General features: G+C 65.6%; 106 protein-coding genes and 1 tRNA gene (2 of these 107 cut by a window edge). 51 read left to right on the plus strand and 56 right to left on the minus strand.

Going from position 1 to position 112,014, the window contains the following annotated elements; translation table 11 throughout:
• The 4 genes from CS1BSM3_RS23215 to CS1BSM3_RS23230 form a co-directional block, all read right to left on the minus strand.
• A protein-coding gene (locus CS1BSM3_RS23215) for a TRAP transporter large permease (RefSeq protein WP_072391547.1) crosses the window boundary here: on the minus strand, window positions 1-442 show its beginning. It extends 872 nt beyond the left edge of the window; the window shows 442 of its 1,314 coding nt (coding positions 1-442); its start codon is at window positions 440-442; the stop codon falls past the left edge of the window.
• Window positions 439-990 (minus strand): TRAP transporter small permease subunit, encoded by a 552-nt coding sequence (locus tag CS1BSM3_RS23220; RefSeq protein WP_072391550.1) that lies wholly within the window; start codon window positions 988-990, stop codon window positions 439-441. The genes CS1BSM3_RS23215 and CS1BSM3_RS23220 overlap by 4 nt, the downstream gene beginning before the upstream one ends.
• 86 nt (window positions 991-1,076) lie before the next feature.
• Window positions 1,077-2,177 carry a TRAP transporter substrate-binding protein DctP gene (dctP, locus tag CS1BSM3_RS23225; RefSeq protein ID WP_072391553.1) on the minus strand — a complete coding sequence of 367 codons (1,101 nt, stop codon included), beginning with the start codon at window positions 2,175-2,177 and terminating at the stop codon, window positions 1,077-1,079.
• 248 nt (window positions 2,178-2,425) lie between these two features.
• Window positions 2,426-3,502, minus strand: a complete 1,077-nt coding sequence (locus CS1BSM3_RS23230) for an ROK family protein (protein WP_072391556.1) — start codon at window positions 3,500-3,502, stop codon at window positions 2,426-2,428.
• 256 nt (window positions 3,503-3,758) lie between these two features.
• Between CS1BSM3_RS23230 and trpS the strand changes: the two genes are divergently transcribed.
• The 7 genes from trpS (at window position 3,759) to CS1BSM3_RS23265 (ending at window position 8,825) form a co-directional block, all read left to right on the plus strand.
• A complete protein-coding gene (gene trpS, locus CS1BSM3_RS23235; RefSeq protein WP_072391559.1) occupies window positions 3,759-4,802 on the plus strand; it encodes a tryptophan--tRNA ligase in 1,044 nt (347 codons plus the stop codon).
• Between the two features lie 71 nt (window positions 4,803-4,873).
• Complete coding sequence (locus CS1BSM3_RS23240; RefSeq protein ID WP_072391562.1) at window positions 4,874-5,377, plus strand: universal stress protein; 504 nt, start codon at window positions 4,874-4,876, stop codon at window positions 5,375-5,377.
• A gap of 196 nt (window positions 5,378-5,573) precedes the next feature.
• Window positions 5,574-6,131, plus strand: a complete 558-nt coding sequence (locus CS1BSM3_RS23245; RefSeq protein WP_072391565.1) for a NifU family protein — start codon at window positions 5,574-5,576, stop codon at window positions 6,129-6,131.
• Between the two features lie 178 nt (window positions 6,132-6,309).
• Window positions 6,310-6,903, plus strand: coding sequence for a malonic semialdehyde reductase (locus tag CS1BSM3_RS23250; protein ID WP_072391567.1), 594 nt, complete (start codon window positions 6,310-6,312; stop codon window positions 6,901-6,903).
• A gap of 9 nt (window positions 6,904-6,912) precedes the next feature.
• A complete protein-coding gene (gene tsaB / locus CS1BSM3_RS23255; RefSeq protein ID WP_072391570.1) occupies window positions 6,913-7,608 on the plus strand; it encodes a tRNA (adenosine(37)-N6)-threonylcarbamoyltransferase complex dimerization subunit type 1 TsaB in 696 nt (231 codons plus the stop codon).
• Window positions 7,605-8,084 (plus strand): ribosomal protein S18-alanine N-acetyltransferase, encoded by a 480-nt coding sequence (rimI, locus tag CS1BSM3_RS23260; protein ID WP_072391574.1) that lies wholly within the window; start codon window positions 7,605-7,607, stop codon window positions 8,082-8,084. Before tsaB ends, rimI begins: the two co-directional genes overlap by 4 nt.
• 105 nt (window positions 8,085-8,189) lie before the next feature.
• On the plus strand, window positions 8,190-8,825 hold the full coding sequence (locus CS1BSM3_RS23265) for an NIPSNAP family protein (RefSeq protein ID WP_072391577.1): 636 nt from the start codon (window positions 8,190-8,192) through the stop codon (window positions 8,823-8,825).
• 335 nt (window positions 8,826-9,160) lie between these two features.
• On the opposite strand, the gene CS1BSM3_RS23270 is transcribed toward CS1BSM3_RS23265, so the two are convergent.
• Window positions 9,161-10,714 carry a class I adenylate-forming enzyme family protein gene (locus CS1BSM3_RS23270; protein WP_072391580.1) on the minus strand — a complete coding sequence of 518 codons (1,554 nt, stop codon included), beginning with the start codon at window positions 10,712-10,714 and terminating at the stop codon, window positions 9,161-9,163.
• Between the two features lie 35 nt (window positions 10,715-10,749).
• On the minus strand, window positions 10,750-12,009 hold the full coding sequence (locus CS1BSM3_RS23275) for an MFS transporter (protein ID WP_072391583.1): 1,260 nt from the start codon (window positions 12,007-12,009) through the stop codon (window positions 10,750-10,752).
• 286 nt (window positions 12,010-12,295) lie between these two features.
• Between CS1BSM3_RS23275 and CS1BSM3_RS23280 the strand changes: the two genes are divergently transcribed.
• Both CS1BSM3_RS23280 and chrA read left to right on the plus strand, forming a co-directional pair.
• Window positions 12,296-13,114: a chromate resistance protein ChrB domain-containing protein gene (locus CS1BSM3_RS23280; RefSeq protein WP_072391586.1), complete on the plus strand. Its 819-nt coding sequence runs from the start codon at window positions 12,296-12,298 to the stop codon at window positions 13,112-13,114.
• Between the two features lie 13 nt (window positions 13,115-13,127).
• Window positions 13,128-14,453, plus strand: coding sequence for a chromate efflux transporter (chrA, locus tag CS1BSM3_RS23285; RefSeq protein WP_072391589.1), 1,326 nt, complete (start codon window positions 13,128-13,130; stop codon window positions 14,451-14,453).
• On the opposite strand, the gene CS1BSM3_RS23290 is transcribed toward chrA, so the two are convergent.
• The gene (locus CS1BSM3_RS23290) at window positions 14,454-14,804 is read right to left on the minus strand and encodes a hypothetical protein (protein ID WP_143149324.1); all 351 of its coding nucleotides are present in this window, start codon (window positions 14,802-14,804) and stop codon (window positions 14,454-14,456) included.
• 70 nt (window positions 14,805-14,874) lie between these two features.
• Between CS1BSM3_RS23290 and CS1BSM3_RS23295 the strand changes: the two genes are divergently transcribed.
• Together CS1BSM3_RS23295 and CS1BSM3_RS23300 are read left to right on the plus strand one after the other, a co-directional pair.
• Window positions 14,875-17,166, plus strand: a complete 2,292-nt coding sequence (locus tag CS1BSM3_RS23295; RefSeq protein ID WP_072391595.1) for an NADP-dependent malic enzyme — start codon at window positions 14,875-14,877, stop codon at window positions 17,164-17,166.
• 20 nt (window positions 17,167-17,186) lie between these two features.
• Window positions 17,187-17,975 carry an SDR family NAD(P)-dependent oxidoreductase gene (locus CS1BSM3_RS23300; RefSeq protein WP_072391598.1) on the plus strand — a complete coding sequence of 263 codons (789 nt, stop codon included), beginning with the start codon at window positions 17,187-17,189 and terminating at the stop codon, window positions 17,973-17,975.
• A gap of 74 nt (window positions 17,976-18,049) precedes the next feature.
• Here CS1BSM3_RS23300 and CS1BSM3_RS23305 read toward each other — a convergent pair whose 3' ends face one another.
• The 8 genes from CS1BSM3_RS23305 to CS1BSM3_RS23340 form a co-directional block, all read right to left on the minus strand.
• Window positions 18,050-19,252 carry an MFS transporter gene (locus tag CS1BSM3_RS23305; protein ID WP_072394395.1) on the minus strand — a complete coding sequence of 401 codons (1,203 nt, stop codon included), beginning with the start codon at window positions 19,250-19,252 and terminating at the stop codon, window positions 18,050-18,052.
• 60 nt (window positions 19,253-19,312) lie between these two features.
• Window positions 19,313-20,374, minus strand: coding sequence for an ABC transporter ATP-binding protein (locus tag CS1BSM3_RS23310; RefSeq protein WP_072391601.1), 1,062 nt, complete (start codon window positions 20,372-20,374; stop codon window positions 19,313-19,315).
• A 135-nt stretch (window positions 20,375-20,509) separates the two neighbouring features.
• A complete protein-coding gene (gene scpB, locus CS1BSM3_RS23315) occupies window positions 20,510-21,364 on the minus strand; it encodes an SMC-Scp complex subunit ScpB (RefSeq protein WP_072391604.1) in 855 nt (284 codons plus the stop codon).
• Window positions 21,365-21,412: 48 nt separating this feature from the next.
• The gene (locus CS1BSM3_RS23320) at window positions 21,413-22,279 is read right to left on the minus strand and encodes a segregation and condensation protein A (RefSeq protein WP_244540593.1); all 867 of its coding nucleotides are present in this window, start codon (window positions 22,277-22,279) and stop codon (window positions 21,413-21,415) included.
• A gap of 70 nt (window positions 22,280-22,349) precedes the next feature.
• Window positions 22,350-23,363 carry a beta-N-acetylhexosaminidase gene (nagZ, locus tag CS1BSM3_RS23325; RefSeq protein WP_072391607.1) on the minus strand — a complete coding sequence of 338 codons (1,014 nt, stop codon included), beginning with the start codon at window positions 23,361-23,363 and terminating at the stop codon, window positions 22,350-22,352.
• 227 nt (window positions 23,364-23,590) lie between these two features.
• Complete coding sequence (locus CS1BSM3_RS23330) at window positions 23,591-25,147, minus strand: SPOR domain-containing protein (RefSeq protein ID WP_174263762.1); 1,557 nt, start codon at window positions 25,145-25,147, stop codon at window positions 23,591-23,593.
• A gap of 123 nt (window positions 25,148-25,270) precedes the next feature.
• Window positions 25,271-27,037 (minus strand): arginine--tRNA ligase, encoded by a 1,767-nt coding sequence (argS, locus tag CS1BSM3_RS23335; RefSeq protein ID WP_072391613.1) that lies wholly within the window; start codon window positions 27,035-27,037, stop codon window positions 25,271-25,273.
• Window positions 27,038-27,095: 58 nt separating this feature from the next.
• Complete coding sequence (locus CS1BSM3_RS23340; protein ID WP_083528835.1) at window positions 27,096-28,400, minus strand: deoxyguanosinetriphosphate triphosphohydrolase; 1,305 nt, start codon at window positions 28,398-28,400, stop codon at window positions 27,096-27,098.
• Between the two features lie 149 nt (window positions 28,401-28,549).
• Between CS1BSM3_RS23340 and erpA the strand changes: the two genes are divergently transcribed.
• Window positions 28,550-28,894, plus strand: coding sequence for an iron-sulfur cluster insertion protein ErpA (erpA, locus tag CS1BSM3_RS23345; RefSeq protein ID WP_244540594.1), 345 nt, complete (start codon window positions 28,550-28,552; stop codon window positions 28,892-28,894).
• A 19-nt stretch (window positions 28,895-28,913) separates the two neighbouring features.
• Here erpA and CS1BSM3_RS23350 read toward each other — a convergent pair whose 3' ends face one another.
• Window positions 28,914-30,812, minus strand: a complete 1,899-nt coding sequence (locus tag CS1BSM3_RS23350) for a SurA N-terminal domain-containing protein (protein ID WP_072391616.1) — start codon at window positions 30,810-30,812, stop codon at window positions 28,914-28,916.
• Between the two features lie 272 nt (window positions 30,813-31,084).
• Between CS1BSM3_RS23350 and tpiA the strand changes: the two genes are divergently transcribed.
• From tpiA to CS1BSM3_RS23375, 5 genes are all read left to right on the plus strand, one after another.
• Window positions 31,085-31,837, plus strand: coding sequence for a triose-phosphate isomerase (gene tpiA, locus CS1BSM3_RS23355; protein ID WP_072391618.1), 753 nt, complete (start codon window positions 31,085-31,087; stop codon window positions 31,835-31,837).
• A gap of 25 nt (window positions 31,838-31,862) precedes the next feature.
• Entirely contained in the window at window positions 31,863-32,561 is a 699-nt protein-coding gene (locus CS1BSM3_RS23360) for a hypothetical protein (protein ID WP_072391622.1), read from the plus strand.
• A gap of 169 nt (window positions 32,562-32,730) precedes the next feature.
• On the plus strand, window positions 32,731-33,132 hold the full coding sequence (gene secG, locus CS1BSM3_RS23365; RefSeq protein ID WP_072391625.1) for a preprotein translocase subunit SecG: 402 nt from the start codon (window positions 32,731-32,733) through the stop codon (window positions 33,130-33,132).
• A gap of 128 nt (window positions 33,133-33,260) precedes the next feature.
• Window positions 33,261-34,889, plus strand: coding sequence for a CTP synthase (locus CS1BSM3_RS23370; RefSeq protein ID WP_072391628.1), 1,629 nt, complete (start codon window positions 33,261-33,263; stop codon window positions 34,887-34,889).
• A 154-nt stretch (window positions 34,890-35,043) separates the two neighbouring features.
• Window positions 35,044-35,790: a sulfite exporter TauE/SafE family protein gene (locus CS1BSM3_RS23375; protein ID WP_072391631.1), complete on the plus strand. Its 747-nt coding sequence runs from the start codon at window positions 35,044-35,046 to the stop codon at window positions 35,788-35,790.
• A 90-nt stretch (window positions 35,791-35,880) separates the two neighbouring features.
• On the opposite strand, the gene CS1BSM3_RS23380 is transcribed toward CS1BSM3_RS23375, so the two are convergent.
• A complete protein-coding gene (locus tag CS1BSM3_RS23380; RefSeq protein WP_072391634.1) occupies window positions 35,881-37,518 on the minus strand; it encodes a long-chain-fatty-acid--CoA ligase in 1,638 nt (545 codons plus the stop codon).
• Between the two features lie 125 nt (window positions 37,519-37,643).
• On the opposite strand from CS1BSM3_RS23380, the gene CS1BSM3_RS23385 reads away from it, so the two are divergent.
• Window positions 37,644-39,740 (plus strand): 3-hydroxyacyl-CoA dehydrogenase NAD-binding domain-containing protein, encoded by a 2,097-nt coding sequence (locus tag CS1BSM3_RS23385; protein WP_072391637.1) that lies wholly within the window; start codon window positions 37,644-37,646, stop codon window positions 39,738-39,740.
• Between the two features lie 45 nt (window positions 39,741-39,785).
• Here the strand turns inward: CS1BSM3_RS23385 and CS1BSM3_RS23390 are convergent, their stop codons facing one another.
• The 11 genes from CS1BSM3_RS23390 to CS1BSM3_RS23440 form a co-directional block, all read right to left on the minus strand.
• The gene (locus tag CS1BSM3_RS23390) at window positions 39,786-40,136 is read right to left on the minus strand and encodes a c-type cytochrome (protein WP_072391640.1); all 351 of its coding nucleotides are present in this window, start codon (window positions 40,134-40,136) and stop codon (window positions 39,786-39,788) included.
• Window positions 40,133-40,507, minus strand: coding sequence for an ArsR/SmtB family transcription factor (locus CS1BSM3_RS23395; RefSeq protein ID WP_083528837.1), 375 nt, complete (start codon window positions 40,505-40,507; stop codon window positions 40,133-40,135). Before CS1BSM3_RS23395 ends, CS1BSM3_RS23390 begins: the two co-directional genes overlap by 4 nt.
• Window positions 40,508-40,628: 121 nt before the next feature.
• Complete coding sequence (locus CS1BSM3_RS23400; RefSeq protein ID WP_072394410.1) at window positions 40,629-41,108, minus strand: cytochrome c-type biogenesis protein; 480 nt, start codon at window positions 41,106-41,108, stop codon at window positions 40,629-40,631.
• 5 nt (window positions 41,109-41,113) lie between these two features.
• Window positions 41,114-43,105, minus strand: coding sequence for a heme lyase CcmF/NrfE family subunit (locus CS1BSM3_RS23405; RefSeq protein ID WP_072391643.1), 1,992 nt, complete (start codon window positions 43,103-43,105; stop codon window positions 41,114-41,116).
• Window positions 43,106-43,124: 19 nt separating this feature from the next.
• Window positions 43,125-43,607, minus strand: a complete 483-nt coding sequence (ccmE, locus tag CS1BSM3_RS23410; protein WP_072394413.1) for a cytochrome c maturation protein CcmE — start codon at window positions 43,605-43,607, stop codon at window positions 43,125-43,127.
• A 28-nt stretch (window positions 43,608-43,635) separates the two neighbouring features.
• Window positions 43,636-44,814, minus strand: a complete 1,179-nt coding sequence (gene ccmI / locus CS1BSM3_RS23415; protein ID WP_072391646.1) for a c-type cytochrome biogenesis protein CcmI — start codon at window positions 44,812-44,814, stop codon at window positions 43,636-43,638.
• A 159-nt stretch (window positions 44,815-44,973) separates the two neighbouring features.
• Window positions 44,974-46,356 carry a sensor histidine kinase gene (locus CS1BSM3_RS23420; protein WP_072391649.1) on the minus strand — a complete coding sequence of 461 codons (1,383 nt, stop codon included), beginning with the start codon at window positions 46,354-46,356 and terminating at the stop codon, window positions 44,974-44,976.
• The gene (locus tag CS1BSM3_RS23425) at window positions 46,346-47,017 is read right to left on the minus strand and encodes a response regulator transcription factor (protein WP_072391652.1); all 672 of its coding nucleotides are present in this window, start codon (window positions 47,015-47,017) and stop codon (window positions 46,346-46,348) included. Before CS1BSM3_RS23425 ends, CS1BSM3_RS23420 begins: the two co-directional genes overlap by 11 nt.
• A gap of 300 nt (window positions 47,018-47,317) precedes the next feature.
• The gene (locus CS1BSM3_RS23430; RefSeq protein WP_143149325.1) at window positions 47,318-47,710 is read right to left on the minus strand and encodes a hypothetical protein; all 393 of its coding nucleotides are present in this window, start codon (window positions 47,708-47,710) and stop codon (window positions 47,318-47,320) included.
• Window positions 47,711-47,792: 82 nt separating this feature from the next.
• Entirely contained in the window at window positions 47,793-48,584 is a 792-nt protein-coding gene (locus CS1BSM3_RS23435; protein ID WP_072391658.1) for an enoyl-CoA hydratase-related protein, read from the minus strand.
• 43 nt (window positions 48,585-48,627) lie between these two features.
• Window positions 48,628-49,260 carry a LysE family translocator gene (locus CS1BSM3_RS23440; RefSeq protein ID WP_210188824.1) on the minus strand — a complete coding sequence of 211 codons (633 nt, stop codon included), beginning with the start codon at window positions 49,258-49,260 and terminating at the stop codon, window positions 48,628-48,630.
• An 89-nt stretch (window positions 49,261-49,349) separates the two neighbouring features.
• On the opposite strand from CS1BSM3_RS23440, the gene CS1BSM3_RS23445 reads away from it, so the two are divergent.
• Window positions 49,350-50,480 (plus strand): alpha/beta fold hydrolase, encoded by a 1,131-nt coding sequence (locus tag CS1BSM3_RS23445; RefSeq protein WP_072391663.1) that lies wholly within the window; start codon window positions 49,350-49,352, stop codon window positions 50,478-50,480.
• A 12-nt stretch (window positions 50,481-50,492) separates the two neighbouring features.
• Complete coding sequence (locus CS1BSM3_RS23450) at window positions 50,493-51,530, plus strand: class I SAM-dependent methyltransferase (protein WP_072391666.1); 1,038 nt, start codon at window positions 50,493-50,495, stop codon at window positions 51,528-51,530.
• On the opposite strand, the gene CS1BSM3_RS23455 is transcribed toward CS1BSM3_RS23450, so the two are convergent.
• The 5 genes from CS1BSM3_RS23455 to CS1BSM3_RS23475 all read right to left on the minus strand — a co-directional run bounded on the left by CS1BSM3_RS23455 (window position 51,527) and on the right by CS1BSM3_RS23475 (window position 55,820).
• On the minus strand, window positions 51,527-52,279 hold the full coding sequence (locus CS1BSM3_RS23455; RefSeq protein ID WP_072391669.1) for an SDR family NAD(P)-dependent oxidoreductase: 753 nt from the start codon (window positions 52,277-52,279) through the stop codon (window positions 51,527-51,529). The two genes, CS1BSM3_RS23450 and CS1BSM3_RS23455, sit on opposite strands and share 4 nt — an antisense overlap.
• 33 nt (window positions 52,280-52,312) lie before the next feature.
• A complete protein-coding gene (gor, locus tag CS1BSM3_RS23460) occupies window positions 52,313-53,695 on the minus strand; it encodes a glutathione-disulfide reductase (protein WP_072391672.1) in 1,383 nt (460 codons plus the stop codon).
• A gap of 9 nt (window positions 53,696-53,704) precedes the next feature.
• On the minus strand, window positions 53,705-54,202 hold the full coding sequence (locus CS1BSM3_RS23465; protein ID WP_072391675.1) for a DUF2059 domain-containing protein: 498 nt from the start codon (window positions 54,200-54,202) through the stop codon (window positions 53,705-53,707).
• Between the two features lie 37 nt (window positions 54,203-54,239).
• Window positions 54,240-54,959 (minus strand): ribose-5-phosphate isomerase RpiA, encoded by a 720-nt coding sequence (gene rpiA, locus CS1BSM3_RS23470; RefSeq protein WP_072391678.1) that lies wholly within the window; start codon window positions 54,957-54,959, stop codon window positions 54,240-54,242.
• Window positions 54,960-55,100: 141 nt separating this feature from the next.
• A complete protein-coding gene (locus CS1BSM3_RS23475; protein WP_072394416.1) occupies window positions 55,101-55,820 on the minus strand; it encodes an NAD-dependent deacylase in 720 nt (239 codons plus the stop codon).
• A gap of 258 nt (window positions 55,821-56,078) precedes the next feature.
• Here CS1BSM3_RS23475 and CS1BSM3_RS23480 point away from each other — a divergent pair, with 258 nt between their 5' ends.
• The gene (locus CS1BSM3_RS23480) at window positions 56,079-56,612 is read left to right on the plus strand and encodes a bactofilin family protein (RefSeq protein WP_072391681.1); all 534 of its coding nucleotides are present in this window, start codon (window positions 56,079-56,081) and stop codon (window positions 56,610-56,612) included.
• 24 nt (window positions 56,613-56,636) lie between these two features.
• On the opposite strand, the gene CS1BSM3_RS23485 is transcribed toward CS1BSM3_RS23480, so the two are convergent.
• The 4 genes from CS1BSM3_RS23485 to CS1BSM3_RS23500 form a co-directional block, all read right to left on the minus strand.
• Window positions 56,637-57,341 (minus strand): ABC transporter ATP-binding protein, encoded by a 705-nt coding sequence (locus CS1BSM3_RS23485; protein ID WP_072391684.1) that lies wholly within the window; start codon window positions 57,339-57,341, stop codon window positions 56,637-56,639.
• On the minus strand, window positions 57,338-58,120 hold the full coding sequence (locus CS1BSM3_RS23490) for an ABC transporter ATP-binding protein (protein ID WP_174263763.1): 783 nt from the start codon (window positions 58,118-58,120) through the stop codon (window positions 57,338-57,340). Before CS1BSM3_RS23490 ends, CS1BSM3_RS23485 begins: the two co-directional genes overlap by 4 nt.
• Window positions 58,117-59,994 (minus strand): ABC transporter permease, encoded by a 1,878-nt coding sequence (locus tag CS1BSM3_RS23495; protein WP_072391686.1) that lies wholly within the window; start codon window positions 59,992-59,994, stop codon window positions 58,117-58,119. Before CS1BSM3_RS23495 ends, CS1BSM3_RS23490 begins: the two co-directional genes overlap by 4 nt.
• A 243-nt stretch (window positions 59,995-60,237) precedes the next feature.
• A complete protein-coding gene (locus tag CS1BSM3_RS23500) occupies window positions 60,238-61,398 on the minus strand; it encodes an ABC transporter substrate-binding protein (RefSeq protein WP_244540648.1) in 1,161 nt (386 codons plus the stop codon).
• 334 nt (window positions 61,399-61,732) lie between these two features.
• Here CS1BSM3_RS23500 and CS1BSM3_RS23505 point away from each other — a divergent pair, with 334 nt between their 5' ends.
• Window positions 61,733-63,502 carry a carbamoyltransferase family protein gene (locus tag CS1BSM3_RS23505; protein WP_072391692.1) on the plus strand — a complete coding sequence of 590 codons (1,770 nt, stop codon included), beginning with the start codon at window positions 61,733-61,735 and terminating at the stop codon, window positions 63,500-63,502.
• 419 nt (window positions 63,503-63,921) lie between these two features.
• Window positions 63,922-64,539, plus strand: coding sequence for a LysE family translocator (locus tag CS1BSM3_RS23510; RefSeq protein WP_072391695.1), 618 nt, complete (start codon window positions 63,922-63,924; stop codon window positions 64,537-64,539).
• A 186-nt stretch (window positions 64,540-64,725) separates the two neighbouring features.
• Here the strand turns inward: CS1BSM3_RS23510 and glpX are convergent, their stop codons facing one another.
• On the minus strand, window positions 64,726-65,721 hold the full coding sequence (gene glpX / locus CS1BSM3_RS23515; protein ID WP_072391698.1) for a class II fructose-bisphosphatase: 996 nt from the start codon (window positions 65,719-65,721) through the stop codon (window positions 64,726-64,728).
• Between the two features lie 269 nt (window positions 65,722-65,990).
• On the opposite strand from glpX, the gene CS1BSM3_RS23520 reads away from it, so the two are divergent.
• The 3 genes from CS1BSM3_RS23520 to CS1BSM3_RS23530 all read left to right on the plus strand — a co-directional run bounded on the left by CS1BSM3_RS23520 (window position 65,991) and on the right by CS1BSM3_RS23530 (window position 67,982).
• On the plus strand, window positions 65,991-67,352 hold the full coding sequence (locus CS1BSM3_RS23520; RefSeq protein WP_072391701.1) for an LLM class flavin-dependent oxidoreductase: 1,362 nt from the start codon (window positions 65,991-65,993) through the stop codon (window positions 67,350-67,352).
• Window positions 67,322-67,600 (plus strand): hypothetical protein, encoded by a 279-nt coding sequence (locus CS1BSM3_RS23525; RefSeq protein ID WP_244540595.1) that lies wholly within the window; start codon window positions 67,322-67,324, stop codon window positions 67,598-67,600. Before CS1BSM3_RS23520 ends, CS1BSM3_RS23525 begins: the two co-directional genes overlap by 31 nt.
• 70 nt (window positions 67,601-67,670) lie before the next feature.
• Window positions 67,671-67,982, plus strand: coding sequence for a DUF4286 family protein (locus CS1BSM3_RS23530; RefSeq protein WP_072391703.1), 312 nt, complete (start codon window positions 67,671-67,673; stop codon window positions 67,980-67,982).
• Window positions 67,983-68,201: 219 nt separating this feature from the next.
• Here the strand turns inward: CS1BSM3_RS23530 and CS1BSM3_RS23535 are convergent, their stop codons facing one another.
• The 4 genes from CS1BSM3_RS23535 to CS1BSM3_RS23550 form a co-directional block, all read right to left on the minus strand.
• Window positions 68,202-68,378, minus strand: a complete 177-nt coding sequence (locus CS1BSM3_RS23535) for a hypothetical protein (protein WP_244540596.1) — start codon at window positions 68,376-68,378, stop codon at window positions 68,202-68,204.
• A 175-nt stretch (window positions 68,379-68,553) separates the two neighbouring features.
• Window positions 68,554-68,874 (minus strand): YbjQ family protein, encoded by a 321-nt coding sequence (locus tag CS1BSM3_RS23540; protein WP_072391709.1) that lies wholly within the window; start codon window positions 68,872-68,874, stop codon window positions 68,554-68,556.
• Between the two features lie 21 nt (window positions 68,875-68,895).
• A complete protein-coding gene (locus CS1BSM3_RS23545; RefSeq protein ID WP_143149326.1) occupies window positions 68,896-70,833 on the minus strand; it encodes a hypothetical protein in 1,938 nt (645 codons plus the stop codon).
• Between the two features lie 150 nt (window positions 70,834-70,983).
• Window positions 70,984-71,772, minus strand: a complete 789-nt coding sequence (locus CS1BSM3_RS23550; protein WP_072391712.1) for an enoyl-CoA hydratase — start codon at window positions 71,770-71,772, stop codon at window positions 70,984-70,986.
• 210 nt (window positions 71,773-71,982) lie between these two features.
• Between CS1BSM3_RS23550 and CS1BSM3_RS23555 the strand changes: the two genes are divergently transcribed.
• Both CS1BSM3_RS23555 and CS1BSM3_RS23560 read left to right on the plus strand, forming a co-directional pair.
• On the plus strand, window positions 71,983-72,612 hold the full coding sequence (locus CS1BSM3_RS23555; protein ID WP_072394429.1) for a hypothetical protein: 630 nt from the start codon (window positions 71,983-71,985) through the stop codon (window positions 72,610-72,612).
• Window positions 72,613-72,654: 42 nt separating this feature from the next.
• The gene (locus CS1BSM3_RS23560; RefSeq protein ID WP_072391715.1) at window positions 72,655-73,497 is read left to right on the plus strand and encodes a hypothetical protein; all 843 of its coding nucleotides are present in this window, start codon (window positions 72,655-72,657) and stop codon (window positions 73,495-73,497) included.
• A 9-nt stretch (window positions 73,498-73,506) separates the two neighbouring features.
• Here CS1BSM3_RS23560 and CS1BSM3_RS23565 read toward each other — a convergent pair whose 3' ends face one another.
• Window positions 73,507-74,040 carry a J domain-containing protein gene (locus CS1BSM3_RS23565; RefSeq protein ID WP_072391718.1) on the minus strand — a complete coding sequence of 178 codons (534 nt, stop codon included), beginning with the start codon at window positions 74,038-74,040 and terminating at the stop codon, window positions 73,507-73,509.
• A gap of 761 nt (window positions 74,041-74,801) precedes the next feature.
• Here CS1BSM3_RS23565 and CS1BSM3_RS23570 point away from each other — a divergent pair.
• Entirely contained in the window at window positions 74,802-76,091 is a 1,290-nt protein-coding gene (locus CS1BSM3_RS23570; RefSeq protein ID WP_143149327.1) for a hypothetical protein, read from the plus strand.
• A 505-nt stretch (window positions 76,092-76,596) separates the two neighbouring features.
• On the opposite strand, the gene CS1BSM3_RS23575 is transcribed toward CS1BSM3_RS23570, so the two are convergent.
• Window positions 76,597-77,385 (minus strand): TylF/MycF/NovP-related O-methyltransferase, encoded by a 789-nt coding sequence (locus CS1BSM3_RS23575; protein ID WP_083528840.1) that lies wholly within the window; start codon window positions 77,383-77,385, stop codon window positions 76,597-76,599.
• 320 nt (window positions 77,386-77,705) lie between these two features.
• Here CS1BSM3_RS23575 and CS1BSM3_RS23580 point away from each other — a divergent pair, with 320 nt between their 5' ends.
• Window positions 77,706-78,632 (plus strand): SMP-30/gluconolactonase/LRE family protein, encoded by a 927-nt coding sequence (locus CS1BSM3_RS23580; RefSeq protein WP_072391723.1) that lies wholly within the window; start codon window positions 77,706-77,708, stop codon window positions 78,630-78,632.
• A gap of 83 nt (window positions 78,633-78,715) precedes the next feature.
• On the opposite strand, the gene CS1BSM3_RS23585 is transcribed toward CS1BSM3_RS23580, so the two are convergent.
• Window positions 78,716-79,435 (minus strand): outer membrane protein, encoded by a 720-nt coding sequence (locus tag CS1BSM3_RS23585; RefSeq protein WP_072391726.1) that lies wholly within the window; start codon window positions 79,433-79,435, stop codon window positions 78,716-78,718.
• Between the two features lie 331 nt (window positions 79,436-79,766).
• Here CS1BSM3_RS23585 and yghU point away from each other — a divergent pair, with 331 nt between their 5' ends.
• Window positions 79,767-80,639 carry a glutathione-dependent disulfide-bond oxidoreductase gene (yghU, locus tag CS1BSM3_RS23590; RefSeq protein ID WP_072391729.1) on the plus strand — a complete coding sequence of 291 codons (873 nt, stop codon included), beginning with the start codon at window positions 79,767-79,769 and terminating at the stop codon, window positions 80,637-80,639.
• 49 nt (window positions 80,640-80,688) lie between these two features.
• Here the strand turns inward: yghU and CS1BSM3_RS23595 are convergent, their stop codons facing one another.
• Window positions 80,689-81,279, minus strand: a complete 591-nt coding sequence (locus CS1BSM3_RS23595) for a pyridoxamine 5'-phosphate oxidase family protein (RefSeq protein ID WP_210188825.1) — start codon at window positions 81,277-81,279, stop codon at window positions 80,689-80,691.
• Between the two features lie 209 nt (window positions 81,280-81,488).
• Between CS1BSM3_RS23595 and CS1BSM3_RS23600 the strand changes: the two genes are divergently transcribed.
• Window positions 81,489-82,121: a 2OG-Fe(II) oxygenase gene (locus CS1BSM3_RS23600; protein ID WP_072391732.1), complete on the plus strand. Its 633-nt coding sequence runs from the start codon at window positions 81,489-81,491 to the stop codon at window positions 82,119-82,121.
• A gap of 48 nt (window positions 82,122-82,169) precedes the next feature.
• Here CS1BSM3_RS23600 and CS1BSM3_RS23605 read toward each other — a convergent pair whose 3' ends face one another.
• Window positions 82,170-82,727: a carboxymuconolactone decarboxylase family protein gene (locus tag CS1BSM3_RS23605; protein WP_072391735.1), complete on the minus strand. Its 558-nt coding sequence runs from the start codon at window positions 82,725-82,727 to the stop codon at window positions 82,170-82,172.
• A gap of 102 nt (window positions 82,728-82,829) precedes the next feature.
• Here CS1BSM3_RS23605 and CS1BSM3_RS23610 point away from each other — a divergent pair, with 102 nt between their 5' ends.
• On the plus strand, window positions 82,830-83,534 hold the full coding sequence (locus CS1BSM3_RS23610) for an SDR family NAD(P)-dependent oxidoreductase (protein WP_072391738.1): 705 nt from the start codon (window positions 82,830-82,832) through the stop codon (window positions 83,532-83,534).
• 14 nt (window positions 83,535-83,548) lie between these two features.
• Here the strand turns inward: CS1BSM3_RS23610 and CS1BSM3_RS23615 are convergent, their stop codons facing one another.
• From CS1BSM3_RS23615 to CS1BSM3_RS23625, 3 genes are all read right to left on the minus strand, one after another.
• Window positions 83,549-85,852, minus strand: a complete 2,304-nt coding sequence (locus CS1BSM3_RS23615) for a heavy metal translocating P-type ATPase (RefSeq protein ID WP_174263764.1) — start codon at window positions 85,850-85,852, stop codon at window positions 83,549-83,551.
• Between the two features lie 210 nt (window positions 85,853-86,062).
• Entirely contained in the window at window positions 86,063-86,767 is a 705-nt protein-coding gene (locus CS1BSM3_RS23620; RefSeq protein WP_072391740.1) for an SDR family oxidoreductase, read from the minus strand.
• 31 nt (window positions 86,768-86,798) lie between these two features.
• A complete protein-coding gene (locus tag CS1BSM3_RS23625) occupies window positions 86,799-88,652 on the minus strand; it encodes a thiamine pyrophosphate-binding protein (protein ID WP_244540597.1) in 1,854 nt (617 codons plus the stop codon).
• 139 nt (window positions 88,653-88,791) lie between these two features.
• Here CS1BSM3_RS23625 and CS1BSM3_RS23630 point away from each other — a divergent pair, with 139 nt between their 5' ends.
• The 5 genes from CS1BSM3_RS23630 to CS1BSM3_RS23650 all read left to right on the plus strand — a co-directional run bounded on the left by CS1BSM3_RS23630 (window position 88,792) and on the right by CS1BSM3_RS23650 (window position 95,026).
• Window positions 88,792-89,160, plus strand: coding sequence for a cupin domain-containing protein (locus tag CS1BSM3_RS23630; protein ID WP_083528842.1), 369 nt, complete (start codon window positions 88,792-88,794; stop codon window positions 89,158-89,160).
• A 43-nt stretch (window positions 89,161-89,203) separates the two neighbouring features.
• The gene (locus CS1BSM3_RS23635) at window positions 89,204-90,136 is read left to right on the plus strand and encodes an IclR family transcriptional regulator (protein WP_244540598.1); all 933 of its coding nucleotides are present in this window, start codon (window positions 89,204-89,206) and stop codon (window positions 90,134-90,136) included.
• 163 nt (window positions 90,137-90,299) lie between these two features.
• On the plus strand, window positions 90,300-91,538 hold the full coding sequence (locus tag CS1BSM3_RS23640; protein ID WP_072391749.1) for an ABC transporter substrate-binding protein: 1,239 nt from the start codon (window positions 90,300-90,302) through the stop codon (window positions 91,536-91,538).
• 81 nt (window positions 91,539-91,619) lie between these two features.
• Entirely contained in the window at window positions 91,620-92,495 is an 876-nt protein-coding gene (locus CS1BSM3_RS23645) for a branched-chain amino acid ABC transporter permease (protein WP_072391752.1), read from the plus strand.
• On the plus strand, window positions 92,492-95,026 hold the full coding sequence (locus CS1BSM3_RS23650) for a branched-chain amino acid ABC transporter ATP-binding protein/permease (protein WP_174263765.1): 2,535 nt from the start codon (window positions 92,492-92,494) through the stop codon (window positions 95,024-95,026). Before CS1BSM3_RS23645 ends, CS1BSM3_RS23650 begins: the two co-directional genes overlap by 4 nt.
• A 137-nt stretch (window positions 95,027-95,163) precedes the next feature.
• On the opposite strand, the gene CS1BSM3_RS23655 is transcribed toward CS1BSM3_RS23650, so the two are convergent.
• A tRNA-Leu gene (locus tag CS1BSM3_RS23655) sits at window positions 95,164-95,250 on the minus strand.
• A 195-nt stretch (window positions 95,251-95,445) separates the two neighbouring features.
• Between CS1BSM3_RS23655 and CS1BSM3_RS23660 the strand changes: the two genes are divergently transcribed.
• Window positions 95,446-97,083, plus strand: coding sequence for a Na+/H+ antiporter (locus tag CS1BSM3_RS23660; RefSeq protein WP_072391755.1), 1,638 nt, complete (start codon window positions 95,446-95,448; stop codon window positions 97,081-97,083).
• Between the two features lie 181 nt (window positions 97,084-97,264).
• Here the strand turns inward: CS1BSM3_RS23660 and nthA are convergent, their stop codons facing one another.
• The 3 genes from nthA to CS1BSM3_RS28845 all read right to left on the minus strand — a co-directional run bounded on the left by nthA (window position 97,265) and on the right by CS1BSM3_RS28845 (window position 98,748).
• Window positions 97,265-97,945 carry a nitrile hydratase subunit alpha gene (gene nthA / locus CS1BSM3_RS23665; protein WP_072391758.1) on the minus strand — a complete coding sequence of 227 codons (681 nt, stop codon included), beginning with the start codon at window positions 97,943-97,945 and terminating at the stop codon, window positions 97,265-97,267.
• A gap of 174 nt (window positions 97,946-98,119) precedes the next feature.
• Entirely contained in the window at window positions 98,120-98,419 is a 300-nt protein-coding gene (locus tag CS1BSM3_RS28840; RefSeq protein ID WP_072391761.1) for an SH3-like domain-containing protein, read from the minus strand.
• Entirely contained in the window at window positions 98,419-98,748 is a 330-nt protein-coding gene (locus tag CS1BSM3_RS28845) for an SH3-like domain-containing protein (RefSeq protein ID WP_072394447.1), read from the minus strand. Before CS1BSM3_RS28845 ends, CS1BSM3_RS28840 begins: the two co-directional genes overlap by 1 nt.
• A gap of 155 nt (window positions 98,749-98,903) precedes the next feature.
• On the opposite strand from CS1BSM3_RS28845, the gene CS1BSM3_RS23680 reads away from it, so the two are divergent.
• Window positions 98,904-99,491 (plus strand): YqaA family protein, encoded by a 588-nt coding sequence (locus CS1BSM3_RS23680; protein WP_072391764.1) that lies wholly within the window; start codon window positions 98,904-98,906, stop codon window positions 99,489-99,491.
• Between the two features lie 59 nt (window positions 99,492-99,550).
• A complete protein-coding gene (locus tag CS1BSM3_RS23685; RefSeq protein ID WP_072391767.1) occupies window positions 99,551-99,952 on the plus strand; it encodes a RidA family protein in 402 nt (133 codons plus the stop codon).
• A 97-nt stretch (window positions 99,953-100,049) separates the two neighbouring features.
• Here CS1BSM3_RS23685 and CS1BSM3_RS23690 read toward each other — a convergent pair whose 3' ends face one another.
• Window positions 100,050-102,137 (minus strand): acetate--CoA ligase family protein, encoded by a 2,088-nt coding sequence (locus CS1BSM3_RS23690; protein ID WP_072391770.1) that lies wholly within the window; start codon window positions 102,135-102,137, stop codon window positions 100,050-100,052.
• A 114-nt stretch (window positions 102,138-102,251) separates the two neighbouring features.
• Between CS1BSM3_RS23690 and CS1BSM3_RS23695 the strand changes: the two genes are divergently transcribed.
• The 6 genes from CS1BSM3_RS23695 (at window position 102,252) to CS1BSM3_RS23720 (ending at window position 107,585) form a co-directional block, all read left to right on the plus strand.
• Window positions 102,252-102,878, plus strand: a complete 627-nt coding sequence (locus CS1BSM3_RS23695; protein WP_072391772.1) for a class I SAM-dependent methyltransferase — start codon at window positions 102,252-102,254, stop codon at window positions 102,876-102,878.
• An 18-nt stretch (window positions 102,879-102,896) separates the two neighbouring features.
• Window positions 102,897-103,706, plus strand: coding sequence for an aminoglycoside phosphotransferase family protein (locus tag CS1BSM3_RS23700; RefSeq protein ID WP_083528989.1), 810 nt, complete (start codon window positions 102,897-102,899; stop codon window positions 103,704-103,706).
• A 167-nt stretch (window positions 103,707-103,873) separates the two neighbouring features.
• The gene (locus tag CS1BSM3_RS23705) at window positions 103,874-104,716 is read left to right on the plus strand and encodes a dioxygenase family protein (RefSeq protein ID WP_072391775.1); all 843 of its coding nucleotides are present in this window, start codon (window positions 103,874-103,876) and stop codon (window positions 104,714-104,716) included.
• A 176-nt stretch (window positions 104,717-104,892) separates the two neighbouring features.
• Window positions 104,893-105,426 (plus strand): DUF6714 family protein, encoded by a 534-nt coding sequence (locus tag CS1BSM3_RS23710; protein ID WP_143149329.1) that lies wholly within the window; start codon window positions 104,893-104,895, stop codon window positions 105,424-105,426.
• 186 nt (window positions 105,427-105,612) lie between these two features.
• A complete protein-coding gene (locus CS1BSM3_RS23715; protein WP_072391782.1) occupies window positions 105,613-106,530 on the plus strand; it encodes an SDR family NAD(P)-dependent oxidoreductase in 918 nt (305 codons plus the stop codon).
• 80 nt (window positions 106,531-106,610) lie between these two features.
• On the plus strand, window positions 106,611-107,585 hold the full coding sequence (locus CS1BSM3_RS23720) for a D-2-hydroxyacid dehydrogenase (protein WP_072391785.1): 975 nt from the start codon (window positions 106,611-106,613) through the stop codon (window positions 107,583-107,585).
• 317 nt (window positions 107,586-107,902) lie between these two features.
• Here the strand turns inward: CS1BSM3_RS23720 and CS1BSM3_RS23725 are convergent, their stop codons facing one another.
• Complete coding sequence (locus CS1BSM3_RS23725) at window positions 107,903-108,613, minus strand: TlpA family protein disulfide reductase (RefSeq protein ID WP_072391788.1); 711 nt, start codon at window positions 108,611-108,613, stop codon at window positions 107,903-107,905.
• Window positions 108,614-108,667: 54 nt separating this feature from the next.
• On the opposite strand from CS1BSM3_RS23725, the gene argH reads away from it, so the two are divergent.
• The 4 genes from argH to CS1BSM3_RS23745 all read left to right on the plus strand — a co-directional run.
• Entirely contained in the window at window positions 108,668-110,077 is a 1,410-nt protein-coding gene (argH, locus tag CS1BSM3_RS23730; protein WP_244540599.1) for an argininosuccinate lyase, read from the plus strand.
• Between the two features lie 67 nt (window positions 110,078-110,144).
• A complete protein-coding gene (locus CS1BSM3_RS23735; RefSeq protein ID WP_072391794.1) occupies window positions 110,145-110,354 on the plus strand; it encodes a lipoprotein in 210 nt (69 codons plus the stop codon).
• Window positions 110,355-110,469: 115 nt separating this feature from the next.
• Window positions 110,470-111,756, plus strand: coding sequence for a diaminopimelate decarboxylase (gene lysA, locus CS1BSM3_RS23740; RefSeq protein WP_072391797.1), 1,287 nt, complete (start codon window positions 110,470-110,472; stop codon window positions 111,754-111,756).
• A 245-nt stretch (window positions 111,757-112,001) separates the two neighbouring features.
• Window positions 112,002-112,014 carry the start of a TIGR02302 family protein gene (locus CS1BSM3_RS23745; RefSeq protein WP_072391800.1) on the plus strand. The gene runs 2,636 nt beyond the window's last position, so 13 of the gene's 2,649 nt are visible here — the first part of the coding sequence; the start codon lies at window positions 112,002-112,004; the stop codon falls past the right edge of the window.

Consider the following 112,014-nt stretch of genomic DNA (forward strand, 5'->3'; position numbering starts at 1 on the left):
CGCCGGCGATACATCCGATACTGAGCCCCTTGCTGTACCTCGCGGCAAGCATGGACGGCAACGCGACGAGCCCCATGGTCACGGTCGCCGCACCACTCACACCGACGAGCGCGGCGAAGATCGTGCAGACGAGGATGGTGCCGACGGCGAGGCCACCGTTGATGCCGCCGAACCACTTCTTCATCATGTCGTAGAGATCGGTTGCGAGACCGGATCTCTCCAGCATGCTGCCCATGAAGATGAACATCGGGATCGCAAGCAGCACGAAGCTCGTTGCCGTGCTGAAGGTCTTGATGCCGAGCGCGTAGAGCGCCTCGGGTCCCCAGAGGAAGTAGGTCCCGATGATGGCCGCGCTGCCCAGCGAGAAGACAAGCGGTAGGCCGGCCGCCATGAGCAGCAGAAACGATCCGAAGAGGAGGATCGTGATGACTTCAATGCTCATTGACGGACCTCCTGCGCATCGAGGACCACATCCTCCGGCAATAGTGGCGAGTTGGTGAGAGCGAGGTGCAGATCGCGTGCGATGCGCGCGATGGCTTGAAGAAGGAGCAGTCCTGCACCGATCGGCAGCGACACCATCACGGGAAAGAGCGGCGGGCTCCAATCCGACGAAGCACGCTGCCCCGTCTCGAGCGCCTCCTTGGCCATGATGAATGTCTGCTCGAAAAGAACCCAGCAGAACAGGAGCATGAAGAACGCGGTGCCGACATCGATGATGGCCCTACCGCGCATGGAGAACCGCGAGTAAATGATGTCCATGGAGACGTGGTCGCGATGGAGCAGCGTGTAGCCACCTCCCAGCATGACGTAGGCCGCGAAGATGAAACTGATCATCTCGTTGCCCCATGTCGTGGGCGCCTTCATCACGTAGCGCAGGAAGACCTCGTAGCAGACCAGAGCGATCAGCCCGAGCAGGGAGATGGCAGCGACGTAGCCGACCAAGCCGTTCAGCCTGTCGATCAAGCGCACGACTGCGCGTACCAAGTTCATGGGGAACCTCAAATGGCTCGCAGCACCAAACGGCCCCGGAACCGCACGAAGGCGGGCCCGGAGCCGTTGCTGATCAGAACAGGTAGCTAGATATTCGAGGGACGCTTGCGGAACATGTCGCGCGTTTCGAAGATGATTTTCAGCACCTTCTGCGTCGGCTCGTCCTTGGTCTGCATCTTCTCGAGGGCCTCGTAGGCGGCCTTCTCGTAGTACTGGACGTCCGCCGGCGGCAGCGAGTTGAACTTCACACCGGCGTCCTTCATGATCTGGACGCACTTGGCGCTCTCGGCCGTGGAGGTCGTCGCACGCTCGACGGCGTAGATGCGCGTGACGATGTTCATGACCTCCTGGAGGTCCTTCGGCAGGCGGTTGTACGCCCGCTGGTTCATGAACATGTCTTCCATGTCGAACGCGATCGTGGACGGGCCGAGATAGAACTTCGCCGGCTCGTGGATCTTGTACTGGAAGAAGCCTGCCGGCGAACCCCAGTTCGACGCGTCGATGACGCCGGTCGAGAGCGCGGTGTACTGCTCCTCGCCCGGAATCGTCACGATGCTCGCACCCTTGGTCTTGAAGACCTCGGCGCCGAGACCGAAGCTGCGGATCTTGATGCCCTTGAAGTCATCGAGCGTCTTGAGCTCCTGGCGGGACATCGTCGCGCCCCACTCGTCCGAGTACACGGGGCCGAGGAAGTGCGTGCCGTGCTTCGCGAAGGCCTCGCGGACGACGTCCAGAAGACCCGTCTCGTTCCAGAGATAGTCGTAATGGTCGAGCGTCTTGAAGGCGCCGGGAATGCCCCACGTCCAGAGCGTGAAGGGGATCTTGCCGCGCCAGTAAGGCTGCGCGCCGTAGCCGATCTCGACCACGCCCTTGCCGACGGCATCGAGCATTTCGAAGGTGGGCACGAGGGCGCCGGGCGGGAATGCCTGAATCTGAATTCGGCCGTTCGACAATTCGCTGACGCGCTTGATGTAGCGCGGAATGAGCGTCTCCCACTCGACCGTGCCCGGGCCGAGGAAGGACTGCATGCGGAAGCGGAATTCGGCCTTCTGCGCGTGAGCTTTGGTCGGTAGGCTGGCGATGGCTGCCAGTGAGGCACCTGCCAGGCCCGCCCTCACCACATCACGGCGGCGTATCTTGGCTCCGCCGACAGATCCTACGACGCGATCGTCAATGTCTTTTGACACGGTTCTCTCCCTGGGGGTCCAATTGGCTCTCGAGCTCGTTCAATGGCCCGCCGGCAGTGCGCCACTGCCGCCCCTCCCTTTGCTAATAACTCGTAGAATGATTTTCCGTCGGCATCAATGCTGTAAGCGCACGAAGACTGCCGTCCATCCCAGCGCGCATGCCTGGCCGCGCGGACGGCACAGGAATAGCTCTGCACGTAGAGCGGGAGCCATAAAATTGGCCCGGCAGCAAGGACCTGGCACGTCGCTCAGCGGCCTTTGTCCTTGGCGAGCGTGCGCGCGGAGTAGCGCGCATTGCCGAGCCCGGTGCCGATGGTCAGGATGCCCCAATGCTTGCGCTTCTGCGCCCGCGGCAGGTGGCTCAGCCCCTGCACCACGGCGTCGTTGTGCATCACGATCATGGTCTCGTGATCGCCGATCTTCGGAATGCTCTCCGTGACCGCCGTCGGGAAGTTGAAGCGGCTGCTTTCCCAATTGCCGGGCAGGTTCTGCGCGCCGCGCGCAATGCTGCCGTCAGGCTCGATCACGCCGGGGCATCCGATGCCCACGACGGGCGCGAGCGAAAGCTTCTCCTTCCGCGCGCTCTTGATGAGCGATTGCAGCAGGTCCGTCAGGTGCTCGATGGTCTCCGTTCGCGAGACCTTCTCGTCGGCATGGCGCCACAGGTGGGATTCAGCAACGCGCGCCGCGGAGAGATCCTTGGCCTTTCCGAGGCGCAGCTCGACAATGCCGGCGCGGATGTTTGTCCCGCCGATGTCGACAGCGAGGATGCCGTCATGACCTTCGAGCATCCACGCAGGCAGCAGGTGCGCCGCGCCGATCAATCCGGCTTCATCCGGATCATGCTCGATGAGCTCGAGGTCCACATCCAGATCGTCGGCCTTGAGAAGCGTACCGGCGCGTCCGATTGCCAGCTCCCCGATCCGGCTCGCGCGGAACCCGCCGCCGAAGACGATACACTCCGTCCCGGCCCAGGCCTTGTTCTTGAGAAATCGGCGGAGCACTTTGGCGAGTGCCTGCGCGTAGTCCTCGATGGCGCTCAGGATGATGCCGGCAGCTTCGACCGATCCGCTCGCGAGCAACTGATCGAGCTGCTTCTTGCTGATGTCGGCCGTCTTGGTATCGCCGAGCGGGTCCTCGCCCGAGACTGATTTATGGTGCTTGCGCCAATCGTCGAGCGCCTCGCGAAAGGCATCCCGTCGCGCCTTGTCGCCGATGAAGCCATCGGCATCCTCGAGCTCCAGGTTGTAGCTGTCGACCGTGACGCTCGGGAGCGTGGCGGCGCCGTGGGTCGGAAGCGTCAGGCGTTCGGCGTTCTCGGCCATTCGAAGATCTCGGCTGCTCTGGGGGATCGGGGGTGCGCGGAACGAGCCGCACTCTGCTGGTGGTGAACGGCCGGGCGCACGGTCAGGTTCCCCGCCTCACCGCCGGAAAGCCCGACGTCTGAGAATGCGACGCGAGCCGCGCTGGACCCATTGGCGCGCCCGGGCGGACGGTAACCATCCCTCAGTCTCGAACGCCCACTTGCCCCCGCCACCCTGGCGCGCGATAACCTGCGCGCCTTCATTAGGAAACTGAACAATGATCGAGCTCAAACCGCGCGTCTTCTCCGGCATGCAGCCCACAGGCAGCCTGCACCTCGGCAATTATCTGGGTGCGCTCATCAACTGGGTGGCCATGCAGAAGACGCACGAGTGCATCTACTGCGTCGTGGACCTGCACGCGATCACCGCCGAATGGCTCGAGCCCGAGGAGCTGCGCCAGTCGATCCGCCGCGCCGCCGCGGCCTACATCGCCTGCGGCATCGACCCCAAGTCCAGCATCCTCTTCAACCAGAGCCAGGTGACCGAGCACGCCGAGCTCGCATGGATCTTCAATTGCGTCGCCCGCCTCGGCTGGCTCAATCGCATGACGCAGTTCAAGGAGAAGGCCGGCAAGGACCGTGAGAACGCCTCGGTCGGCCTCTACGCCTATCCGAACCTCATGGCGGCGGACATTCTCGTCTACCGCGGCACGCACGTGCCCGTCGGCGAGGACCAGAAGCAGCACCTCGAGCTCGCCCGCGACATCGCCCAGAAGTTCAACAACGACTGGCGTGAAGCGATCGTCGCCAAAGGCTACGCGGACGGCATGTTCTTTCCGCAGCCCGAGCCGATCATCCTCGGGCCTGCGACACGCGTCATGAGCCTTCGCGACGGCACGAAGAAGATGTCGAAGTCGGACCCTTCCGATCTCTCCCGCATCAACCTGACGGACGATGCCGAGGCCATCGCGCGGAAGATCCAGAGGGCGAAGACGGACCCAGATGCGCTGCCCTCCGAGCCCAAAGGCCTCGAAGGCCGTCCCGAGGCCGACAATCTGACGGGCATCTATGCCGCGCTCGCCGGCACGACGCAGGAAGCTGTCCTGAAGGAGTTCGGGGGCGGACAGTTCTCGACCTTCAAAAAGGCGCTCGCCGATGTGGCCGTGGCTAAGCTCGCGCCGATCACGTCCGAGATGACCCGCCTCTCCGCCGATCCGGCCGAGATCGACCGCATTCTGGCCGATGGCGCCCGTCGCGCCCGGGCAATTGCCCATCCGATCCTGAATGAGGTCAAAGACATCGTCGGCTTTGTCCGTTCGTGATAGGATCGGTCGAAGTAAGTTGATGCCGGGCGCGCAAACTTCGCGCGCCCGCAAACACGACAGGTCACGCCATGGCCAAGCAGAGACGGGTCTTCGAGCAAGGGCACCACAGGAAATTCCTGGTGGTCGTCGACGAGTCGTCGGAGGTCGAGTCGGCGCTCTTCTACGCGGCGCTGCGCATCTCGCATACGAGCGGGCGCCTCCTGCTCCTCTATGTCATCGAGCCGCAGGAATATCAGCACTGGGCCGGCATCCGTCAGGTGCAGCTCGAGGAAGAAACCAACAAGGCCAAGGCGCTTTTCCGCCTTATGCGGCGCAAGCTCAACAACGCCGGTTTCGAGGCGCTGGAGCATGAGGAGGTCATCCTCGAGGGCAACAAATCCGAGCAGATCGTGAAGCTCATCGAGGACGATGAAGACGTCGCGATCCTCGTCCTCGGCGCCTCCACGGATCCCAAGGGACCGGGGCCGCTCGTCTCGTCCATCGGCTCGGGGCAGATGGCGGGCAATTTCAACGTGCCGATCACCATCGTGCCCGGCAATCTCGGCCTCGAAGACCTGAAAGCCTTCGCCTGAGCCGGTCCGCACGCGGCCGGGCGCTTTTGCCGCCCTTCCGGCGTTGATTGGCAGACCTGCTGCGCCTAAATGGTTAGGCAGCAAGTCGGGTTTGACGCCGCCCGCCCCCTAGACTAGAAAGATTCCAAGTTTTTGGGCCGCCCGGCGGCCCCGCCGCGGCGCCATCTCAGGCGGCCGCGCAACGCAAGAGGACAACATGTTCATCCAGACAGAGCCGACCCCCAATCCGGCCACCCTCAAGTTCATCCCCGGCAAGTCGGTGCTGCCCGACGGCACAGCGGATTACCGCGACATGGACGAGGCATCGGCCTCCCCGCTCGCCCAGCGCCTGTTCGCCATCGACGGCGTGCGCGGCGTGTTCCTCGGCTCGGACTTCATCTCCGTGACTAAGGGCGACGGCGAGTGGCAGCACCTCAAGCCCGCAATCCTCGGCGCGATCATGGAGCACTACATGTCCGGCGCGCCGGTCATGGAGGGTGGCGAGGACGGCGAGGCTCTTCCCGGCGGCGACTACGACCCCGCCGACGAGGAGACGGTCAAAGCCATCAAGGAGCTGCTGGATACGCGCGTGCGCCCGGCTGTGGCCAATGACGGCGGCGATATCACGTTCCATGGCTTCCGCGAGGGCATCGTCTACCTGCACATGCGCGGCGCCTGCGCGGGCTGCCCGAGCTCGACGGCGACGCTGCGCGGCGGCATCGAGCGCCTGCTGCAGCATTTCCTGCCTGAAGTTCAGGAAGTCCGGCCGGTCTGACCGACGGATCCCAGAAATGAAGAAGCCCCGCCGTTGCGGGGCTTTTTTGTTTATAAGCCTCGCAGAAATTAGCGGTGCACTTTTCGCGCGCGACACCGCATGATGCGCCGGATCGGCGCGTCGTGCCTTCATAGGCTGCCGCCACTCTCATGTGCCTAGGAAACTGCAGGAGACCCTTATGGCCTCGACCATTGATGCTGCGGCGCTCGACCAGCTCTTCCGCTCCGCACGCACGCATAACAAATTCCTCGACAAGGAAGTGCCGGACAGCCTGCTCAAGCAGGTGGTGGAACTCGCCCAGCTCGGCCCCACCAGCGCCAACAGCCAGCCCGCACGCTACGTCTTCGTGAAATCCGCGGAGGCCAAGGCGCTTCTCAAGCCGCACCTCTCGGAAGGCAACCGCGACAAGACCATTGCCGCGCCCGTGACAGCGATCGTGGCGCACGATCTCGAGTTCTACGAGAACCTGCCGCGCACCTTCCCACACAACCAAGCGGCGAAGAGCTGGTTCACCGGCAATGCCGCCTTCACCGAAGCCACCGCCTTCCGAAATGGCTCGCTGCAGGGTGCCTATTTCATTCTCGCGGCACGCGCCCTCGGCCTCGATACCGGCCCCATGTCCGGCTACAATCAGGCCGGCGTCGACGCGGCGTTCTTCCCCGACGGGAAGCTCAAATCCAACTTCCTGATCAATATCGGCTACGGCGATCCCTCGGCGCTGCTGGGCCGGCTCCCGCGCCTGGCGTTCGACGAGGTGGCCAAGATCATCTAGGGTGGCCATATGGCCATTCTAGCATTCGACACCTGCCTCGGTGCCGTGTCCGTTGCGCTCCGCTATCGCGCGGCAAACGGGGATTGGCTCATCCGTGAAGCCTATGAGGCGCGCCAGACCGGTCACGCCGAGCGGCTCATGCCGATGATTGCGGAGGTCATGGCGTCCGCCGGCCGGGATTTCACGCAGGTCGAGCGCTTCGCGGTGACCGTCGGCCCCGGCACCTTTACCGGCGTGCGGGTTGGCGTGGCGGCAGCGCGGGCCTTTGCGCTGTCGGCTGGTCGACCGGTCGTCGGCATCCCGAGCCTCGAAGTCATCGCCGCCCGCGCGCGCCACGTGCTCGGCCCTTCTGCGGCAACGCGCGCGCTGCTGGTCGCCACGGACGCCCGGCGGGGCGCGCTCTATTGCGCGCTCCATGGGGCCCCGAACAGCCCAGGCGCCCCCGCCCTCCTCACGGCCGAAGCGGCTGCCGCACTTGCATTGGAGCACGACGCCCTCGTCATCGGCTCTGGCGGCCCCCTCGCCGCTGAAGCCGCTGCGGCGGCCGGGCGAACCATCACGACCGAGCTGCCAGCCATCGAGCCACACGCGCGCTTTCTCGCCATGCTCGCCGCCGACCGCCTACCTTCCGCCACGGTAAGCCCGCTTTATCTGCGCGCACCCGACGTGAAGCCACAGCCTGAGCCCGTTGCGAGACGTCCATGAGTAGCCCGACGAGCCCTCCGATCAGCCTGCTCTGGGCTTCGCCCGAGGATTCGAAGGCCATCGCGGCGCTTCATGCCAAGCTCTTCCCGACAGCCTGGGACAGCGATGCAATTCAGGCTCTGATCGAGCATCCGGCATCGCTCGCGTTGATCGCTGCGCGGCCCGGACGCGAGATCGTCGGCTTCATCATTGCCCAGATTGCTGCCGACGAGGCCGAGATCCTCACCGTCGGCGTCGCTCCCGAGAGCCAGCGTCATGGCGTCGGGCGCCAGCTCGTCGACGGTGTCGCCCGCGCCGCCGCGCGCTCGGATGCGCGCCGGCTGTTCCTCGATGTGGCTGCCGGCAATGCCCCCGCACGCGCGCTCTATACGGCCTGCGGTTTTGCGGAGATCGGGCAACGCAAAGCCTACTACACGCTCCCCGGAGGGGCCCGCGACGACGCCCTCCAGCTCGCCCGCGATCTCAAGCCGGCATGAGATTTTCGCTCATTTGGGCCGCTCGCAGCCTGGATGACAACGGCGAACCGGCAGCCTATCGTGCCGGCCATCCCATCTGACAGACAACATCCTGGAGGAAAGCCCATGATCAATGAGCTGCGCATTTACACGCTCAAGGCCGGTTCGGCGCCGGAGGTCGCGAAAAATTCCGGCACCGTCGCGCGTGCCATCCGCGGCGATAACTACGGCAAGCTCGAAGGCTACTGGATCACCGAGATCGGCGCGCTGAACCAGGTCGTGCACCTGTGGACCTACGAGAGCCTCAATGATCGCGCGCGCCTCCGCGCCGAGCTGCAGAAGAACAAGCGCTGGACCGAGGAATACATCCCGCTCATCCGCCCGCATCTGGTGCGTCAGGACATCCGCCTGCTCAATCCGATCATTCCGCTCAGGGCCCCCGCGACGACCGGCAACGTCTACGAGCTGCGCTACTACCGCACGCGTCCGGGCGGTGCGAAGCCCTGGCTCGACGCTTTCACGGGCGCCCTCGACGTGCGCGAGAAGTATTCGAAGATCTCGGGCCTCTGGACCACCGAGGCCGGCCAGCCGAACGAGGTCATGCACCTCTGGGCCTATCCCGACCTCAACGCGCGCGCGAAGGCCCGCGGTGATGCCGTGAAGGATCCGGGCTGGCAGGCCTTCCTCAAGACCGGCGGCCCGCTCCTCGATGAGATGAACAACCTCATCATGCTCCCGAGCGCGCACTCGCCGGTGCAGTAAGGCATACCGCGCCGCAGGTGAGACGATCGCGCCTGCGGCGGTGGTTTGTTTTAGTGCCGCGGGCTGCCGGGAAGAGGTGCTGCCGCCTCCCACCATAGTGCCATGCCCGCGGCGGCAATGCCGACAGCGCGAATTCGTGGCTCCGGAGGACACCCCCGGAGCCACCGTCTTTTGTAGATTTGCGGTTCGCGGCAAGCGAGCGATCATCCCCTCTCCCCGCCCTTGCGGGGAGAGGGTTAGGGTGAGGGGCGGCGGCATACGCCAACGTCAGCGCTTGTGGCCGCCCCTCATCCCGACCTTCTCCCCGTAAGGACGGGGAGAAGGGGAAAATAGGCTTACGTCACCAACCGCCCTCGCAGCACGCGGTGAAGCACCTTGCCGGTCGCGGTGCGCGGCATGTCCTCCTCGCGGATGAAACTCATCGAACGCGGCCGCTTGTACGGCGCCACGCGATCGCGGCACCACTCGATCAGCTCGTCCGCCGTCGCTTCGAGACCATCATGCAGGATGACGAACGCGTGCACGCGCTCGCCCCACTTCTCATCGGGCGCGCCGACGATCGCCACGTCCTTGATCTTCGGGTGCGCGCCGAGCGCCGTCTCGATCTCCGAGGGATAGATGTTCTCGCCGCCCGAGATGATCATGTTGCTCTTGCGATCGACAAGGTGGATGAAACCGTCCGCATCGCGCCGCGCCAGATCACCGACTGAGCAATACTCGCCGCGGAAGGCCTCCGCCGTCTTCTCGGGGAGCTGCCAGTAGCCGTCGAATGACCAGGGCGTGCGCGAGAACAGCTCTCCCGCCTCCCCATCCGCGACCTCGCTGCCGTCCGGCGCGAGGAGGCGCACCGGCCCCGAACCGACGACCTCGCGCCCGACCGAGCCGAGCTTGCTCAACTGCTCGTCGGGGCGCAGGATCGTCACCCAACCCGCTTCCGTCGAGCCGTACATCTCATAGAGGCCGGAATTGCCGAACAGCTCCAGGATGCCGAGCTTGGTGTCGTGCCGCGCCGGCGCCGACGAGATCAGCAGGCGCTCGACGCGTTCGACATCGTATCGCGCGCGGACGGCGGACGAGAGCGCGAGCATCATGATGTAGTGCGTGGGCACCAGCGACGAGAACGTCGCTCCTGATTGCGCGAGCGTCGCCAGCAGATGCTCGGGGTCGATGCTCTTGCGGTTGTAGATCGCCGTGGTCGCGCCGCAGTAGGCGAAGGCGCCATAGAAGAACACGGAATTCGCGTGGCACATGGGCATGACGAGCAGTGCCGTGTCGCGCGCGGAAAGCCTGAACTCGACCTCCGTGATCATCGAATGAAGCGCGCTCGCGCCGTGATTTCGGATCGCACCTTTGGGCCGGCCTGTGGTGCCGGACGTGTACATGAGCGTCCAGGGATCGCCCGGCTCGACCAGAACCGCGGGCTCGCGATCGAGCGCGGCGGCGAGCACATCCTCGTACGTGCGAAAACCGGCAGGGACCTTGCCCCTGCCGAACACGATGCAGCGCCCCGGCGCGATGGGCAGATCGGCAAGGATCTCCTCGACGACGCCCGTAAGCTGATCCTCGACGATGAGCGCCAGCGCACCACTGTTCTCGATGATGAAGTGGATCTCTGGTCCAGTGAGGCGGAAATTGATGGGCACGGCGACAAGGCCGGCCTTGGCGGTCGCGGCGTAGATCTCCGCCCATTCCAGCGCATTGTAAGCGAGCACCGCGACCCGATCGCCCTTCGCAAGACCGAGACCGATCAATCCATTGGCAAGGCGGCAGGCCCGCCCATTCCACTGACGGAACGTGAGCTGGCGCTCGAGATCGCGGGCACCGATGCGCTCGGGGGCGAGCCGCGCCTGAGCCGCGAGCATCTCACCGAGATTGAGCAAGCGGGTCATTCAGACCTCCGTAGCTGAGTTCCCCGCGCTCACCCTCAGGCGCTGTTGGCCGGTGCCTCGACACGCCAGAGGTCGGCATGAAAACGTAACGCAAGAATGAGCACCATGCCCAATCCGAATAGGGCATAAGCCGAGATCGTCGCCGCAAATCCGACCCGTTCGATCAGCCATCCCGCGCAAAGTATGCCCATGGGCAAACTGTAGATCGCGAGAATGCGCACGCCCATGACGCGCCCCGCGACAGCCGGCGTCGCCGCGCGCAGGATCAGCACCACCATGGCAATCATGCAGTAGCTCTGAGCAAGGCCGGCCAGCACCAGAAGCATCGCACCGCCGTATAGCGTGCTCATTTGAGCAAAAACGACCAGCATGGCGTACCAGACAGCAGCCGAGCCGAGCATCAGCCGTGCGACGGGCATTCTTCGGCTGGCGGCCGAGAACGTGAGCGAGCCGATGAGCGCACCACCCGCAAAGCTCGCGACCAGGGTGGCGAGACCGCGCTCGTCTGCGAGGTAGATCTCCCGTGCGGCGTAAGGCAGAAGCCCGTTCGTGAGCGGAAATGCCGACAGGTTAGCCAGCAGCGCGAGCCACATCGCGGCCCTCAGTGCGGGGCGCGACCAGACATACGCAATCCCCTCCTTGAGCTCGTGCCAGAAGGAGGTCCGCGACTGTTGCATCACACGCAGTGCTTCGGGATCGGGTTCCGCCGTCCGCGGCCCGCGCGCCGCGGCGAACGTCAACGACACGCCGATTGCGTAGAGCACGATGATGACGACATACGTCGGCGCAATGCCGAGCATGGCAAACATGCTCGCGCCCGCAAGTGCACCCGAGATGCGCGCTGTGTCGATCGTCATGCGCTCGAGGGCCATGGCGCCGCTCAGGTGCTCCCGCGGCAGGGTGCCGGCCATGAACGCGCTTCGGATGGCGAGATCCGACGGCCGCACGAGACCATTCAGAAAGGCGACGAGGAGCACGACGCCGGGGCTCAGCACGCCCGTCAGCGTGAATGTCAGAAGGGTCGCCGCGAGCACCATGTACCACGAGCGCATGAGCGCCAGCGTATTGCCATGGCCGATCCGGTCAGCGACGACACCGAGAAACGGCGCCAACAGCGTCCCGAAGTAGAGCGAGGACGCAAACATGGTGAGCTGAACGACGGAACCGGTTTCTACGAGGACGTACCAGCCGAGGATGAGCGTTTCCATTTCCAGCGCCCAGACGGTCAGAAGCGCCGCGGGCCACTGGAAGCGGAACGTTCTCACACTGAATGGGGCCAACCATGAGGAATGCATCGCGAATGCCCGATCTCGGAGTGTCGCTGGGGCGGCATGAGCTGGGAGACCGGCAAGGCCGAAGAATCGGGGCTCACAATATCTCAGGCTAGCAGCGCCGGCGCGCGCTCAAAACCCGGTATCCGTGCACTGCGGGATGAGGCCGGCCCGGCCGCGCAGCGCGCCCTCGAGTTGACAATGACGCGGCAATGCACGAGATAGAGGCCATGGGGTTCTCCGCGACGACCTCGTGAGGCGCAAGCCCAATGTTCGCGTCCCAATCCCTCAACATGAGGAAGGACGCGCTATGCCATCTCCCACCGAAATTTCTGCTGCCCAACTCTCGCGCCTCATCGGCCTGCCGACGGCGCCTGTGATCATCGACGTGCGCACGGACGAGGACTATGCCGCAGCACCGCGGCTGATCCCCGGATCCGTACGCCGGGACCCGTTCGATGTGACCAACTGGTCCAAGGAACTGACCGGCCGGAATGTCGTTGTCGTTTGCCAGAAGGGCCTGAAGCTCAGCCAGGGTGCCGCTGCCTGGCTCCGCCACGAGGGCATTCCGGCAGAGACGCTCGAAGGCGGCTTCGTCGCGTGGCTCGAGGGTGCTTATCAGACGCTCGACGTCGCGAAGCTGCCGCACCGCGACGCGCAAGGCTACACGGTCTGGGTCACCCGCGCCCGTCCGAAGATCGATCGCATTGCCTGCCCCTGGCTCATCCGCCGCTTCGTCGACCCCAGTGCCGTGTTCCTGTTCGTCTCGCCCTCCGAAGTGAAGGCCGTTGCCGAACGCTTCGCAGCGACACCCTTCGACATCGAGGATGTGTTCTGGAGCCACCGCGGCGAGCTGTGCACATTCGACACGATGCTCGCCGAGTTCGGTCTCGCCGATCCAGCCCTCCAGAAGCTCGCGATGATCGTGCGCGGCGCGGATACGGCGCGGATGGATCTTGCACCCGAGGCCGCGGGGCTTCTCGCCGTCTCGCTGGGGTTCTCGCGCATGTACAGGGACGATCTCGCCCAGCTCGATGCAGCGATGGCGATCTACGACGGCTTCTATCGCTGGTGTCGTGATGCCGGCGATGAGACACACAACTGGCCGTCTCCGAAGGTCAAGGCATAGGGTGCCCGCAAGCATGACATCCCAAACCAAGGCCGCTCCCCTCGAGGGAGCGGCAACACCGGCGCCCACGTTCGCGGAGGCGTTCGGCGTCTGGACGCAGATCGGCCTGCTCTCGTTCGGCGGTCCCGCCGGACAGATCGCGCTCCTGCACCGGATGCTCGTCGACGAGCGCAAGTGGATCGACGAGCGCTCATTCCTCCAGGCGTTGAACTTCTGCATGCTGCTCCCGGGCCCCGAGGCCATGCAGCTTGCGACCTACGTCGGCTGGCGCCTCCACGGCACGATCGGCGGCCTCGCCGCGGGCCTGATGTTCGTCATTCCGGGGGCACTGGTGATCCTGGTGATCGCCGCCCTTTACGCACTGTTCGGCGCGCTGCCGCTGGCTGCGGCCCTCATGGTCGGCATCAAGGCCGCTGTGCTGGCGATCGTGGTCGAGGCGCTCGTGCGCATTGCCAGACGCGGCCTGACTGCCACCAGCCATCGCTGGCTCGCGGCTCTCGGCTTCATCGCGATCTTCTTCCTCGGCGTACCTTTCCCCCTGATCGTCCTCGCGGCGGCGCTCTACGGCTTTGCGACCGGCGCGGGTCTTCCCGACCACACGGCCGCGACGGCGGTGCCTCACATCAGCCTTGCCGAGACATTGCGGACAACAGCCATCTGGCTCGTGATCTGGATCGCACCGCTGGCCGCCCTCGCGATGATCTTCGGGAGCACGCACGTTATCTCGCAGCTCGGTGTGCTCTTCTCCAAGCTCGCCGTCGTCACATTCGGCGGCGCTTATGCCGTCCTCGCCTACCTCGCGCAGGATGTCGTGCAGCACTACGGCTGGCTCGTGCCGGGCGAGATGGTCGATGCGCTCGGGTTCGCCGAGACGACACCCGGCCCGCTGATCCTGGTCACCGAGTTCGTCGGCTTTCTCGCCGCCTATCGCCATGGCGGCGGTCCTCCCCTGCTCATGGGCACGCTCGGCGCGCTCGTGACGCTGTGGGCGACCTTCGCCCCATGCTTTCTGTGGATCTTCGTCGGTGCGCCCTATCTCGAGCGCATCAATGCCGAGCCGCGCCTCAGGGCCGCCCTTGCCGCCGTCACGGCCGCCGTCGTCGGCGTCATTCTCAACCTGACCGTCTGGTTCGCCCTCAATGTCCTCTTTCACGAGAACACCACCCTCTGGTACGGCCCGCTGAGGCTCTACCTGCCGAGCCCCTCATCCCTCGATCCGGTCGCCCTGGCCCTGTCGGCGCTGGCGTTCGTGCTCCTGTTCCGGTTGCATCGGGGCATCATCACCACGCTCGGCATCTGCGGCGCGCTCGGCATCGGCTGGCACCTGCTGGTGGGATGATCAGGTCCCGGCGTCCGGCTGGCAGGGCTGCTGGCTCGGGATCCAGGACGTATTATTCTCGAAGATGTCACACCGCGTGAGCACGGTGCCGACATGCGTCCTCATGCAGACGATCTCGCCGAGCTGATAGGCCTTGCCATTGAAGCGACAGCGGCAGGGGATTTTCCTGCCCCATCCGTCGATCACACCGCGGTGCGGCGAGGTCGGCCAACTGGCCGGCGGCAGGCCCTGCGGCTCGTCTGCTGCGGCCGGAGCCCACAGGACCGCGGCGAACACGGCAAGACCGGCGCCGGCTGCTAAAAACCCGCCCACGCGAGATATATGTCTCGTGCCGTTCAAAACCATACGCATGGCATTGGCACTCCGCCATGGTTCTGTGGCAAACATGCGAGCTGCCGGATCGCAATAAGGGAAGCGGCGAATGCCCGATAACAATCTGCGTCGCAATGCGCTTGATTACCATGAGGCGGACCCGCCGGGAAAGGTCGCGATCCACGCGACCAAGCCGGTCGCCAACCAGAATGACCTCGGGCTCGCCTACTCGCCGGGCGTCGCCTTCGCCTGCCAGGCCATTGCTGAGGATCCGGCCGCCGTCTCCCGCTATACCGCGCGCGGCAACCTCGTCGGCGTGATCACGAACGGCACGGCCGTGCTCGGCCTCGGCAATATCGGGCCGCTCGCCTCCAAGCCGGTCATGGAAGGCAAGGCCGTCCTCTTCAAGAAGTTCGCCGGCATCGACGTCTACGACATCGAGGTTGCCGAGACCGAGGTCGCCCCCTTCGTCGAGGCCGTGGCCCGTCTGGAGCCGACCTTCGGCGGCATCAATCTCGAGGACATCAAGGCGCCGGAGTGCTTCGAGATCGAGCGCCAGCTCCAGGCGCGCATGAAGATCCCCGTCTTCCACGATGACCAGCATGGCACGGCGATCGTGGTCGCGGCCGGCATCCTCAACGGCCTCAAGCTCGTCGGCAAACCGCTCGGCGAGGTGAAGATCGTGTGCTCGGGCGCGGGCGCGGCGGCGCTCGCCTGCCTCGGCCTCCTCTGCGTGCTCGGAGCGAAGCGCGAGAACATCTGGGTCGCCGACATCGAGGGCGTGGTCTACACGGGCCGCCAGAAGCTCATGGACCCCTACAAGGCCGTCTACGCACAACAAACCGAGAAGCGCAAACTCGCCGAGATCATGGTCGGCGCCGATGTCTTCCTCGGGCTCTCGGCCGCCGGCATCGTGAGCCGTGAGATGGTCGCCTCCATGGCGCCGAAGCCCCTCGTCTTCGCACTGGCCAATCCCAATCCCGAGATCATGCCCGAGGACGTGAAGGCCGTGCGCGACGATGCCATCATCGCCTCCGGCCGCACGGACTATCCGAACCAGATCAACAACGTTCTCTGTTTCCCATTCATCTTTCGCGGCGCCCTCGATGTCGGCGCGACGACGATCAATGCGGAAATGAAGGCCGCGGCCGTGACCGCACTGGCCTGCATCGCCGAGAGCGAGGCCTCGGACATCGTGCTCGCAGCCTACGGCGCGGAGACGTTCCTCTTCGGCCCGGACTACATCCTGCCCAAGCCCTTCGATCCGCGCCTCATTACCGAGATCGCGCCCGCCGTGGCGAAAGCGGCGATGGATTCGGGCGTGGCGACGCGACCGATCGCCGACTTCCATGCCTATCGCGAGAAGCTCAGCGGCTTCGTCTTCCGATCGGGCTTCCTGATGAAGCCGATCATGGACGCCGCCAAGGTCGCTTCGCACGAGACGCGCAAGCGCCTCGCCTTTGCCGAAGGCGACCACCCCTACGTGCTGCAAGCCGCACAGCAGCTCGTCGCCGAGGGCATCGCGCATCCCATTCTGATCGGGCGCCGCGACGATATCCGCCGGATGATGACCCACCTCGGGTTGCGGCTCAAAGTCGGCGTCGACGTGGATATCATCGATCCCGAGACAGACCCGCGCATGGCCGTGCTCACCGACGAGTATCACCGCCTCGTCGAGCGCAACGGCGTCTCGCCCTCGCACGCCCAGCGCGTCGTGCGCAACGGCTCGACGGTGTTGGCGGGCCTGCTGCTGCGGCGCGGCGATGCCGACGCTTTGATCTGCGGCGCGGTCGGCCGCTATCTCACGCAGCTCCGCCACGTCTCGGAGGTCGTGGGTTTGCGTCCCGGCGCGCGCGGCTTTGCGACGCTCTCGGCGATGATCCTGCCCTCAGGTCCGCTGTTCATCGCCGACACGTACGTGTCCTATGATCCTTCGGCCGAGCAGCTCGCCGAGATCACGCAACTCGCCGCTGCCGAAGTCCGCCGCTTTGGCATCGAGCCCAAGGTGGCGCTGCTCTCGCACTCGAACTTCGGCACGGAGAACACGGCCTCGGCGCGCAAGATGCGGCAGGTGCTGAACCTCGTGCGCGAATGGGAGCCGGATCTCGAGGTCGAAGGCGAAATGCACGCCGATGCCGCGCTCTCGGCCTTCATTCGCGAGGAGATCTTCCCGAACTCGGCGCTCAAGGGCGCGGCGAACCTGCTCATCATGCCGAGCCTCGATGCGGCGAACATCGCCTTCAACCTGCTCAAGGTCGTCTCGGGCAGCGTGGCGGTCGGCCCGATCCTGCTCGGCGCCGCACGTCCCGCACACATCGTCACGCCCTCGATCACCGTTCGGGGCCTGCTCAATGTCTCGGCCATTGCTGTCGTCGACGCGGCGCGCCGCGGGGCTGGCTGAAGCTCAAGGAGAGAAAAACAATGCTGCTCGAGGACAGGATCGCGATCGTAACGGGCGCCGGGCAGGGCATCGGCCAGGCTTGCGCCGTGAGGCTCGCCCGCGAGGGCGCCAAGGTCATCGTCGCGGACGTGAACGACGACGCCGGCAATCGCGTTGTCGCCGAGATCCGCAAGAGCGGTGGCACCGCGGATTTCGTCGACTGCGACGTCTCGGAAAAGCTCGACGTGCACAACTTGATCGCCAAGGCACTCGAGGTGCACGGCCGCATCGATGTGCTCGTCAACAACGCCGGCATCGTCGATGACGCGCCTTTTCTCGATCTGCCGGAGGAGGAGTTCGACCGCATTCTCGGCGTGAACCTCAAAGGGGCGTTCCTCGCCGGTCAGGCCGCTGCGCGGCAAATGGTCAAGCAGGGCGCGCGCGAAGGCAGCGGTGCCGGCGCGATCGTCAACATGAGCTCGGTCAACGCCGTGTTCGCGCTGCCGGATCACGTGGCCTACTCGGTGTCGAAAGGCGGTCTCGCGCAGCTCACGAAAGCCATGGCGATCGCGCTCGCGCCGCACGGTGTGCGCGTGAACGCGGTCGGTCCCGGCACGATCGAGACGCCGCTGCTTGCCGGTGTCGTGAAGGACGCGGCCTTCCGCAAGAAAGTGCTCTCGCGCACGCCTCTCGGCCGCGTCGGCCAGCCGGCCGAAGTCGCCGCGATCGTGGCCTGGCTCGCAAGCGATGAAGCGAGCTACGTCACCGGCACGACCGTCTACGCCGATGGCGGACGTCTGCCGCTCAACTACGTCATGCCGGAGAAGTAGTAGGTTCGCTTTCATCATCGATGCGAGCCCGTCACAGCGCTGCAGCGGCAGTGCCTACTGGGCTCGATCGATATTCAGGATTCGATTTTGCTCTGTTGTGATGCGTGATCCGTTCCGCGGTGCAGCAGCAAAAGGCCGAGAAGCGCGCAGAAGGCGAAGATCGAGATCGCAAAGGCCAGCCAAAGCGCGGCGTGGGGACCGGCAGAGGTCATGATGGCGGCGAATATCGGCGGTGCGGCCGCAAAGGAGAGGTTGAGCGGCACCGCGAGCCGCGCCGATGCGCGGGCATAGGCGCCAGCGGGGAAAATCTGCAGCGGCAGCGTGGCGCGGGTGACGGCGATGATGCCGCCGGCAACGCCGTAGAGCGTGGCGAAAATCATGGCGCTAGCGAAACTGCTGCTCAGCAGAAGAACGATGAAGCTCAGCGGAAACAGAGCCGAGGCAGCAAGACCGGTGACGAAGCTGGACCAGCGACGGCCGCCGAGGAAGTCGGCCATGCGCCCCGCCCATTGAGCAATGCCGATGAAGGCCGCTGCCGCCAGCGCGCTGGCGTGATCGAGACCGCCCGCCTCGAACAGGACGATGATGGTAAGAGCAAAGCCCCAGGTGACAAAGCCATTGGCGGCAAAGCTCATGGCGAGCAGCGTGAAGCGTGACCGGTCAATGGGGACTGCCTCGGCCGTCGTCTTCGCTGCGAATTTTTCCCTGGGCCGGCGGGCAAGCGTGGCCCAATGCAGTGGCGTGCAGACAAGCAGTATGAGAGCGGCATAGAGCAGCGTCGTCGTGCGCCATCCCCATTGAGCCTGCAGAAGCCCTGTCAGCGGCCACATGATGGTCGATGTCAGCCCACCGGCCAGGATCAGCACGCCGAGCGCCTCGCGCGCCTTCTCGCCGGCGATCTCGGTCACCGCAATCTGCGCCGGCGTCGTCAACATGCTGGCACCGGCAAGGCCGAGAATGACCCACGCCAGCGCATAGGTCACCGGACCATCGGCCAGGCCTATGACCAGGAGACCGGCCGCGCCGAGCGGGGATCCCAACACCATGACCGGGCGCGCGCCGTGGCGCTCGAAGACGGCGCTCAGCGGCCAGGACACCATGGCCATGACGACGAGCATGACTGTCGGTCCCGCCATGATCATGGGAAGGCTCATGCCCAGCTCGTCGGCCATGGCAGGTCCTGTGACCGCGGGCAGCCAGAACGTGGCGCCCCAGCCAATGAGCTGGGTCAGCGACAGGGCAGCAACAGCACGGACTGTGGGCGAACGGTGCGGCATCAGGGGATCGGCGGTGGGAGTGGTGACCGCCCGCATGATGATGCTTGGTGATTGAAAGGTCTACGTCTCCGCCGCGAATACGAGCACGCGTTGCGGATCGACCTCGATGCCGATGTCGCGACCGCGTGCGGGCACATCGCTCTCGTGCACGAGTGCCTTGAGCGGTGCGTCGAAGCCCTGCACGGCCATCTCGACGAGCGCGGCATCGCCGAGAAAGCGCACGTGAAGCGCGCGGGCAGGATGGCCTTGTCCTTCGGGCAGCAGGCGTATGGCGCGCTGGCGAATGCAGAGCACGGCCTTCGCGCCGTCAGGCATGGATGGGGCTGGGAAGGTGCCGAGCGGCGTCACGAGCGCGCCACCCGCGACGGACCAGGGGATCTCGTTGATCTCGGAAAAGAGGCGGGCGACGAACAGATCGACCGGCTGGCGATAGAGATCTTCCGCGCGCCCGATCTGGATGATGCGACCGGCGCGCATGACGGCGATACGATCGCCGAGGCGCATGGCCTCCTCGGGATGATGTGTGACGATCATGCAGGTCGCACGTGTCTCGCGCAGAAGCTCGAGCGTGCCTTCCTGCAGGCGCTCGCGGAGCTGGATGTCGAGACCGGAGAAGGGCTCGTCCATGAGCATGACGGCGGGGCGCGGAACGAGCGCGCGCGCCAGCGCCACGCGCTGCTGCTCACCGCCCGAGAGAATGTGCGGATGCTGGTCCGCGTAGCGTTCGAGACCGACGCGCGCGAGAAGCGCCATGGCTTCGCGTCGCGCCTCGGCTGCCGGAAGCTGCTTCAAGCCGAAGGCGACGTTCTGCGCGATAGTCAGATGTGGAAAGAGCGCGAAGTCCTGGAACATGAGGCCGACATTGCGCTCTTCCGGCGGCACGAAGCGATTGGGGCCGGCCACTTCCTGGTCATTGACCAGAACACGGCCTCCCGTTGGACGCTCGATGCCGGCGGCAATGCGAAGCAGTGTCGTCTTTCCGCAGCCCGAAGGCCCGAGCAGGCAGACGACCTCGCCGGGTGCGATGTCGAGGCTCACGCCCGCGAGCGCGACCGTATCGTCGAAGGTGCGCTCCACGGCCTCGAAGGTCAGGCGCGCGGCAAAGGTCGTCGCAGCGCGCATGGAGCCCTGCCTCGCGCCGGCGCTCGCAAGCTTGCTGCCGGCATCGGGGCGCGACCCAACTCGTCCAAGGAGTGTCTTTAAGACCAACCGTCACCTCGATCGGCCGAACTCTGGAGACGTTCTAAGGGAGCGTCATCAGGTGCGGTCCGCCTCGCCCATATCGTCTTCCTCTTCGTCGGGCAAGTCGGGGGGCGAGTCGAGGTCAAGCTCCTCCTGTGCCGCGTCGGCCTCATCCTCGAGCGGGAGCTCATCCGGCATGAGGGCGGCGACATCCGTCGGCTCGGGCACTTTGAAGTCCGGCGGCAGGTTCGCATCGAGCAGGCCCGCGCCCTTCAGCTCCTGCAGACCCGGCAGATCTTTCACCGTGTCGAGATTGAAGTGGCTGAGGAACGTCTCCGTCGTGCCGTAGGTGATCGGCTTGCCGGGAGCACGGCGACGCCCGCGGGGACGCACCCAACCGGTTTCCAGCAGCACATCGAGCGTACCCTTGGAGGTCTGCACACCGCGGATCTCCTCGATCTCGGCGCGCGTGACAGGCTGGTGGTAGGCGATGATGGCGAGCGTCTCCAGCGCAGCCTTGGAGAGCTTGCGCTCCTCCTTGGCGTGGCGCTCGAGCAGAAACGAGAGATCGTCCGCCGTGCGGAAGGCCCACTTTCCGGCGACGCGCACGAGATTGATGCCGCGCGAGGCATAGAAACCCTGCAGCTCCGTGAGCAGGGCATTCACGTCGTCGCCCTCGGCGAGGTGACTCGCGAGATGCTGGACGTCAAGCGGCTCGGACGCCGCAAAGAGCAGCGCTTCCAGTACGCGCAGCTTCTCGCGACGATCGGCAGAGGGCAGCGCCGCGATATTCGCCGGCAGCGGACGCAGCGGCGGCCCCGTGCGCTCCGATGCGGGCGGACGCACGTCGGAGAGATCGGAACCCGGCTCTCTTTTCTCGTTACTCGTCATCTCACTGTCCGGCGCGATACTCAGCTTGGGTGGAACCATGTCTCGCCCCCGTGTCTCGCCTCCTCGGGATCATGTCCTGCAGCGCACTCAATTCGCGCCCTGCGATCCTCCGACATCCAGGCGCTGCCACTCCGCGCCTGCTTCCTTGCGTCTCAGATATATCGGCGCGAACGGCCCCGCCTGCCGGATCTCGATGTGCCCCTCGCGCGCCATTTCGAGCGTCGCGCCGAAGGAGCTGGCGAGCGCCGTGCGGCCAAGCTCCGGTGATGGGAGATATTGCTCGAGGAAGAAATCGAGCTGCACCCATGAGCCGGCGGAACGGCCTACGAGCGTTTCGAGACGCTGACGCGCATCCTTGATCGACCACACGGTGCGCTTCTTCACCACGTGGGCGCGGTGCACGACCGTGCGCGTGCGTTGCTCGGCGTAGGCCTTCAGCAGGTCGTAAATCTCGGCGGAGTGCTCGCGCGTGCGGATGGTCTTCACGCCCTCGGGCATACCGCGGGGGAAGATGTCACGATCGAGCCGCTTGCGGGTCAGGAGCTGCGCCGCCGCGTTGCGCATGGCTTCGAGCCGCATGAGGCGGAAGGCAAGGCGCGCCGCCAGCTCTTCGCCCGAGGGACCGCCCTCGGCCTTCTCGTCGCGCGGCAGCAGCAGGCGCGACTTCAGGAAGGCAAGCCAGGCCGCCATGACCAGATAGTCGGCGGCGAGCTCCAAGCGGAGCTTTTGTGCTTCGCGGATATAGGCGAGGTACTGGGTGACGAGGGTATCGATCGAGATGCGCGCGAGATCGACTTTCTGCGTCCGCGCCAGGGCGAGCAGCAGGTCGAGCGGTCCCTCGAAGCCTTCGAGATCGACGACGAATGCGTCCTCGGGCGGCGGCGCATCGCCGCGCTCGGGATCGCCCCATTCCTCGGGGCCTGCGTTCGCTTCGCCCGTCCCGCCGTCCATCATGGCCGCCGTTTGACACCCTTGCGGGCGGGCCGGATCATCCAGCCCTTATCCACAGGAACCATAAACTGATTCATGCGCTCACGGACAGCGCGCGCGCAATTGCCGCCTCGGCAAGCTGTGGCTCGAAGGCTTCACACTGTTGCAGAACTGCCAGAGCTGCTGCCAGGCGAAAACCAGAAGCACCTGAAATCTCTGGACTTGCAGCGGCGACGGCCTCCATCTCGGCCATGATCCCATTGCAATGAAGCACCAGGTCGGAGCCGGCCGCCAGAACCGCCTCGGCCCGCGTGCCCAAGGGTCCGCCGAGCGCCTTCATGCTCACATCGTCGCTCATGAGCAGGCCGCCGAAGCCGATCGAGCCGCGCATGATTTCGGCCGTCACCACCAGCGAGGTGCTCGCGGGCCGCTCGCGATCGATGTCCGTGAACAGTACGTGCGCGGTCATGGCTGCAGGGAGATGAGCGAGCGCGCGGAAGGGCGCAAAGTCCGTCGCTTCGAGCGTCGCCCGCGGCGTATCCACGACCGGGAGATCATAATGACTGTCCGCGCCCGCCCGGCCGTGCCCGGGAATGTGCTTCATCACGGGCAGCACGCCGCCTGCCATGAGGCCGGCCGCAACCTCCGCGCCGAGCGCTGCCACTTGATCTACCGTCGCGCCATAGGCCCGATTGCCGATGACGTCGTGGGCCCCCGACACCGGCACGTCGAGGACCGGAGCGCAGTTCGTGTTGATGCCGAGCCCACGCAGATCCTCGGCATTCTGGCGGCTCACGAGAAAGGCAAGGCGGCAGGCTTCCACTGGGTCATGGGCGTAGAGCGTGCCGAATGCCGCGGCCGGCGGCAGCGCGCGGCCAAGCGGCGGCCGCAGACGCTGCACGCGCCCGCCCTCCTGGTCGATCAGCACCAGCGCGTTGGCATTGCCGATCGCGTCGAGACTGTCGCCGATGAGCTTCCGTATCTGCTCACGGGATACACAGTTCCGCGCGAACAGGATGATGCCCGCTGGACGAGACGCCGCGAGAAACGAACGCTCCGCCTCGAGCAGCGTCGGACCGGCAAGCCCTGTGATGAATGCGCTCGGCATGATGGCTCCTGGGTTCGTGGTCGCGCCGCTGGCGCGAGTGGGGCCGCGGGCCCCACACCCCGCGCGGGGGACACCCCCGCACCCCCGTCCTTTATGACTTGTATGAGCGCGCGGGAAGTGCGGAGCAACTCAGCGCTGTCGCACACTCAAGCTGCCCGCATGGCGGCCGCCGGCGTGGCACTACGAAGGGAGGCGACAGTCCCCATCCGAGCAGCCGGCGGCACTTATCAATAAGGCATGATCCAGCAGCCGCTATAGCCCTGCGACTTGAGCTGGCCGCAGACACTGTTCGCCATCTCGCGCGAGCCCGGCGGCCCCACGACGACGCGATACCACATGCCCTTCTCGCCGAGGTTCGCCTGACGGACATCAGCCGCGCGCCCCTGGAGAACACTGGGGTGCTTCTGCTGGATGTCGGCGAGCGACTTCAACGCATCCATGTGCGATTGGCGCGAGGCGAGCACGGCCACATAGCCCGATGTCGGCGCAGCGGTCGCAGCCGGAGCCGGAGCCGGTGCGGGCGTCCGCGCAGCCTGGCGCGTGGGCACCGAACGCCTTGACTCGGGTTCCGCGCGCGGCGCCGGCATGGCAGCGGCCGGCGGCTCCATGGCGGACGCCTGCGGCGCTGAAGCGACGCGCCGCGGTGGTAAGGCGGGGGCGGGCTCCTCGACCGGCATGGCGCGTGCCGGAGGCGGCGGGGGTGGCGGCGCGGCCTCACGCTGTGGCGGCGGCACACGCGGCGACAGACCATCGACCAGCAGGCCCGGCACGCCACTCGAAGGCGGAGCCGACGGCCCCGTGCCCGATGCGATCGTGCCGTCGCGATTGATCACCATCGTCGGCACGCGGCGGGGAGCATCCCCGGACTCGCGCTCGGGTGCCGGCGGCAGAATCGAGACCGGCACGGGTCGGGCCGGGCCGCGGTCCTCGGTGAGCCGGTTCAGGATCTTCTTGTCCGTGTGGGCCACCTGCTTGCCGCCGGGGTCGGTCGGCTGGGCCTTGGCAGGGGCGCTGTCGGCGCGCAGGATCGGGAGCTTGCCGCCGCCATCGCGGCCGCCGCTCGTCATCGCCTTGTAGCCATAAGCCAGACCGCCGCCGAGCGCGATTGCGCCCATCAGCGCGCCGACCACGACAATCGCACGCGGTCCGCGCCGGGCCGGAGGCTCGGGCTCTTCTGGATACTCTTCCTCGTAGTAGCCGGCGTCCGTGCCATGGCCGGGTGCCATCTGATGCGACGCGGCATAGGGATCGGCCGCATTGGGACGATAAGGATCGTCGTAGGCGTAGCCGTCATCCTGCCCGTAGCCGCCCTGCGGCGCATAGCCGTGCTGGGGCTGCTGGGTGTAGTAGCGCGGATCGTGCTCGGGCGCGGTATCGTACCCGCCCTGCTGCGCGGGATAGCCGCCAGGAAGCGGGCGCCCATAGGCGTCGTGCCCGTGCGCCTGATGCCCCCCTTGATGTCCATGCCCTTGATGTCCGTGTCCCTGACCGTACAATTGGTCCGGCTCACCGAACTGCTGGCGGCCATAGCCGCCGTGGGCCTGAGCCTGCGGACGTCCGGCAGGAGGCGCGAACGGCTCGAAGCGCGAGCCGAGGGTCGGCGGCTCCGACCTCAGCGCGCTGAAGATGTCCCGTGGCGCGCCACCCTGCTGGGGCGCGTGGCCATCCTGCTCGCTTGGATCGTATTGCGAAGGATAGGCGTTGCCGTATCCATGGGCAGGCTCGGACTGATCGTGCGTGGCGTGCGGCGACCGCAGGTGCGGGCCCGCACCTTTCGGTAGCATATTATTCTGCCGTGCCATCGAGATACCCCCTTAGGTTTCCCGCTGTGCCGGAACCGCCCGCGCGCCGTTCAACCCGCTCAAGTCTCTGCCGCGTAGTCCGCGTTTCGTCTCGCGATTCGCACGCTAGCGCATTTCGATCGGAGCGTGCACCCCGAGGATCGCAAGCCCTGTCGCGATTACCTGTGCACAAGCCCCCACAAGAGCGAGGCGCACAGCGGTAAGGTTTCGGTCATTCGCCTGGATAAAGCGCAAATGTGGCGAATCATTGCCTCGCGTCCATTGCGCGTGAAATGCGGACGCCAAATCAGAGAGATAGAAGGCTATGCGGTGCGGCTCGTGGGCCCGCGCCGCACCCTCGGCAATACGCGGGAAAAGGGCGAGACGGCGCAGCAGATCGAGCTCGCCCTCGTCCGTCAAAAGCGATGTATCCGCTCCTGTCACATCCCTGTCGCGAGGCCCGAGCCCCGTGAATGCCTCCGCGGCATTGCGGAAGATCGAGTAGGCGCGCGCGTGCGCGTACTGGACGTAGAAGACGGGATTGTCCTTGGACTTCTCGACGACCTTGGCGAGGTCGAAATCCAGGGCCGCATCGTTCTTGCGGTAGAGCATCATGAAACGGATCGGGTCGCTGCCGACCTCGTCCACGACCTCACGCAGCGTCACGAACGTGCCGGCGCGCTTCGACATCTTGACCGGCTCGCCGCCGCGCAGCAACCGCACGAGCTGGCAGACCTTGATGTCGAGATCGGCCTTGCCGCCAGAGAGTGCCGCGACCGTCGCCTGCATCCGCTTGATGTAACCGGTATGGTCGGCGCCGAAGACGTTGATGAGATGCCGGTAGCCGCGCGACAGCTTGTTGTGGTGGTAGGCCATGTCGCCGGCGAAATAGGTGTAGCTGCCATCGGACTTCATGAGCGCGCGATCGACGTCGTCGCCGAAGTCCGTGGAGCGGAACAGCGTCTGCTCGCGATCCTCCCAGTCGTCGGCGTCATGGCCCTTCGGCCGCTCGAGCCGGCCCTCGAACACGAGCCCTTTGCCGCGCAGCTCCGCAATCGTCTCGGCGATCTCGTCCTTAGCGCCTTCGGTCAACGAGCGCTCGGAGAAGAAGACCTCATGGCGGATGTCGAGTGCCGCCAGATCCTCCTTGATCATGGCGAGCATCATCTCGATGGCCTTGGCGCGCACGATCGGCAGCCAGGCGCTCTCGTCATTCGCCTTTTTGAGCAGCGCGTCGCCATGCTCCTGCGCGAGCGCGACGCCGACGGGCTTCAGGTAGTCGCCCGGATAGAGGCCGGCCGGAATCTCGCCGATGTCCTGGCCGAGGGCCTCGCGGTAACGCAGGAATGCCGAGCGCGCGAGCACATCCACCTGAGCGCCGGCATCATTGACGTAGTACTCGCGCATCACGTTATAGCCGGCGAAGGCCAGCAGGTTCGCGAGCGAGTCGCCGAACACCGCGCCGCGACCATGGCCGACGTGCATGGGACCGGTCGGATTGGCCGAGACGTACTCGATGAGCAGCTTCTCGCCCTTGCCGAGATTTGAAGCGCCATAGCCCGCGCCGGCACTCCGCACGTCTGCGATCACGCCCTGCCAGCGCTTGACGTCGAGCGTGATGTTGACGAACCCCGGCCCCGCGACCTCGACCTTGACGTAGCCCGGGAGCGCAGCGAGCTCGGCGACCAGCGCGTCGGCGATGTCGCGCGGCTTCATGCGCGCAGGCTTGGCGAGCACCATCGCGGCGTTCGTCGCGAGATCGCCGTGGCGCGGGTCCTTCGTCGGCTCGACTTCCGCCGCGTCGAGCGCGAGTTCGGCCGGCAGGCGCCCGGCCTGCTGCAGCCTCTTCAATGCGGCGGCGATCTCAGCCTCGACCTCGGCGAGCACGGTCATGATGGTTCCTCGGATGGGGGACGCCTCGGCTTTCGCCAGCGTCATAACATGGCGGCAGCTAATGCAAATCAATGGTGTCGTCAAACAGGCGGGCGTACTCGGCAAGGGCAAATCGGTCGGTCATACCGGCAATGAAATCGGCAATGCGCCGTGCCCGGCCGGCAGGATCGAGGCCGAGAACGGCCTCACCGCGGCCCCCCGGCAGGTCCGCTGGACTGTGCAGATAGCGGTCGAAAAGTGCCGCTACCACCTCCTCGGCCTTGTGCATGACACGCATGACCCGGGGCGCACGGTAGACCCGGTAGAATAGGAACTTGCGCAGCCCGTCGAGCTCGACCCGGCTGGCCTCCGGGAAGGCGACCACGGCCATCCCGGCATTTCGGATGTCATCGGCATTCTGCGGGGCGAGTGCCGCGACGCGCACGCGCGTCTCCTTCACGACGTCGTCGACCATGGCCGTGATCATGCGCCGATTGACCTCGTAGAAGAGGCGGCGGTCGCGATCGATCGGGCCGCGGGCTATGGCCGTGCCCTCGAGCACGGCGCGCGCGGCGGTGACGAACGCGCCGGCCATGGGGGCGCCTTCGAGGTCGGCGATGCTGATGAGCCCGGCGCGGAGCGCGTCGTCGATGTCGTGGTTCGTGTAGGCGATATCGTCCGCGATCGCCGCAACCTGCGCCTCGGCCGCCGCGAAGCGATCGAGCTCCAGCGCCTGCGTCAAGCCCAGCGCAGCGATGAGATCCAGCAGCTCGCGATTGCGCTCAGCGGCATTCGGCGCGGCGTGCGGCCCCGTGAGCGGCCCATTGTGCTTGGCGAGACCTTCGAGCGTCTCGAATGTCAGATTGAGGCCGTCGAAGCGGGCGTAGCGGCGCTCGAGGCTCGTGACCATGCGCAGGCTGTGGGCATTGTGGTCGAAGCCGCCCCAGGCCCGCATGGCAAGATCCAGCGCCCGCTCCCCGGCATGGCCGAATGGCGGATGCCCGACGTCGTGGGCGAGCGAGAGGGCCTCGGCAAGATCCTCGTCCAACTCGAGTTGCCGAGCCATCGAGCGCGCGATCTGAGCGACCTCGAGCGAATGCGTCAGCCGCGTGCGGAAGTGATCCCCCTCGTGGTGGAGGAAGACCTGCGTCTTGTAGGTGAGCCGGCGGAAGGCCGTCGCGTGGACAATACGGTCGCGGTCGCGCTGGAAGGGCGTGCGCATGGGGCACGGCGGCTCCGGCACGGCCCGCCCGCGGCTCGCGTCCGCTTCGAGCGCCCAGGCGACAACCCGCCGGGCCCCAGGCCGCCGCGGCACCGGGGCCTCGTTCGGCACGTCCTGGCTGCTCCGGTCACCGATCGCCACGTTTTCCCCAGCCACCCGCATGGCTGCCCCTCGTTCACCCTATGATAGACCGAGCGCCGCCGTTTGACATCGCCGCGGCAAATCCTATTTATTTCTCAAGTATCCGCGTCACATCCACCCGGTTTCCAAACCCTGGAGAGCGGGCGCAAAGCACGCGAGGAGCCCCGTTCATGACGATGGTTGAGGATCGCCCCCGGGTCGCGCTGACCGAGCGGGCCGCACGGCGGATTGCCGAGATCGTAGCCGGTGAGCCCGGCGCCGAAGCGCTCCGTGTGAGCGTCGAGGGCGGCGGCTGCTCGGGCTTCCAATACAAGTTCGATCTCGTTTCCGGGCGCGAGCCGGACGATCTCGTCATCGAGCGCGAGGGCGCGGTCGTGCTGATCGACGAAATGTCCGTCGGCTACATGGAAGGCTCCGAGATCGACTTCGTCGATGAGCTGATCGGCGCCTCCTTCAAGATCCAGAACCCCAATGCTACCGCCGCCTGCGGCTGCGGCACGAGCTTCTCGATCTGAAACCAACCCTGCACGAACCCTACTGCTGCTGCGTGTCGATGCCCAGCGCGCGCCGGTAGATCGTCTGGTTGACGCTGTAGCCGAGGCGGTTCTGCAGCGCGCTCACGTAGGCGCTGATCGCGTCGCCCTGGTATTGGCGTGCGAGCTCCTGGCGCAGTTTCGCGAGCTGCTCCGGCGTGGCCGCCGGCGGATCGACGATGGCACGGACGACGATGATCGTGCGTGATTTGCCGTCCGCCGTTTCGACAGCCGCCGCACTTCCCCGCGCCAGAGAAAATGCGCGCTGAATGGCGGCCCGCGTCAGGCCATCCGCCTGCTGCGTCCGCGTCACGGGCTGAGCGAGCTTGACTTCGAGGCCAAGCTCTTTGGCGATGTCCTCGAGGGCCTCACCCTTGTCGACGCGCTCGACGATCTTCTGGCCGGCCGCATTGAGCGCCGTGCGGCGCTCGGCCTCGATCCAAGCCGTCTTGACCGCTTCGTGCACCTCCTCGAAGGGCCTCTGGCGCTCGGCCGTGACGCCCGCGACATCAACCCAGGCATAGCCGCCGTCGGTGAGCTCGATGGCCTCGCGATCGAGACCGCTGCCGCCCTCGAAAGCCGAGGCGATGATGCGTGCCGCATCGGGATTGTCGAGCGCAGGCTTGCCGTCAGGCGCCATGCCCTGCTTGTCGGTCGCTTCGATCTCGACGAACGGCACCTTCAGGCGCTCGGCGATCTCCTTGAGGCCGCCGCCGCCCGCGCGCGCATCGTCAACGCGATCGTGCAGCTCCTGCACCTCGCGGCTCACGCGCTCGCCCGCGAGGCGGTCGCGAAGCTGGTCCTTGACCTCGTCGAAGCTGCTCTGCTTGCCGGGCGTGATGTCCGCGACGCGCAGGATGACCGTCGAGAAAGTGCCCGTAACGGGCTCCGAAAGCTGACCCTTCTCGAGCTTGAAGGCCGCATTTGCAATGGCCGCGTCGATCATCTCGGACTTGGCCAGCGTGCCGATCTCGACATCGGCGTCCTTGATGCCGAGCCCCTTGAGACCTTCTTCGAAGGACGGTGCGGCCTTGAGTGCGGCCAGAGCTTTCTCGGCAGCCGCGCGATCCGGGAACGAGAGCTGCTGGATGCGGCGACGCTCGGGCGTTGAGAACGTATCCTTCTCGCGCTCGTAGAGCGCCTTCATCTCCTCGTCGCTGACGGCAATGTGCTTGCGCGCCTCGGTAGCGGTCAGAAGGATGATGGGCACTTTGCGGTACTCGGGCGCAACGAAGCGGCGCTTGTTCTGCTCGTAGTAGGCCTTCAGCGTCGCCTCATCGGGCGCCGCGACCTTGCCCGAGACTTCGGGATCAAGCGTCATGTGGGCGATCGTGCGCGTCTCACCCTGATAGCGGTGGAGAACCTGGAGCAGATAGTCGGGCGGCACATTGCCGCCGGTGAGCGTCTCGGTGAGCTGCTCGCGCACTTCCTCCGCACGCCGCTCGGCGAAGTAACGCTGCTCGCTGAGACCGTTCTGGCGCAGGATCTCGGTGAAGAAATTGCGATCGAACTGACCGCCGACACCCTGGAATGTCGGATCGTTGCGGATGGCCTCCGCAATGGCGGCATCGGACAGATAGAGGCCGAGCTCCTTGGCGTGCGTATCGATGGCCGCGGTGCCGATCAGGCGCGAGAGCACACGCTGGTCGATGCCGAACTGGCGCGCCTGCTCGACGGTGAGCCGCCGGCCGAACTGGCGGGAGAGCCCGCTGATCTCGAGCTGCAGCGCCTGCTGGAACTGGTCCTGCGAGATCTCGGTTGTGCCGATGCGGGCGAGCGAGGTCTGACCGCGGCCCTGGAAGACGTCGGCAATGCCCCACACGGCGAAGGCGATCACGAGAAGGCCGATGAGGGCCTGGACGAATATGCCTTTGACGCCGCGTCTCAGTGACTGAAGCATTTCCTGGTCGATCCTCGTTGAAGGGCGGCGCGGCTGCGCGTTCGGTCGGGCTGACGTCCATATAGGCGGTGTGCGCGAAGGCGTCCATATTGCCGCGCCGGGCGCTGTTGGCACGTTGCCGCGCCCGGACCACGGCTTTTCCTTCTGTAGCAAGCTGTTGAGCAAGATCCGAGACCGGCCGACCGGCTGGGGTTGAAAGTCCGGGCACTGCAAGATAGGCATGGCGCCACGTCCCGCGCGCGGCGACCGCCCGGGCTCAGCATGAGGGCATCATGACGGACAGCGCGATCAGGCCCCTCGTGGCCGGCAACTGGAAAATGAACGGCCTTACCGCATCGCTGGCCGAGGCGGAGGCAATGGCGAGGGGCCTCTCCTCCCAGGCGGCGGACGTGCTGATCTGCCCGCCGGCGACGCTCGTCGCGACGCTCGCTGCACGGCTCGGGGGATCGCGGATCGCGGTCGGCGGCCAGGATTGCCATCCCAAGGCGAGCGGCGCCCATACCGGCGACATCTCCGCGGAAATGCTCAAGGATGCCGGCGCTTCCGCCATCATCGTCGGCCACTCCGAGCGGCGCACCGACCATCTCGAGAGCGACGCCCTCGTGAGGAGCAAGGCCGAGGCCGCGCACCGCGCCGGCCTCTCGGCGATCGTCTGCGTGGGTGAGACCGCGGCCGAGCGCCAGGCCGGACAGACGCTGGAAGTGGTCTCGCGCCAGCTCGCGGGCTCGCTGCCCGAGACGTGCCGCGCCACTGACACGATCGTCGCCTACGAGCCCGTATGGGCCATCGGCACGGGCCTGACGCCGACGACTGGAGATGTGGCCGAGGTACACGCCTTGATCAGAAAAGCGCTGGCAGCGCGCTTCGGCAACGAAGGGCAGGCCATGCGCATTCTGTATGGTGGCTCGGTGAAACCGTCGAACGCGAATGAGCTGATGGCGGTCGCCAACGTGAACGGGGCCCTCGTCGGTGGGGCCAGCCTCAAGGCCGCGGACTTCCTGGGGATCATCGCAGCCTATGCATAGGGTTGCAGCTACGGGATACGGATATATGCAGCGCTTGCGATTGAGTGGTCTGGCCGCCGCGCTCACGCTTGTGGGCGCTGGCATCGTGCCCGCCACGAGCGCCCAGCTCGATGCACCCGCCTGCGAGCAACTCCAGGTCCGGCTCGACACGTTGCGTAATGAGGGTGCTGCGGCCGACATGGCACGGGGACCCGAGTGGGCGCGCGCCAACCTTCCGCCCGACCGCCTGCAGCGCATCAGCGCGCTGCTCGAAGTCGAGGAGCAGCTCAACTTCCGCTGCGGCTTTGCCAAGGCGCGGATCAACCTGCCGACGACGATCGAAGGCGGCGAGGAGGAGATTCCCGGCCCCGGCGAGACGCCCGCGGAGGGAAAGACGGTCGTACTGCCCCAGAAAGCCCCGCCCGCGCCCAAGCGCCCGGCAGCGGCCGCCGCGGCCGCGACAGGGCTGCCCAAGGCGCCCGCGCCCAAGGCCCCTGCCGCCAAAGCCCCCGTGAAGAAGCAGACGGCGGTCCAGCCGGAGGGGAGCAAGGCACCGGCAAAAAAAGCCGCTCCGGCCGCGAAGGCGAACGAAAAGGCCGCCAAGCCCGCAACTGCCGGGACTGAGCCCGCCAAAGCCCCGGCCAAGAAAAAGCAGCAACCCAAGGCCGATGACGCCTATCGCCCGCCCCCGCGGCGGCCCCAGGCGACCGAGGACGGCAGTGCGGCGTTCGCCCCCCAGCAATAGCCTCCAATCGGCCGCAGGAGAGGTGGTGGCAGTCTGCCCCGACATGGTGTAGACCACCCCCCGAGATTAGGCCCCCGAGATTTGGCCGCCGACATTGGCCCCCATCATCGGCGCGGATAACCGGCATCGGGATGGCCGGCGCCGCGGCCCCACGACAACGAGGCATTAGATGGCAACCGTTCTGCTGGTCATACATTTGATGATCGCTGCGGCACTCTGCGCGGTCGTCCTCCTGCAGCGCTCGGAAGGCGGCGCGCTCGGGATCGGCAGCAGCGGCGGTGCCGGCGGCTTCATGACCGGTCGCGGTACGGCGAACATGTTGACGCGCGTGACGGCAGGCCTCGCTGCGGCATTCTTCGTCACCTCGATCACCCTGACGTTGCTCGCCCAGCAGAGCCGTCGCGCGACCTCGCCACTCGATCGGCCGGCAGCGACGGCGCCAGCCGTGCCCGGCAAGGCAGCCCCTGGTGCGCCGGCGACCGGCGCCCCCGCGGCGCCGTCGGGCGGCGGTCTGCTCGACAGCCTCCAGCAGGGGCGCCAGCAGCTCCCGCAGGTTCCGGCGAACCGCTAATCGAGATTGTCGAGGATGCTGGCGGCCACCTGCGGTCGCAGCCGTTCGAAGTGTGAGCTGTGGATGGATTGGGCCGGTGTCATGAACGCCGGCCCGAATCGTGTGGAAAGAGAGTAAGGTGGAGGCCCATGGCGCGGTACATCTTCATTACCGGCGGCGTGGTCTCCTCGCTCGGCAAAGGGCTGGCTTCAGCGGCCCTTGGAGCACTTCTACAGGCCCGTGGCTATCGAGTCCGGCTCAGAAAGCTGGACCCCTACCTCAATGTCGATCCGGGCACGATGAGCCCGTATCAGCATGGAGAGGTATTCGTTACTGACGACGGCGCCGAGACCGATCTCGATCTCGGCCACTACGAGCGCTTCACCGGCGTGCCGGCGCGCAAGACCGACAACATCACCACCGGTCGCATCTATCAGGACATCCTGAGCCGCGAGCGGCGCGGCGACTACCTCGGCGGCACCGTCCAGGTCATTCCGCACGTCACGGACGCCATCAAGAGCTTCGTCGTCTCGGGGAATGACGACGTCGACTTCGTGCTGGTCGAGATCGGCGGCACGGTCGGCGACATCGAGGGCCTCCCGTTTTTTGAGGCCATCCGCCAGCTCGGCAACGAGCTGCCGCGCGGGCACTCGGTCTACATTCACCTGACGCTGATGCCGTACATTCCCTCAGCGGGTGAGCTCAAGACCAAGCCGACCCAGCACTCCGTGAAGGAGCTGCGCTCGATCGGCATCCAGCCGGATATCCTGCTCTGCCGCAGCGACCGCGAGGTGCCGCCTTCCGAGCGGCGCAAGATCGCGCTCTTCTGCAATGTGCGCGAGAGCGCCGTGATCCAGGCGCTCGACGTCGCCTCCATCTACGACGTGCCGCTCGCCTATCACCGCGAAGGGCTCGATCGCGAGGTGCTAGCCGCCTTCGGCATCGAGGGCGCACCGACACCCCGGCTCGAGCGGTGGGAGAATATCTCGCGCACGATCGCCAATCCCGAAGGCAGCGTGACGATCGCCATCGTCGGCAAGTACACGGGCCTCAAGGACGCCTACAAGTCGCTGATCGAGGCGCTCGTCCACGGCGGCATCGCCAACAAGGTCGCCGTCCGTCTCGAGTGGATCGAAAGCGAGGTCTTCGAGCGCGAGGACCCTGCGCCCTATCTCGAAGGCGTGCACGGCATTCTTGTGCCGGGCGGCTTCGGCGAGCGCGGCTCGGAAGGCAAGATCCTCGCCGCCAAATTCGCGCGCGAGCGGCACGTTCCCTATTTCGGCATCTGCTTCGGTATGCAGATGGCCTGTATCGAGGCGGCGCGCAATCTCGTCGGCGTGACGAGCGCGAGCTCCACCGAGTTCGGTGCAACCAACGAGCCCGTCGTCGGCCTGATGACGGAATGGATGCGCGGCAACGAGCTCGAGAAGCGCAAGAACGACGGCGATCTCGGCGGCACCATGCGCCTCGGCGCCTACGAGGCACGCCTTGCCGAGGGAAGCCGCATCGCACGCATCTACGGCTCGACGGACATCCACGAGCGCCACCGTCACCGCTACGAGGTCAACACGCGCTACCGTGAGCGCCTGGAAGCCGCGGGTCTGCGCTTTGCCGGCATGTCGCCGGACGGCCTGCTGCCGGAGACGGTCGAGATCCCGGACCATCCCTGGTTCGTCGGCGTGCAGTATCATCCCGAGCTCAAATCCCGCCCCTTCGAGCCCCATCCGCTTTTCGCGAGCTTCATCGGCGCCGCGATCGACCAGAGCCGGCTTGTCTAGTTTGCCGCTGCCCTCGCCCCGATCCTCTCTCCATTGAGGGAATGGGGAGAGGGGGAAATGCGTTGCCTCGGCAGAGCAGATGCTTTCCGCCAGCCCTGTCCTCGATGCGTCACCAGGCCCCGTCGATCGCTCTCGCCATTGGACCTGATGGACCATGCTTGCCGACCTGACGCTCGTCCAGCTCGCCGTCATCGCCCTGACCGCCTTCGGTGCGCAGATACTCGGCGGCTTGGCGGGCTATGGCACAGGCCTCCTCATGCCGCTCGTGCTCGTCCCGATCCTCGGCGCGCCGGCCGTCGTGCCGGTCATCGGCCTGAGCGCGATCATCACCAATGCGACGCGCGTCGCGGCCTTCCGGGAGGCGCTCGATTTGCGGAAAGTAGTGATCGTCTCGATCGCTGCGCTCCCTTTCACCGCCCTGAGCGCCTGGGGCTACACTCTGCTCACGGGCAAGGGCGCGACCATCCTCATCGGCATCATGCTGATCGTGCTGGTGCCCGCGCGGCGTTTCTTCGAGCATCTCAAACTCACGCTGTCCGAGCGCGGTCTCGCGTACTCATCCGTCGGCTACGGGCTGATCATGGGCGGCACGTCGGGCAGCGGCGTCATGCTGCTTTCGATGCTGATGGCGACGGGCCTCACCGGCACCCAGGTCATTGCGACCGACGCCGCCATCTCCTTCCTGCTCGGGTTCATAAAGACGGGTGTCTTCGCCGGCTTCGGCGCGCTCGATCTGAAGCTCGTGCTGGTCGCGCTGCTGATCGGCATCATGGCGACGCCTGGCACGTTGACCGCGAAATGGATGGCGCGTCACTTCTCGGTCCGCGTGCACACGCTCATTCTCGAAGCCGGCATCATCGTCGGCGGGAGCGTGCTGATCTGGCGGGCCTTAGCGAGCTGACTCGAATTGGCACTTTCGGCGCGAACGAGGGGCGGGCACGTCAGAGACATGCCGCCGGCATGATGGCCCCGCCCGCGCCGGAAGCGCGTATCACACCGGCAGCACGTGCGATCCGTAGGTGACGCGAAGCTCGCGCTTCGAGACCTTACCCGTCGCCGTCATCGGCAGCGCATCCGCGAAGATCACATCGTCCGGCACCTGCCATGTCGCAAGCTTGCTCGCGACATGCGCGAGGATCTGCTCTTTGGTGACCTCCGCGCCGGGCGCCTTCACGACGACCAGCAGCGGCCGCTCCGTCCACTTCGGATGCGGGATGCCGATCACAGCCGCATTGGCGACGCCGGGACAGCTCATGACCGTGTTCTCGACGTCGATGGAGCTGATCCACTCGCCGCCGGACTTCACCATGTCCTTCGTGCGATCGACGATCGAGAGAAAGCCGTTGGGGCTGATCCGCGCGACATCGCCCGTGCCGAACCAGCCATCCTTGTCGAGCGCTGCAGCCGTCGCGGCTTCATTGTTGAAGTAGCCGTTCACGATCGCATTGCCGCGCACGAAAAGCTCGCCGCTCGCCTTGCCGTCATGGGCCAAGCGCTTGCCGTCCTCGTCGACGATCTTGAGGTCGACGCCGAACATGCGCTGGCCCTGGATGGATTTCACGCGCACGCGCTCGTCGATCGAGAGCGAGGGATCATTCGCGCGCTGCGGCGTGAACGTGCCGATCGGGCTCATCTCCGTCATGCCCCAGCCGTGCAGCACGCGGATGTCGAAGTCGCGCTCGAAGATCTCGATCATGGCCGGCGGCGGCGCCGAGCCGCCCACGATCACCTGGGTCAGATTGCGCGGCTTGCGCCCGCGCTGCTTCATCTCCGAGATGAGGCCGAGCCAGACGGTCGGCACGCCCCAGGAGGAGAAGACGCCCTCGCCCTCCATGAGATCGAAAAGGCTCGCGCCGTCGAGCCGCGGCCCGGGGAAAACGATGGGTGTGCCCGAGATCGCCGCAGCATAGGGAAGACCCCAGGCATTGGCGTGGAAGAGCGGCACCACCGGCAGCACGGGATTGCGCACGCCGAAGGGCGAGCTGACGCAGGCGAGCGTGAAGAGCGTGTGCAGGACCGTCGAGCGGTGCGAATAGAGCGAGCCCTTGGGATCGCCCGTCGTGCCCGAGGTGTAGCAGAGCGCACAAGCCGCGTGCTCGTCCATCTCCGGCCATTCGATCTCGGGCTCGCCGCTGTCGAGCAGCTCCTCGTAGCATTGCAGGTTCGCGACCGGCGGCTCGGCCGGCATGTGCGCCCGATCGGTCATGGCAAAATAGGTGCCGACAGGCCGGAACGCCGGCGCCAGCTTGGCGATGAGCGGCGCGAAGGTAAGATCGAAGAAAAGGATCTTGTCCTGCGCATGATTGACGATGTAGCTCATCTGATCGGGCGCGAGGCGCGGGTTGATCGTGTGACAGACCGCGCCGATGCCGGAGATCGCGTAGTAGAGCTCGAAATGCCGGTACGTGTTCCACGCGAGCGTTGCGACCCGATCGCCGGGCTTCACGCCGAGCTTCAGGAGCGCGTTGGCGAGCTTCGCAATGCGCGGGCGGGCCTGGGCAAAGGTATAGCGATGGAGGCCGCCTTCGACGGTCGATGTGACGATCGTTGCCGGCCCGTGCACCTCGGCGGCATAATCGATCAACCTCGAGACCAGCAACGGCTGATCCATCATCTGCCCTTTGAGCATGGCGCGCTTCTCCCGGATTTGTTATGCGCCAACGTTAGACGCCGCCGCGCGCAAATCCAAGCACTCCGAAGGTCGCTTGCGCGCGCAGTCCGGCCCGAGCCGGCATTCAGCAGGAGGACACCCCCATGGCCACCGCAACCCTGACCAAATCGGGCGATATCGCCGTCATTCGCCTCGCGCATCCCCCGGTCAATGCACTCGCCCAAGGCGTGCGCCAGGGCATCCAGGACGGCATTGCCGCCGCCAATGCCGATCCGGCCATCAAGGCCATCGTGGTTACCGGTGACGGCCGCGCCTTCTCGGCCGGCGCCGACATCACCGAGTTCCGCTCGGGGCCGAAGCCGCCGGGCCTCGGCGAGGTCATCGACACCATGGAGGCCTCGGCAAAGCCGGTGGTTGCAGCGCTCAACGGCCTCGCGCTCGGCGGCGGCCTGGAGGTCGCGCTCGGCTGTCACTATCGCGTCGCGAACAAGGCCGCGAACCAGCTCGGCCTTCCCGAGGTCAAGATCGGCATCCTGCCGGGCGCCGGCGGCACGCAGCGTCTCCCCCGCATCATCGGCATCGAAGCGGCGCTCGACATGATCGTCTCGGGCAATCCGGTCAATGCCGAGAAGGCGGCCAAGGTCGGCCTCGTGGATCGGCTCGTCGAGGGCGATGTGGTCGAGGGCGCGATCGCCTTCGCGCGCGAGCTTGTCGCGGCAGGCAAGGGCCCGCGCCCGGGTAGCGCCACGCGCATCGATCCCGCGAGCGTGCCGGCCGATCTCTTTGCCAAGAAGCGCGCCTCCATCGCGCGTCATCCCTCGGGACCGATGGCTGCGAAGAACTGCATTGCCGCTGTCGAGGCGGCCGTCGGCTCGGACTACAAGGCGGGTGTCGCGCGCGAGCGTGCGCTCTTCCTGGAGCTTGCCGGCAAGCCCTATGCGCGGGCGCTTCAGTACGCCTTCTTCGCCGAGCGCCAGGCGGCGAACGTCCCCGACATCGGCAAGGACGTGACGCCGCGCGATGTGAAGACCGTCGGCATTCTCGGCGCGGGCACCATGGGCACGGGCATCGGCCTCGCCTTCCTCAATGCGGGACTGCCAGTGACGATCGTCGAGGCCAACCAGCAGGCGCTCGACCAGGGCGCCAAGCGCGTGCGCGAGACCATCGAAAGCAATGTCCAGCGCAGCCGCATTTCGGCCGAGGAAGGCCAGAAGCGCCTCGCGAACCTCACGACCTCGCTCGATCTCAAGGCGCTCGTGAATGCGGATCTCATCATCGAGGCCGTGTTCGAGAACATGGCGCTGAAGAAGGAGATCTTCGCGAAGCTCGATGCGGTTGCGAAGCCCGGCGCCGTACTGGCGAGCAATACCTCGACGCTCGATGTGGACGAGATCGCCTCCGCGACCAAGCGGCCGCAGGATGTGGTGGGCATGCACTTCTTCTCGCCGGCCAACATCATGCGGCTTCTCGAAGTCGTGCGCGGCAAGGAGACGGCGAAGGATACGCTCGCGACCGCGATGGCCATCGCACGGCGCATCGGCAAGGTCGGTGTCGTCTCGGGCGTGTGCTTCGGCTTCATCGGCAATCGCATGGTCGAGGCCTACCTCGAAGAGGCGCAGGCCATGCTGCTCGAAGGCGCGACGCCGGCCGATATCGACGGCGCACTCGAAGCCTGGGGTCTCGCCATGGGCCCGCTCGCGATGATGGACATGGCGGGCCTCGACGTCGGCTACCGCATTCGCCAGGAGCACAAGCTGACGCCGGAGCGCGCGAAGCTCTATCGCGTCACGGATGCGATCGTGGAAATGGGCCGGCACGGCCAGAAGACGGGTGCCGGCTATTACACCTACGGCGCCGACCGCAAGCGCCAGAGCGATCCCAAGATCGAGGAGATGTTCGCGAAGGAAGCGGCCGCGCAGGGCCTCTCGAACCGCAAACCCGGCGCCGACGAGATCGTCGAGCGCTGCCTGCTCAGGCTCGCCAATGAAGGCGCGAAGATCCTCGAAGAGGGCATCGCGCTCAGGGCATCGGACATCGATACGATCTACCTCAATGGCTATGGCTTCCCCGGCTGGCGCGGCGGCCCCATGTGGCAGATCGAGGAAATGGGCCTCGCGAAGGTCGCCGAGAAGATCAAGGCCTACGAGGCGCGCCACGGCAAACGTTGGGCGATCGCACCGCTCATCGAGAAGCTCGTGGCTTCCGGCGGCAAGCTCGCTGATGCGGGCGTGAAGGGCTGAGCCAGTTCACAGGAAGGGAGAGCCACGCGGCTCTCCCGCATCCGCTCACTTCTTTTTCGCGTGCAGGCCTTTGGGCAAGGAGCCGTAGTAGCTGGCAAGCGCCTTCATCTGGTCATCCTCGAGCGACTGCGCCACGGAGACCATCGCGGGATTGTTGCGCTCGCCATTGCGATAGAAGACGAGCGTGTGGACGAACTCCTCGGGATCCCATCCCGTGATCGAGGGAATGCCGTTGTCCGCACCGTCGATGCGATGGCAGGCGCTGCATTCGCCGGACAGATGGCGGCCGTAAGCGACCTTCTTCGCGTCGCTCGCGACTGCCGAGCCCGTAAGCATCAGTCCAAGTGCGCCAGCCGCGAGGCGGAGACCACCCGGCTTCAGAACCGTGCCTCTCATTTCTTCTCCGGCAGCATGCCTTTTGCGCAGTAATGGCGGTAGAGCGTGGCGACGATCTCCTTCGCCACGGTGTCCGTCAGAGAATAGTAGGCGAAATGGCCGCGCCGCTCGGCCTTCACGAGGCCATCGAGACGGAGCCGCGTCAGATGCTGCGAGGTGAGGCTCTGGCGGGCGCCGATGGCGTCGCAGATCTCCGTTACCGTCTTCTCGCGCTCGACGAGCAGGCAGAGGATCATCAGGCGATAGGGACTGCCGATCGAGCGCAGCACGCCGGCGGCCTCCTCGGCGGCCCAGCGCATGGAGTTCAGCACCTCGCTGGCCGGCAGCTCGTCGCCGTCCCGGGCCTCCTTGGCGAGTGCGTCCATGGACATGATGCCTAATGCCCTTTCGCGATGGCCGGGTCGCGCCGGTCCTCTATGACTAATATTCGCAAGTGGCAATATTTGCAATCCGGGGGCGGATGTACGGCCCCCAATCACCCGGCTTTATCGTTTATTTCTCGGCCGGTGGCTCCTTGAGCAGACCCGCGAGGCGGCGCTGCTCATCGGCCGTCAGAGGCGCCGGCGGGGCCCTAACCTTGCGCGCTGCGGCAAGCCGCCAGCCGATGCCGCCGGCCGCGGCAGCGAGCAGCAGGAGGGGCGTCAGCCAGAGCAGCAGCGTGTTCCCGCTGAGTGGGGGCCTCAGCAGTACGAACTCGCCATAGCGCGCGACGAGGAAGCGCGTGACCTCCTGGTCGCTGTCCCCCGCGACGAGGCGCTCGCGCACGAGGAGCCGCAGATCCTTGGCGAGCGGTGCATCGGAATCATCGATCGATTGGTTCTGACAGACGAGGCAGCGCAACTGCGCCGAGAGCGCGCGCGCACGCGCCTCGAGGGCGGGGTCCTTCAGCACCTCGTTCGGCTGCACGGCGTGTGCGGCCCCAGGTAGGAGGAGCAATGACAGCAACAGAAGTGTGCGCACGCTGAAGCGCATCGGCATCACTCCGCCGGAGCCGGAGTTGGTGCCGGCCTGCGCGGCCGCCGCCGGCTCGGTGCGCCGACGCGCAGCCGCCGGTCGCTCAGCGAGAAAGCACCGCCGATGAACATGATGACGGCACCGATCCAGATGAGGCGCACAAGCGGATTGAAGTAGAGCCGCACGGCCCAGGCCCCATCGCCCGCGTCATCGCCGAGCACGGCATAGAGATCACCCGCGAGCGCGACATAGATGCCGGCCTCGCTCGTCGCCTGCGGCGGCGCGTTGTACTGCCGCTTGGAGGGCGCGAGCTCGGTGACGAGGCTGCCGCCCCGCGAGACGGTCATGAGGCCGATGATCTCGCGGTAGTTCGGCCCGTCGTTCGGCGCCACGCCCTTGAAGGTGAGCTCGTAGCCGGCAATTTGCGCCGTCTGGCCGGGGCGCATGGTGAGGATCTTCTCGCTCTGCCAGGCGCTCGTCGCGGCAATGCCGATCACCATGATGCCGACACCGGCATGCGCAATTGCCGTGCCGTACACCGAGCGCGGCAGATTGCCGAGACGGCGCAGCACCTCGGCACCTTGGGCATTGCCGGCGCGGGCGCGGAACAGAAGCTCGCTGATAGCGCCCGCGACCACCCACACGCCGAGTGCGATGGCAAAGGGCGCGAGCCACGGGCCCCGCTCGACGAATGCGAACACGACGACAGCGGCGCCGATGGCCAGAAGCCCCGCAATCATGAGGCGCTGCAGGGCCGCGTAGACATCACCGCGCTTCCAGGCGAGCAGCGGGCCAAAGGGCAGCGCGAGCAGTAGCGGCACCATGAGCGGCACGAAGGTCGCGTTGAAGTAGGGCGGGCCGACGGAGATCTTGGCGCCGTTGATGGCTTCGAGCGCGAGCGGATAGAGCGTACCGACGAGCACGGTGCCGGTCGCCGTCGTGAGCAGCACGTTGTTGAGGACGAGCCCACCCTCGCGGCTGATCGGCGCGAAGAGACCGCCCTGGCGCAGGCTCGGCGCGCGCCAAGCATAGAGCGTGAGTGCGCCGCCGATGAAGACGCTCATGATGCCGAGGATGAACACGCCGCGCTGCGGGTCCACGGCAAAGGCGTGCACCGACGAGAGCACGCCCGAGCGCACGAGGAACGCGCCCATGAGCGAGAGCGAGAAGGTCAGGATCGCGAGCAGGATCGTCCAGACCTTGAGCGCCTCGCGCTTTTCCATGACGACGGCGGAATGCAGGAGCGCCGTGCCGGCGAGCCAGGGCATGAAGGAGGCATTCTCGACCGGGTCCCAGAACCACCAGCCACCCCAGCCGAGCTCGTAGTAGGCCCACCATGAGCCCATGGCGATGCCGACCGTCAGACACATCCAGGCGGCAAGCGTCCACGGTCTGACCCAGCGCGCCCACGCGGCATCCGTGCGCCCTTCGATCAGCCCCGCGATCGCGAACGAGTAGGCCATGGAGAAGCCGACATAGCCCGCATAGAGGAAGGGTGGATGGAAGGCGAGTGCCGGGTCCTGCAGAATGGGATTGAGGCCGCGCCCATCGAGCGGCACGGGATCGAGGCGCGTGAACGGGTTCGACGTGAGCAGGATGAAGAGCAGGAAGGCGAGCGCGATCGAGGCTTGCACGCTCAGCACGTTGGCGCGCAGCGTCGTCGGCAGGTTCGATCCGAAGGCTGCGACCGCAGCGCCGAAGAGCGCCAGGATCAGCACCCAGAGCAGCATCGAGCCCTCGTGGTTCCCCCATACGCCCGAGATGCGGTAGATGAGCGGCTTCGTCGAATGCGAATTGGCCCAGACGTTCGAGACCGAGAAGTCGCTGACGATATAGGCGTGCGTGAGCGCGCCGAAGGCGACGATGAGGAGGCCGAGCTGAAGGAGTGCGGCCGGCTCGCCAACGCGCATGAGGCGGGCTTCTCCGATCTGCGCGCCCCACGCCGGCAGGATCACCTGCACGAGGCAGATGAGAAAGGCGAGGACCAGCGCGAAGTGACCAAGCTCGACGATCATGGGCGGGCGATACCTCGCATCACTTCTTCTCGCTCGCGGTCTGCGGCGTCGTGGCTGCAGGGGGCGGCACACCATGCTGCCAGAGGCCTTTTTCCTTGAGCGCCTTGGCGACCTCGGGCGGCATGTAGTTCTCATCGTGCTTGGCGAGCACGGTATCGGCACGGAAGACGCGGCCGGCTTCGAGCTTGCCTTCGGTCACCACGCCCTGCCCCTCGCGGAAGAGATCAGGCAGGACGCCGCGATAGCGCACGGTGACCTGCTCGGCCGTGTCCGTGATGGCGAACTCGACGTCCGCGCCTTGCCCACGCTTCACGCTGCCCGTGGCGACGAGGCCACCGAGGCGGATGCGCTGGCCTTCGGGAATGCCCTTGGCCGTGAGATCGCTCGGCGTGTGGAAGAAGACGATGGAATCGCGCAGCGCCATCAGCACGAGCCCGACCGCGACGGCGAGCACGCAAAGCGCGCCACCAATCAGAATGCCTCTGCGGCGGCGGCGGGTCACGTCGTCGTCTCCTTCCTCGCGATCGCACTCATGATGCAAGCCCCAGTGATTGGGCCAGCGCACCGAGCGCTTCCAGCGACTGCGCCTCTCCGGTCATGGCGGCACGTGCCCGCGCGAGCGCGGCAAGCGCATCCTCGCGACGCCCGAGCACCGTATAGGCGCGGATCAAGCGCTGCCAGCCCTCGAGGTCGCGCCCGTTATCGCGCAGGCGCTTGTCGAGACCTGCGACCATGTCCTCGATCATCTGCTTGCGCGCGTCGTCAGGAAGAGACTGGATCGCGCGCACGTCCTCGTTGGCCAATGCCGGCGCCAGGCCGGTGGACTTCGCTTCGGGCGCTGCATCCTTCTTCGCGGTGGGCGCCGGCTCGGTCGCTAGCCCGAGCTTCGTGCGCATGGTCTGCCAGCGCGCTTCGACCATGGGACGCCAGGGCGCCGCAGCCTCGCCTTCGGTGAGGAGCTGCGCGTAGACTTTCACAGCATCCTCGAAGCGGCCATCCTGCTCGGCAGCGACCGCGAGCCAGAAGCGCGGCTCCATCCGGTCGGGTGCAAGCTCCCGCAAGCGCTCGTAGGACTTGCGCGCGATTTCCGTGACGATGCCGTCGTTGGCGAGCACGTGCGCCTCAGCGAGACCGGCGAGCCGGTCCGTACTCTCACCCACGAGACGGAGTGCACGCTGGAAGGCATCAGCCGCTTCGGGATAGCGCCCGAGCCGCAGGTAGACCGGCGCGATGACATCCCAACCGCGACCGTCCTCGGGATGCGAACGCAGGCGCTCCTCCACCTTGGCAACGAGCTGGGCGACGCTCGGCGCCGCGCCGGGGGCCGGCCCTCGCGCCGCGAACGGCTGGCCCGGCTGATTGGGCGCTCCGACGGCGAGATAAACAGCGATCGCCAGCACGGGGAGAGCCGCGGCCACGACCGTGGCGACCGTTCGAAGCTCCCGCGACGCGGCTGTCCCAGGCGCATCTTTTGTGGCATCGGCCGTCGCCAGCAGCCTTCGCGCAATCTCGACGCGGGCCGCCTCGGCCTCGGTCTCGGCGATCAGGCCGCGCGCGCGATCAGCCTCGATCTCCGCGAGCTGGTCGCGATAAACGGCCGTGCCCGTCGGCTGAAGGGAGGTGTCCGTGGGCGTGCCGACGAGCAGCGGCCGCAGCAGCGCCGCCACGACGCCGGCTGTCAGAACCGCAAACCCAAGCCAGAGCAACATCCACGCACCTCTCGTCCCCGCCCCGGCATGGGGCGAGGTGCAGCCATATGGCCCGTCAATAAGGACGCCCGGTCACCCTTGCAAGGCGACCCGCCCGCACAGTGGCGGGAGACGCGTCCTCGGCCCTGATTAGGCGCAAATATGAGCTGCACTGCGGCATCACGCCGCCGGCAGCACGAGCCGCGCGCTCAGCCCGCCCGCCGGAGCCGCCTCCAGATGGAACGTGCCGCCATAGCTCTGCACGAGATCTGCGACAATGGAGAGGCCGAGGCCGGATCCGGGCTTGCTCTCGTCGAGGCGGCGGCCGCGCTTGACGGCCTGCGCCCGCTGCTCCGCATTGAGGCCGGGACCGTCATCCGCGACGGTAATCTCGACGACACGGTGAGGCCGCAAACCGTCCGCCTCGCGCAGGACAGCGTTCACCGTGACCTGGCTCCCCGCCCACTTGCAGGCATTGTCGAGCAGATTGCCGAGCATCTCCTCGAGGTCCTGCCGCTCGCCGCGGAAGCGGGCGCCGGGCGCGCACTCGACGCTCATGTCGAGCTGGCGATCGCGATAGATGCGCGAGACGGCGCGAACCAGCCCGCGCAGTACGCCCTCGACCTCCGTCACCGTCCCGATGATGCCGAGCTGGGCAGCCACCCGGGCACGATCCAAGTAGTGATTGATCTGGTCGCGCATGATATCGCCCTGCTCGGCGATCTTGTCGCCGAAGGGCGACCGCTCCTCACGCGCCTCGTTGATCACGACGGCGAGCGGTGTCTTCAGCGCGTGAGCGAGATTGCCGACCTGCGTGCGCGCACGCTCGATGGTGTCGTGGTTGGCCTGGATGAGCGCGTTGAGCTCGGCCCGGAGCGGCTCGATCTCTGCCGGAAGATCCCCGCCGAGTTGCCGCTCGCGCCCCGAGCGGATGTCGGCAAGCCCCTGCTCGATGGAGCGCAGCGGCTGCAGGCCGTAGCGCACCTGCACGAAAGTTGCGCCGACGAGGCCCAGTCCGGCAAGGGCGAGTGCCATCACGAGCGGAAGGCGGAACTCGTCGAGGCGGCCTTCGATGAAGTCGCGGTTGCCGGCAACGACATAAGAGTAGTTGCTCGGCGCTTCGTCATCACCGAAGTTGAAGATCGTCTCGCCGACGCGCAGCGGCTCGCCGAGCGGTCCGGTGGCTTCGGTCCAGCGGATGTTGTTGCTGTCGGGCCTGGTGTTCGTCGCTGAAGGGAGCGGCAACACCTCGCTTGCGAGCGACGCCGATACCATGCGGCGCCCCGGGCTGTTTCCGAGCGGCGTGATCTGCCAGTACCAGCCCGAATGCGTCACCTCGAAGAGCGGCTCGCCGACATTCCTCGGAAAGCGCGGCTCGGAGCCGCCATCGTCGGTGCTGAAGGCGATGACGAGCGTCAGAAGCTGGCTTATGCGCGTATCGTGCGCGCTGGCGAGCTCGCGCTGGCGCACGTAGTCGATGGCAAGACCGGCAACAGGAAGGACGAGCAGCGTCCAGACGGCCGCCGTCGCAAAGAGACGAAACGCAAGGGAGTTAACTTTCATCACCCTCACGCGTCAGGCGATAGCCGAGCCCGCGCACCGTCTTGATCATCTCGGGCGGGATCTTGCGCCTCAGACGGCCGATGAACACCTCGATGGTGTTCGAGTCGCGGTCGAAGTCCTGATCGTAGAGATGCTCGACGAGCTCGGTCCGTGAGACGACCCGCTCGTTGTGATGCATGAGATAAGCGAGCAGGCGGTACTCGTGCGAGGTCAGCTTCACCGGCTGGCCGCCCATGGAAACCCGCGCGGTCTTGGTGTCGAGGCGGAGCGGGCCGACCTCGATCTCGCTGCGGGCGTGCCCCGTCAGGCGGCGCACCTGGGCGCGGATGCGGGCCAGCAGCTCCTCCATGTGGAAGGGCTTGGCAAGATAATCGTCCGCGCCGGCGTCCATGCCCTGGACCTTGTCGCTCCAGCGATCGCGCGCGGTGAGCAGGATGACCGGCATGTTGCGTTCCGCGCGCCGCCACTGCTCGAGGACGCTGATGCCGTCCTTCTTCGGCAGGCCGATGTCGAGGATCACGATGTCGTAGGGCTCGGTCTCGCCGAGGAAATAGCCTTCCTCGCCGTCGTGCGCGCAGTCGACGGCGTATCCCGCGTCGACCAGTGCAGTGGAAAGTTGACGATTGAGATCAGGATCGTCCTCGACCACCAGCACACGCATGGCGTCACGTCCCCTCGCCTGAGATGCCCCGTGCATGGCTACTCACCCGCGTTTGCCGAAAACATCGGACGGAGCGGATTTTAGCCGGGCGGGGCGCCGAATGCCATTCCAGTCGTGCGCTCAAACGTGCAAGCCAAACCCGATCCGTCGCGCAAGTCACCGGAGCTAGCACACTTTTTTGGAGCGCGGAGGGGCCATATTGTCCGCGCCGTCGGCCTTTGAGGCAGGAAGGATCGGCAGTCGACCGTGCCCGGGCAGAGCGGCAGATGCTGCTGCCGCCCTCGGGCACCCCCTGCCAATTCAGCGCGGGACGGTCGTCTCCGGGCGCTTTTTCGACGACTTGCCGGGGGGCTTGGGTGGCGGGTCGTTCTGCTCGAGGGGACCGCGCGCCTCGATCGTCCGGTTGCGGATGCGCCCCTTCGGCTCACGGACCAGGAGGCGATAGAAATAGCGCTCGCCGTCCTGGCACAGGGTTACCCGGATCACATTGACTTTCAAGCGCTTGCGCGCCCAGGCCTGGACATCCCTGGCCGAGACGAGATTTTCGCGCAGCACGATGGGCGCGGCATCCGACCAATCTTCGAAGCACTGCGTGGACTGGCCGACGGCGGCCGGCGCCGGCGACAGTGTCAGCAGGGCGGCAAGCACTAACGCGCCCAACGCCGATGTCGATCGCAGGCCGAAGGTCATCATCCGCGGGAGACTAGGTAGCGCGGCGTGAACGCGGAATGAATGACCCGCGGGTGTACGGACAAGTCAGCGCAGCGGCGGACGATCATTTGGGCGTCCAGCGCGCGCTGCGCTTCTCCGCGAACGAGGCGAGCCCTTCGGCCGCCTCAGCCGTCTGGCGCTGATCGGAGTGGCTCTGGATGAGGGCGTCGAGCGTCGGCGCATCGAACCCGCCCCAGGCGTGCTCGAGAATGTGCTGCTTGGTCTTGGCCAAGGCGCCCGGTGCGTTCTCGAGAAGCGCCGCCACGATCTTCTCACCACGTGCCGCGAGATCCGCGAGCGGCACGACCTCATGCACGAGGCCGATGCGGCGCGCTTCCTCGGCGCCGAAGCGCTCGCCCGTCAGTGCGTAGCGGCGCACCTGGCGCACGCCGATGGCGTCATTGAGCTGCGGGAAGATGATGCTGGCGTGCAGGCCCCAGCGCACCTCTGTGATGGAGAAGAGCGCGTTGTCCGCAGCGATCACGACATCGCAGGCCGAGACGATGCCGGTGCCGCCGCCGAAGCAGCCGCCCTGGACGAGCGCGACGACAGGGACGGGCAACCGGTTCAGGCGATCGACGGCGGTGGCGGTCGCGCGCGAGACGACGAGATTGTCCTCGGGCGTTCCGGCGCGCGCGCCATTGATCCACGTAAGATCGGCGCCGGCCTGGAAGTGCTTGCCATTCCCCTTGAGCACGACGACGCGGAGGCCCGCCTCAGCGCCGAGCGTATCCATGGCCGTGTGGATGCCCTGGATCATGGCGCCGTTGTAGGCGTTGTTCACCTGCGGGCGGTTGAGGGTCACTGTCGCGACGCCGCGTGCATCGAGGTTCCAAAGGACGGGATCGTCGCTCATATCGGTTCTCTTTCTGCTGTTCGTGACTTACTCGACTCCGGCCTCAACGGCGGGCTTCCGTCGCCATGCGCACCGCCAGGCCGGCCAATATGGTTCCCATCAACCAGCGCTGGACGACGAGCCAGGTGGGGCGCTGGATAAGAAACGCCGCGATCGATCCTGCTGCAATCGCAATCACGGAATTTACCGTCATGCTGATGGCGATCTGGGTAAACCCGAGCACCAGCGATTGAGAGAGCACGCTTCCCTGAGCGGGATCGATGAACTGCGGCAGGAGCGAAAGGTACATGACGGCGATCTTCGGATTGAGAAGGTTCGTGAAGAAGCCCATCATGAAGAGCTTTTGCGGGCCGTCCTTCGGCAGATCGCGCACTTCGAAGGGAGAGCGTCCGCCCGGCCTGACGGCCTGCCATGCGAGATAGAGCAGGTAGAGGACGCCCGCGAAGCGAAGCGCGTCGTAGGCATAGGGAACAGCCATCACCAGCGCTGTTATGCCGAACGCGGCGCACAGCATGTAGAAAACGAAGCCGAGAGCTACGCCGCCCAGTGAGATCAGCCCTGCGAGGCGCCCCTGACAAATGGCGCGCGAGATGAGATAGATCATATTCGGTCCCGGCGTCAGGACCATGCCGAGCGCGATGAGACCAAAGGCGACGACGTTGGACATTTCCGGCACGACAGCGGACCTCGCGAGCGTGGAATGTGGCGGGGCGATATAGCACACTCAGGTCGGAAAAGTATCTGCCGAGATTAAGGAGTTTCATCATGCCCGCCGTTGCTCCGCTCGACGATCCGACATTGCCGCAAGGCGTGCGCGCGCGCTTCATCGACGGCGTCAACGGCCTCAGGATGCATGTGCTCGAATGCGGCGAGCAGGGGCGGCCCTGCCTCCTGCTGCTGCATGGCTTTCCGGAGCTCGCCTATAGCTGGCGCAAGGTCATGCCGACGCTCGCAGATGCGGGCTACTACGTCATTGCGCCGGATCAACGCGGCTATGGCCGCACAACCGGCTCGGACAACCGCTACGATGCGGATCTCGCGCCGTTCCGCCCCTTCAATCTCGTGCGCGATGCCGTGGGGCTCGTCCATGCGCTCGGCATTCGCGAGGTTGCCTCGATCATCGGCCATGATTTCGGCGCGACGGTCGCGGCCTTCGGCTCGCTGCTCAGGCCCGATTTCTTTCGCACGATGATCCTCATGAGCGCGCCCTTCGCCGGCCCGCCTACGATCGCGAGCGGTCCCGGCTCGAAGGGGCCGAGCATTCACGAGACGCTCGCTGCGCTCTCGCGGCCGCGCAAGCACTATCAGGCGTACTACTGCACGCGCGAAGCCAACCCGAACATGCACGGCGGCGCCCAAGGCGTGCACGCCTTCCTGCGCGCCTACTTCCACCACAAGAGCGCCGACTGGAAGACGAACAAGCCCTGCCGGCTTGCGGGCTGGACGGCGGATGAGCTCGCCAAGATGCCGACCTACTACATCATGGATCTTACGGACGGCATGGCCGAGACGGTCGCCAAGGAAATGCCGAGCGAGGCGGAAATCGCCGCCTGTGCGTGGATGCCCGAGGCCGAGATGCGCGTGTTCAGCAACGAGTATGGGCGGACGACCTTCCAGGGTGGGCTCAACTGGTATCGCGCGCGCATCGAACCGCGCCTCCTGCCGGAGCTGGAGCTGCTGTCGGGCCGCACGATCGACACACCCTCCTGCTTCATTGCCGGCCGGAGCGATTGGGGCATCTATCAGGTGCCCGGTGCCATCGAGCGGATGCAGAACGAGGCCTGCACGCGCATGAGCGCAGTGCACCTCATTGAAGGCGCGGGCCACTGGGTGCAGCAGGAGCGGCCAACAGAAACCGCGCGGCACATTCTGGCGTTTCTGGAAGGCCAACGCTGAACGGAGCACGCAATGGCAGACACGATCGGCATGGCGGCACAGGCCGCAGGGCAAGCCGTACGCTTCGGCCTCTATCTCGGCCTCAATCGACTTGTCGACTGGCGCACGAATGCGCTCGGCCGTGCGCCGGCTGAGAAGCCGCGTGGGCGTATTCCTTCACAGGCCGAGCTGCTGCGCGATCTCATGGGCGTGCTCATGCAGGATGCCGCAGCCGTGCGCGACGGTCTCTACCCACCCATGAGCGACGAGCCGCCGTTGCCGGTCCAGCTCGCGCGCATTCGCGACATGCTTGCCGATCTGCCCTCAGCGCTCGCGCGGCGCAATGCGCGCGATGCCTCGACGGCCGAGAGCGCGGGGAAACACGAGGATCTGCCGGACTACTTCGTGCAGGACTTCCACTTCCAGACGGGCGGCTATCTGACGAGCGACTCGGCGAGGTTGTACGACCTGCAGGTCGAGACGCTGTTCTATGGTGCTGCTGGCGCTATGCGCCGGCAGGCCTTGCGCCCCATTGCAGCCTTCATGCACGGACGCGACCAGCGGCAGGTGCGGCTGCTCGATGTGGCCTGCGGCACAGGGCGTTTCCTGCGCGCGGTGCGGCTCGCCTATCCGGCGATGAAGCTCTCGGGCCTCGATCTGTCGCGCCCCTATCTCGATGAGGCACGCCGGCATCTCAAGGGCCTGCGCCCGGTGGAATGGCTCGCAGCGAACGCGGAAAGCATCCCACTCCCCGACGCGAGCCAGGACATCGTAACCACGGTGTTCCTCTTCCACGAGCTGCCGCCCGAGGTGCGCAGGCGCGTCACGGCCGAAATGGCGCGCGTGCTCAAACCCGGCGGGCTCCTTGTCTTCATCGACAGCCTGCAGATGGGGGATCGGCCGGGCTGGGATGGCCTGCTCGAGGCCTTCCCTGCGCGCTTCCACGAGCCCTACTACCGCCACTACGCGATCGATGACCTCGATGGCGTGTTCAATGAGGCCGGGCTCGAAGCCGCCCAACAGGCGACGGCCTTTCTCGCCAAGATGATGGTGCGGCGGAAGGTGGGCTAAAGCCCTGCGGACATCCCGCCGTCGACGGCGAGCTCAGCGCCGGTGACGAACGAGCTGTCGTCGCTCGCGAAGAAGAGCGCTGCGCGCGCGATCTCCTCCGTCGAGCCGAAGCGGCGCAGCGGCGTCTGGTCGATGAGCGCCTTCGCGATCATGGGATTGCGGAGCACGCGGCTCGTGAGGTTCGTTTCGACGAAGCCCGGCGCCAGCGCATTCACGCGAATATTGAAAGGCGCGTACTCGACAGCAAGCGCCCGCGTGAGCGCCGAGACCGCGCCTTTTGTAGCGGAGTACGCCGCGAGCTGGCGCAGTCCGCGATGGGCCATGATCGACGCGAGATTGACCAGCGAGCCGCGGCCCGAGGTTTTCAGCAACTCGAAGCCGTCGCGCGCGACACGCACTACGCCATCGAGGTTCACCTCGCGAATGCGCACCCAGTCCGCATCGGAGAGATGGCGAAAGTCCTCGCGCACATTGAGACCGGCGTTATTGATGATGACGTCGAGCTTGCCGTGCGCGCTCTGGATGGTGCGGAAGAGCGCCGTCACGTCCTGGCCGCGCGAGACGTCGCATGTCTGCGCCGTCGCAGCGCCGCCCGAGGCACGGATCGCCGCGACCACGCTCTCGGCTGCCGCGCCATCGACATCGCTGACGTAGACGTACGCGCCCTCGCCCGCGAATACCTCCGCGACCGAGCGCCCGATGCCATTGCCTGCGCCCGTGACAAGCGCGATGCGCCCCTGAAGCCTCATCGTACCGCCTCTACCCTCGAACCGGCCCGCACGCTACTCCGCGGCAATGGCGGGCGGCGTCCATTTCTCGCGCATGGTTACCAGCTCTTCCGCCGCGCTCGGATGCAGCGCCATGGTGGCGTCGAAGTCGGCCTTGGTCGCACCCATGCGCATGGCGATTGCGGCCATCTGCACGATCTCGGCAGCGTCCGGGCCGAGCACGTGGCAGCCGAGCACGCGGTCGGTCGCACGCGCCACGATGAGTTTCATCAACATCTTCTCGTCGCGTCCCGTGAGCGTCACCTTCATGGGCCGGAAGCGGGCCTTGTAGATGTCGATGCCACCGGGACGCTTCGCCGCCTCGTGCTCAGGGAGTCCGACGGTGCCGATCTCTGGCGTGGAAAACACCGCCGTCGGGATCCAGTCGTGATCGACAATGCGTGGCTTCTTCCCGAAGACGGAATCGGCGAAGGCGTGTCCCTCGCGGATCGCAACCGGCGTCAGGTTCACGCGGTCACAGACATCGCCAACCGCGTAAATGCTCGGCACGTTCGTGCGCTGGTGCTCATCGACGATGATCTGGCCGCCCTTGCCGAGCGCAACACCGGCGGTCTCCAGGCCAAGCCCATCAGTGTTGGCGCTGCGGCCGATGGCGAACATGACCTGATCGACTTCGAGCTTGCCGCCGCCGGTGCAATGCGCCGTGATGCCGTTTGCGGTCTTCTCGAGTCGGGAAAAGACCTGGCCGGTCACGATGCGAATGCCGCGCTTGGCGTATTCCTCTGTCAACGCGTCGCGCAGATCCTCGTCGAAGCCGCGCAGGATCTTCTCGCGCCGATAGATGAGCGTCGTCTCGGCGCCGAGACCGGCGAAGATGCCGGCGAACTCGATGGCAATATAGCCGCCGCCGGCAATGACAATGCGCTTCGGCAGCTCTTTGAGGTGAAATGCCTCATTCGACGTGATCGCGTGCTCGACGCCTTCGAGCTTCGGATCGACATTGGCCCGCCCGCCGGTCGCAACGAGGATGACCTTTGCCGTGATCTCCCTGCCGCTGTCGGCAAGCCGCACGGAATTCGGCCCGGTCACGACAGCGCGCGTCTTGTGGATCGAAACGCCGGCACGCTCGAGCCCGCTACGATACAGACCTTCGAGGCGCGCGATCTCCTTGTCCTTGTTGGCGATGAGCGTCGCCCAATCGAAGGTTGGCGCACCCACAGTCCAGCCAAAGCCCGGGGCATCCTGAAACTCGTCCGAGAAACGGCTCGCATAGACGAGCAGCTTCTTCGGCACGCAACCGCGGATGACGCACGTGCCGCCAAAGCGGTATTCCTCCGCGATGGCGACCTTGGCGCCATGGCCCGCGGCGATGCGCGCCGCACGCACGCCGCCCGAGCCGGCGCCAATCACGAAGAGGTCGTAGTCGTAGTTGGCCATCGCTGCCTCTCAAAGATCGATGCCGCGCTTCTTCAGCTCGCGACGCGTTTCCTGGGCGATCTCGGCGCCGATGCGCTGTCCCCAGGCCTGGCCCACGGCCGCGGCGCGACGCGTGATCTCGGGCAGTACCTCGATCATGCGGCGGCCGGCGCCCGTCTGATAGAATCTGGTGATCTCGCGCAAGTCGTCGGCCGAAATCTTGTCGGCGTAGATGGCGGCGATCTCGTCGATCAGCTCTGATTTTCGTGCCGAGAAACGCTTCACGACCTCGGCCATGACCTCGCGAATTTCGGTCGCGCGATCGGGCGCAAGTCCTACGAAGGCCTGCGTCATCTGGTTTGCGAGCAGGGGCATGACCTGATCGAACTGCGCAGCAGCGCCTGAAGCCTCGACGAGGCCACGTGCTGCATTCAAGGCATCATCCGACGGGCGCTGTTGCGCTGTCGCGACATGAGCAAGGGCGGCGCTGAACAGCACCGCGATGAGCAGGCGGCGTGCAAGGGTCATCTCAAGATGCTCCTTCGAGAGGAGGTGATCGTCGCATTCAGCGACCGTCGTCCTCGACGGGCTCGGTCTCGATGACGACGATGCCCTCAGGTCCGGCGACGAACGCCATGTCGGCGAGGCCGAGGAACAGGCCGTTCTCGACGACACCCGGGATATGCTTCAGCGCCTCGTCCAGGCGTTCGGGCTCATCGATGCGCTTGAACGCGCAATCGAAGATGTAGTTGCCGCCATCCGTCACGAAAGGCTGGCGATCGCGGCCGACGCGCAGACGGATCTCGCCGTGGCATCCGAGATCGGCGGCGAGCAAAGCAATCATGTTCTGCGTCGCGGCGTAGCCGAAGCGCACGACTTCGACGGGAAGCGGAAAGGCGCCGAGTCGCTCGACGCGCTTGGTGTGATCCGCGATGACGACGAGGCGCTCCGACGCCGCGGCGACGATCTTCTCGCGCAGCAGTGCGCCACCGCCGCCTTTGATCAGCCGCAAGGCGCCGTCGAACTCGTCGGCACCATCGACCGTCATGTCGAGGAGCGGCATCTCGTCGAGCGTAGTGAGCGGAATACCGAGCGCGGCGGCCTGCACGCGCGTCGCCTCGGATGTCGGCACGCAAATGACGTCGAGACCGCTGCGAACCCGCTCGCCCAGGAGGTCGACAAAGTGTGCTGCCGTAGATCCCGTGCCGAGCCCGAGGCGCATGCCCGATGCCACCTGCTCGATGGCGCCGCGCGCCGCCATACGCTTGTACTCGTCCAAGCTCATTCCGATAGTCCGTCGTCCGCCCTGTGGGCTGGCTTATGGCAGGTATCCGGTGAATTGGCCAGTCTGCTCAATTCAGTATTGATCAATACCTAAGCGGGCGTGAAGTTCCGCAGCCTGCGCATTCCAGCGGCCCGGATGTGCTCAGCTCGCACGGCTCAGCACCCGTTCGACGAACTCGGGAACCACCTTGGAGGCCGGCCCGTGGACGGCCTCGTCGAACAGGCTCGTGCCCTGCGAGGGCTCGAGATTGAGCTCAACCGTGTGTGCACCGCGGTCGCGGGCCTCGGCGACGAAGCCGGCCGCCGGATAGACGTTACCGCTGGTGCCGATCGAGATGAAGAGGTCCGTGCGGGCGAGCTCCTCGGCGATACGGCCCATGTGGTAGGGCATCTCACCGAACCAGACGACGTCGGGCCGCAGGCTGCCGGTGACGTTGCACGATGGGCAGGTCAGCTCGACGGTCAGATCGGGATACTCGGGCCCCCAGGGTCGTCGCTCGCCGCACTTCGCGCAGAGCGCTTTCTGGTGCTCGCCGTGCATGTGAATGAGGTTTTGCGTCCCCGCGGCCTCGTGCAGCGCGTCAACATTCTGTGTGATGACGGTGACCCGGCCCGCGTGCTCGCGCTCAAGGCGCGCCAGGGCAAAATGAGCAGCGTTCGGCTTGGCGGTGGCGCTGACGCGGCGGCGCATGTTGTAGAAGTCGAGCACGAGCTTCGGATTGCGGGCAAAGCCTTCCGGCGTCGCCACGTCCCGGTAGTCGTACTTGGCCCAGATGCCGTCCTTGTCGCGAAAAGTTGCGATGCCGGATTCCGCGGAGATGCCCGCGCCCGTCAGAATGGTGATGCTCCGAAAAGTCTGCATCCAGCCGAACCCCGCCCGCGATTCCGTAGTGCCGCCGTTCGGCATCAAGGTCGCCCTTTTGTGACAGCAGCGAGGCGGAGCTTGGCACAGTGCGCGTTCGGAGCAAATGGGCTGACCTTAGGCTCAGGCTTTGCTATCCGGAGGAACGGAGCCTATAGTCCGCCCGGGGGAGCACGGCTGATCGATGCGCGTGTGCAGCCGCAGGCGGCGGCGACGGCATGTTGCGCATCGGGACACAAGTGAGGGAGTTGCGTCAGGATGTTTACGAAGAAGTCGGACCGGGAACCAACGGCATTCGACGTGCCCCGGGGCGTTCCGCCTCAGGCGCCAACGCCGCATTCACATCAGGCCGAGTCGCCGTCATCGATCGGCCGCCAGTCGGCACCATCGCCGCGCACGAGCGTCGCCTCCGGCGCATCGCACATCGGCGAAGATCTGACGATCGTCGGCAATCTCGTCTCGAAAGGCGAGGTGCACATCGACGGACAGGTCCAGGGTGACCTGCACGCCGCCAACATCATCATCGGCGAGACTGCTCGCGTCACCGGCGGCGTCGTGGCGGACGAAGTCATCGTGCGCGGCAGCGTCTCCGGCTCGATCCGCGGGCGCCGCGTGGTGCTGCAGACTTCGAGCCGCGTCGAAGGCGATGTCTTCCACCAGCAGCTCGGCATCGAGCAAGGTGCGTACTTCGAAGGGAAGTCGCGCCGGGTGGCGGACCCGCTCTCGGGCGTCAACACGCCGGAGACGCCGGGCCCCGCAGGACCGGGCTTCCCGCTGCGCGGCGAAAGCTGAGGCCCACACGGGTCCTGGCAGCTCTCAGATCGAGAGATACTGCTCCTTGAGGGCTGCATCCGCGTCGAGCTCGGCCAGTGTGCCGGCGAAGCGGATGTGGCCGCGATCGAGCACGAAGGCGCGGTCGGCGACGGCACGCGCGAAGTGCAGGTTCTGCTCCGAGAGCAGAAGACCGACACCGCGCGCCTTGAGCTTGGCAATGGCGCCCGCAATCACTTCAACAATGACCGGAGCGAGCCCCTCGGAGGGCTCGTCGAGCAGCAGGAAGCGCGGATTGCCCATGAGCGCCCGCGCGATCGTGAGCATCTGCTGCTCTCCGCCCGACATCTGCCCGCCTTTGCGCTCACGCATGGCGGCGAGCGGTGGGAAAAGCTCAAAGGCGGCCTCGGGCGTCCAGGCCTCGCCGCTGTTCGGCGGCAGGCGGCCGACGGCGAGGTTCTCCGCGACCGTGAGATCCGTGAAGATGCGGCGGTCCTCGGGCACGTAGGCCATGCCGCGGCGCGCGATGCGATGCGTCGGCTCGGCGATCAGATCCGCGCCATCGAAGCGGATCGTGCCGCGCCGCTCGGCTTCGAGACCCATGATCGATTTCATGAGCGTGGACTTGCCGGCACCATTGCGGCCGATCAGAACGGCGGCCTCGCCCGCCTCTACTTCAAGCGAAACGCCGAACAGGATCTGCGCGCGCCCGTACCAGGCATCGAGATCGCGGATTTCGAGAAGTGTCATGCGCTGCTCTCCCCTCCGCCGCCGATCGCGGAAAGCGCCGCGCCACCGAGATAGACCTCGCGCACGATCGAACTCGCACGTACCTCCTCCGGCGAACCTTCGGCAATGAGACGGCCGCGGTTCATGACGACGACGCGATCGGCATGACCGAAGACGACGTCCATGTCGTGCTCGGTGAAGAGCACGGCCGTACGACGTTGGCGGGCGCGCTCGGCAACAAGACGCATGAGGGCGCCACGCTCGCGCGCGGCCATGCCGGCGGTCGGCTCGTCCATGAGAAGGAGGCGCGGGTCGTTGACGAGGGCGATCGCGAGCTCGACGCGCTTCAGATCGCCATAGGCCAGGACGGAGCAGAGTGTGTTCGCCGCGTGCCCCATGCCGACTTCGCCGAGCCGCGTCTGGATCTCGCTGGCGTGGGAGGCATTGCTTGCCGCGAGCAGGCCCGCAGACTTTTCGCGCGAGAGGATCGCGACGAGCAGGTTCTCCGCGACGCTCATGGAGCCGAAGGTCTGCGTGATCTGGAACGTGCGCGCGACACCGGCTCGCCAGAGCGCGCGCGGCGGCCAGCCGGTCACATCCTCGCCGCCAAGGCGGACGCGACCATGATCCGGCATGAGCTGGCCGTTGATCATGTTGAAGGTGGTGGTCTTGCCGGCGCCATTGGGGCCGATCAGTGCCAGCAGCTCGCCGGCCTCGACAGTGAAGCTCGCGCGCTCGACGGCACGAAAGCCCTTGAAGGACTTCCCGATCTCCTCGACGGCGAGCACGGGCACGCTCATGGTTCCGCCTCCCGGCGCTGGCGCCACTGGCGGAGCGTGCCGACAATGCCCTGCGGGAAGATGATCGTGATGAGGATGAGCGTGATGCCGAGCACGGCGTGCCAGTAGGGCGTCGCGCGCACGACCCAATCCTGCAGCGTCATGAACACGACGGCGCCGACGACCGGCCCAACCAGCGTCTGCACGCCGCCAATGAGCACCATGGCGAGCGCATCGACAGAGCGCGGGATCGAGAGCGAGTCCGGCGAGAGCGAGCCCTTCGAGAACACGTAGAGAGCGCCGGCGAGGCCGGCTGCAGCGCCGGCGACGATGATCGCGCGCCACTGGATGATGCGCACATCGACGCCGACGGCCTCGGCGCGTATGCGCGAGTCGCGTGAGGCGCGCAGGAGATAGCCGAGCGGCGCATGCACCGAGCGCCAGATGAGCAGGATGGCTCCGCCGACGAGCAGCAGCGTCGCGAAGTAGTAGGCGGTCTTATCGGAGAGCAGCTCGGGCGGCCAGACTCCGACGAGACCATTGCTGCCGCCCGTGACGCTGTCCCACTGGAAGGCAATGGCCCAGGTGATCTGCGCGAATGCAAGCGTCAACATGGCGAGCGAGACGCCCGTGAGACGTACGCAGAACCAGCCGAAGAGCACGGCGAGCGCACCGGCAAAGGTGACGCCTGCCGGCACCGCGACGAGGAAGGGCGCGCCGGCCTTGGCGGCGACGGCAGCAGCATAAGCGCCTGCGCCGAAATAGGCAGCATGCCCGAAGGAAGCCATGCCGCCCGCGCCCATGATGAGACCAAGGCTCGCGGCGAAGAGCGCAAAGATGATGATGTCCGTCGCCAGCACGACCGTGAAGCGATCGGCGATGAGCGGCAGGGCGAGAAGCGCGAGGATTACGAGCCCGAGCGGCCACAGGCGCTTCAGGTCCGGCACGGGCATGGGCAGGATCGAGGCGGCGGTCACGCGCTGCGGTGCCGGCGGCGTGCCGAAGAGGCCCCAAGGCCGAATGATCAGCACGATCGCCATGACGATGAACTCGGCGACCAATGTCAGCTTCGAGAACGAGAAGACCGTGCCGAACACGCGCACGTCACCAATGCCGATGCACCACGCCTTGACGACGCTGATGATCACCGCCGCAACATAGGCGCCCGGCAGGCTGCCGAGGCCACCGACGACGGTCACCACGAATACGTCCGCGATGATCGTCAGGTCCATATTGTGGTTCGCGGGCTCGCGCGGCAGCGCCAGTGCGCCTGCAAGGCCGGCGAGCAGCGCACCGAGCGCGAACACACCCGTGAACATGAGCGCCTGGTTGATGCCGAGCGCTGCCGCCATGTCGCGGTCCTCGGTCGCGGCGCGCACGCGCGTGCCCCAGTCCGTCCGCGTGAGCAGCAGCCAGACGAGCAGCCCGACGAGCGGCCCAAGCACGAGCAGCAAGAGGTCGTACTGCGGAATGGGCTTGCCGAAGATCCAGACGGCGCCGGTGAGGCCTGGCGCGCGCGGGCCCAGAATGTCCTCTGGCCCCCAGGTGAAAAGCACGACGTCCTTCAGCAGGAGCACGACACCGAAGGTGGTGATGAGTTGCAGGAGCTCCGGCGCACGGTAGATGCGGCGCAGGATCGTGAGCTCGATGAGCGCGCCGAGTACGCCGACCGCGAGGCCTGCGAAGACCGCGCCGCCCCAGAAGCCGAGCACGCCGCCGCCGACGTAGCCGTAGAAGCTCACGGCCAGATAGGCGCCGAGCATGAAGAACGAGCCGTGCGCGAAGTTCACGACGCGCGTGACGCCGAAGATCAACGTCAGCCCGAGCGCGACGAGAAAGAGCAGCGACGCGCTCGCGAGCCCGTTGAGCGTCTGGATGAGGAACGAGGCGATCATGGCGACCCGGCTAGTGTCCCGATTCCGAAGTTCGCCACACCTTCCGGCCGGCGTCCCGAGCGAACTTCGGAATCAACAGGGACACTAGAATAAATTCTTGCTCGTGTGATTCAGATCGAGAAATTCGCTCGAAGCCTTGCCGCGCGACGTGGCGAATTTCTCGATCATCACACGAGTAATACACGACGGCCGTGACCGTTGGCGGTCACGGCGCGTCGCTCACAACAAACCTACACGACGCGGCTATTCGGGCCGCAGCTTTTTCACCACATCGTCCGACGGCAGGTGACGCTCGCCCGGCTCATAGCGCCAGTCCACCATCACGCCCTTGCCGTCCCGGATGCCGATGCGCCCGACGTAGGCGCCCATCGTCGATTGATGGTCGATCTCACGATACTTGATGGGACCGAAGGGGGACATGTGCTCGAGGCCCTTCGCGGCCGCGACGATCGCCTCCGGATCCGTGGACTTGGCTTTGCGCAGCGCCTCGCCGACCGAGATCATCGCCGAATAGCCGACCACCGAGCCGAGCCGCGGATAGTCGTTGAACTTCGCGCGGTAGGCCTCGAGGAAGGCCTTATGCTCGGGCGTGTCGATGGCGTACCAGGGATAGCCGGTCACGATCCAACCGACGGGAGCTTCGTCACGCAGCGGATCGAGATACTCGGGCTCACCACCCAACACGCTCAGCACGACCCGGTCATTGAAGAGACCGCGCGTCGTGCCCTCGCGCACGAATTTCTGCAGGTCGGCGCCGAACGTAACGTTGAAGATCGCGTCGGGCTTGGCATCGGCCACCGCCTGCGCGACGCTGCCGGCGTCGATGCGGTTCAGCGGCGGTGCCTGCTCGACGACGAACTCGACGCCCGGCTGGCGCGCGCTCATGAGCTGCTTGAAGGAGGCGACCGCCGACTGGCCATACTCGTAGTTGGGATAAACGAGCGCCCAGCGCCGCTTGTTCAGCTTGACGGCCTCCTCAACCAGCATGGACGTCTGCATATAGGTCGAGGCGCGGAGGCGGAACGTGTACCTGTTGCCGTTCTCCCAGACGATCTTGTCGGTCAGCGGCTCGGAGGCGATGAACGGCATCTTCCGCTGCTTGGCGAAGTCGGCAACGGCGAGGCCGACATGCGAGAGGAAGCCGCCGGTCAGCAGCACCACGCCCTCGCGGCTCACCAGCTCCTCCGCCGCGCGCACGGCGTCGCCCGGGGCGCCGTTGTCGTCACGCGAGATCACCTCGAGCGGCCGACCGTTGATGCCACCGCTCTTGTTGATCTGCTCGACGGCCAGCTCCCAGCCCTTGCGATAGGGCTCGAGAAAAGCCGGAATCACCTTGTAACTATTGATCTCGCCGACTTTTATCGGCGCTTGTGCCAACGCCGGGGCGGCCGCTACCGCCATCATCGCGAAGGCTACTGCCAGTCTGCCCAGTCGCATCTTCTGCCGCGCTCCCTAATCCCATCGGTGGGGCGAGGCACCAGCTCGAGCATAACGTCCGGCACCATCCGTCCCGCCTCGCTGTCGGTCCCAAAGGAGGGCCCGTTCAGTTCAAATATTATGGCCAGTTGGCGCCCGTGTCTGGTATTTCAGCAGCCTGCCTCGAATTTCGGGCATGAGCGGCGAGCATACGAAGGCACGGACGGGGTTCCCCGGCCGAATCAGAGTACGGATTGCGGATGACTAGCGATCGAGCGCCCATGAGGTGTCCCGCCGAGGCTTGCGACGACGACCGCCGCCCATGCGCATCCTGAGCATCGCCAGTGAGACCCACGACAGCGGCATCGCGATCGTGGAAAACGGGAAGCCGGTCCTCGTCATCGAGGAGGAGCGGCTCTGCCGCATCAAGCACACGCAAAGGTTCCCAGAAGCCTCCCTCGCGGCCGCCATCGAGGGTGGCTGGCTGCAGCCGGGCGAGATCGATGCCATCGTCACGCCTTGGAACGCAGCCGTTCTGCGCAAGACCTTCCTGAAGGCCATCCTGCGCAATACGCCATCGAGCCTCAATCTGCTGCGCCCGAGCGCCAACACCGCGCAGCGCCTCAGCATCGTCGTGCTCAATCAATGGCTGAAGTACAAGCTCACGCGCGCGCTCGGTCTGCAGAAGCTTCCGCCGTTCTATGGTGTCCGCCACCATCACGCACATGCCGCGATCTTCTTCGTCTCGCCCTTCGAGGAGGCCAACGTCCTCGTCATGGACGGCTACGGCGATGATGCGGCCACATCGACCTACGTCGGCAGAGGCAGCAGCCTCGAACGCATCTGGCAGAGCGATGTCTTCAATTCGCTCGGCATGATCTACACGTTCGTCACCGGCCATCTCGGCTTTCGCGATTTCGAGGAAGGCACGGTGATGGCGCTCGCGGCCCACGGCGACGACCGCTATCTGGACCGCTTCCGCGATACGATCCGCCTGGTCGACGATGGGCGCTACGACGTCGACATGAGCTATTTCAAGTTCGACCGCTACGCGTTCCTCAAGCCTTTCAGCGAGAAGTTCTTCACGACCTTCGGGCCGGCGCGTCACCACGACGAGCCCGTCACCGATCATCACAAGGCGCTCGCGCGTGCGCTCCAGGTGCGCATCGAGGAGGTGGTGGTGCACGTCGCGCGCGGCCTCCATGCCCGCAATCGCTCGCGTCATCTCGTGGTCTCGGGCGGCGTCGCGCTCAACTGCGTCGCCAATGCGCGCATCCTCGCCGAGACGGACTACGAGCATGTATGGGTGCCGCCTTGCGCATCGGACACCGGCGCGCCGCTCGGCGCCGCACTCTGGTTGCATCATCAAAGGAACGAGCAACCGCGCGACTTCACGCTGACGCATCCCTTCTACGGCCTCGAGGAGAGCGAGGAGGCGATCCGCGCAGCGCTCGATGCGGCAGGCCTTGCGGCTGAGCGGCTCGACGACGCCACGCTCTTTGCGCGCGTTGCCCGCGATCTTGCGGAAGGACGTATCGTCGGCTGGTTCCAGGGGCGTTTCGAAATGGGCCCGCGGGCGCTCGGCAATCGCTCCATCCTCGCCGATCCGCGTCGTCTCGCCACCAAGGATCGCATCAACGCGCGCATCAAATATCGCGAGAGCTTCCGCCCGTTTGCGCCTGCCGTGCTCGTCGAGCACGCGCAGGAGTACTTCGAAATCGCGCAGGACGATCCCTTCATGACGTTCGCGCCGCGCGTGCGCGCCGACAAGCTCGACGTCATCCCGGCGGCCGTGCACATCGATGGCACGGCGCGTCTGCAGACCGTCGATCGGCGCGCGAACCCGCGCTACTACGCGGTCATCGAGGCCTTCGGGCGCGAGACGGGCGTGCCCGTGCTGATCAACACGAGCTTCAACCGTCAGGAGCCGATTGTTTCGACAGCGCGCGAGGCCGTGTCCTGCTACCTCAGGACCGAGATGGACGTGCTCGTGCTCGGCAATTTCTATACGCAGAGCCGCAATGCCGAGAGCCAGGCGCGCGCGCGGACGGCGTTTGCGGTGCGCGAAGAGAATTTGGTGGGTGGCGAGTAGTTCGCGCCTGCGGCGCGACGGGGACTTGTCCCCGAACCCCAATCGGGGAGACCCCGAACCCCCTTCCTTTTATGACTTGGAGCGCGCCGCGAACGCACCAGCATCCCCTCTCCCCGCTCTTGCGGGGAGAGGGTTAGGGTGAGGGGCGGCACCACTTACCGACGTCAGCGTTTGCCGCTGCCTCCCCATTGAAGGCAATGGGGGGAGGGGGAAGTGGGGCGCGTCATACACCGCGCTCTCGCTCTGGCCGCCGCGGGCATGGCACCACGGAGGCGTGCGAAGCACTTCTTCCCAGCAGCCCGCGGCACTAAAGCAGCAGCGAAAACCCCACCCGCGCTAGAGCGCGGCCCACTTGACGATCCCGACAAGGCGGAGCTTGGTGCGGCGGAAACCGCAGTCAACATGTTGGGGGCATCTCCATGAGCATCGAAGCCTGGCTCGCCTTTGTCGCGGCCTCGACCATCCTCGTGATGATCCCCGGCCCGACCGTGCTACTGGTCGTGTCCTACGCGCTCGGGCAGGGCTGGCGCGCGGCACTGCCGACGGCCATCGGAGTCGCGCTCGGCGATTTCACGGCCGTCACGCTGTCGCTCCTCGGCGTGGGCGCCCTGCTCGCGACATCGGCAACGCTCTTCACGGTGCTGAAACTCGCGGGCGCGGCCTATCTCATCTGGCTCGGCATCAAACTCTGGCGAGCCGGCGGCAGCCTGCAGACGGAAGCGCGCACGGATCGCGCGACATCGCTCGCCATGGTCGCGCACGCCTGGATCGTGACTGCGCTGAACCCCAAGGGCATCACCTTCTTCGTCGCCTTCATGCCGCAGTTCATCGATCCGAAGGGCGACGTGCTCACGCAGATGCTCATCCTTGGCGCGACCTTCCTGGTCATCGCATTCGCGAACGCGCTCGCCTACGGCTTTCTCGCCGCGCGCGCCGGCGCCATGGCGCGCAATCCGAGCGCCATCAGCCTGTTCAATAAGATCGGCGGCAGCCTGCTGATCGGCGCGGGCGTCGCAGCGGCGACGGTGCGGACGTAGCATTCGCGCCTACGGCGCGAGCGGGGCTAGCCCCGCACCCCATCGGGAGGGACACCCTCCCGAACCCACCCGCTTTTATAAGCGCAACAGATACCGCGAATTCCCGTCAACAAAAGACGGGGGGGCCGGGGGTGTCCCCCGGTCGGGTCACAGGGCCGAGGCCCTGTTCGCGCCAAAGGCGCGAGTTTAGACCCCCGCCATCTTCATTTTGACATTGCGGAAGGTGGTCTTGATGCGGCGCACGGTGCCGGTCGCCGAGCGCATGACGAGCGTCTCGGTCTCGGCGAAGTCGCCGCGGAAGTGCACGCCCTCGAGGATCGAGCCGCTGGTGACGCCGGTCGCCGAGAAGATCACGTCGCCCGAGGCCATCTCCTGCATGGAGAATTTGCGGTTGATGTCGGGAATGCCCATCTTCGCCGCGCGCTCGATCTCCTCGCGGTTCGAGGGCTTGAGGCGACCCTGCATCTGGCCGCCGATGCAACGGAGCGCGGCCGCGGCAAGCACGCCTTCCGGCGCACCGCCCGAGCCGAGGTAGATGTCGATGCCCGTCTGCTGCGGATCCGTGCACCAGATGACGCCCGCGATGTCGCCATCCGGGATGAGGCGGATGCCGGCGCCGACCTTGCGCACGGCCTCGATGATCTCGGCGTGGCGCGGACGATCGAGGACGCACGCGCTGATCTGATCGACGGGCACGCCCTTGGCATTGGCGAGCTTCTGGAGCTGCTCGGCGATCGGCGTATCGAGATCGATAATGCCGTCGGGATAGCCCGGCCCAATGGCGATCTTGTCCATGTACATGTCGGGCGCATGGAGGAGGCCACCCCGCTCCGCGACCGCGATCACGGCGAGGGCATTCGGCATGTCCTTGGCGCAGATCGTGGTGCCCTCGAGCGGGTCAACCGCGATGTCGACCTGCGGCCCGTCGCCGATGCCGACTTCCTCGCCGATATAGAGCATCGGCGCCTCGTCCATCTCGCCTTCGCCGATGACGACCTTGCCGCGGATGTGGATCTTGCCCAGCTCCTTGCGCATGGCATCGACGGCAGCCTTGTCGGCGCCCTTCGCGTTGCCCATGCCGCGGAAACGGGCCGCGGCAATGGCGGCCGCCTCGGTCACGCGGGCAACCTCCACCACCAGCACGCGGTCCAGCCCAGCAACCTTAGCCTTGTCCTGCGACATGTCCGCCCTCTCCGATCGCCTGAATTTCCATGGCCCCCGCGGCCCGTGCACGTGGCGGCCCCAGAATGGCCGACCAGAGCGGTCTATACGCCAGCCGCCTGCAACAATGAAGCACATCAATGCCTTATGCTGCGACGCACAATCGGGCTGCGTGCGGACATGGTATCCGCCGGGATGGCAGACCTGATGTCCGGACATGAGTGTGGCGCCCGCTCATCGCTGCGTTTACTGTCTGCAGCCGCATCACCCCTATCGAGGACACGACGCACATGCGACAGATGGCGCTGATCGGATTCCTGCAGGCGCAGAACTGCTCCAACTTTGCCGCCTCGTGGCGCCATCCCGACTCCCGCACCGATTTCATGTCGGCCGATTTCTATCGCCACATCGGCAAGGTGCTCGAGGCCGGCAAGTTCCAGCTCGCCTTCTTCGACGACCGGCTCGGAATGCCCGAGTTCCACGGCGGGCGCTACACGGAGGCCGTCGAGAACGGCATTCGCTGCGTGAAGATGGACCCGGTCGCCTGCATGATGGCCATGGGCATGGCGACCGAGCGGCTCGGCCTCGGCGTGACCTACTCGACGACCTACTACGAGCCTTTCCACGTGGCGCGCATGTTCGCGACGCTCGACCTCATGAGCAACGGGCGCGCGGCCTGGAACATCGTGACCTCGCTCAATGACATCGAGGCCCACAACATGGGCCGCGATTCCGTCCTGGAGCACGATGCGCGCTACGACCGCGCCGACGAGTTCCTGGAAGTCGTGCTCGGGCACTGGGATACCTGGGGCGACGATGCGCTGATCGTCGACAAGGCGAGTGGCCGCTTCGCCGATGCCTCGAAGGTCAAGCGGCTCGACTATTCGGGATCGCACTTCAGGTCGCGCGGGCCCTTCACCGTGCCGCGCTCGGCACAGGGGCATCCCCTGCTCATCCAGGCCGGCCAGAGCGGACGCGGCAAGCGCTTCGCGGCCGAATGGGGCGAGATGATCTTCACATACACGCCGAGCGTGGAGGTCGGGCGCAAGGAGTACGCCGATCTCAAGGCGCAGTGCGCCGCGACGGGGCGCGATCCGAACAGCATGCTGATCGGCGCGCTGGTGCATCCGGTCGTCGCCGAGACGAAGATGGAAGCCGAGGACAAGCGCGCGGAGCTCGACAAGCTGCCGCTCGAGGTGGACAGCCTCATGCTTCTGTCAGAGGCGCTGAACTTCGACTTCGGCTCGAAGCCGCTCGATCAGCCGCTGACGGACGAGGACATCGCCTCCATGTCGGGCCTGCAGACGATCCGCGACCGCGTGCTCAAAAACGCCGGCACGAAAAATCCGACCATCCGCGACTTCATCCGCATCAGCGGCCGCGGCCGGCTCAACAATCCCTGGGTCGGTGGCCCCAAGGAAGTGGCCGACATGTTCGAGGAGTATTTCACGGCGCCGGCGTGCGACGGCTTCGTTGTCGGCGCGACGTGCGTGCCCGGCACGTACGAGGACTTCGTGCGCTTCGTCGTGCCGGAGCTGCAGCGGCGCGGCCTCTATCACAAGGACTATCGCGGCGCGACGCTGCGCGAGAACCTCGGCCTTGCGCGGCCCGATGTCGGCGCATGGCGGAACGTCAAGCGCGGCGCGGCATGAGCATCTCGCGCGCTGAGCTCGTGCAGGCCATCGACCACGCGCTCGCCGGCGAGTGGGAGGCGGCGCATGGCATCGTCCAGCGCGACGAGGGCAACCCGACCTCGTGCTGGATCCATGCGGTCCTGCACAAGATCGAGCCCGACGAGAGCAACAGCCGCTATTGGTATCGCCGCGCCGGCCAAGCCTACGAGGCTTATCCCGATGCGCGCCAGGAGCTGATCTCGATAAAGGCGGCGCTCACCTACTGAGGTGTGGCGCCGCACGCGTGCTCGCGGCTAAGATTTCATAATCGGGCACAACAGAATTGGAGGAACACCCATGGCCGCCACGCTTTTCATGGTGCGCGCGACGATCACCAAGGATCAGGAGGCCGCCTTCAACAAGTGGTACGACGAGGAGCACGTCCCGCAGGTCCTGCGCTACAACGGCGCGATCAGCGGGCGGCGCTACAAGCGCATCATGGGCGAGGACAAATACGACTACATGGCGCTCTACGAATTCAAGAACGAGGAGACGTTCAAGGAATTCCAGGCATCGGGTCATCTGCGCGAGCTGCGCGCGGAGTACGACAAGTACTTCGGCACGGTCTCCGACCGCGCCGGCACGGGCTGGGTGCAGGTTTTTCCCTGAGCGGGATGGATCGCCGGGCGATCGCGCGGGCGCGACGGCTAAAGCAACGGACTTGAAATTCACCTCGCTTCGAGGCCTGCCGGGGAGTGAATTTCAAGTCCAAAGTTGCTTTGGAACGCTATGATTCTAAAGCGTCTTTGAACCTTAAATGCGACTATGAGGCCGGCGCAGCGTGGGTCGCATTTAAGGTCCGACGCTTTAGCGCGCCCGTTTGCGTTGTCAGAGCCCGCGCATGATGCAGCCGAGCAACAGGATCACGTGCGAGAGCAGCAGGAACCAGAACTCATTGCCCTGGATCAGCGGAATCTGAGCGCCGAAGAATTTCACGACCAGGACGCACACCGTCAGGACGATCGCCAGAATGAAGGTGATGATGCCCGGTGCTTTCAGAACCATGATGGTCTCCCCCATTCCGACGAGTTCATACGCGCGCCGGCGCGCGCCAATCGCTGCATGATCAACACGATTCGGCCGGCCTTGTGACCCCCTGTGCCGGCGTTTTGCAGAGCCGTGTTGCGCCCAAATCCCTGAATCGCGCCATGGGCTTATTGGCGGCGGCGGATGCTGCCATCTATGGCTTTGCCGCGTAGCGAAAACCCGTTCCGGTCGCGACCACCTCGACGGCACCGTTCGTGATCACAGGATGGCTGAGACGCAGCGCCAGGACGCCGTCATAGCCCTGACCGGCGGCGCGCGCCTTCAGCGCTTCGAGCGCGCGCGCGATCGTCATGTCGACGAGCTGCTCATAGCGCGTCATGTGGCCGCCGATCGTGTTGATGACGGCCTCGCGCATGTCGCGCACGATGTTGGCGCCGCTCACCGCGACCGCATAGACGACCTCGCCCGTGACGATCTTCTCATCATCGATCCTGTCCGTGGTCACAAGGCGCATAGGGTCTCCCGAGTGCGAGCGTCAGGACTTGTTCTGCGCGATGACAATGCGCGGGCGCCGGCCGAAGAGAAGGCGCCACAGGATCAGCAGCACGATGAGCGCGGCAAAAGCGAACACGCTGAGCGCCACCGGATAGCGCGCCCAGAGCAGCAGCGGGCTGATCTTGCCTTCGCGCACCGAGCGCACATCATCGGCAAAGACGAAGAAGTCGAAGATCGCATCGGAGCGCGCGATGACGGCCACAGCTTCGGTCTGATCGCGGCTCGCGAGGATCGCGGCCTGGACGCCCGATGCCGTGTAGGCGGCCATGCGCGCGGGTGAGAAACCGACCACGGCGAGCAGGCGCTGCGCCGCTGCGGGCTCGAGCGCGCTCATATAGCGCGAGAGCGCCTTGAGGTCCGTCTCGGGAAGCGCGCGGGCGAGGCGATTGAGATCGCGGGGCGGCAGCTCGAGGAGCGGCTCGCGCTCGGCGCGCGTGAGGCTCGCGAGGCGCGTGATGGCCGTGCGATCCTCGAGCACGAGCAGACGCCCGAGCGCCGCCTTGCTCATTTCCTCGGGCGAGCCAAGGCGATGAAGATCGAAGGCCACGACTTCGGGCAAGCGTTCGTCCGCCAGCGCCCACCACTTGAAGCCGGCCTCCAGGGATTTCGTGTCGCGCGCAATGGTGATCGCCTCGGCAGGCATGGTCTCGATGGCGCGATGCAGCGTTCCGTCATTGAGGCGTCGCGTGAGAGCAGGCTCGCCTTCGCCGGCAAGGATGAGCGCGACGACCTCGTCGAGACGCGGCAGCTTGGCGGGCGTCACCGTGTCGAGGAAGCGGCGGAAGCGCTCGTCCTTTTCGGCAAGCTCCAGCACTTTGGCATGCGCGCGACGGAACTCGCGCCAGATCTCCGTGACGCGATCGGCTGCCGTGCTGGAAATCTCACGCGTGTGCTCGTTGATCTGCTCGCCGATGACCTTGGCAAGCTCGGCCTGAATTTTATCGCGCGTATCCGCGCTCTTCATCTCGGTCGCGATGATCGGCAGCACGCCGTGGCGGAATTCCCAGATGTCCTTGGCGATGAGCGCGATGCCGACGCCGCCCGCGACGACGCCGACAATGCGGCTCAGGATGGCGCCGACGACGCGCTGGCCGACGGTCATGGCCATGCGCGAAAGCTGGCGGCGCACGATCAGCAGCACGGTGCCCGTGAGGCCCTCGCTGCCCTGGATGAGAACCTGTCCGGTGGAGACGGTCGCGCTCGCCTTGGACGGATCGATCGTGAACTCGCGCCCGGTGTCGCGGCTCACGGAGCGCGCGACCATGCTGCCGTAGCGCGGCCCGAGGAAAGCCTGCATGCACTGCGCGACCGGCTCGGCCGCGGCACTGAGACCCTGCTCCATGCGCCGGCCGACCTCGTTGCCGACGCCACTGGCGACGCCGAGGATGGCCTTTTGCATGGCATCGGAGCGGAAGACACGTTCGGACGTCGTCGTGGCGAGCTTCTGCGCTGTCTCCTGGAAAGCAATGGAGCCGATCAGCTCCGTCCAGCTCGACTCCTCGCGCACCTCGCCGATGGCGACATCCACCTGGCGCCAGAGCACGTCGTCGACATTGTTGCGTCGCCAGGCATCCCGCACGATCGGCGCGTAGTCGAGATCGGCGAGGCTCTTCGTGAGCGCCGCCTGCGTGACGCGGGCGACGGCCGCGCGGAACGTCGCCTCGTCGCCGACCTGGCACTGCTCGTACTCGGCCCGCGACATCGGAACCGACTGGGGCACGGACGAGGGCGCCGATTGAGCGGCCGGCGGCGGCTCGGAGGTCTGTGCCGCGTTCTGGCCCGGCTGCGCGCGGAGCGGTGCCTGCGGGACAAAGGGCAGAAGCAGCCCGGCAATGACGGCGGCGACGGTCGCCCGATGCCGCCAGCCAGTATGCCGGCTCGGACCACTGCAGGTCAGGAAAGAGGGCCGTTCGCTCACGTTTTTGTCGCCACACTCGTGCGCAGGGCGCAAGTCGGACCGGCCATCCTGCGCGGAAGGCTTGGTTAACAGCGCGCTGCAGTATAGCTGCAACACTGTGGGTGAACAGTGGCAGTCCCGGCACGCTGCGGAATGTTCGTTGGAGGAACGTCAGCGCCCCGTCTTCTGTTTCTTCGCCTCGAAGAAGGACTTGATGGCGGCCTGGGGCTCGCCCGTGGTGTAGGCCTCGGCAATGGCGTCGATGCCGGCATAGACGCCCTCCTCGACCGAGACGCGCTCCCAGCGGTTCATGAGCGCCTTCTGGTTGCGCACGGCTTTGGGCGTCGCGCGACTAATGAGGCCGAGCCAGTGGTCGACCGCGGCATCGAGACCCGACATCGGCACGACCTTCTGCACGAAGCCCATGGCCAGCGCCTCATTGGCGCCGAAGGTCTCGCCGGTGATGAGGATCTCGCGCGTCTTGCCCCAGCCGATGAGGCCCGGCAGCAGCGCCGCCTCGATGACCGAGGGAAGCCCCATGTGAACCTCGGGCATGCCGTAGATCGCGTTGTCGGACGACACACGCATGTCGCAGCTCGCCGCAACCTCGAGGCCGGCGCCGAGACAGAAGCCATTGACCCGACCGATGACCGGCACCGGGCATTCGCGGATGGCGAGGCAGGCCTGGTGCAGGCGGGTGATGAAAAGGCGCACCGAGTCCGCGCAGCACGCGCCGAGCTCGTTCAGATCGGCCCCGCCGATGAACGCCTTGTCGCCGGCGCCCGTCAGAATGATCGCGCGTAAAGCATTGTCCTCGGACAATTTTTTGAATGCCTGCGTGAGGCTGATGATGGTCGGGCTGGCGAGGCAGTTGAGGCGGCGCTGATTGTCGATCGTTACGGTCGCGACGCGCCCGCTGGGACGATCCTCGCTCTTCACATGGACAACGGCTTCGGTCATTCTAGTGTCCCGGTTCCGAAGTTCGCTTGACCTCGATGCTGGTGTCCCGAGCGAACTTCGGAATCAGAAGGGACACTAGTTGCATAGCTTTGCTAATGTGATTCAGATCGAAAAATTCGCGCCATAGCGTGCCGCGGGATCTGGCGAATTTCTCGATCATCACATTAGGCATCCTGCGTGTCTGAAGCCGCACATATGGCAGAAGGCGCAATGCCACTCCAGAACCGCGTTACCCCGGACGGCTCGATCGTCGCGATTGCTGCGCGGGGGACCGTCATGGGCAATCGGGGCGGCGCCATCCATCAGCCAGACCGCACGCTCGGCAAGCGCCGCTGGGCCAGCCGCCAGTGGATCTGCTGCCGGCTCGAATTCAACGGCCGACGCCGCGCGCTCATGCAGCCCGGGCGCTATACCGAGCTCTTCTTCCTGGATGAGGCGACCGCGCTCGCGGCCGGCCACCGCCCCTGCGGCGAATGCCGCCGGCAGGATTTTCTGTGGTTCGCGACGCTGTGGGCCCAGACGAAAGGCCTCGCCGGGCGCGCCATGGCTGAGGACATGGACGCCGTGCTCCAGGAGGAGCGCCTGACACCCGAGCGCGCCAAGCGCACGTACTACGCGAGCCTCGATACGCTGCCCGGCGGCACATTCATCCGCTGGCAGGGGGCGCCGCACCTTGTGCTCGCAAGTTGGCTATTGCCCTGGGACTTCGCTGGCTACGGAACTCCCATCGAGCGGCCCTCGGCGGCGACCGTCGAGGTGCTGACACCGCCCTCGATCGTCGCCGTACTTTCGGCCGGTTTTTGCCCCTCACTCCACCCGACGGCGCACGTCGTCGACTGAGGCCGGCACTGGGACCGCCGGCCAGCATAACCGGGGGATTCCATGACACGTTCGTCGCTCGGGCGCACTCTGCGGCGCGCCTATTGGATTCTCGGTCTCGTGCTGGCTATTTCGCTGGTGGCAAAGCTGGCCAACCAGATCCCCGGCCTCGCCGATACGCCGGCCGAGCGCGTGCTCGCAAGCCTCTACGACTATCTCAAGGACATGGCGCTCGTGCTCGTCACGGTCGTCGCCGCCTACCTCGCCAATGTCTTCCAGAAGCGCGCGCTGTTTCTCAGCGCCCTCAAGGAGGAGTGGCACAACATCGTCAAGGCGAAGTCCGCCCTCTTCACGTATACGCAGCGCGAGGCGCCCACGCAGGCCGAGTATTTCGCGGCCTTCTGCACAATCTCGGAGTCGCTCGACAACATGCGGGCCGTCTACGCGAACGTCGGCGAGACGCACAAGCAGATCGGCCTCTATCCTTACGCGCCGCTCCACGACATGCGCCGGGCCCTGCAGTCCATCGAGCCAGAGGCCGGCCGGCAGGTGACGGCGGAGGATCGCAAGCTCGCGCGCGATGCGATCCTGCAGTCGTTCTACGCGCTGCGCGAGACGTTTCTCGAGGAACTGGACCTCGAAGCCCCGGACAATCCTCTGCTGATCCACAACGGGCGGCGCATGAAGAAACCCGGCGCCCCCGGCTGGGCGCGGCGGCGCCAGTCTCGCCAGCACCGCTATCAGGATCGCAACACGCCCGCCGACCCGCGCATCACCACGTTCCTGACCCAGCTCTATGACAGGGAGCAGACGACGGCCAAGCCCTGGCGCGAGGTCGCGGCAAAGCCGACCGGAGCCGTGGAGACAAAGGCCTCGCCTCCCGCCGAAGCGGCGGCACAGACCTGACGGCTGCGATCAGCGCGCTGGCGACGAATAGATCGGCGTGACGCGCTGCACGGGCTTCTGGCGGCTCTCCAGACGTGCACCATCCAGAGCCGCGAACGCGGCATTGATCCGCCGGACCATGCCCTCGAGATAGCCTCGCACCTCCGCCGGCAGCTCGGCGTTGGCATAGCGGTCGGGGTGGTAGGCCTTGGCCTTGCGGAGATAGGCCGCGCGCACATCCTCGAAGGGCGCACCGAGCGGCAATTCGAGGAGACCGTAGGGATCGAAGCCGTCATTGTCGCGCATCCGCGCGAGGCCTAGCCCCCGGGCCGGGCTGATCGGGCGCACGCCGCCGATCGCGTGCTTCGCCAGGAACTGGCGCGGACCGTCGAACTCCTCGAACTCGACGAACGGCGCCGGCCCGTTGAGCACATCCCCGAGCGAGCGGCCCTGCGGAACCGAGACGCGGCCCTTCACCTCCGTGCCGTCCATCAGGCTAAGCGCCACCGATATGCCCGACGTGGCATCGCCAGCTCCGCCATCTACCCTCGTGCGCTCGAACATGGCCGAATTTCCACCCTTTGTGTCGTTTGAGGGCTCCGCAGGAAGTCCCGGGGCCGCAGTCGCAAGAACCGTGCAAGAATTCGTCAACCGTTCCTGGCGCAGCGGTTTTGCGAGCACATGACGAGAAAGATGGTTTAGACGCAACCTCTGCGTGCGATGGTCATTAACAGTTGCTGTAGCCTCCCTGCACAAAACGCCGGATCGAAGTGGACAACTGGTGGATTAGTCTTTGGGGATAAGCCATTGGGCGCATTGTGGCCTTCCGGCCTGGCTACGTGACAGCAATCACACACCGCCGACCCATCGATTCCTAAGGGGTCTGAAACAATTAACAATTGCTTACGAATCGCCTACCGCTGATAGGTGAGAGGAGTCCCATGTTGTTGTTGCGTTGCCTGTCGGCCGGTCCTGTCGACCTGTGCAAAAGCTTGTCGTCTAGCGGCGATGGCGAGTGTGCATAAGTCGAGCCGGTCCACATCCGTTCAGATCGAATGCCACGCCGCTGCGCGTCCGGCCGGACCTGGCCTCAACGGGATCCGGAGCTCACCGATCCGCAGCACCTGAAGCCCTCTTTGTGCAGGGAAGCTTCAATCGGCATTGGGCGGACGGCATTAGCCTCTCGGTGTGCAACGTCGCTCGGCCGGCACCCTGTGCCCGCGTAGGCTGGCCCCAAACGATTGGGGGCATTTGAAACGATGAGACACGCTCTAGGTATCCTAGGCGTATTAGCAGCAAGCGTATTGCTTGCTGTGTCCGCCGCCATGAACTGGCGCTTCGGATACAGTCTTGGGACGACTGAATTCGACGGGTTGATCTACGGGGCGGCCAGTGCCGCCGCAGACTGCCTGAAGGCGCTCATACCCTTCTTCTTATTTGCAGCCATACGAAACCGCATGTGGTCGCAAGCGGCTGCAGCGGCTGTGGTGGGGGTGGTTGTAACCGCCTACTCACTCACCTCGGCACTCGGTCACGCTGCCCTGAACCGGCTCGACACGACTGGGCAACGCGCCCAGCAGACGGCCGTCTATCAGGACATGCGTTCTGACGTGAAGCGGATGGAAGAGCAGGTCGGCTGGATTCCGAAGCATCGCCCTGCTGCCACCGTGGCCAGTGAGATGAATGGTTTGAAAAACCAGATCTACTGGAGCCGCACGCAGGGCTGCACCGTGGTCAACGGCAAGTTCAATCGTGACTTCTGCCAGCAGTACCACACGCTCTCGGCAGAGCACGCGAATGCCGTCCAGGCCGCTGATCTCAGCAAGAAGATCATGGAGGTCAAGGCTCAGCTGGCAAAATCCGGCGACAGTCATACCGCGCTCACCGAAGCTGATCCGCAGGCAGCCATGCTTGCCAAGATCGGCGGGCTCGTGTTCCCGGATTTGAAGGTCGACGATGTCCAGATGGCGCTGACGATCTTCATCGCGTTGCTGCTGGAAGTCGGTTCAGGCTTTGGCATGTACATCGCCTTCAGCCAGTGGCGACTGCATGATGCCCTGCACAACCCCAAGGTGGCTTCCGCCGCCGCGGTTGGGCAGGCCGCAGTCGCCATGCCGCTCGATGTCGTGGTGCAGGTCCCGGTTGCGACACCCGTCGCCGCTCAGACCATTGCCATCCCGGCCATCGCCGCCGCAGCACCCGCTGCAGTTCCAGCAACACCGGCAGTCCAGGCCATTCCGGCCGCGCCGCCGGCTCCAGCCGTCATTACGCCACCGGCCGCAACGGCCAACGACAACACCGACCGGATCGTCCACCAGCCCCAACGGCTGGTCGCGCCCGAGGGTGATGCCGAACGCTTCCACAGAGAGAGGGTCGAGACCGAAGACGGCTCCACGATCACTGCTACCGACCTTTACGAGCACTACTGCGTCTGGTGTGAAGAGCAGGACAAGGAACCGCTGGCGCTTCCGACGTTCAGCAAAAATTTCAGCGAACTGAAGGACATCCGGCGCGAACAAACCGGACGCAAACGCTTTATCGGTATTTCGATCCGAGAAGCCACGGAGATCGCGGAGGATAAGAAGCCGCCGATCGCAATCACGCGCGCTGCCTAGGGCAGCTTCTTGAACCAAGGAAAAAGGGTCGCTTCGGCGGCCCTTTTTTTATTGGCCGCGGGCTGCTGGGAAGAGGTGCTGTCGCTTTCAGGCGACCCGCCATGCCCGCGGCGGCCAGCACGCGAGCGCGTGCTTGGAGCTGCAGGCTCGGGCTGCTGGGAAGAGGTGCTGTCGCCTTCCACCGTTGTGCCATGCCCGCGGCGGCAAGAGCGCGAGCGGAGTGCTTGAGACCGCGGGCTGCTGGGAAGAGGTGCTGTCGCTTTCCACCGTTGTGCCATGCCCGCGGCGGCAAGGGTGATGGCGCAGCGTATGACGCGCCCCACTTCCCCCTCTCCCCATTGTCTCCAATGGGGAGAGGGTCGGGGTGAGGGGCGGCCGCTCGCGCTGACGTCTGCGTTTGCCGCTGCCCCTCACCCCAACCCTCTCCCCGTAAGCACGGGGAGAGGGGATGCTAGGACGAAATGGCGGCGCCCTGAGTGCAAGAGAGAGGCGAGGAGCCGCCGCGCTAAGACTTCACCCAATACGCGCCGAACTCGTCGATGCGGATGATCGGGTCGGTGATGCCGTGCGCAGCGCGATACTCGTCGATCGCCGTGCGGTGGGCCTCGAATAGATGATAGTCGTCGGCAATCAGCGTGCCGCCGCGCGAGAGCTTCGGGTAAAGATTGACGATCCCATCACGCGTGCTCTCGTACATGTCGCCATCGAGGCGCAGCACCGCGAGCTCGCGCACCGGCGCCGTCGGCAGGGTGTCCTTGAACAGCCCCTCGAGAAAAACGACCTGCTCATCCAGCAAATCGTAGCGCGCGAAATTCGCCTTCACATCGGCGAGCGATACGGCGAAATCCGCCCATGTGTGGAACTCCGCCCCCGCATCCGGCGCCACGCCCTCCGACGGCGGCGGCAGACCCGCGAAGCTGTCGGCGGCAATGACGCGGCGATACGTGATGCCATAGGCCTTGAGCACCGCGCGCATCATCATGACGGCACCGCCGCGCCATACGCCGGTCTCCATGAAGTCACCGGGAATACCGGCACGCAGAACCCGCTCGCATTCGCTGCGCACGTTCTCCATGCGCTTGAGGCCAATCATGGAAGGCGCCGCCGAAGGCCAGTCCCATCCCTGCTCGCGGTACTCCTCGTAATACGCGTCGACCTTCGAGGACGGCAGCGGCGGATCCCGGTTGAGCCGCCCGATCAGGCTGTCGCGCGTCATATCGAGATAGGCTTTCCGCAGGCGCGCGATCTCGGCGGCCTCGGCCTTCGCGTGTTCGGTGGTCACTGGCTCGGGCATAAGGGGTTCCTGAACGCCAAGCTCGGCGCCCTTTACCCAATCCTAATCCTGAATGGGGACAATCGCCGCAATATTCCGAGATAGGTACGAGCAGCATGACAAATATTGCTCATGTCTTGCTCGTGGTTCTGGTGAGGCGGGCCTTTTGCGCAGACGCGGAGGCCCTGCACGCGAGCGCCGCATAGGCGCTCGCGACGCAGCCACATCGCCTCCAAGGCATCCGTACTGCCGTGCACCGCAGGGCTGACGCGCTCATCAGCTTGCGCCGCTCCTTCCTGCGTGCCAGCCTGAGTACCTGTCTCCCTTCGCCGTGGTACCCCATGACAAAAATCACCGAGATCGCCTCCGGCCTGCGCTTTCCCGAAGGCCCCATTGCCATGCCGGACGGCACTGTCCTGCTCGTCGAGATCGAGCGCGGCACGCTCACCCGCGTGCATCCTGACGGGCGCACAGAGGTCATCGCCGAGACAGGCGGTGGCCCCAATGGCGCAGCCATCGGCCCGGATGGTGCCTGCTACATCTGCAACAATGGCGGCTTTGCATGGATGCGCGGCGAGGGCACGCTGCGCCCGCACATGCAGGCCGAGGACTACAAGGGTGGGCGCATCGAACGGGTCGATCTCGCGACGGGGCGCGTCGATGTCCTCTACACGCACGGGCCCAATCACAAGCTCAATGGCCCGAACGATCTCGTGTTCGATCCGCACGGCGGCTTCTACTTCACCGATCTCGGCAAGGTGCGTGAACGCGAGCAGGACCGCGGCTGCGTCTACTACGCGAAGGCTGACGGCAGCCTCATCAAAGAAGTGGCCTTCCCGCTGATGACGCCGAACGGATGCGGGCTCTCGCCGGATGGGCGCACGCTCTACGTTGCTGAGACATGGACGGGACGCGTCTGGGCCTACGACATCACCGCTCCCGGCGAAGTGGCGAAGGCGCCCTGGCCGGCGCCGAACGGAGGCCGCCTGCTGGCCGGCGTCGGTGGCTTCAATCTTTTCGACTCCTTGGCCGTGGATGCGGCCGGCAATGTCTGCGTCGCAACCCTCTTCAATCCGGGCATCACGGTGATCTCGCCGGACGGCGCGCGTGTCCGCCACATCCCCATTGCTGGCGATGCCTACGTGACGAACATCTGCTTCGGCGGCAAGGACCTCGCGACAGCCTACGTCACGCTCTCGATGACCGGACGGCTCGTCAGCCTTCCCTGGGCAGGGGCGGGCGCGAAGCTGAACTACCTCAACACATAGCGGACCCACTGCGGCAGGCAGACGCAAATGCGGCCCGGCGGATGCGCTCCGCCGGGCCGCTCAGCTCTGATCACGCTTGTGCGTCAGTTGATCTTCAGGCTGACGCCGATCTTGATGGTGTCGATGGTCACATCGACCTTGGACGGCAACGCCCCGAGCGAAGTCCCACCGAAGCTCACATCGAGATCGTGCGTCTTGCTACCAAGATCGACGTGATTGTATTCGACGCGCGCGGAGATGTTCGGAGCAAGTGCATACTCCAATCCGGCGCCGACAACCCAGCCGACATGCGTCGCATCGCCGTTCAGTCGAAAGACGCCGACGATGTTGTCCTTGACGTTGGTCTCGACATTGCTCCAGGCGACGCCCGCCAAGCCGTAGATCATAGAGCGGTCAAAAACAAAGCCGACGCGCCCAACCAGCGTGGCGAGCCAATCAGCCTTGCGCGCGCAATTGAGGATCACGACGCACGTCTCGCTCCCCTTGACATCGAGCCCGGCCCACGTGCCTTCGATACCGAGAACCGTATGGCCCATCTGATAGTTGTAGCCGGCGTGCGCGCCCCACAGCGCGCCATTCATATCGTAGTCCGTGCTGATCGAGGGGCCGCCAAGACCAACCTCGCCCGATGTCTGTCCGGTCGCCAGCCCCGCGTGACCGCCGATGTAAAAGCCGGTCCAATTCAGAATTTGCGGGCGGTACTCATCCTTGAACGAGCCTCCGGCTATCGCGCCAGATGAAAGAAGCAAGCTCCCGCAGAAAATCGACGCCAGCGCAGGCGCTGCAATCCAAGATTTTTGCATAGTAATCCCCCCAATTGGCATTCCACTCATCCGCACATGCGATGGGCTGCCTAGCACGCGCGGGCGATTCGAACCCGTTGCCTCTCTGCGATTGTGACAGAAAATTGAGGACGCGACTTGAGCGAGGCGACTCGTCAGCTTTCCCTGGGACAGCGCGGGCGCGAAGCTGAATTATTTGAGTACCTAGATCTCGGCCCACCCCGTGAGATAGGCCCAGACCTGCACGTTCGAGGCTGGCTGGGAGGCATCATCCCTGGAAGAATAATCGTGACAGAGGTGGCGCGCTGCAACTTGTGGCACGCCAAACCATAAACGGTCACGGAGATCACTCATGAGCAACGGTACGGAGTACACGCCCCCCAAAGTCTGGAGCTGGGACAAGGAAAGCGGCGGACGCTTTGCGAATATCAATCGGCCCATTGCTGGGCCGACGCACGAGAAGGAGCTGCCCGTCGGCAAGCATCCCTTTCAGCTCTACTCGCTCGCGACGCCCAACGGCGTGAAGGTCACGATCATGTTCGAGGAACTCCTCGCGCTCGGCCACGCGGGAGCCGAGTACGATGCATGGCTCATTCGCATCGGTGATGGCGACCAGTTCGGATCGGGCTTCGTCGCGGTCAATCCGAATTCGAAAATTCCGGCATTGCTCGACCGCACGAACCCCGCCAAGCCCCGGCGCATCTTCGAGTCCGGCTCGATCCTTCTTTATCTCGCCGAAAAGTTCGGCGCCTTCCTGCCCAAGGATCTCGACAAGCGCACCGAGGCCCTGAACTGGCTCTTCTGGCAAATGGGTGCCGCACCTTATCTCGGCGGCGGCTTCGGACACTTCTACGCGTATGCGCCCGCCAAGTGGGAGTATCCAATCAATCGCTTTGCCATGGAGGTGAAGCGCCAGCTCGATGTTCTCGATCGCCATCTTGCCGACAACGCCTACATGGCGGGCGACGAGTACACCATTGCCGACATGGCCATCTGGCCCTGGTACGGCGCGCTCTCCAAAGGCCTGCTCTACGGCGCCGGGGAGTTCCTCGATGGCGCGAGCTACAAGCACGTCAACCGGTGGACCGACGCGATCGCGCAGCGCCCCGCCGTCAAGCGCGGGCGCATGGTCAATCGTGTGCAAGGCGATCCGGCGAGCCAGCTCCGCGAACGTCACGACGCCAGCGACTTCCAGACGAAGACGCAGGACAAGATCGGCGCCTGACGCCAGATTGGTGGGCGTGCTCTAGGGCGCGCCCGTCAAAGCGAACGCGTCAGCCGCCGCGCTTGCGTGGCGGCACAACATCCTTGAAGGCGTCGAACCCCTTCCACGCGGGCTCTTTGGGCTCGACGCCTTCGCAAGGAACATAGGGCGATGCTTCGCCTGTCCGCAGATTGGGGATGTAGCGCGGACAATTCGGAAAGATGTGCTCCGGCACGACGCGGACGATGATCTGCGCGCCGGGCATCGCGTCGATCAGCGGATCGGCCGCGTGAACGCTCGCGCGGCCGTTGACGCGGAGCCGCTTCGGCTTCTCGCCCATGTCGATGAAGAGCAGTCCGACATTCGGATTGCGCAGGATGTTGCCGAGACTCTTGAACATCCCATTGCCGTCGTAGTCGGGGAAGATCAGCAGATCGGGCGCCTGTATGCTCACGAAGCCCGGCGGCCCACCCTTGAACGAGCAATCAGGGTGCCCCTCTGCGTCCGCGGTGGCGAGAAAGAAGAAGCCCACGCTTTCGATGAAGGCCTTGTCCTCGTCCTTGAACTTGTCGCGCCACAATCGCTCGACAAGCCGATCCGCGAGCAATCTTGAAGAGAACTGGTCCTGAAGCTCTCGATTGCCGTCATGGTACATGGGCATGGCCTGCACCTCCGACAGGGACGATCGCCGATCTTATGCTGCGTTCGGGCGCGGCTCCAGGCTCAGAGCGCGTGCGCGACAGCCGATGCGGCCTTCAGATCACACTCAAGACCTATCCACCGCCAAAACAACGTACAGAAACTATTGTTCTAGCGCCGCTGAGATTTGGGCTCGACATTCCACTGATATTTTAGGTGGGAGGTTTAGAGATGCCAAATCCAAGCATGATCGACCTCGACGTCGTGCGTAAGGCCCCGCTCTCTCGCGAGCCCTACGACTTCTTTTGCGCCCAACACTTTCTCCGCGAGGATGCAGTAGGCGGCGTGCGGCAGGACTTTCCCGACATCAAGAAGCCCGGCTATCTGGCGGTGGACGAAGTGCTGCTCAAGGGGCGTTTCAAGACCTTGATCGACGAGGTCGAGGGCCCCGAGCTGACCGAGGCGCTCTCGCAGAAATTCGACAGAGATCTGCACCCCTATCCGCGCCTCACTACGATCATGGGCCAGTCCCAGGCCAAATACGGCGCCATCCATACGGACGGCGCGTCCAAGGTCATGACCATGCTCGTCTATCTGAACGACGACTGGGAGGTCGATGAAGGCGGCCGGCTGCGCGTGCTTTTTGACGGCAAGAACTACGAGCCTTATGCGCTCGAGGTGCCGCCCACCATGGGGCAGGTCTTTGCCTTCCTGCGCGCCGACAATTCCTGGCACGGACACAAGCCGTTCACAGGCCAGCGCAAGGTCGTGCAGGTTGCCTGGATCAAGGATCAGGCCGAACTCGAGCGGAAGAAGAAGCGCAACAACGCCGCGCAGTTCTTCAAATCGATCTTCGGGCGATAGGAGCGGAGCAGCCGACGGCGCACCGCTCCCCACGGCATCGACCTGTCGTCAAGCCCCACGCGGCGAGAGGCGCCGCGCGTCCGGCGCCGCCTCGTGCTTCATCGCGCGAAGTATCGTCGCGTTCATGAGATACGCGCTCATGATCGCCACCAGCTCCACGAGCCCCTTTTCGCCATAGCGCTTGCGCACCGCTTCGAACGTCGCGTCGCTGACTGCCGGTGCCTCGAGCAATTCGCGCCCGAAGCCCACGATAAGCGCCTCGTCGCTCGTCAGCGCGTCGAGCGGACCATAGGTGTCGACGACCTCGATCGCTTCCGGGCGCGTGCCGGCGGCCAGCCCGAGTTTGACGTGGGCATTCCAGATGTAGTCGGCGTTGGCCGCACGGGCCGCCGTACAAATCGCGAGCTCGGACTCTGCGAGCGTCAGCGACGTATGATTCCGCAGATGGTCGAGCAGGTCCGAAAGGCGCACCCCCGCCTGGCCTGCATAAGACAGATAGGTGCTCGGCGGCGGCATACTCTTCCGTGTCGCGAGAATGTGGCGAACGGCGGCGCGGGTCTCGTCACTGTACGCATCACTGTCCGCAGGGAACGGCAATCGCGGCATCGTCTGGCTCCTTTGAGTGGCGGCATTCGGGTGCGCCGGTTATGTTTCCTCAACCAACCCCTGCGCGAGCGACAGCGTCGGCACAAAGAGGATATCACGGACATGAACGTATCTGGGAAGAAGGCGCTGGTTATCGGCGGCACATCGGGCATCGGCCTTGCTGCGTCGAAGCAGCTCGCGGCACTGGGCGCGACGGTCATCGCCGTCAGCCGCAATCCGAGCCGCGCAGGTGACGTGCCCAAGGGCATCACGCTCGAGCAGTGCGATGTCCTGGATCGCGACGCCTTGAGCAAGCTGTTCGAGACCTACGCACCGATCGACATCCTGGTCAGCGCCGCGACCGGCGGCACGCGCGCCAGAGGCACCTTCCTCGAAATGGACATGGAGGGCTACAAGGCCTCGTTCGCCAAGCTTTGGGGCTACGCAAATGTCCTTCAACTCGGCACGCCGCGCATGAGCAAAGACGGCACGATCGTGCTCGTCAGCGGATCGCCCGCGCGCAAGTCGAAGCCCGGGCAGGTCGCGATCGCGTCGGTCGGCGGCGCGGTCGAAGCCTTGGTCAGGGCCGTTGCGCCGGAAATCGCGCCGCGCCGCCTGAATGTCGTCTCACCGGGCACTATCGACACCCCCATGTCATCGTTGCAGGGAGCGGAGCGCGAGGAGGCCTATCGCAAGCAGACAGCCAAAAATCTGATCCCGCGCGCCGGCACGGCCGATGAAGTGGCGCAGGGCATTCTGTTCGTCATCCAGAACGACTTCGTCACCGGTACGACAGTCGACGTCGACGGCGGCTGGCTGCTGTCCTGAACGGCCCCGAGCGCTCAGCCTCCTGCTGCCGCGTGCTCGTAGATGTCCTCCTCCTGGGCGTTATGGAGGCGGACGAGTGCTTCGATGGCCTCGATGACCCGCTGAGCGTCGCGGGTCAGATAGCGGTCGACGTCACTCTCCCGCAACGCGTCCGTCAGGCGTCCGAGCAGCCGCGCCAGGTGGAGGATTTCGCGGTGAGCCCGGCTCATGGCAGCCAAGCCATGGCCGTCTTGGAGGGCTTCGGCCAGGCGCGGATAGATCCCGCTCTCGTCCTGGCGCTCATGGGCGACGATGTTCTGCGTCACGAGTCGGTTGGCCTCGGTAATGAGAACAGCGACTTCCGCCGGTGCAGCGTCGTCCAGGCGATCTGCGATCTCGCGCAGGCGATCGAGCACCAGACGGAGATCCTGGTGCTCTTGTTGCAGCGTCCGAACAACGGATTGGGGAATCGAAGGCCTGCGCGCTCTCTTCATCGGAGGACTGAGCGCGCGAAGGGCATTCAGGATGACGGCAACGTCGATCGCCTCTTGTGTCAAAGCTCCAGCAACGGGGCTTAGCCATCCGAAGGCCGCCGCGAGCATGGCAACGCCCGACAGCGACATGCCGACAATTATGCTCTGCAATGCAATGGCGCGCGTACGACGCGCAATGAGCACGGCCTCCGCGACGCGATCGAGCCGATCCACGAGAACCACGACGTCGGCTGCTTCCGAAGACGCACTGGCCCCGCCGGCGCCCATCGCGATCCCCACGTCGGCGGCAGCCAAGGCGGGCGCGTCATTGATGCCATCCCCGACCATCGCCGTTGGACTTCGCTTCTTCTCTGTCGTGACAGCTTCCACTTTGTCGGATGGCACGCGCTCCGCGAGCACGGCATCGAGATCGAGGGCTGCACCGATGGTCTCTGCGGCGTCGGCTCGATCTCCCGTCACCATGACGATGCGGGACACGCCTGCCGTGCGGAGGGTCTGCACGGCTCGCGGCGCCTCGCGCCTGAGCTCGTCGGCCAGCAGAATTGCCCCGATCAGCCTTCCATCGACGGCCACGAAAATGCTGAGGGCTGAGCGCCAGGAAGCTCGCCGCAATGTGCGTGCAGCCCATGACGTGAGTGCCGTCGGACCACAGACGAGCTGGTAGGATCCGACCTTGAGATGCTTGCCGTCGACAACACCCTCGAGCCCGGATCCCATGGCCTCGCGAGCGTGATCCGGAACCTGTAGGGCAAGCCCCCGCGATCTCGCGGCGGCAATGAGCGCTGCAGCCACCACATGATGCGACGCCTGCTCGAGAGAGGCGGCAAGCCTCAGGACGTTGTTGGCATCCTCCCCCGGAGCCGGCTCGATAGCGATGAGACGAGCGCCCCCGACAGTCAGCGTGCCCGTCTTGTCGAGCAGGACCGTGCGCGTGCGCGCGAGGGCCTCGAGAGGACCGCCGCCCTTTATGAGAACGCCCGAGCGGGCGGCTCTCGCGACCCCGGCAATGAAGGCCACCGGCGCCGCCAGAATGAGAGGACAGGGCGTGGAGGCAACGAGCACGGCAAGCCCTCGCACAGGGTCTCCCGAGAAGGCCCATGCCAATCCTGCCAGAAGCAAAGTCGCCGGGAGCAGAAGGAGTGCGTAGCGATCGGCGAGGCGGATGAACGGCGCCTTCGCTGTTTGTGCGGCACTCACCATGCGCACGATGCCGGCATATGTGCTTTCGCCAGCGATGGTCGTCGCAAGCATCTCGAATGTGTCGCCCACATTGATGCTTCCGCTGCGCGCAATCTCCCCCTTGGTGCGTGTCACGGGAATGGGCTCTCCCGTCAGGGCCGCCTCGTCGAGCGCGGCATGGGCTGATTGGATGGAGCCATCGACGGGCACGACCTCTCCCGCTCTGACCAGCAGAATGTTCCCGACGCGAACCTCGTCGACGGGAATGTCGGTAACGGAAGCTGGGTCCTTGCGATGGGCAAAGCGGGGCGCGCGATCAATGAGCTGGCTCAGGTTCCGCTCGGCGCGCGCGACCGCCAAGTCTTCGAGAAGATTGCCGCCGGCGTACATCATCGCGATGACGGCGCCGGCCAGGTATTCCCCGAGTGTGAGAGCGCCGGCCATCGATACGAACGCGACGGCATCCACGCCGAGCTTGCGGGCGAGGAGATCCCGCACGATCGATACGGCCAAGCCAATGATGACGGGAATGGTCCCGGCGGCCCAGATGCCGTTTGCCAGCCGCACGTGTCCGAGGAGCCATGCAGAGCTGCCAAGAACCAGGCCCGCAAGGGCAATACCGGCCAGCAGCCTGCGCAAGACGCGATCAGAGATCAATCCCGCCATACTATGCTCCGCAGGTGCGACCGAGGGGATTCGAAGAACTACCATCTACCGTCTATCGGACGGTATTTCGATTGCTGATCCCATGTCGCGCGCGGTCGTGCTTGTCACAGAGAAGCGAGATGAGCTGCCGGATTGTTGGACAACCTGTTCAACCCGGCGCTTGCAGGCGCATCCGGTTATGGCCGATCCTGCAAGCCTCTCGGCGCACCTTCAGGCAATCAGTGCGCCGCCATCGATATAGACGATGGAGCCTGTCGCAAATCCGTTCGTCATGAACGAGAGGATCTGCTGGGCGATATCATCGGCCAAGCCAACGCGCCCTGTGGGCAGTCCGGCCGCCACTTTCGCGAGCATATCGAGGCGCTGCGCCTCGGGCATGGCGGCGCGGATCGGCGTATCCACGATCCCGGGCGAGACGGCGTTGACACGCACCGGCGCAAGCTCGAGCGCGAGACTGCGCGCGAGCGACTCGAGCGCGCCATTGGCCGCGCCGACGATGGCCGCTGCAGGGCGCGGGCGTACGCTCAGGAATCCGGTTGTCAAAGTGAGCGAGCCGCCGGCGCGGATCTCGGCCGCCCGTGCGACGCGCCACGCGCCCCAGAACTTGTTTTCCATCGTCGCGCGCACATCCGCCATCGACACAGTCTTGAACGGACCGGTGCGCAACTGAGCGGCCGTGACGACGACATGATCCACTGGGCCGCACGCCTTGAACAGCGCATTCACGCTGTCGTCGCTCGAGACGTCGGTGGCGATTGCGCTTGCACCGAGCGACTTCGCAGCCGCCTCGAGACGCTCGGGCGTGCGCGCAGCAATGACGACCTCGGCGCCGTCGGCTTTCGCCATCGCGGCGGTGGCGAGACCGATGCCCGATGAGCCCCCGACAACGACGACTTTCTTGCCTGCAAGCTTCATGTCCGCTCCTCCTGGCTGCGCGGCGTCGAAGTCACGTCGGCTCGTAGCGTTTGCCGATGCCGGGTTTGCTGCGGCCGAGGCCGGGAAGCTCCCAGACGCCGGCACCGGATGGGTTGGTGTCTGCCGCAATGTCGACGTCGATGAGATAGGGCTTGTTGGCCGCAATGGCCTTGCGGATGGCGTCGCCGATGTCGGCGGCGCGGTCGACACGCTCGCCCGCGACGCCAGCCGAGCGCGCCATGGCGGCGAAGTCCGGGTTGTAGCGCTGCCCCGTCGTCGGATCGTGGAAGTCCGTCGCCAGCTCGCGCCCGCCGAGATAGCCGCGCTGAAGGCCGCGGATCGAGGCATAGGCGTAGTTGTTCCAGACAACCCAGACGACGGGCAGATTGTACTCGACGGCCGTGCCGAGCACGTTCGCGTGCATGAAGAAGGCGCCGTCGCCGCACACCGAGACGCACGGACGATCCGGCGCGGCGAGCTTGGCGCCCAACACACCGGCCACACCAAAGCCCATGGGGCCGAAGCCCATGGAGCCGATCAGCGAGTCGGGACGTCGCGGCTTGCAGAAGCCGAGCAGCCAGTTGTGATGCACGCCGATGTCGCTCACGAGGATGGCATCCTCGGGCAAGCAGCGGTCGATCTCGTGGGCGGCGCGCTGCGGGTTGATGGGCGAGCGATCATCGGAGAAACCGGGCGCGACGAATGCATCCCACTCCTTGCGATAGCCGTCGATGGCGGCGAGCCACTTCTTGCGCGCATCGAGCTTGGCGTCGACGGTCTTGCGCGTCGCGATCTCGGCGAGCACCTGACGCAGGAACGTGCGCACGTCCGCCATGAGGCCGAGCGCGACCGGATAGTTGCGGCCGATCTCCTCGGGATCGATATCGACGTGAATGAGCTTCGTCGGCGGGATCGTGAACGAGTAGCCGGGAATCCACGAGCTCGACGTGCGGTCGTCGAAGCGCACGCCGAGCGCAAGCAGGACGTCGGCCTGACGGGCCGCGTGGTTGGCCTGGTAGTGGCCGGCGCGCGCGACGAGACCGAGCGCGAGCGGATGGCTCGCATCGATGGCGCCCATGCCGCTCGCCGAGGCGGCAACGGGGATCTGCAGCATCTCGGCGAGGCGCAACAGCTCCGCAGCAGCGCCGCCATAGCGCACACCCTGACCGACCAGGATGACAGGCCGCTCCGCCGACAGCAGCATGTCGACGGCTTTCACCACGCCATCCGGGTCGGCGCCACAGCGGCTCGAGATATTGGCCGTCCACTCGCGCGGGTCGGGCGTTTCCTCCGCCGCGCCCTCCATGAACACGTCGAACGGCACGTCGAGAACGACGGGGCCTGGACGTCCGGTCACCATCGTCTTCCACGCCTGGCGCACGGCGAGCGGCACCATGTCGCCGCGCGTCGGCTGGAAGACCTTCTTGCAGTAGCTGCGCACGGTCGAGGGGAAGTCGGCCTGGTAGTGCCGGTAGAGCTCCTGAAAGGCGCCGCGATTGAACTGGCTCGTCGGCACGTTGCCGGTCACCGCGAGGAAAGGCACGGAGTCGAGATACGCATTGCCGAGCGAGATGGGCAGGTTGGCCGATCCTGGGCCGCAAGAGGTGAACGTGGCGGTCGGCTGGCCCGACACGCGGTAGTAGACGTCGGCCATGAACCCCGCGACGCTCTCGTGGTGCACGGAAATCGTCTTGATGTCGTGCGAGCGCTCATAGAGCGCATCGATGAACTGGATGTTGCCGTGCCCGCAGAGGCCGAAGGCGTAGGGGGCGCCCTCCCGGATCAGATAGTCGACGATGACCTGCGCGCCATTGAGCCTGTTCGGTGTCGACATCGGATGCGTTGCCCCCTGCTGCGCCGCTTTCGGCCATTTGGGCGCGGCCATGGGGCGGCGCCGAACCTCCCCGCGAAGCTATTTCTCACAATTCGGCACGTCAATTGATATTGTGGCATGATGGGCCCTGCGGCGGGCGATGCCGCGGCTGGCTCATCGACGATCAGATCGAGATAGGGAGGCGCGCGAGATGGAAGCTAAATGGTTCATCCGCAATATTGCAGAAGTGCCGTGGCGTGAGTTCCCGGACCACTTCGGCGGGGCACTGTCGAAACCGCTGGTCTGGCCACAGAATTCAGAGGCCAGACACCTCGACTACAGGATCTCGATGTACCAGCCCATGGCCTACGTGAAGGTGCACCGTCACAAGACCCAGGAGCAAATCTATCACGTGCTCAAGGGCGAAGGCCTCATGGAGATCGACGGGCAGAGCCGGGTCGTGCGCGAGCACGATGTCATCTTCCTGCCGCCGGGCATCGATCACGCCATCTCCAACAGCGGCCTCGTCGATCTGGTGTTTCTGGTGATAACCTCGCCGGTCGAAGATGGCGCCGCGTAGGCGCCTCCCACCGAACTTGAAAGACGATACCGGAGTCGAGACCTTGAGCGAGCGATCGAAGAATACGCCGGCACAACAGACCGCGAGCCGGAAGAAGTATGCCCGCCGCAAGAGCGCGCCGGTCGCGTCGCAGGAGCCCGCAGGCGACGATGCTGCGCAGCGGGTCGGCGTGCAGTCGCTCGGGCGTGCCTTCGGCATTATCGAGGTGGTCGCGCGCCATCGCGATGGGATCGGCCTTGCCGATCTCAGCCGACTGGTTGGATTGCACAATTCGACGGCGTTCCATCTCGCGAAAACGCTCGTTTCTCTGGGCTATATCCGCCAGGAGCCGGAAACGAAGCGCTACCGGATCGGCCGCAAGATGTTCACGCTTGCGGCAAGCGCTCTCGACGAGATCGAGATGATCCAACTCGCCACTCCAGTGCTCGAGGAGCTCTCGCGAACGACGGGAGAAAGCGCCCACTTCTGCGTGCGGGCGGGTGACGCGGTGGTGGTCCTGGCCCGGACCAGCGGCTCGGGCGCCTTTCAGATGACGGACCGCGTGGGTGTCGTCCGGCCGGCGCACTGCACGGCGCTCGGAAAGGCGATCCTCGCTTCGCTCACGCCCGAGCAGTTGCGGCTCTTCATTCAGCGCAATCCGCTCACTCCGGTGACCAAGCGGTCGATCACCGAGATCCCGGAGCTGATCCGGGAAATCGAGAATGTGCGCCGCACCGGCGTCGCGTTCGACGACGGCGAGTTCAATCTGGAAGTGCGCTGCGCCGGCGTCGCCGTGCGGGACTTCACCAGCAGCGTCGTGGGCGCGCTCGGCATCTCGGGTCCGATCTGGCGCCTTTCCGATGATGTGATGCAGCGCCATGGCAAGGCTGTGGCTGCCGCGGCGGAGCGCCTGTCGGAGGACTTCGGCCATCGCGCTGCGGATGAGCGCAAGACGCTTGATGTGCCCCGGCGCGAGACCGTGCAGACCATTCGCTAGGCGGTAATGGCCGCGCTCGACATGCCGCCGATTTGGCGTTGACAGCGCGCAAACGTTACGGAACACTCCTGCCACAACAAGAAACCACCTCTCATGATGTTGAATGAGCGAACAGGTGGAGGGGGCTCCGCAGAGAGCAGCCCATTGGGAGGATATTTCAGAGATGACTCGCATAGACCGTCGGCAGGTTCTGAAGACCGGCGCCGCCTTCGCCGGAGGATCGGCGCTCGGGTTTCCCGCCATCGGGCGGGCCCAGGCGAACGTCATCAAGATCGGCCATCTGACGCCGCTCACCGGCTTTCTCGGTGCGCTCGGCGCCTATGCGCAGCTCGGCCTCAAGATGGCCGAGGAGGAGATCAACAAGGCCGGCGGCGTTCTCGGGCGCCCGCTCGAGGTGATGTCGGAGGACTCGGTCAATCCGGCGACGGCCTCGACGAAGGCCCAGCGCATGCTCGAGCAGAACGGCGCGACGGTGCTGCTCGGCGAGATCAATTCAGCGTCGGCGAAGACGATCATGCAGGTGGCGGCGCGCAACAAGCGCCTCTTCATGAGCATCGGCGCACGCTCGGACGTGCTGCGTGGCAAGGACTGCAATCGCTACACCTTCCACGTCGACATTCCCGTGACGGTGATGGTGAACGCGGCCGGGCAGGCGCTGCTCCGCGAAGGCCTCGTCAAGGGCAAGCGCATTTTCAGCATCACGTCGGACTATCTCTTCGGGCACGATCTCGCGAAGGCGGCGAAGAATTTCTACGCGGCAAACGGCGGCACGCAGGTCGGTGACGAGCTGGTCGCTACCGATGCCACCGACTTCAGCCCTTATCTCCTGAAAGTCCGGCAGGCGAAGCCCGATCTCGTCTCCACCAATCTCGGCGGCAATCAGGTGACGAATTTCGTCAAGCAGTATGCCGAGTTTGGCCTCCCCTTTCCGATCGCGGGCTTCAACCTCAATACCGCGGACGCTTGGGCCGCCGGCGAAGGCAACCTCAGCGGCATCTGGCCGACGGTCTGGCACCACGACCTCGACATACCGGCCTCGAAGACCTTCGTCGCGGACTTCGCCAAGAAGTACGGCAAGCCGCCCGAGAACCACGCCTGGATCGAGTACGTCACACTGAAGATCATGGCGCAGGCAATGGCGGAGACGAAGTCGACGGACACGGATACCCTGATCGCCTACTTCGAGAAGGAGCCGCAGTTCGACCTGCTGAAAGCACGCAAGGGCTACTTCCGCTCGTGGGATCATCAGCTCATGCAGGAGGCCTATCCCTTCACCGTGAAACCGAAAGGGCAGGCGAAGGACCAGTGGGATTTCCTCAAGCTCGGCGCGGCCGTTCCCGCAGCAGACCAGCCTCTCGAGGTGCTCGCGCCGACGAAGGAGCAGAGCGAGTGCAAGATGTGATCGCCTCACCGGGGTGCGGACATCTCCGCACCCTCTTGCTTCTCGCCCCGCATCCTGGCCTCGCGCAGCACTGATCCACCCATGCAATTGATGTTCCTGCTGGAGCAGGTGGTGAACGGCTTGGTGCTCGGAGGTTACTACCTCCTGATTGCGCTCGGCCTTTCGCTCATCTTCAGTGTCGGCGGCGTGGTCAATCTCGCGCACGGCGCCTTCTACGCGCTCGGTGCGTACATCTCGCTCGAGATCGGCAAGCGCCTGGGCTTCGTCTCTGCCGTCGCCTTGTCGCCGGTCGTGGTCGGCATGCTGGGTGTGCTGTTCGAGCGCTTCCTGTTGCGCCGCTTCTATACGGCCGATCCCATTCTCAGCCTGCTCGTCACGTTCGGGCTGGCGATGGTGGCCGAGCAGGTGATCCGCATTGTGTGGGGCGCGGCTCCACTGCCGGCATCGATCCCGCAGGAGCTCAAGGGCGCGATCATCATCGGTGACTTCCTGTTTTCGCGCTACAGGCTGACGCTGCTTGCCATCGTGATCGTGGTCCTCGCCGCAATCTGGCTGCTGCTGCACAAGACATCATTCGGGAGCGTCGTCCGTGCCGGCATCCAGCGGCCGGACATGGTAGCGGCGCTCGGCATCCGCCTGCAGCCCTACATGACGACCATCGTCGCGCTTGGCGTCGGCACAGCGGCGCTCGGCGGCGCGCTCTTTGCGCCGATCACCATCGTGCACCCGGCCATGGGCGCCGAAATCATCACGGCGGCATTCGTGGTGGTCGTCATCGGCGGCCTCGGAAGCTTCTGGGGCGTGGTGCTCGCGGCCATCCTCGTCGGCGTCGTGCGCGGCGTGACGATCCACTTCCTGCCGCCGGCCGGCGAAGCCTCGATGTACGTATTGATGATCCTCGTGCTCCTGCTGCGGCCGCGCGGTCTGCTCGGCGAACGCATAGAGAAGTTCGAATGAGCAGGGCGCTCCTGGCACAAAAGAACCGGCCGCTGTGGGTCGGCGCCGTGGCGCTCCTCGCCTTGCCGAGCGTCATGGCGCTGCTCGGCCTGACCGTGAACACCGCGAGCGTCGTGGTGACGCTGGCGATCGCGGCCATGGGTCTCAACGTTCTCGTCGGCTACACCGGCCTGACATCGTTCGGCCATGGCGCCTGGTTCGGTCTCTGCGCCTATTCAGCAGGCCTGCTGCAGAAGAACCTGCTGCCGGACCAGATCATCCTGCCGATCGTACTCGCGGTCTTGCTGACGGCACTGGCCGCAACGATCGTCGGCTTTCTCATCCTGCGCCGGCGCGGCGTCTACTTCGCCCTGCTGACACTCGCGCTCGTGGCTCTTTGCTACAATATTGCCTTCCGCTGGAGCGACGTCACCGGCGGTGAGGATGGCCTCGGCGGGCTCACGCGGGGGCGCCTCGGGCCGATCGATCTCGACAACGCCCTCGCCTACTACGCCTTCATCTCCGTCATAGCGTTTGGCGTGCTGTACGGCTTGCTGCGCGTCGTGCGCTCGCCGTTCGGCCATGTGCTCGTCGCCATTCGCGAGAACCAGCTCCGCGCGACGTTCCAGGGCTACCCTGTCGAGCGCTACAAGCTTGCCGCCTTCGTGCTCTCGGCAGCCGTGACGGGTCTCGCCGGCGCGCTCACGGCCTTCCTGCACTATCTCGTATCGGCGGAGGCGACCTCCGTCCCCTTTTCGGGCGAGCTGCTCGCCATGGTCGTCATCGGCGGGATGCACAATATCCTCGGGCCCGCACTCGGCGCGCTGTTCTACATCCTGTTCCGCGAGATCCTCTCGATCTGGACGGGCAACTGGCTGCTGTGGTTCGGCCTGATCTTCATCGCCTTCGTTCTCTATTCGCCGAGCGGGCTCGTCGGGATCTGGGCGCGCCTGTCGAGCCGCTGGAGGCCGAAGGAGACCGACGCCGCCGCCATGAGCAAGCGGCGCATCTACGAGGGGCTGGAGCTGCCGCGTTTCCTGCGGCCCGAGGCTCACGACGGGCAGGTTCTGGAAGCCAAGGGCATTGCCAAGCAGTTCGGCGGCATCCGTGCGGTTGTATCCGCGGATATCGCGGTCCAGAGCGGCACGATCCATGCGCTGATCGGACCCAATGGCGCGGGCAAGACAACGCTCTTCAATCTCGTCTCTGGCCTGTTCCCTCCAGATGCCGGCAGCGTGCGCCTGCTCGATCGCGAGATCGGAGGCCTCACGCCGGATCGCGTCTGCGCGCTCGGCCTCGCACGCTCGTTTCAGATCACGAGCCTGTTCAAAACGCTTTCGATCTACGAGAACATCCGCTTGTCGCTGCAGGCGCGCCATTCGTCGCGTTTCAATGCCTGGCGCGATATCGATGATTTCCCCGAGATCCACGCCGAGACGCAGGAGCTCATGCAGTTCCTCGGTCTCGAAGGCATCGAGCGCGTTCAAGCGGGGGATCTCTCCTACGGCGGGCAGCGTCTCGTCGATCTCGGCATCGCGCTCGGCTCGAAGCCGCAAGTTCTGCTGCTCGACGAGCCGCTGGCAGGTCTCGCGGCAGCCGAGCGCGAGCGCGTATCCCGTCTCGTTGCGAACATCGGGCGCAACGTGCCGGTATTGATCGTCGAGCATGATATCGATCGCGTGCTGGGCCTCTCGCATTGCGTCACCGTGATGAACCAGGGCGAGGTGCTCATGAGCGGCTCGCCGGAGGCCGTGCGCGCGGATCGGCGTGTGCAGGAAGTCTATACCGGCACGGGCGTTCCACCCGCTGCGAGCCGCACTGTCGATCTTGCCGGCGCTGGCGAGGTGCTGCGCATCGAAGGCATCAACACCTTCTATGGCAAAAGTCACATCCTGAGCGACGTCTCGCTCGACGTGCGCAAGGGCGAAATCGTCGCCCTGCTCGGCCGCAATGGCGCCGGCAAATCGACGCTGCTGAAAACGCTCTCAGGCCTTGTACCGGCGGCATCAGGCTCCATCAAATTCGACGGGCGCGATATCGCGGACCTCCCAGCGCCCGATGTCGCACGCGCCGGCATCGGCTACGTGCCGCAGGGGCGCGGCCTGTTTGCGGGCATGTCGGTCGCCGAGAATTTGGCACTCGGACGACTGGCACGCGCAACGGACGGCGCCACAGGCGTGGTGTGGAGCGAGGAGCGCATTCTCGAATACTTCCCGCGCCTCCAAGAACGGATGCACGTCGCGGCCGACTACCTCTCCGGCGGGGAGCAGCAGATGGTCGCCGTTGCACGCACGCTCTCCGGCAATGTGAAGCTGCTGCTCCTCGACGAGCCCTTCGAGGGATTGGCGCCGAGCGTGGTGCTCGAGTTGTTCGACGTCTTCGATCGGCTGCGCGAGCACGTCTCGATCATCATCGTCGAGCACAATCTCGACCTCGTTCTGGCGCTTGCCGATCGGGTCTTCGCGCTCGAGCGTGGCGCGGTCTTCCACGAGGGACCGGCATCGGAGCTGCTGCACAATCTCGACGAGCGCAAACGCGTCCTGTGGCTCTGAGGCTCACGGAGAATCGCCACGCAAAGGGACTGACAGCGTGTCAGAGGCTTCGAGGGCCGCTGTCCGATTGACAGGCCCATCCTGAACTGGTGCCCATTCGCAGAAATCCATTATATTTCAATAATATAAGCGGAGATTGGTGCCTCAGGAGGGACTCGAACCCCCACACCCTCGCGGATAACAGATTTTGAGTCTGTCGCGTCTACCGGTTCCGCCACTGAGGCAACGGCGCGGCACTATAGCGGCGGCGAGCCCCCCGTCAACGGACGCCGGACACACCCACCCGCCCAACTATTGCTACGCTGCGACACGATGATCGGCCGCGCGCCGAAGCTATGGTTCCCAGCCGGGGGCCTATTGTCGGAACACGCGGCCAAATCCCAATTCACGGTCCAACTCTCTGGAATTCGGAGTGACGGGTGGAGAGCATCACGACGTCTCTGTTCATGCTGCTTGCGGTCGTCTTCAGCGGCATTCTCGCCAGAGCCCTGCCGATCGCCCTGCCACTGCCTCTCGTTCAAATAGGTCTCGGCGCCGCCATCGGGAACATCGCCGACCTCCGCGTCGTGCTCGAGCCCCACATTTTCTTTCTGCTCTTCCTGCCGCCCCTCTTGTTCCTCGACGGATGGCGCATACCCAAGGAAGGCCTGTTCCGGGACAGGGGTACGATCCTGGAGCTGGCGCTTGGCCTCGTCGTATTCACCGTGCTCGGCGTCGGGCTTCTCATCCACTGGATGATCCCGTCGATGCCGCTGGCTGTCGCGTTCGCGCTGGCGGCCATCCTCTCTCCGACGGATCCGATCGCCGTTTCCGCCATTGCAGCCCGCGTGCCCATTCCCAAGCGGCTCATGCACATTCTGGAAGGCGAGTCGCTGCTCAATGATGCATCGGGCCTCGTCTGCATGCGCTTTGCCGTCGCCGCGGCGCTGACGGGCACGTTCTCCCTCGTCTCCGCATTCAGCACCTTCGTGTGGCTCGCGATCGCGGGCATCGCGATCGGCGTCGGCGTGACGTGGATCATCATGAAGGCGAAGGACTATGCCTCGCGCCGCCTCGGCGAGGAGAGCGGATCGCAAATCCTCATCAGCCTGCTCATTCCATTCGGCGCCTATCTGCTCGCGGAGCACTTTCACTGCTCCGGCATTCTCGCAGCCGTCTCGGCCGGCATCACCATGAGCTACGCCGAGCAGAGCGGGCAGGCACTTGCCGTTACGCGCGTGCGGCGCGCCGCGGTGTGGGACCTTCTGCAGTTTTCGCTCAACGGGATCATCTTCGTCCTGCTCGGCGAGCAGCTTCCGAGCATCATCGGCAAGGCAGCGGACGCATTGCGCGACGCGGGCCACCATCACTGGATCTGGCTGCCGCTCTACGTCATCATCATCAACGCGGCGCTCGCGGCCCTGCGCTTTGCATGGGTCTGGGTGTCCTTCCGCTTCACGATGTACAGAGCGCGGCGAAATGGCAGCGCCCTCCAGAACCCGGGCTGGCGACTGATCGCCGCGACATCGCTCGCCGGTGTGCGCGGCGCAATCACGCTCGCCGGCATCCTCACGCTGCCGCTCGGAATGCCCGACGGTACGCCATTCCCGGCCCGAGACCTCGCGATCTTCCTCGCTACGGGCGTGATCATCATGTCGCTCATCGCGGCGAGCATCGGGCTGCCGTACCTCCTCAAAGGCCTGAAGCTGCCGCAGGAGACCTCGAACAGTCGCCAGGAGAATATTGCCCGCGCCGCCGCCGCCCGCGCGGCCATCAAGGCCATCGAGCGCAAGCAGCACGAGATGGGGCAGGGGCGCAGCGACGCGAACCTCTATGCAGACGCCGGCGCGCGCCTCATGGATCTCTATCGCGAGAGGATCGATGGACGCGCCAAAACAGGTGAAAATGCCGAGTTCGTGCGGCACGTCGAGGAGATCGAGCACCGCTTGCGCATGGAAGGCCTCAAGGCCGAGCGCGACGAGCTGTTCCGGCTCGCCCGCTCACGCCGAGTATCGCATGATCTCGTTCGCAAGCTCGTGCGCGAGATCGACCTGATGGAAGCGCGCTATGCGCACTAGTGTGATGATCGAGAAATTCGCCACATCTCGCCGCACCGTACCGAGCGAATTTCTCGATCTGAATCACACTAGAAAATTTAGGCTTCTAGTGTCCCGATGCCGAAGTTCGCCCCACGTCGATGCTGGCTTCCCGAGCGAACTTCGGCATCGGGACACTAGGGCACCCGAAGCGCCTTCCGGCTCAGCCGCGGGCCCCCTCGGGGTTCAGCGCCTGCGCCGTGCCGATCATGCTGTCGCGCGTCGCGAGGCGCGCAAGCTCGTCCGTGCTCCAGCCGTCCGTGCCTTCAGGGCGCATGGGCAGAACGAGATAGCGGCAGTCGGCCGTCGAATCGACCACCCGTACCTCGACGCTGTCGGGAAGCTCCGTCCCGAACTCGGCGAGCACCGCGCGCGGCTCCCGCACGGTACGCGTCCTGTAGGCGCGTGACTTGTACCAGAGCGGCGGCAGACCGAGGATCGTGCGCGGATAGCAGGAGCAGAGCGTGCACACGATCATGTGGTGCACCTTTGGCGTATTCTCGAGCACGACGAGCTTCAGGCCCGGCAGGTCCATGCCCATTTCCTGCACGCCGGCATTGCCGTCCGCGAGCAGGCGCGCTTTGTAAGCCGCATCCGTCCACGCGCGGGCGACGACGCGGGCGCCATTCTCGGGCACCTTGCCGTCCCACTCCTCGATCATGTCCTCGACTTCGCGCGCGGTGATGATGCCCTTCTGGATCAGCAGCTCGCGCATGGCGATCTCGAGGAACTCCCATTCCTCTGTCGGCTCCTTGATGTCCGGCTGGAAGGGGCCGTGATCGTGCGGGTGGTCATGATCGTGGTGATGGTCGTGATCATGATCATGGTCGTGATCGTGGCTCATGCTGCCCTCCGCGCGCTATCGTCCAGCTCTAGTGTGATCGAGAAATTCGTCCGATCTCGCGGCACGGTACTGAACGAATTTCTCGATCTGAATCACACTAGAAAGCATATGATCCTAGTGTCCCTTTTAATTCTGAAGTTCGCTCGGGACATTAGCATCGAGGTTTGGCGAACTTCAGAATTGGGACACTAGCCAGTGCTCGTAGATCTCGACGATCAGGCTGTCATTCGAGCCATAAGAGCCTTCGCCAGCCCAAAGCTCGTCCATGGTGAAGCGCACCCAGTAGAGGGTCACTTCGGGCGTATCATACTGACCGACGGCAAGATGCTCGGGATTGTGGAACTCACCGAAGCGCCGCTCGACGACACCGTGCTTGCCGCGCAAGTACCACGGCGTGCGGATGTGGATGGGCTGCGGCCTGAGCGGGTGCTCCGCGCGCACTTTCACCGCCTGGCCGATCTCGAAAGCTGCCATCAGCATTTCTCCGACTGCTCGGCAACGCGCGATTTCACTTCCGCGAGCTTGGCGTCGATCTCGGCTTCGGTGACGACGCCTTTCTCGATGAGGAGGCCACGGAGCGCGTAGGCCCACTTCTCGTAGTAGCCGGCGGCATTGTAATGCCCGGGCGTCAGGCTCTCGATCGTGCGGCGCATCTCGTCGACGACCCAGTAGCTCCTCGGATTGGCGCGCATGAGCTGCATCAGCGCATCGACCCGGCGCTCGGAAAGCGTCGGCACGTGCTCGTGATTGTCGACCGGCCCGCCGGCCTCGCCACCCATGTCGTGGACGCCACGCTCGGCCATGTCCGCCTCCTCTTCCATCCCGCCCGCCATCCTTGCGGCGGTTGGGTCGGCCCGTCAACCACACCTCGGCAAATTGACACCAAGCCGCATAGAATTGCCATTGCGCCGACCGGGTCCGCCCCGCTAAATCGCACGCCCGATCCGGGAGGGCTCTCATGCTTCGCGGCCTCTATGACTGGACTATGTCGCTTGCCGCCCGCAAGTCCGCGGAATGGTGGCTGGCCTTCATTGCCTTTGTTGAAAGCTCGGTCTTCCTCATCCCCGCCGATGTGCTTTACGTGCCCATGGCGCTTGCCTGGCCGGGAAGGGCGTACCGGTACGCGCTCGTGGCAACCGTCGCCTCCGTTCTCGGCGGGATTGCGGGCTGGACCATCGGCTACTATGCATTCGATGCGATCGCTAAGCCCGCCCTCGAGTTCTACGGAAAGTTCGAGGCCTTCGAGCAACTGCGTGCTTCCGCCGACGCGGATCTGATCCTGCTCCTGCTCATCACGTCGGGCCTGTCGCATCTGCCGCCCATCAAGGTGGTGACCATCCTGTCCGGCGCGCTCCACGTGAATATCTGGCTGTTCATCGCCTCGGCGATCGTGGCCCGCGGCGCGCGTTTCCTCTTCCTCGCGTGGCTGCTGAACAGGTACGGCGTCACCATCCGCCATTTCATCGAGGAGCGCCTAGGCATGCTCGCCGCGCTCGGATGTGCGGCGCTCATTGGATTGTACGTGGTGGTGCGGTACGTGTCATAGAAGGAGCGCGTGCGCGATCGGGCGCATACGCGCGGCTCGACAGGAAACAGGGGATCGAAATGAGCGCTATCGCGTATCCTCAGGCCGACGGTCTCTTCAAAAATCCGGCTTATTCGCATGTGGCGGTCGCGTCGGGTGCCCGCACAGTTTACATCTCCGGGCAGGTCGCGATGGACAGCCAAGGCAACCTGGTGGGTGCCGGCGACCTCGGCGCGCAGACCGAGCAGGTCATGCGGAACCTCGGCCTGGCGCTCGCGGCGGCAGGCGCGAGCTTCGCCGACGTCGTCAAGATCACGACCTACGTCGTGGACTACAAACCGGAGCATCGCGCCATCATCGGCAAGGCGCGGACGCCGTTCTTTGCCGGCCGTGAGCCGCCGGCGAGCACGCTCGTCGGCATTTCAGCGCTCGCGGCGCCGGGATGGCTCATCGAGATCGAGGCTATTGCCGTCGTCGGCTAGCGGTCGCCGCGAACTCCCGTCCATAAAAGACGGGGGTTCGGGGGTGTCCCCCGATTGGGGCGTGGGGCGAAAGCCCCACTCGCGCCGCAGGCGCGACCTAGCCCGCCAACACCACCAAGCCATCGACCGCCACTGCGCCCTCGCCTTTCGCGCGCACGATGACGGGATTGATCTCTGCTTCGGTGATCTGCGGTACATCAGAGAGCGCTAGGTGTGAAATCGTGACGACGATCGCCGCCAGGGCGTCAAGATCGCCTTCCGGTAGTCCGCGGAATCCGCGCAGCGGCGCGAAGCCCTTGACCTCGGCGATCATGGCGCGCGCGGACGCCAGATCGACCGGCGCGGGCCGCACGGCGACGTCGCCATAGACTTCGGCGAGGATACCGCCGACGCCGACCGCGACGAGCGGCCCGACGCGCGGATCGCGGCGGAAGCCGACGATCGCCTCGCCGAGACCCTTGATCATTTCCTGCACGACAACGCCATCGATGCGCGCGCCGGGCACTTTCTTCGGCACGTCGCTCAGCAGCGTCGTGACGGCGGCTTTCAATGCCGCAGCATCGGCAATGCCGATCTTCACGCCGCCGACCTCGCTCTTGTGTGCGATGTCGGCCGAGAGGATCTTCGCGACGACGGGATAGTTGAGCTTCAGGGCATCGACGCCTGCCGCATCGCTCACCTGCGCAATCGCCGGCACTGGCACGCCGAGCGCCGAGAACAGCTCCAGCGCCCGCTGCTCGTTCAGAGTTGCAGCACCCTTTGCCCCATCGAGCGCGGCACGCGCTGCAGCCGGCAGCGCGATCGCGTCCTTCGCACGCGGCGGCGTCCAATCGAGATAGGCCCCGAGCGCATCGGCGCAGGCCTCGGGTGTGCGGAAGCCAGCGATGCCCGCCCCGGCCAACAGCTCGAGCGAGCGCTGCGCATTCGGCAGCAGGAAGGCGACGATCGGCTTCTCGGCACTCGCCCATTTGGCGAGCGGCGCGACGGCGAGCTCCGGGAAGTATTCCGCCGAGGAGCCGACGCCGACAACCACAGCATCGACACGAGGATCGGCCATGAAGCTCGACATGACCGTATCGACCACCTCGGGCTTGGTGCCGGCCATGGTCAGATCCGCGATCGGCGCACCGGGCGCGACATCGATCTTGAAAGCCGCGAGGCCCTCGCTCAGGGTCTCCGCCGCGGGCACGACCTCGATGCCGCGCGAGCCCAGATGATCCACGACCAGCGCAGCCGCGCCCCCCGTCGTCGTCGTCACGGCGACGCGCTTGCCCTTGGCAGGCTTGCGGCCCTTGAGCAGGAGCGGCGCCTCGATGAGGCTCTCGAAATGATCGAGCCGCATGATGCCGCAGTCAGAGAGGAAGGCGTCGAGTGCGCGCGTCTCGCCGACCATGGCGCCGGTGTGCGACTGCGCAAGTGCCTGCCCGAGATCGGAGCGGCCGAGCACATAGGCCATGACCGGCTTTCCGGCCGCGTGCGCCTTCCGCGCCATCTCCGCCACGCCGACGGGATCGCGCATGGTCTCGAGGAAGAGCAGGATCACGTCGGTATCGGGATCGTCGACCAGCATGGACGCGATCTCGCCGACCGTGAGATCGCACTCGTTGCCGATCGAGACGAGCGTCGAGAAGCCGATGCCGCGCGCCTCGCCGCGGCTGACGAGCGCGCCGATCATGGAGCCCGACTGCGAGACGAGCCCCGTGCGGCCCTTGGGCAAACGCTCGCGCTCGAGCACGGCGTTGGCGGAAAGCGTCAGCGGCCAGTGCGTATTGATCACGCCGAGGCTGTTCGGGCCGATGAGGCGTACGCCGCCCTCACGCGCCGCCGCAATCAGTGCCGCCTGGCGCGCCTTGCCGGCCTCGCCGCCTTCGGCGAAGCCACCTGCGAAGATGGTCGCCGCCGCGACGCCGGCCTTGCCGCAGTCGCGGATAGCCTCGACAACCGAGTTCGTGCCGAGCATGACGTAGGCGTGATCCGGCGGCTCCGGGCAGTCGGCCAGCGAGGCGTAGCAGGGCTCGCCGAAGAGCTCCTTGTAGCCGGGGTTGATCGGATAAATTGTGCCGGTGAAGCCGTGCTTGCGCAGATAACGCTGCGGGCGCGAGTTGTTCTTCTTCACGTCGCCGGAGGCCCCGACAATGGCAACGCGCTCGGGGCGCAGCAGGCAGTCGGCGAAGGGTCTGGCCATGGTCAAAGTCCTCCCTTGGCGGCCCACAATTCATGCTCGAAGCCGCTGTTTCAGGCTATGTCTATCCGATCGAGCCATGATCCGCCATATGTCCGGACATATAGGAGATATGACATGACGACAAACGTCGAGCGCTACCAGCGGATCGCCCCGCTCTACGACTTCCTCGATGGCCCGTTCGAGCGCAGCCGCTATCGCCCGTTGCGCCCCAAGCTGTTCGATGGGCTATCAGGCCAGCTCCTGGATGCCGGCATCGGCACCGGGCGGAATTGCGAATTCTACCCACCGGAGGCCGTCGTCACGGGCATCGACACGAGCCCCGCAATGCTGGAGCGGGCCCGCACGCGGTGCCCGACGCTCGCTGCGGGCGGCCGGCTCTACGAAATGGACGTGACCGCCCTCAGTTTCCCCACGGCCTCCTTCGACGCCGCGGTGTCGAGCTTCCTTTTCTGCGTCCTGCCCGACAACCAGCAGGTACCGGCACTGCGCGAGCTTGGCCGCGTCGTGCGGCCCGGCGGGCTCATCCGCCTGCTCGAATACGTCCGGCCGAGTGGCCAGCTGCGCCGCGCCATCACGTACATCTGGCAGCCCTGGGTCGCCTGGGCTTACGGCGCGAGCTACGACCGCCATACGGAAGAGCGCGTGCCCGAGGCGGGCCTGGAGGTCGTCGAGAGCCGCTTCGTGGTCGATGACATCCTCAAAATGCTGACCGTGCGCGCGCCGGCCCATCAGGTCGCGTAGGGAGCCATGCACGGCGCGATTTTCGCCCCCTATATCGAGCGATGGAGGCTCCTTCCCGATGGCGCGCCCATAACGACGCCCGCGGCTCATCTCTTGCCCGTGCGGCGGGACGGCGCGCCCGCCATGCTGAAAGTCGTCACGCTCGATGAGGCCAAGCCGGGCAACAGCCTCCTCGCGTGGTGGGAGGGGCAGGGCGCGGCGCGCGTCTATGAGATGGACGGCGATGCCATCCTCATGGAGCGCGCACTTGGAACGCGCTCTCTCGTCGAGTATGCCCGCAACGGGCGCGATGACGAAGCGACGCGCATACTCTGCGATGCCGTCGCCGCCCTTCATGCGCCCCGCGCGAAGCCCAATCCCGAACTCGTATCGCTCGATGTCTGGTTCGCGCCGCTCTCGCCGGTCGCTCGAACGCATGGCGGCTTGCTCGCACGCGCCGACGTCGCTGCTCGCGCGCTGTTGGCCGAGCCGCGAGATGTCGTGCCCCTGCACGGCGACATTCACCACGAGAACGTGCTCGACTTCGGCGCGCGCGGCTGGCTCGCCATTGATCCGCACGCAATCCTCGGCGAGCGCGCCTTCGACTACGCGAACATCTTCTGCAATCCGGACCTCGGCGATCCTGCGCTCGGCGTGGCGCGCGATCCGGCGCGATTTCGCCGCCGCCTCGCAATCGTCGCCGAGCACGCCAGCATCGAGCGCCATCGGCTGGCGCAATGGATACTCGCATGGTGCGGGCTGTCGGCCGCATGGTTCATCGACGACGGCATGAGCGCCGAAATCGACCTCGCCATCGCGGAACTGGCGGTAGCCGAGATCGCCGACTGAGCCGCCTTGCATCCCATTTCTCTTTTCTGCCCGCTCACGTGTCGTGGGCGCGTCGGCCACACCATCTTGTAAGCGACGAACCTCGCACCAATTTGATATCGCAGGACATAATTCCGCTTGGGCGATGGCTCACGCGTGCACGATGCTCATATGGAGTTGTCTCCTCGATGGCCGCACACGACGACGATCATGATCTTGGCTTGCCGCACGATCTCGGCAGGCTGCTTTCTCGCCGTACTGCCCTCACGCTGCTCGGCGCGGCAGCCACGGCCGGCCTTGCAGGCTGCGACTATCTCCCCTTCGTGGGACGCGCCGAGGCCGAGATCGTCGGCAAGGGGGCGGACGGCGTCGAATGCGTCGCCCATCCGCGCGAAACAGCCGGTCCCTTCCCGGCCGATGGTTCCAATCGCGCGCATGGCACGCTGGCCAATGTCCTCACCGACAGCGGCATCGTTCGCGCGGACATGCGGCCCAATCTCGACAACAGCGGCGCTCCTGCCGCGGGTGTCGAGCTCAAGTTCACGCTCAACCTCGTGGACGTGAGCAGGAGCTGTGCACCGCTGAAGGATCACGCGATCTATCTCTGGCACTGTGATGCGGCCGGCAAATATTCGATCTACGACCTGCCGAATGCAACGTACCTGCGCGCCGTCGGTGTGACCGACGCCAAGGGCCAGATGACGCTCACCACCATCGTGCCCGGCTGTTACATGGGGCGCTATCCCCACTTCCACTTCGAGGTCTATCCGAGCCTCGCCAAGGCGACCGACTACAGGAACCGCCTCCTCACTTCACAGCTCGCCATTCCCGGTGACGTCTGCACCGCTGTCTACAACAGCGTGCCCGCCTACAAGGCGAGCATAGCGGCCTTTGCCAAGTCACCGCTCGAGCGCGACGGGATTTTCAGAGACAACACGCCGAAGCAGCTTGCCGCCCAGACGCTCGCCATGACCAAGGCGCCGGACGGCAGCTATGGCGGGACCGTGACGATTGGCCTTCAGGCCGCGTGACGTCCGCAAACGCTGCTGGCTCGAGGCATCGAATACATCGGCCAATCCCAGCCTTCGGCGGGCGGTCGGAGACCTTCGCGCGCATTGTTCATTCCCTGCGGTTTGATAGGATGAGCAACGGAATTGCGTTCGTGCAAGTTGCTCACCAGGCGCGGAGTGCATCGACAGAGGCTCACATGCCGACGTCCGCCGAGATGATACTGCAGGAGTTGATGCGCGCCTTTCCCGCGACGCGCCAAAGGGCGTTTGCCGCTCTCGTGAATACGACGCGGGGCCATGAGCCCATGGCCGTGGCGCAGGCCTTCCGTGACAAATCCGATTGGACGACGCTCGATCCCGATTGGCTCGACGCCGTGCCCGACGGATTGTCGACGGCGCTGAGCTTTCTCTCCGACGAGGCTGTCTGCTTTTATATTCCGGCTTTTCTCTCGGCCGATCTCAATGGGCGGCTCGGCGGCGCCGATCCCGTGTTCGCTCTCACCTATGGATTTGCCCACGGTGTCGGCGAAGAGCGCATTCACCCGCGCCAGCCACGAACCTGGGGCGACTATGCCCGGGCTCGCTGGTCGGCTCTCACGCGACCACAGGCGCGCGCGATCGTCATGTATCTCGAATGGCGCGTCGTCGCGCGCGCCACGCCGCTCGAACGAGAGGCCATTGCCGAGGCCCTCGCAAAGTACTGGCACGCGCGCGCTGCCGACGCGTCGTGACTGGATCGCTTCTGCCCCCAACCGAGGGCTTGCAGAAAAGCCATTGGCCGCGGTCTTCAGCAAAGCAGCAGTCGTGAGCGAGCAGCGCCCGACTGGATTTGACGCCCTCCCCTTCCCCGTGCCAGCTTGCCGACATCAAAATCCACAAACGAGCCCAGAGACATACCAAGAGGAAAGGCACCGACGATGGCTGGCTGCTTGGAAGGCAAAGTCGTAGTAGTGACCGGCGCAGGCCGCGGCATCGGCAGGGGCATGGCCCTCCTGGCCGCCCATGAGGGCGCGAAGGTCGTCGTCAATGACCTCGGCGCCTCGGTGGACGGCGAGGGCGCCTCGAGCCAGCAGCCCGCCGAAGAGGTTGTCGAGGAAATCCGCAAGGCCGGCGGCCAGGCCGTCGCGAACTTCGAGAGCGTCGCCGAGCCGAAGAGCGCGGAAAAGATCGTCCAGTGCGCGCTCGACAACTTCAAGCGCATCGACGGCGTGATCAACAATGCGGGCATCCTGCGCGACCGCATTTTCCACCGCATGTCGATCATGGACTTCGATCAGGTCATCAAGGTGCACCTCTACGGCGCCTTCTATGTAAGCCGTGCCGCTGCGAACCACTTCAAGGAGCAGGAGTCGGGCGCGTTCGTGCACTTCACGTCGACCTCGGGCCTCATCGGCAATTTCGGTCAGGCGAACTACGCCGCCGCCAAGATGGGCATCGTCGGCCTTTCGCGCGGCATTGCCCTCGACATGCAGCGCTACAACGTGCGCTCGAACTGCATCTCGCCCTTTGCCTGGAGCCGCATGATCGGCACCATCCCGACCGAGACGCCCGAGCAGCAGGCCCGCGTCGAGCGCATCAAGAAGATGACGCCCGACAAGATCGCCCCGCTCGCGATCTTCCTGCTCTCCGATCTCGCGAAAGAGGTCTCCGGCCAGATCCTCGCCTCGCGCATGCACGAGATCTATCTCTTCAACCAGACCCGCCCGATCCGCAGCGTGCACCGCGAGGATGGCTGGACGCCGCAATCCATCGCCGAGCACGCGCTCCCCGCCATGCGCTCCTCGCTGACGCCGCTCGATCGCTCGGGCGATGTCTTTAGCTGGGATCCGATCTGATTTTACAAATGTGCGGGCGCTTCGCCGGATGCGCCCGCACGATTGTGCCTGTTCGTCATGAGCCCAACGAGAGAAACAACATGGCCCCCTTCCCCGCCCGCAAAGATACGCACGTCCTCTTCGCGCATGTCGCCTACGAGTTCACCGAGCCGTTCACGGCACGCCAGACCGGCATGACCTTCGAGATCGCGCGCAACTACGACGAGCTGGTCGCAAAGCTGCCGAACGCCGACGTGCTCTCCGTCTCCATGATGTGGAAGAACGAGCTCGCGGCGAAGAACCCGCGCTTGAAGCTCATCCAGTCCATCAGCGCCGGCACGGACCAGTACGATCGCGAGATCCTGAAGCAGCACGGCATCCGCCTTGCGAGCGGCCACGGCGTCAACGCCAATGCCGTCGCCGAGCACGCCATCTCGCTCATGCTGTCCCTCTCGCGCCAGCTCCATTTCCTGCGCGATGCACAGGCCGCGAAGTCCTGGCGCGGTATGCAGGGCGACCGCTCTATCCGCGAGGACGAGGTCGAGGGCAAGACCGTGCTCATCGTCGGTGCAGGACGCATCGGCCAGCGGCTCGCTGCACTGTGCAAGGCCTTCGGCATGAAGGTGATCGCAACGCGCCGCAACACGGCGGCCGGCGCAGGTGCCGCTGACGAGGTCGTGGCCGACAGCGCGCTGATGAGCAAGCTGCCCGAAGCCGACTTCGTCGTGCTCACCTGCCCGCTGACGCCGGAGACGACGAACCTCATCTCGGGGCCGCAGATCGCTGCGATGAAGCCGACCGCCTACCTCGTGAACGTCGCGCGCGGCAAGGTCGTGGATGAGCCGGCCATCACAACCGCACTCAAGGAGAAGCGCATCCGCGGTGCCGCCCTCGACGTGACAGTGGAGGAACCGCTGCCCGCATCTTCGCCGCTCTGGTCCATGCCGCACGTCATCATCACGCCGCACTCGGCGGGCGAGACTGTCCGCTATGAGGACCGCGTGATCGACCTGCTCATCGAGAACGCCGACCGCCTCGCACGCGGCGAGACCAAGCTCGTCAACGAGATCGTGTAGATTTTCTTTGCTTGCCGTGGGCTGCTGGGAAAAGGTGCTGTCGCACCTTGCGGTGGTGCTATGCCCGCGACCGCCATGCGGACGGGTCAACCGGGAGGACACCTCCCGGCCCGCTTTTTTGTTTGGAATTCAATGCCCCCGGCACGATTTCCGCGCGCGAGAGACGGATTTGACCGGCTGACACGTTTGTCCGTCGGGGCCCGTATGCAAGCGCCGGTCCCCCCCTCTAGCCTATGCCACGGAGGGGAGGTGAGGGGCGGTCAATATGCCATCGACTCCACAGGGCCGCCCCTCGCTCAGACCATCAGCAGGCGCACCTATTTCAGAGCGGCCCTGATCAGCGCAATGGCTTCAGGCGTGTCCCATTCGGCGGGGCCGACCATCCGGCCGATCTCGCGGCCATCCGCATCGATCAGCAGCGTCGCCGGCAGGCCTATCGCCTTGAGCGTCGATGCCATGCGCGCATTCGGGTCCGCGAGAACGGCGAGATTGCGCGCATTGACCTGCTCGAGAAACTTCCTGGCGCCATCTATGCCGGTGCGATCCACGCTGACGGCAACCACCTCGAATTTCCCCGAACCAAGCTTCGCCTGAAGGCGGTCGAGACCCGGCATCTCCTTGCGGCAAGGCGCACACCAGGTCGCCCAGAGATTGAGAAGGACGACCTTGCCCTTCCAGTCGGCCAGCGTGCGCTCACGGCCGTCGGCATCGACAAACGGCGCGCTCGGCAGATCCTCAGGCGCGCTCTTGAAGACAAAGGAAGCCATCTGGCCAACGCTGAGCGCATTCCGCCCCGGCCCCGTGGGTAGCGATGCAGAGGGCTTCGCCTCGGTCGCCGACGATGGCCCTGTCGGCACGACTTTGGCAACCACCTCCGTGCCTTTGCGATTGTCAGGCTCCCCCAGGGTCACGTATACCGCGCCAAATCCGATCAGCGCGAAAACAGCCGCGACCGCGATATACGCTATGAAGGGCAGCCCTCTGGGCGCGGCCTTCTCGGCCTCGCCGCTACGTTCGTTGCTGCTCATGCTTGTCCTTCTGGCTTCCCAGCTACGCCAGCGTTCGATTGAAGAGGCCCCGCCGTGACCCGTTCCGACGCAAACAAGATGTGGGGTGGCCGCTTCGCAATGTCACCCGCCGAACTGATGGTCGAGATAAATGCCTCCATCGGCTTCGACAAGGCCATGGCACCGCAGGATATTGCGGGCTCCAAGGCGCACGCCGAAATGCTTGCTCGCCAAGGCATCATCTCCAAGACCGATGCACGCGAGATTATAAAGGGTCTCGAGCAGGTTCGGAGCGAGATCGAGCGCGGCGAATTCGCCTTTTCGCAAGCACTCGAAGATATTCATATGAACGTCGAAAGCCGGCTTGCCGAGCTGATCGGGCCGGCTGCGGGGCGGCTCCATACAGCCCGCTCGCGCAATGATCAGGTGGCGCTCGACTTCCGGTTGTATGTCCGCGACAGCCTCGACGCGTTCGACAGCACGCTGCACAGCCTCCAGCAGGTGCTGGCGACGAAGGCGGAAACTCACGCCGATGTCGTGATGCCGGGCTTCACCCATCTCCAGCCCGCCCAGCCGGTGACCTTCGGCCACCATCTGCTCGCCTATGTCGAGATGCTGGGACGCGACCGCGGCCGCTTTGCCGATGCGAGGAAGCGGCTCAATGAAAGCCCGCTCGGCTCGGCGGCGCTTGCCGGCACATCCTTCCCGATCGATCGGGAGGCAACCGCCGAGGCCTTGGGCTTCGACCGGCCGACCGCGAATTCCCTAGACGGCGTCTCGGACCGCGATTTTGCGCTGGAAACGCTTGCCGCCGCGGCGATTTCGGCCATGCACCTCTCGCGGCTCGCCGAGGAGATCGTGATCTGGATGACGCCGCAGTTCGGCTTCGTCCGGCTTTCCGACAAGTGGACGACCGGCTCCTCCATCATGCCGCAGAAGCGCAACCCGGATGCCGCCGAGCTCTGCCGGGCCAAGGTCGGGCGCATTGCTGGCGCCTTCCAGGGCCTGCTCATGGTCATGAAGGGCCTGCCGCTGACCTATTCCAAGGACATGCAGGAGGACAAGGAAGCCACCTTCGACGCGCTCCGCGCCTTTGCCGTGGCCGCCGCCGCCATGCGCGGCATGATCGAGGATCTGGAGCCTGTCCCCGAGACCATGCGCGCTGCCGCGGGCCGCGGCTACTCCACCGCCACGGACCTCGCCGATTGGCTCGTGCGCACCCTCGGCCTCCCCTTCCGCGAGGCCCACCACGTCACGGGGACCATCGTCAAACGGGCCGAGAGCAAGGGCATGGCCCTCGAAGACCTCTCGCTCGCCGAGATGCAGGCCGTCGAGCCACGGATCACCAAAGACGTGTTCAGCGTCCTTTCGGTTGATGCCTCGGTCAGGAGCCGCACGAGCTATGGGGGAACTGCGCCACAGAACGTCCGCAAAATGGCGCGACGCTGGATAAAGCGGTTGGAAAAGGCACCGGGTAAGGCCTAATAGGGTTGTGTGCGCTCGATCTTGCGCACCGGTCCGGCTCGTACCGGACACTACTGAACGGACGGACATGATCGCTCGGGTTGCAGGTGTCGGCATTGTACTGGGCTTGCTGGCGGTTTCGCTGGCCGGCTGCGGCGTGCGCGGTCCGCTGGATGGCCCATCGGCTAATCAGCAGGGTCAGGCCCGCAATGGGACGCTGACGACGCCGGCCAAAGCCGGCGAGCCGGCGACCAAACCGCCGCATCGCGATTTCTTCCTCGACGGCCTGCTCCGCTAGTTCCGATCCGCTAGCTTCCCCGGCATTCCCGCTGTAATTGACAGACACGCCGTCACTGAGCGCGAGACTTCCCGCGCCCGGACGCATTGCCGCCACGCCCGACCCGAGCTCTCAAATGCACCACTTCACCTATCGCGACGGCCGGCTCCATGCCGAGGATGTCGATCTGACGACCCTTGCCGACGCGGTTGGCACGCCCTTCTACTGCTATTCGACCGCCACGCTCGAACGGCACTATTCCGTATTTTCACGGGCCGTAGGCGCTCCCAAGTCCCGCGTCTTCTTCGCCATGAAGGCGAACAGCAATCTCGCGGTGCTGAGCACGCTCGCCCGCCTCGGCGCCGGCGCCGATACCGTCTCCGAGGGCGAGATCCGCAAGGCGCTGGCGGCCAGCATTCCCGCAAGCTCGATCGTGTTTTCCGGCGTCGGCAAGAGCGAGAGCGAGCTCGCCTTCGCCGTGGATGCGGGCATCTATCAGATCAATATCGAGACCGAGGGCGAGTTGCACACGCTCTCCCGCATCGCCGCGGCCCGGAGGAAGCGCCAGAACGCCGTCTTCCGCATCAACCCGGACATCGGCGCCGGCGGCCACGCCAAGATCACGACCGGATCCGAGGGTAACAAGTTCGGCATCAGCATCAGCGAGGCCGAGCGTCTTTACACGGTCGCGGCCAATCTGCCCGGCGTGCGCATTCTCGGCCTCGCCGTGCACATCGGCAGCCAGATCCGCGAGCTCGACGAGCTGCAGGCCGCCTTCGGCCGCTTGCGCGAGCTGGCCGAGCGCCTTGCCGCCCAGGGCCACCGGGTCGAGCGCATCGACCTCGGCGGCGGCCTCGGCATTCCCTATGAGATGGAGGAGGCGGTCGATCACGGCCCCGGCCTCATCGAGGCCTACGCCGGCATGGTGGCGAGCACGTTCGCCGGCCTCGATGCCGAGCTTGCCTATGAGCCGGGCCGCCTGATCGTCGGTAATGCCGGCATCCTCGTCACCCGCGTCATCACGCTCAATCCGCGCGCGAGAAAAACCATCCTCGTCGTCGACGCGGCCATGAACGACCTCATCCGGCCCGCCATGTACGACGCTTTCCACGACATCTGGCCCATCCGCGAGCCGGCCCTCGGAACGCCGAACCGGCTCTACGACGTGGTCGGCCCGATCTGCGAGAGCGGCGACACGTTCGCCACCGGCCGCACGCTGCCCGAGACCCAGCCCGGCGATCTCGTCGCCCTCATGACCGCCGGCGCCTACGGGGCCGTCATGTCCTCGACCTACAATTCCCGCCTCCTGGTACCCGAGGTCATGGTTCATGGCGCCGACTGGGCCGTTGTCCGCCCGCGGCCGACCTACGAGGAGCTCATCCAGCTCGACCACCTGCCGGCCTGGCTCAGCACCTCCCGCTGACCGGCCACGATCCCGCCGCAGTACGCGTTAATCCTCGCCCTGAACGCAAATTGATCGAGATGCTGGATCGTTTTGCAGCGCGGCATACGTGAAGCGTGTTAGGAACTATGTGCCGGGGCGTGGGTACGACCGGTATGCGGATGCCTATCCCGGCCCACGCTGAATGTTGTGCACGAAAGCTGAACGCGGAGATCTCGGGCTCTTGGACTTGCCCCCGCTCCGCGGTTTCGCATTAAGGTGCGCCTATGGCTGATCTGA

Origin of the sequence: Hyphomicrobium sp. CS1BSMeth3 (assembly GCF_900117415.1) — a bacterium.
Taxonomy (GTDB): Bacteria; Pseudomonadota; Alphaproteobacteria; order Rhizobiales; family Hyphomicrobiaceae.

Bases quoted from the DNA above. Each gene is read 5' to 3' on its own strand.
- CS1BSM3_RS23220 (WP_072391550.1), bottom strand. From the start codon at position 990: ATGAACTTGGTACGCGCAGTCGTGCGCTTGATCGACAGGCTGAACGGC.
- CS1BSM3_RS23230 (WP_072391556.1), bottom strand. From the start codon at position 3,502: ATGGCCGAGAACGCCGAACGCCTGACGCTTCCGACCCACGGCGCCGCC.
- trpS (WP_072391559.1), top strand. From the start codon at position 3,759: ATGATCGAGCTCAAACCGCGCGTCTTCTCCGGCATGCAGCCCACAGGC.
- CS1BSM3_RS23240 (WP_072391562.1), top strand. From the start codon at position 4,874: ATGGCCAAGCAGAGACGGGTCTTCGAGCAAGGGCACCACAGGAAATTC.
- CS1BSM3_RS23245 (WP_072391565.1), top strand. From the start codon at position 5,574: ATGTTCATCCAGACAGAGCCGACCCCCAATCCGGCCACCCTCAAGTTC.
- CS1BSM3_RS23250 (WP_072391567.1), top strand. From the start codon at position 6,310: ATGGCCTCGACCATTGATGCTGCGGCGCTCGACCAGCTCTTCCGCTCC.
- tsaB (WP_072391570.1), top strand. From the start codon at position 6,913: ATGGCCATTCTAGCATTCGACACCTGCCTCGGTGCCGTGTCCGTTGCG.
- rimI (WP_072391574.1), top strand. From the start codon at position 7,605: ATGAGTAGCCCGACGAGCCCTCCGATCAGCCTGCTCTGGGCTTCGCCC.
- CS1BSM3_RS23265 (WP_072391577.1), top strand. From the start codon at position 8,190: ATGATCAATGAGCTGCGCATTTACACGCTCAAGGCCGGTTCGGCGCCG.
- CS1BSM3_RS23270 (WP_072391580.1), bottom strand. From the start codon at position 10,714: ATGACCCGCTTGCTCAATCTCGGTGAGATGCTCGCGGCTCAGGCGCGG.
- CS1BSM3_RS23275 (WP_072391583.1), bottom strand. From the start codon at position 12,009: ATGCATTCCTCATGGTTGGCCCCATTCAGTGTGAGAACGTTCCGCTTC.
- CS1BSM3_RS23280 (WP_072391586.1), top strand. From the start codon at position 12,296: ATGCCATCTCCCACCGAAATTTCTGCTGCCCAACTCTCGCGCCTCATC.
- chrA (WP_072391589.1), top strand. From the start codon at position 13,128: ATGACATCCCAAACCAAGGCCGCTCCCCTCGAGGGAGCGGCAACACCG.
- CS1BSM3_RS23290 (WP_143149324.1), bottom strand. From the start codon at position 14,804: ATGCGTATGGTTTTGAACGGCACGAGACATATATCTCGCGTGGGCGGG.
- CS1BSM3_RS23295 (WP_072391595.1), top strand. From the start codon at position 14,875: ATGCCCGATAACAATCTGCGTCGCAATGCGCTTGATTACCATGAGGCG.
- CS1BSM3_RS23300 (WP_072391598.1), top strand. From the start codon at position 17,187: ATGCTGCTCGAGGACAGGATCGCGATCGTAACGGGCGCCGGGCAGGGC.
- CS1BSM3_RS23305 (WP_072394395.1), bottom strand. From the start codon at position 19,252: ATGCCGCACCGTTCGCCCACAGTCCGTGCTGTTGCTGCCCTGTCGCTG.
- CS1BSM3_RS23310 (WP_072391601.1), bottom strand. From the start codon at position 20,374: ATGCGCGCTGCGACGACCTTTGCCGCGCGCCTGACCTTCGAGGCCGTG.
- scpB (WP_072391604.1), bottom strand. From the start codon at position 21,364: ATGGTTCCACCCAAGCTGAGTATCGCGCCGGACAGTGAGATGACGAGT.
- CS1BSM3_RS23320 (WP_244540593.1), bottom strand. From the start codon at position 22,279: ATGATGGACGGCGGGACGGGCGAAGCGAACGCAGGCCCCGAGGAATGG.
- nagZ (WP_072391607.1), bottom strand. From the start codon at position 23,363: ATGCCGAGCGCATTCATCACAGGGCTTGCCGGTCCGACGCTGCTCGAG.
- CS1BSM3_RS23330 (WP_174263762.1), bottom strand. From the start codon at position 25,147: ATGCTACCGAAAGGTGCGGGCCCGCACCTGCGGTCGCCGCACGCCACG.
- argS (WP_072391613.1), bottom strand. From the start codon at position 27,037: ATGACCGTGCTCGCCGAGGTCGAGGCTGAGATCGCCGCCGCATTGAAG.
- CS1BSM3_RS23340 (WP_083528835.1), bottom strand. From the start codon at position 28,400: ATGCGGGTGGCTGGGGAAAACGTGGCGATCGGTGACCGGAGCAGCCAG.
- erpA (WP_244540594.1), top strand. From the start codon at position 28,550: ATGACGATGGTTGAGGATCGCCCCCGGGTCGCGCTGACCGAGCGGGCC.
- CS1BSM3_RS23350 (WP_072391616.1), bottom strand. From the start codon at position 30,812: ATGCTTCAGTCACTGAGACGCGGCGTCAAAGGCATATTCGTCCAGGCC.
- tpiA (WP_072391618.1), top strand. From the start codon at position 31,085: ATGACGGACAGCGCGATCAGGCCCCTCGTGGCCGGCAACTGGAAAATG.
- CS1BSM3_RS23360 (WP_072391622.1), top strand. From the start codon at position 31,863: ATGCAGCGCTTGCGATTGAGTGGTCTGGCCGCCGCGCTCACGCTTGTG.
- secG (WP_072391625.1), top strand. From the start codon at position 32,731: ATGGCAACCGTTCTGCTGGTCATACATTTGATGATCGCTGCGGCACTC.
- CS1BSM3_RS23370 (WP_072391628.1), top strand. From the start codon at position 33,261: ATGGCGCGGTACATCTTCATTACCGGCGGCGTGGTCTCCTCGCTCGGC.
- CS1BSM3_RS23375 (WP_072391631.1), top strand. From the start codon at position 35,044: ATGCTTGCCGACCTGACGCTCGTCCAGCTCGCCGTCATCGCCCTGACC.
- CS1BSM3_RS23380 (WP_072391634.1), bottom strand. From the start codon at position 37,518: ATGCTCAAAGGGCAGATGATGGATCAGCCGTTGCTGGTCTCGAGGTTG.
- CS1BSM3_RS23385 (WP_072391637.1), top strand. From the start codon at position 37,644: ATGGCCACCGCAACCCTGACCAAATCGGGCGATATCGCCGTCATTCGC.
- CS1BSM3_RS23390 (WP_072391640.1), bottom strand. From the start codon at position 40,136: ATGAGAGGCACGGTTCTGAAGCCGGGTGGTCTCCGCCTCGCGGCTGGC.
- CS1BSM3_RS23395 (WP_083528837.1), bottom strand. From the start codon at position 40,507: ATGTCCATGGACGCACTCGCCAAGGAGGCCCGGGACGGCGACGAGCTG.
- CS1BSM3_RS23400 (WP_072394410.1), bottom strand. From the start codon at position 41,108: ATGCGCTTCAGCGTGCGCACACTTCTGTTGCTGTCATTGCTCCTCCTA.
- CS1BSM3_RS23405 (WP_072391643.1), bottom strand. From the start codon at position 43,105: ATGATCGTCGAGCTTGGTCACTTCGCGCTGGTCCTCGCCTTTCTCATC.
- ccmI (WP_072391646.1), bottom strand. From the start codon at position 44,814: ATGTTGCTCTGGCTTGGGTTTGCGGTTCTGACAGCCGGCGTCGTGGCG.
- CS1BSM3_RS23420 (WP_072391649.1), bottom strand. From the start codon at position 46,356: ATGAAAGTTAACTCCCTTGCGTTTCGTCTCTTTGCGACGGCGGCCGTC.
- CS1BSM3_RS23425 (WP_072391652.1), bottom strand. From the start codon at position 47,017: ATGCGTGTGCTGGTGGTCGAGGACGATCCTGATCTCAATCGTCAACTT.
- CS1BSM3_RS23430 (WP_143149325.1), bottom strand. From the start codon at position 47,710: ATGATGACCTTCGGCCTGCGATCGACATCGGCGTTGGGCGCGTTAGTG.
- CS1BSM3_RS23435 (WP_072391658.1), bottom strand. From the start codon at position 48,584: ATGAGCGACGATCCCGTCCTTTGGAACCTCGATGCACGCGGCGTCGCG.
- CS1BSM3_RS23445 (WP_072391663.1), top strand. From the start codon at position 49,350: ATGCCCGCCGTTGCTCCGCTCGACGATCCGACATTGCCGCAAGGCGTG.
- CS1BSM3_RS23450 (WP_072391666.1), top strand. From the start codon at position 50,493: ATGGCAGACACGATCGGCATGGCGGCACAGGCCGCAGGGCAAGCCGTA.
- CS1BSM3_RS23455 (WP_072391669.1), bottom strand. From the start codon at position 52,279: ATGAGGCTTCAGGGGCGCATCGCGCTTGTCACGGGCGCAGGCAATGGC.
- gor (WP_072391672.1), bottom strand. From the start codon at position 53,695: ATGGCCAACTACGACTACGACCTCTTCGTGATTGGCGCCGGCTCGGGC.
- CS1BSM3_RS23465 (WP_072391675.1), bottom strand. From the start codon at position 54,202: ATGACCCTTGCACGCCGCCTGCTCATCGCGGTGCTGTTCAGCGCCGCC.
- rpiA (WP_072391678.1), bottom strand. From the start codon at position 54,959: ATGAGCTTGGACGAGTACAAGCGTATGGCGGCGCGCGGCGCCATCGAG.
- CS1BSM3_RS23475 (WP_072394416.1), bottom strand. From the start codon at position 55,820: ATGCAGACTTTTCGGAGCATCACCATTCTGACGGGCGCGGGCATCTCC.
- CS1BSM3_RS23480 (WP_072391681.1), top strand. From the start codon at position 56,079: ATGTTTACGAAGAAGTCGGACCGGGAACCAACGGCATTCGACGTGCCC.
- CS1BSM3_RS23485 (WP_072391684.1), bottom strand. From the start codon at position 57,341: ATGACACTTCTCGAAATCCGCGATCTCGATGCCTGGTACGGGCGCGCG.
- CS1BSM3_RS23490 (WP_174263763.1), bottom strand. From the start codon at position 58,120: ATGAGCGTGCCCGTGCTCGCCGTCGAGGAGATCGGGAAGTCCTTCAAG.
- CS1BSM3_RS23495 (WP_072391686.1), bottom strand. From the start codon at position 59,994: ATGATCGCCTCGTTCCTCATCCAGACGCTCAACGGGCTCGCGAGCGCG.
- CS1BSM3_RS23500 (WP_244540648.1), bottom strand. From the start codon at position 61,398: ATGATGGCGGTAGCGGCCGCCCCGGCGTTGGCACAAGCGCCGATAAAA.
- CS1BSM3_RS23505 (WP_072391692.1), top strand. From the start codon at position 61,733: ATGCGCATCCTGAGCATCGCCAGTGAGACCCACGACAGCGGCATCGCG.
- CS1BSM3_RS23510 (WP_072391695.1), top strand. From the start codon at position 63,922: ATGAGCATCGAAGCCTGGCTCGCCTTTGTCGCGGCCTCGACCATCCTC.
- glpX (WP_072391698.1), bottom strand. From the start codon at position 65,721: ATGTCGCAGGACAAGGCTAAGGTTGCTGGGCTGGACCGCGTGCTGGTG.
- CS1BSM3_RS23520 (WP_072391701.1), top strand. From the start codon at position 65,991: ATGCGACAGATGGCGCTGATCGGATTCCTGCAGGCGCAGAACTGCTCC.
- CS1BSM3_RS23525 (WP_244540595.1), top strand. From the start codon at position 67,322: ATGGCGGAACGTCAAGCGCGGCGCGGCATGAGCATCTCGCGCGCTGAG.
- CS1BSM3_RS23530 (WP_072391703.1), top strand. From the start codon at position 67,671: ATGGCCGCCACGCTTTTCATGGTGCGCGCGACGATCACCAAGGATCAG.
- CS1BSM3_RS23535 (WP_244540596.1), bottom strand. From the start codon at position 68,378: ATGGTTCTGAAAGCACCGGGCATCATCACCTTCATTCTGGCGATCGTC.
- CS1BSM3_RS23540 (WP_072391709.1), bottom strand. From the start codon at position 68,874: ATGCGCCTTGTGACCACGGACAGGATCGATGATGAGAAGATCGTCACG.
- CS1BSM3_RS23550 (WP_072391712.1), bottom strand. From the start codon at position 71,772: ATGACCGAAGCCGTTGTCCATGTGAAGAGCGAGGATCGTCCCAGCGGG.
- CS1BSM3_RS23555 (WP_072394429.1), top strand. From the start codon at position 71,983: ATGCCACTCCAGAACCGCGTTACCCCGGACGGCTCGATCGTCGCGATT.
- CS1BSM3_RS23560 (WP_072391715.1), top strand. From the start codon at position 72,655: ATGACACGTTCGTCGCTCGGGCGCACTCTGCGGCGCGCCTATTGGATT.
- CS1BSM3_RS23565 (WP_072391718.1), bottom strand. From the start codon at position 74,040: ATGTTCGAGCGCACGAGGGTAGATGGCGGAGCTGGCGATGCCACGTCG.
- CS1BSM3_RS23570 (WP_143149327.1), top strand. From the start codon at position 74,802: ATGAACTGGCGCTTCGGATACAGTCTTGGGACGACTGAATTCGACGGG.
- CS1BSM3_RS23575 (WP_083528840.1), bottom strand. From the start codon at position 77,385: ATGCCCGAGCCAGTGACCACCGAACACGCGAAGGCCGAGGCCGCCGAG.
- CS1BSM3_RS23580 (WP_072391723.1), top strand. From the start codon at position 77,706: ATGACAAAAATCACCGAGATCGCCTCCGGCCTGCGCTTTCCCGAAGGC.
- CS1BSM3_RS23585 (WP_072391726.1), bottom strand. From the start codon at position 79,435: ATGCAAAAATCTTGGATTGCAGCGCCTGCGCTGGCGTCGATTTTCTGC.
- yghU (WP_072391729.1), top strand. From the start codon at position 79,767: ATGAGCAACGGTACGGAGTACACGCCCCCCAAAGTCTGGAGCTGGGAC.
- CS1BSM3_RS23595 (WP_210188825.1), bottom strand. From the start codon at position 81,279: ATGCCCATGTACCATGACGGCAATCGAGAGCTTCAGGACCAGTTCTCT.
- CS1BSM3_RS23600 (WP_072391732.1), top strand. From the start codon at position 81,489: ATGCCAAATCCAAGCATGATCGACCTCGACGTCGTGCGTAAGGCCCCG.
- CS1BSM3_RS23605 (WP_072391735.1), bottom strand. From the start codon at position 82,727: ATGCCGCGATTGCCGTTCCCTGCGGACAGTGATGCGTACAGTGACGAG.
- CS1BSM3_RS23610 (WP_072391738.1), top strand. From the start codon at position 82,830: ATGAACGTATCTGGGAAGAAGGCGCTGGTTATCGGCGGCACATCGGGC.
- CS1BSM3_RS23615 (WP_174263764.1), bottom strand. From the start codon at position 85,852: ATGGCGGGATTGATCTCTGATCGCGTCTTGCGCAGGCTGCTGGCCGGT.
- CS1BSM3_RS23620 (WP_072391740.1), bottom strand. From the start codon at position 86,767: ATGAAGCTTGCAGGCAAGAAAGTCGTCGTTGTCGGGGGCTCATCGGGC.
- CS1BSM3_RS23625 (WP_244540597.1), bottom strand. From the start codon at position 88,652: ATGGCCGCGCCCAAATGGCCGAAAGCGGCGCAGCAGGGGGCAACGCAT.
- CS1BSM3_RS23630 (WP_083528842.1), top strand. From the start codon at position 88,792: ATGGAAGCTAAATGGTTCATCCGCAATATTGCAGAAGTGCCGTGGCGT.
- CS1BSM3_RS23640 (WP_072391749.1), top strand. From the start codon at position 90,300: ATGACTCGCATAGACCGTCGGCAGGTTCTGAAGACCGGCGCCGCCTTC.
- CS1BSM3_RS23645 (WP_072391752.1), top strand. From the start codon at position 91,620: ATGCAATTGATGTTCCTGCTGGAGCAGGTGGTGAACGGCTTGGTGCTC.
- CS1BSM3_RS23650 (WP_174263765.1), top strand. From the start codon at position 92,492: ATGAGCAGGGCGCTCCTGGCACAAAAGAACCGGCCGCTGTGGGTCGGC.
- nthA (WP_072391758.1), bottom strand. From the start codon at position 97,945: ATGAGCCACGATCACGACCATGATCATGATCACGACCATCACCACGAT.
- CS1BSM3_RS28840 (WP_072391761.1), bottom strand. From the start codon at position 98,419: ATGGCAGCTTTCGAGATCGGCCAGGCGGTGAAAGTGCGCGCGGAGCAC.
- CS1BSM3_RS28845 (WP_072394447.1), bottom strand. From the start codon at position 98,748: ATGGCCGAGCGTGGCGTCCACGACATGGGTGGCGAGGCCGGCGGGCCG.
- CS1BSM3_RS23680 (WP_072391764.1), top strand. From the start codon at position 98,904: ATGCTTCGCGGCCTCTATGACTGGACTATGTCGCTTGCCGCCCGCAAG.
- CS1BSM3_RS23685 (WP_072391767.1), top strand. From the start codon at position 99,551: ATGAGCGCTATCGCGTATCCTCAGGCCGACGGTCTCTTCAAAAATCCG.
- CS1BSM3_RS23690 (WP_072391770.1), bottom strand. From the start codon at position 102,137: ATGGCCAGACCCTTCGCCGACTGCCTGCTGCGCCCCGAGCGCGTTGCC.
- CS1BSM3_RS23695 (WP_072391772.1), top strand. From the start codon at position 102,252: ATGACGACAAACGTCGAGCGCTACCAGCGGATCGCCCCGCTCTACGAC.
- CS1BSM3_RS23705 (WP_072391775.1), top strand. From the start codon at position 103,874: ATGGCCGCACACGACGACGATCATGATCTTGGCTTGCCGCACGATCTC.
- CS1BSM3_RS23710 (WP_143149329.1), top strand. From the start codon at position 104,893: ATGCCGACGTCCGCCGAGATGATACTGCAGGAGTTGATGCGCGCCTTT.
- CS1BSM3_RS23715 (WP_072391782.1), top strand. From the start codon at position 105,613: ATGGCTGGCTGCTTGGAAGGCAAAGTCGTAGTAGTGACCGGCGCAGGC.
- CS1BSM3_RS23720 (WP_072391785.1), top strand. From the start codon at position 106,611: ATGGCCCCCTTCCCCGCCCGCAAAGATACGCACGTCCTCTTCGCGCAT.
- CS1BSM3_RS23725 (WP_072391788.1), bottom strand. From the start codon at position 108,613: ATGAGCAGCAACGAACGTAGCGGCGAGGCCGAGAAGGCCGCGCCCAGA.
- CS1BSM3_RS23735 (WP_072391794.1), top strand. From the start codon at position 110,145: ATGATCGCTCGGGTTGCAGGTGTCGGCATTGTACTGGGCTTGCTGGCG.
- lysA (WP_072391797.1), top strand. From the start codon at position 110,470: ATGCACCACTTCACCTATCGCGACGGCCGGCTCCATGCCGAGGATGTC.